Annotated in this window: 107 protein-coding genes and 1 pseudogene (1 of these 108 cut by a window edge); 90 read left to right on the forward strand and 18 right to left on the reverse strand. The window is 72.6% G+C overall.

What is annotated here, in order from left to right; genetic code table 11:
- Positions 1-339 precede the first annotated feature (339 nt).
- The 7 genes from rpsL to IF01_RS0111700 all read left to right on the forward strand — a co-directional run bounded on the left by rpsL (position 340) and on the right by IF01_RS0111700 (position 8527).
- Positions 340-711 carry a 30S ribosomal protein S12 gene (gene rpsL / locus IF01_RS0111670; RefSeq protein ID WP_014144289.1) on the forward strand — a complete coding sequence of 124 codons (372 nt, stop codon included), beginning with the start codon at positions 340-342 and terminating at the stop codon, positions 709-711.
- Between the two features lie 2 nt (positions 712-713).
- Complete coding sequence (rpsG, locus tag IF01_RS0111675) at positions 714-1184, forward strand: 30S ribosomal protein S7 (RefSeq protein WP_030393278.1); 471 nt, start codon at positions 714-716, stop codon at positions 1182-1184.
- 39 nt (positions 1185-1223) lie between these two features.
- A complete protein-coding gene (gene fusA, locus IF01_RS0111680) occupies positions 1224-3329 on the forward strand; it encodes an elongation factor G (protein ID WP_030393279.1) in 2106 nt (701 codons plus the stop codon).
- A gap of 195 nt (positions 3330-3524) precedes the next feature.
- Positions 3525-4718, forward strand: coding sequence for an elongation factor Tu (tuf, locus tag IF01_RS0111685; RefSeq protein WP_030393280.1), 1194 nt, complete (start codon positions 3525-3527; stop codon positions 4716-4718).
- A 192-nt stretch (positions 4719-4910) separates the two neighbouring features.
- Positions 4911-6968 carry a DUF2339 domain-containing protein gene (locus IF01_RS0111690; RefSeq protein ID WP_030393281.1) on the forward strand — a complete coding sequence of 686 codons (2058 nt, stop codon included), beginning with the start codon at positions 4911-4913 and terminating at the stop codon, positions 6966-6968.
- Positions 6969-7112: 144 nt separating this feature from the next.
- Positions 7113-8072: a glycosyltransferase family 2 protein gene (locus IF01_RS0111695; protein ID WP_037779660.1), complete on the forward strand. Its 960-nt coding sequence runs from the start codon at positions 7113-7115 to the stop codon at positions 8070-8072.
- Entirely contained in the window at positions 8069-8527 is a 459-nt protein-coding gene (locus IF01_RS0111700; RefSeq protein WP_030393283.1) for a GtrA family protein, read from the forward strand. Before IF01_RS0111695 ends, IF01_RS0111700 begins: the two co-directional genes overlap by 4 nt.
- A gap of 82 nt (positions 8528-8609) precedes the next feature.
- On the opposite strand, the gene rfbC is transcribed toward IF01_RS0111700, so the two are convergent.
- Together rfbC and rfbA are read right to left on the reverse strand one after the other, a co-directional pair.
- Positions 8610-9218 (reverse strand): dTDP-4-dehydrorhamnose 3,5-epimerase, encoded by a 609-nt coding sequence (rfbC, locus tag IF01_RS0111705; RefSeq protein WP_030393284.1) that lies wholly within the window; start codon positions 9216-9218, stop codon positions 8610-8612.
- Positions 9215-10090, reverse strand: coding sequence for a glucose-1-phosphate thymidylyltransferase RfbA (gene rfbA, locus IF01_RS0111710; RefSeq protein WP_030393285.1), 876 nt, complete (start codon positions 10088-10090; stop codon positions 9215-9217). Before rfbA ends, rfbC begins: the two co-directional genes overlap by 4 nt.
- A gap of 81 nt (positions 10091-10171) precedes the next feature.
- On the opposite strand from rfbA, the gene rfbB reads away from it, so the two are divergent.
- From rfbB to IF01_RS0111740, 6 genes are all read left to right on the forward strand, one after another.
- Positions 10172-11149 (forward strand): dTDP-glucose 4,6-dehydratase, encoded by a 978-nt coding sequence (rfbB, locus tag IF01_RS0111715; RefSeq protein WP_030393286.1) that lies wholly within the window; start codon positions 10172-10174, stop codon positions 11147-11149.
- On the forward strand, positions 11146-12081 hold the full coding sequence (rfbD, locus tag IF01_RS0111720) for a dTDP-4-dehydrorhamnose reductase (RefSeq protein WP_030393287.1): 936 nt from the start codon (positions 11146-11148) through the stop codon (positions 12079-12081). The genes rfbB and rfbD overlap by 4 nt, the downstream gene beginning before the upstream one ends.
- On the forward strand, positions 12078-13415 hold the full coding sequence (locus tag IF01_RS0111725; protein ID WP_208624308.1) for a lipopolysaccharide biosynthesis protein: 1338 nt from the start codon (positions 12078-12080) through the stop codon (positions 13413-13415). The genes rfbD and IF01_RS0111725 overlap by 4 nt, the downstream gene beginning before the upstream one ends.
- A gap of 71 nt (positions 13416-13486) precedes the next feature.
- Positions 13487-14176 carry a glycosyltransferase family 2 protein gene (locus IF01_RS0111730; RefSeq protein WP_030393289.1) on the forward strand — a complete coding sequence of 230 codons (690 nt, stop codon included), beginning with the start codon at positions 13487-13489 and terminating at the stop codon, positions 14174-14176.
- Positions 14173-14571, forward strand: coding sequence for a DUF2304 domain-containing protein (locus IF01_RS0111735; RefSeq protein WP_030393290.1), 399 nt, complete (start codon positions 14173-14175; stop codon positions 14569-14571). The genes IF01_RS0111730 and IF01_RS0111735 overlap by 4 nt, the downstream gene beginning before the upstream one ends.
- A gap of 5 nt (positions 14572-14576) precedes the next feature.
- A complete protein-coding gene (locus tag IF01_RS0111740; RefSeq protein ID WP_030393291.1) occupies positions 14577-15485 on the forward strand; it encodes a glycosyltransferase family 2 protein in 909 nt (302 codons plus the stop codon).
- A 125-nt stretch (positions 15486-15610) separates the two neighbouring features.
- Here the strand turns inward: IF01_RS0111740 and IF01_RS0111745 are convergent, their stop codons facing one another.
- Positions 15611-17323 carry a hypothetical protein gene (locus IF01_RS0111745; protein WP_030393292.1) on the reverse strand — a complete coding sequence of 571 codons (1713 nt, stop codon included), beginning with the start codon at positions 17321-17323 and terminating at the stop codon, positions 15611-15613.
- Positions 17324-17863: 540 nt separating this feature from the next.
- Between IF01_RS0111745 and IF01_RS0111750 the strand changes: the two genes are divergently transcribed.
- The 37 genes from IF01_RS0111750 to glmM all read left to right on the forward strand — a co-directional run bounded on the left by IF01_RS0111750 (position 17864) and on the right by glmM (position 42533).
- Positions 17864-19678 (forward strand): hypothetical protein, encoded by a 1815-nt coding sequence (locus IF01_RS0111750; RefSeq protein WP_030393293.1) that lies wholly within the window; start codon positions 17864-17866, stop codon positions 19676-19678.
- A gap of 401 nt (positions 19679-20079) precedes the next feature.
- Positions 20080-20388, forward strand: coding sequence for a 30S ribosomal protein S10 (gene rpsJ / locus IF01_RS0111755; RefSeq protein ID WP_012785157.1), 309 nt, complete (start codon positions 20080-20082; stop codon positions 20386-20388).
- A gap of 14 nt (positions 20389-20402) precedes the next feature.
- Positions 20403-21050, forward strand: a complete 648-nt coding sequence (gene rplC, locus IF01_RS0111760; RefSeq protein ID WP_030393294.1) for a 50S ribosomal protein L3 — start codon at positions 20403-20405, stop codon at positions 21048-21050.
- A gap of 5 nt (positions 21051-21055) precedes the next feature.
- Entirely contained in the window at positions 21056-21733 is a 678-nt protein-coding gene (rplD, locus tag IF01_RS0111765; protein ID WP_030393295.1) for a 50S ribosomal protein L4, read from the forward strand.
- Positions 21733-22053 carry a 50S ribosomal protein L23 gene (gene rplW / locus IF01_RS0111770; protein ID WP_030393296.1) on the forward strand — a complete coding sequence of 107 codons (321 nt, stop codon included), beginning with the start codon at positions 21733-21735 and terminating at the stop codon, positions 22051-22053. Before rplD ends, rplW begins: the two co-directional genes overlap by 1 nt.
- Before the next feature lie 36 nt (positions 22054-22089).
- Positions 22090-22926, forward strand: coding sequence for a 50S ribosomal protein L2 (rplB, locus tag IF01_RS0111775; RefSeq protein WP_030393297.1), 837 nt, complete (start codon positions 22090-22092; stop codon positions 22924-22926).
- 11 nt (positions 22927-22937) lie between these two features.
- The gene (rpsS, locus tag IF01_RS0111780; protein WP_030055821.1) at positions 22938-23219 is read left to right on the forward strand and encodes a 30S ribosomal protein S19; all 282 of its coding nucleotides are present in this window, start codon (positions 22938-22940) and stop codon (positions 23217-23219) included.
- Between the two features lie 57 nt (positions 23220-23276).
- A complete protein-coding gene (gene rplV, locus IF01_RS0111785; protein WP_030055822.1) occupies positions 23277-23624 on the forward strand; it encodes a 50S ribosomal protein L22 in 348 nt (115 codons plus the stop codon).
- Complete coding sequence (gene rpsC, locus IF01_RS0111790; protein WP_030393298.1) at positions 23624-24448, forward strand: 30S ribosomal protein S3; 825 nt, start codon at positions 23624-23626, stop codon at positions 24446-24448. Before rplV ends, rpsC begins: the two co-directional genes overlap by 1 nt.
- A gap of 5 nt (positions 24449-24453) precedes the next feature.
- Positions 24454-24873: a 50S ribosomal protein L16 gene (gene rplP / locus IF01_RS0111795; RefSeq protein ID WP_030393299.1), complete on the forward strand. Its 420-nt coding sequence runs from the start codon at positions 24454-24456 to the stop codon at positions 24871-24873.
- The gene (gene rpmC / locus IF01_RS0111800) at positions 24873-25097 is read left to right on the forward strand and encodes a 50S ribosomal protein L29 (protein ID WP_030393300.1); all 225 of its coding nucleotides are present in this window, start codon (positions 24873-24875) and stop codon (positions 25095-25097) included. Before rplP ends, rpmC begins: the two co-directional genes overlap by 1 nt.
- The gene (gene rpsQ, locus IF01_RS0111805) at positions 25097-25369 is read left to right on the forward strand and encodes a 30S ribosomal protein S17 (protein WP_030055826.1); all 273 of its coding nucleotides are present in this window, start codon (positions 25097-25099) and stop codon (positions 25367-25369) included. The genes rpmC and rpsQ overlap by 1 nt, the downstream gene beginning before the upstream one ends.
- A gap of 102 nt (positions 25370-25471) precedes the next feature.
- Complete coding sequence (gene rplN, locus IF01_RS0111810) at positions 25472-25843, forward strand: 50S ribosomal protein L14 (protein WP_030393301.1); 372 nt, start codon at positions 25472-25474, stop codon at positions 25841-25843.
- 15 nt (positions 25844-25858) lie between these two features.
- The gene (rplX, locus tag IF01_RS0111815; RefSeq protein ID WP_030055828.1) at positions 25859-26170 is read left to right on the forward strand and encodes a 50S ribosomal protein L24; all 312 of its coding nucleotides are present in this window, start codon (positions 25859-25861) and stop codon (positions 26168-26170) included.
- Positions 26170-26739: a 50S ribosomal protein L5 gene (gene rplE / locus IF01_RS0111820; RefSeq protein WP_030393302.1), complete on the forward strand. Its 570-nt coding sequence runs from the start codon at positions 26170-26172 to the stop codon at positions 26737-26739. Before rplX ends, rplE begins: the two co-directional genes overlap by 1 nt.
- A 4-nt stretch (positions 26740-26743) precedes the next feature.
- Complete coding sequence (locus IF01_RS0111825; RefSeq protein WP_030393303.1) at positions 26744-26929, forward strand: type Z 30S ribosomal protein S14; 186 nt, start codon at positions 26744-26746, stop codon at positions 26927-26929.
- Between the two features lie 287 nt (positions 26930-27216).
- Entirely contained in the window at positions 27217-27624 is a 408-nt protein-coding gene (rpsH, locus tag IF01_RS0111830) for a 30S ribosomal protein S8 (protein ID WP_030055831.1), read from the forward strand.
- 22 nt (positions 27625-27646) lie between these two features.
- A complete protein-coding gene (rplF, locus tag IF01_RS0111835; protein ID WP_030393304.1) occupies positions 27647-28186 on the forward strand; it encodes a 50S ribosomal protein L6 in 540 nt (179 codons plus the stop codon).
- Positions 28187-28189: 3 nt separating this feature from the next.
- Positions 28190-28573, forward strand: coding sequence for a 50S ribosomal protein L18 (rplR, locus tag IF01_RS0111840; protein WP_030393305.1), 384 nt, complete (start codon positions 28190-28192; stop codon positions 28571-28573).
- Between the two features lie 48 nt (positions 28574-28621).
- Complete coding sequence (gene rpsE / locus IF01_RS0111845; protein WP_030393306.1) at positions 28622-29242, forward strand: 30S ribosomal protein S5; 621 nt, start codon at positions 28622-28624, stop codon at positions 29240-29242.
- Entirely contained in the window at positions 29242-29424 is a 183-nt protein-coding gene (rpmD, locus tag IF01_RS0111850; protein ID WP_030251557.1) for a 50S ribosomal protein L30, read from the forward strand. The genes rpsE and rpmD overlap by 1 nt, the downstream gene beginning before the upstream one ends.
- A 2-nt stretch (positions 29425-29426) precedes the next feature.
- Positions 29427-29879 (forward strand): 50S ribosomal protein L15, encoded by a 453-nt coding sequence (gene rplO, locus IF01_RS0111855; protein WP_030393307.1) that lies wholly within the window; start codon positions 29427-29429, stop codon positions 29877-29879.
- Positions 29880-30208: 329 nt separating this feature from the next.
- A complete protein-coding gene (gene secY / locus IF01_RS0111860; RefSeq protein ID WP_030393308.1) occupies positions 30209-31519 on the forward strand; it encodes a preprotein translocase subunit SecY in 1311 nt (436 codons plus the stop codon).
- Entirely contained in the window at positions 31519-32172 is a 654-nt protein-coding gene (locus IF01_RS0111865) for an adenylate kinase (protein ID WP_030393309.1), read from the forward strand. The genes secY and IF01_RS0111865 overlap by 1 nt, the downstream gene beginning before the upstream one ends.
- Positions 32173-32302: 130 nt before the next feature.
- The gene (map, locus tag IF01_RS0111870; protein WP_030393310.1) at positions 32303-33145 is read left to right on the forward strand and encodes a type I methionyl aminopeptidase; all 843 of its coding nucleotides are present in this window, start codon (positions 32303-32305) and stop codon (positions 33143-33145) included.
- 115 nt (positions 33146-33260) lie between these two features.
- Positions 33261-33704, forward strand: a complete 444-nt coding sequence (gene mscL / locus IF01_RS0111875; protein WP_078879889.1) for a large conductance mechanosensitive channel protein MscL — start codon at positions 33261-33263, stop codon at positions 33702-33704.
- Positions 33705-33874: 170 nt separating this feature from the next.
- The gene (infA, locus tag IF01_RS0111880; protein ID WP_003956442.1) at positions 33875-34096 is read left to right on the forward strand and encodes a translation initiation factor IF-1; all 222 of its coding nucleotides are present in this window, start codon (positions 33875-33877) and stop codon (positions 34094-34096) included.
- 33 nt (positions 34097-34129) lie between these two features.
- Positions 34130-34243, forward strand: a complete 114-nt coding sequence (gene rpmJ, locus IF01_RS0111885; RefSeq protein WP_003956441.1) for a 50S ribosomal protein L36 — start codon at positions 34130-34132, stop codon at positions 34241-34243.
- Positions 34244-34415: 172 nt separating this feature from the next.
- A complete protein-coding gene (gene rpsM / locus IF01_RS0111890) occupies positions 34416-34796 on the forward strand; it encodes a 30S ribosomal protein S13 (protein WP_030393312.1) in 381 nt (126 codons plus the stop codon).
- Positions 34797-34868: 72 nt separating this feature from the next.
- Entirely contained in the window at positions 34869-35276 is a 408-nt protein-coding gene (gene rpsK / locus IF01_RS0111895) for a 30S ribosomal protein S11 (protein WP_014136257.1), read from the forward strand.
- A 132-nt stretch (positions 35277-35408) separates the two neighbouring features.
- Complete coding sequence (locus IF01_RS0111900; protein WP_030393313.1) at positions 35409-36431, forward strand: DNA-directed RNA polymerase subunit alpha; 1023 nt, start codon at positions 35409-35411, stop codon at positions 36429-36431.
- A 127-nt stretch (positions 36432-36558) separates the two neighbouring features.
- Entirely contained in the window at positions 36559-37038 is a 480-nt protein-coding gene (gene rplQ, locus IF01_RS0111905) for a 50S ribosomal protein L17 (RefSeq protein ID WP_030393314.1), read from the forward strand.
- Between the two features lie 82 nt (positions 37039-37120).
- Positions 37121-38050 carry a tRNA pseudouridine(38-40) synthase TruA gene (gene truA, locus IF01_RS0111910; protein WP_208624309.1) on the forward strand — a complete coding sequence of 310 codons (930 nt, stop codon included), beginning with the start codon at positions 37121-37123 and terminating at the stop codon, positions 38048-38050.
- 41 nt (positions 38051-38091) lie between these two features.
- On the forward strand, positions 38092-39768 hold the full coding sequence (locus tag IF01_RS0111915) for an ABC-F family ATP-binding cassette domain-containing protein (protein ID WP_030393316.1): 1677 nt from the start codon (positions 38092-38094) through the stop codon (positions 39766-39768).
- 239 nt (positions 39769-40007) lie between these two features.
- Positions 40008-40451: a 50S ribosomal protein L13 gene (gene rplM / locus IF01_RS0111920; protein ID WP_030393317.1), complete on the forward strand. Its 444-nt coding sequence runs from the start codon at positions 40008-40010 to the stop codon at positions 40449-40451.
- Between the two features lie 46 nt (positions 40452-40497).
- On the forward strand, positions 40498-40998 hold the full coding sequence (gene rpsI / locus IF01_RS0111925; protein ID WP_030393318.1) for a 30S ribosomal protein S9: 501 nt from the start codon (positions 40498-40500) through the stop codon (positions 40996-40998).
- Between the two features lie 170 nt (positions 40999-41168).
- Positions 41169-42533, forward strand: coding sequence for a phosphoglucosamine mutase (gene glmM / locus IF01_RS0111930; RefSeq protein WP_030393319.1), 1365 nt, complete (start codon positions 41169-41171; stop codon positions 42531-42533).
- A 66-nt stretch (positions 42534-42599) separates the two neighbouring features.
- Here the strand turns inward: glmM and coaA are convergent, their stop codons facing one another.
- On the reverse strand, positions 42600-43595 hold the full coding sequence (gene coaA, locus IF01_RS0111935) for a type I pantothenate kinase (protein WP_045937803.1): 996 nt from the start codon (positions 43593-43595) through the stop codon (positions 42600-42602).
- Positions 43596-43694: 99 nt separating this feature from the next.
- Between coaA and glmS the strand changes: the two genes are divergently transcribed.
- Entirely contained in the window at positions 43695-45551 is a 1857-nt protein-coding gene (gene glmS, locus IF01_RS0111940; protein ID WP_078879904.1) for a glutamine--fructose-6-phosphate transaminase (isomerizing), read from the forward strand.
- A 42-nt stretch (positions 45552-45593) separates the two neighbouring features.
- On the opposite strand, the gene IF01_RS0111945 is transcribed toward glmS, so the two are convergent.
- The gene (locus IF01_RS0111945) at positions 45594-46142 is read right to left on the reverse strand and encodes a Uma2 family endonuclease (protein ID WP_030393322.1); all 549 of its coding nucleotides are present in this window, start codon (positions 46140-46142) and stop codon (positions 45594-45596) included.
- A gap of 187 nt (positions 46143-46329) precedes the next feature.
- Here IF01_RS0111945 and IF01_RS0111950 point away from each other — a divergent pair, with 187 nt between their 5' ends.
- From IF01_RS0111950 to IF01_RS0111970, 5 genes are all read left to right on the forward strand, one after another.
- On the forward strand, positions 46330-47886 hold the full coding sequence (locus IF01_RS0111950; protein ID WP_051755222.1) for an NAD(P)H-hydrate dehydratase: 1557 nt from the start codon (positions 46330-46332) through the stop codon (positions 47884-47886).
- 119 nt (positions 47887-48005) lie between these two features.
- Positions 48006-49202, forward strand: coding sequence for an alanine racemase (gene alr, locus IF01_RS0111955; protein ID WP_051741570.1), 1197 nt, complete (start codon positions 48006-48008; stop codon positions 49200-49202).
- A complete protein-coding gene (locus IF01_RS0111960) occupies positions 49199-50410 on the forward strand; it encodes an alpha/beta fold hydrolase (RefSeq protein WP_078879890.1) in 1212 nt (403 codons plus the stop codon). The genes alr and IF01_RS0111960 overlap by 4 nt, the downstream gene beginning before the upstream one ends.
- A 127-nt stretch (positions 50411-50537) precedes the next feature.
- Positions 50538-51035 (forward strand): tRNA (adenosine(37)-N6)-threonylcarbamoyltransferase complex ATPase subunit type 1 TsaE, encoded by a 498-nt coding sequence (gene tsaE, locus IF01_RS0111965; protein ID WP_030393326.1) that lies wholly within the window; start codon positions 50538-50540, stop codon positions 51033-51035.
- A 169-nt stretch (positions 51036-51204) separates the two neighbouring features.
- Entirely contained in the window at positions 51205-51441 is a 237-nt protein-coding gene (locus IF01_RS0111970; protein WP_030393327.1) for a hypothetical protein, read from the forward strand.
- Positions 51442-51472: 31 nt separating this feature from the next.
- Here IF01_RS0111970 and IF01_RS0111975 read toward each other — a convergent pair whose 3' ends face one another.
- Positions 51473-52093, reverse strand: coding sequence for a hypothetical protein (locus IF01_RS0111975; RefSeq protein ID WP_030393328.1), 621 nt, complete (start codon positions 52091-52093; stop codon positions 51473-51475).
- Positions 52094-52291: 198 nt separating this feature from the next.
- Between IF01_RS0111975 and tsaB the strand changes: the two genes are divergently transcribed.
- The 5 genes from tsaB to IF01_RS0112000 all read left to right on the forward strand — a co-directional run bounded on the left by tsaB (position 52292) and on the right by IF01_RS0112000 (position 56016).
- Positions 52292-52948, forward strand: coding sequence for a tRNA (adenosine(37)-N6)-threonylcarbamoyltransferase complex dimerization subunit type 1 TsaB (tsaB, locus tag IF01_RS0111980; protein ID WP_030393329.1), 657 nt, complete (start codon positions 52292-52294; stop codon positions 52946-52948).
- Between the two features lie 107 nt (positions 52949-53055).
- On the forward strand, positions 53056-53634 hold the full coding sequence (rimI, locus tag IF01_RS0111985) for a ribosomal protein S18-alanine N-acetyltransferase (protein ID WP_078879905.1): 579 nt from the start codon (positions 53056-53058) through the stop codon (positions 53632-53634).
- Positions 53627-54718 carry a tRNA (adenosine(37)-N6)-threonylcarbamoyltransferase complex transferase subunit TsaD gene (gene tsaD / locus IF01_RS0111990; protein WP_030393331.1) on the forward strand — a complete coding sequence of 364 codons (1092 nt, stop codon included), beginning with the start codon at positions 53627-53629 and terminating at the stop codon, positions 54716-54718. The genes rimI and tsaD overlap by 8 nt, the downstream gene beginning before the upstream one ends.
- Entirely contained in the window at positions 54715-54981 is a 267-nt protein-coding gene (locus tag IF01_RS0111995) for a hypothetical protein (protein ID WP_369826167.1), read from the forward strand. The genes tsaD and IF01_RS0111995 overlap by 4 nt, the downstream gene beginning before the upstream one ends.
- Before the next feature lie 99 nt (positions 54982-55080).
- Positions 55081-56016, forward strand: coding sequence for a polysaccharide deacetylase family protein (locus IF01_RS0112000; RefSeq protein WP_051755223.1), 936 nt, complete (start codon positions 55081-55083; stop codon positions 56014-56016).
- Here the strand turns inward: IF01_RS0112000 and IF01_RS0112005 are convergent.
- Positions 55992-57200 (reverse strand): class I SAM-dependent methyltransferase, encoded by a 1209-nt coding sequence (locus IF01_RS0112005; RefSeq protein WP_030393334.1) that lies wholly within the window; start codon positions 57198-57200, stop codon positions 55992-55994. The two genes, IF01_RS0112000 and IF01_RS0112005, sit on opposite strands and share 25 nt — an antisense overlap.
- Before the next feature lie 267 nt (positions 57201-57467).
- On the opposite strand from IF01_RS0112005, the gene groES reads away from it, so the two are divergent.
- From groES to IF01_RS0112020, 3 genes are all read left to right on the forward strand, one after another.
- The gene (gene groES / locus IF01_RS0112010) at positions 57468-57773 is read left to right on the forward strand and encodes a co-chaperone GroES (RefSeq protein ID WP_014136232.1); all 306 of its coding nucleotides are present in this window, start codon (positions 57468-57470) and stop codon (positions 57771-57773) included.
- Between the two features lie 113 nt (positions 57774-57886).
- Positions 57887-59515 (forward strand): chaperonin GroEL, encoded by a 1629-nt coding sequence (gene groL / locus IF01_RS0112015; protein ID WP_030393335.1) that lies wholly within the window; start codon positions 57887-57889, stop codon positions 59513-59515.
- Between the two features lie 170 nt (positions 59516-59685).
- A complete protein-coding gene (locus IF01_RS0112020) occupies positions 59686-60684 on the forward strand; it encodes a LysR family transcriptional regulator (protein ID WP_030393336.1) in 999 nt (332 codons plus the stop codon).
- Positions 60685-60879: 195 nt separating this feature from the next.
- Here IF01_RS0112020 and IF01_RS0112025 read toward each other — a convergent pair whose 3' ends face one another.
- Positions 60880-61206, reverse strand: coding sequence for a WhiB family transcriptional regulator (locus IF01_RS0112025; protein WP_030393337.1), 327 nt, complete (start codon positions 61204-61206; stop codon positions 60880-60882).
- A 570-nt stretch (positions 61207-61776) separates the two neighbouring features.
- Here IF01_RS0112025 and IF01_RS0112030 point away from each other — a divergent pair.
- The 4 genes from IF01_RS0112030 (at position 61777) to IF01_RS0112045 (ending at position 66593) form a co-directional block, all read left to right on the forward strand.
- On the forward strand, positions 61777-62388 hold the full coding sequence (locus IF01_RS0112030) for a response regulator transcription factor (RefSeq protein WP_014136228.1): 612 nt from the start codon (positions 61777-61779) through the stop codon (positions 62386-62388).
- A 317-nt stretch (positions 62389-62705) separates the two neighbouring features.
- Positions 62706-63374 (forward strand): RNA polymerase sigma factor ShbA, encoded by a 669-nt coding sequence (gene shbA, locus IF01_RS0112035; RefSeq protein ID WP_279617258.1) that lies wholly within the window; start codon positions 62706-62708, stop codon positions 63372-63374.
- Positions 63375-63758: 384 nt separating this feature from the next.
- The gene (gene guaB / locus IF01_RS0112040; RefSeq protein WP_030393339.1) at positions 63759-65264 is read left to right on the forward strand and encodes an IMP dehydrogenase; all 1506 of its coding nucleotides are present in this window, start codon (positions 63759-63761) and stop codon (positions 65262-65264) included.
- 201 nt (positions 65265-65465) lie between these two features.
- Positions 65466-66593, forward strand: coding sequence for a GuaB3 family IMP dehydrogenase-related protein (locus tag IF01_RS0112045; RefSeq protein ID WP_030393340.1), 1128 nt, complete (start codon positions 65466-65468; stop codon positions 66591-66593).
- A gap of 108 nt (positions 66594-66701) precedes the next feature.
- Here the strand turns inward: IF01_RS0112045 and IF01_RS0112050 are convergent, their stop codons facing one another.
- Complete coding sequence (locus tag IF01_RS0112050; RefSeq protein ID WP_030393341.1) at positions 66702-67319, reverse strand: hypothetical protein; 618 nt, start codon at positions 67317-67319, stop codon at positions 66702-66704.
- A 254-nt stretch (positions 67320-67573) separates the two neighbouring features.
- Between IF01_RS0112050 and IF01_RS0112055 the strand changes: the two genes are divergently transcribed.
- Complete coding sequence (locus IF01_RS0112055) at positions 67574-69517, forward strand: serine/threonine-protein kinase (RefSeq protein WP_030393342.1); 1944 nt, start codon at positions 67574-67576, stop codon at positions 69515-69517.
- Between the two features lie 318 nt (positions 69518-69835).
- Here the strand turns inward: IF01_RS0112055 and IF01_RS0112060 are convergent, their stop codons facing one another.
- Positions 69836-70375 carry an SHOCT domain-containing protein gene (locus tag IF01_RS0112060; RefSeq protein ID WP_030393343.1) on the reverse strand — a complete coding sequence of 180 codons (540 nt, stop codon included), beginning with the start codon at positions 70373-70375 and terminating at the stop codon, positions 69836-69838.
- A 79-nt stretch (positions 70376-70454) separates the two neighbouring features.
- Between IF01_RS0112060 and IF01_RS48185 the strand changes: the two genes are divergently transcribed.
- The 8 genes and pseudogenes from IF01_RS48185 to IF01_RS49860 all read left to right on the forward strand — a co-directional run bounded on the left by IF01_RS48185 (position 70455) and on the right by IF01_RS49860 (position 82916).
- Positions 70455-71576 (forward strand): protein kinase family protein, encoded by a 1122-nt coding sequence (locus IF01_RS48185; RefSeq protein WP_051755225.1) that lies wholly within the window; start codon positions 70455-70457, stop codon positions 71574-71576.
- A gap of 172 nt (positions 71577-71748) precedes the next feature.
- On the forward strand, positions 71749-73572 hold the full coding sequence (locus tag IF01_RS49850) for a serine/threonine-protein kinase (protein WP_037779662.1): 1824 nt from the start codon (positions 71749-71751) through the stop codon (positions 73570-73572).
- Between the two features lie 91 nt (positions 73573-73663).
- Complete coding sequence (locus tag IF01_RS0112075; protein WP_030393346.1) at positions 73664-75307, forward strand: succinic semialdehyde dehydrogenase; 1644 nt, start codon at positions 73664-73666, stop codon at positions 75305-75307.
- A gap of 56 nt (positions 75308-75363) precedes the next feature.
- On the forward strand, positions 75364-77154 hold the full coding sequence (locus tag IF01_RS0112080) for a GMC oxidoreductase (protein ID WP_030393347.1): 1791 nt from the start codon (positions 75364-75366) through the stop codon (positions 77152-77154).
- 160 nt (positions 77155-77314) lie between these two features.
- The gene (locus IF01_RS43820; protein ID WP_157855203.1) at positions 77315-79000 is read left to right on the forward strand and encodes a hypothetical protein; all 1686 of its coding nucleotides are present in this window, start codon (positions 77315-77317) and stop codon (positions 78998-79000) included.
- Positions 79001-80047: 1047 nt separating this feature from the next.
- Positions 80048-81643, forward strand: a complete 1596-nt coding sequence (guaA, locus tag IF01_RS0112090; protein ID WP_030393349.1) for a glutamine-hydrolyzing GMP synthase — start codon at positions 80048-80050, stop codon at positions 81641-81643.
- A gap of 196 nt (positions 81644-81839) precedes the next feature.
- Positions 81840-82433 (forward strand): annotated as a pseudogene (locus IF01_RS49855) (DoxX family membrane protein); the annotation flags it as partial.
- Positions 82434-82502: 69 nt separating this feature from the next.
- Positions 82503-82916 carry a QcrA and Rieske domain-containing protein gene (locus IF01_RS49860; protein WP_233290269.1) on the forward strand — a complete coding sequence of 138 codons (414 nt, stop codon included), beginning with the start codon at positions 82503-82505 and terminating at the stop codon, positions 82914-82916.
- Positions 82917-82961: 45 nt separating this feature from the next.
- On the opposite strand, the gene IF01_RS0112100 is transcribed toward IF01_RS49860, so the two are convergent.
- Positions 82962-83177 carry a hypothetical protein gene (locus tag IF01_RS0112100; RefSeq protein ID WP_030393351.1) on the reverse strand — a complete coding sequence of 72 codons (216 nt, stop codon included), beginning with the start codon at positions 83175-83177 and terminating at the stop codon, positions 82962-82964.
- A complete protein-coding gene (locus IF01_RS41635) occupies positions 83174-84733 on the reverse strand; it encodes a PspC domain-containing protein (protein ID WP_037779664.1) in 1560 nt (519 codons plus the stop codon). The genes IF01_RS0112100 and IF01_RS41635 overlap by 4 nt, the downstream gene beginning before the upstream one ends.
- A 132-nt stretch (positions 84734-84865) precedes the next feature.
- Between IF01_RS41635 and IF01_RS0112110 the strand changes: the two genes are divergently transcribed.
- The 3 genes from IF01_RS0112110 to pcrA all read left to right on the forward strand — a co-directional run bounded on the left by IF01_RS0112110 (position 84866) and on the right by pcrA (position 89802).
- Complete coding sequence (locus IF01_RS0112110; protein ID WP_078879892.1) at positions 84866-86407, forward strand: PspC domain-containing protein; 1542 nt, start codon at positions 84866-84868, stop codon at positions 86405-86407.
- Positions 86400-87077, forward strand: a complete 678-nt coding sequence (locus IF01_RS0112115; protein WP_030300497.1) for a LuxR C-terminal-related transcriptional regulator — start codon at positions 86400-86402, stop codon at positions 87075-87077. Before IF01_RS0112110 ends, IF01_RS0112115 begins: the two co-directional genes overlap by 8 nt.
- Positions 87078-87162: 85 nt before the next feature.
- Entirely contained in the window at positions 87163-89802 is a 2640-nt protein-coding gene (pcrA, locus tag IF01_RS0112120) for a DNA helicase PcrA (RefSeq protein ID WP_030393354.1), read from the forward strand.
- 109 nt (positions 89803-89911) lie between these two features.
- Here the strand turns inward: pcrA and IF01_RS0112125 are convergent, their stop codons facing one another.
- On the reverse strand, positions 89912-90742 hold the full coding sequence (locus tag IF01_RS0112125; RefSeq protein WP_051755230.1) for a M23 family metallopeptidase: 831 nt from the start codon (positions 90740-90742) through the stop codon (positions 89912-89914).
- Between the two features lie 296 nt (positions 90743-91038).
- On the opposite strand from IF01_RS0112125, the gene icmB reads away from it, so the two are divergent.
- A complete protein-coding gene (gene icmB / locus IF01_RS0112130) occupies positions 91039-91446 on the forward strand; it encodes a coenzyme B12-dependent isobutyryl CoA mutase small subunit (protein WP_030393356.1) in 408 nt (135 codons plus the stop codon).
- A 124-nt stretch (positions 91447-91570) separates the two neighbouring features.
- Here the strand turns inward: icmB and IF01_RS0112135 are convergent, their stop codons facing one another.
- Both IF01_RS0112135 and IF01_RS0112140 read right to left on the reverse strand, forming a co-directional pair.
- Complete coding sequence (locus IF01_RS0112135) at positions 91571-93145, reverse strand: DUF5691 domain-containing protein (RefSeq protein ID WP_030393357.1); 1575 nt, start codon at positions 93143-93145, stop codon at positions 91571-91573.
- A gap of 91 nt (positions 93146-93236) precedes the next feature.
- Complete coding sequence (locus IF01_RS0112140; protein WP_030393358.1) at positions 93237-94574, reverse strand: SWIM zinc finger family protein; 1338 nt, start codon at positions 94572-94574, stop codon at positions 93237-93239.
- Positions 94575-94765: 191 nt separating this feature from the next.
- Between IF01_RS0112140 and IF01_RS0112145 the strand changes: the two genes are divergently transcribed.
- From IF01_RS0112145 to sucD, 5 genes are all read left to right on the forward strand, one after another.
- Complete coding sequence (locus IF01_RS0112145) at positions 94766-95860, forward strand: ATP-binding protein (RefSeq protein WP_037779665.1); 1095 nt, start codon at positions 94766-94768, stop codon at positions 95858-95860.
- 68 nt (positions 95861-95928) lie between these two features.
- A complete protein-coding gene (locus tag IF01_RS0112150) occupies positions 95929-98262 on the forward strand; it encodes a DUF5682 family protein (RefSeq protein WP_063764195.1) in 2334 nt (777 codons plus the stop codon).
- Positions 98263-98327: 65 nt separating this feature from the next.
- Positions 98328-99518 (forward strand): VWA domain-containing protein, encoded by a 1191-nt coding sequence (locus IF01_RS0112155; RefSeq protein WP_030393361.1) that lies wholly within the window; start codon positions 98328-98330, stop codon positions 99516-99518.
- Between the two features lie 383 nt (positions 99519-99901).
- Positions 99902-101074: an ADP-forming succinate--CoA ligase subunit beta gene (gene sucC / locus IF01_RS0112160; RefSeq protein ID WP_030393362.1), complete on the forward strand. Its 1173-nt coding sequence runs from the start codon at positions 99902-99904 to the stop codon at positions 101072-101074.
- Positions 101075-101093: 19 nt separating this feature from the next.
- Positions 101094-101978 (forward strand): succinate--CoA ligase subunit alpha, encoded by an 885-nt coding sequence (gene sucD / locus IF01_RS0112165; RefSeq protein WP_030393363.1) that lies wholly within the window; start codon positions 101094-101096, stop codon positions 101976-101978.
- 117 nt (positions 101979-102095) lie between these two features.
- On the opposite strand, the gene IF01_RS43825 is transcribed toward sucD, so the two are convergent.
- Positions 102096-104207: a LuxR C-terminal-related transcriptional regulator gene (locus tag IF01_RS43825; RefSeq protein ID WP_030393364.1), complete on the reverse strand. Its 2112-nt coding sequence runs from the start codon at positions 104205-104207 to the stop codon at positions 102096-102098.
- A 135-nt stretch (positions 104208-104342) separates the two neighbouring features.
- Here IF01_RS43825 and IF01_RS0112175 point away from each other — a divergent pair, with 135 nt between their 5' ends.
- Positions 104343-105821 carry a cell division protein PerM gene (locus IF01_RS0112175; RefSeq protein WP_051755233.1) on the forward strand — a complete coding sequence of 493 codons (1479 nt, stop codon included), beginning with the start codon at positions 104343-104345 and terminating at the stop codon, positions 105819-105821.
- A gap of 6 nt (positions 105822-105827) precedes the next feature.
- Here IF01_RS0112175 and IF01_RS0112180 read toward each other — a convergent pair whose 3' ends face one another.
- A complete protein-coding gene (locus IF01_RS0112180) occupies positions 105828-106499 on the reverse strand; it encodes a DUF308 domain-containing protein (protein ID WP_051755236.1) in 672 nt (223 codons plus the stop codon).
- 365 nt (positions 106500-106864) lie between these two features.
- Here IF01_RS0112180 and purN point away from each other — a divergent pair, with 365 nt between their 5' ends.
- Both purN and purH read left to right on the forward strand, forming a co-directional pair.
- Positions 106865-107524, forward strand: coding sequence for a phosphoribosylglycinamide formyltransferase (gene purN / locus IF01_RS0112185; protein WP_030393367.1), 660 nt, complete (start codon positions 106865-106867; stop codon positions 107522-107524).
- On the forward strand, positions 107521-109101 hold the full coding sequence (gene purH, locus IF01_RS0112190) for a bifunctional phosphoribosylaminoimidazolecarboxamide formyltransferase/IMP cyclohydrolase (RefSeq protein WP_030393368.1): 1581 nt from the start codon (positions 107521-107523) through the stop codon (positions 109099-109101). Before purN ends, purH begins: the two co-directional genes overlap by 4 nt.
- 116 nt (positions 109102-109217) lie before the next feature.
- On the opposite strand, the gene IF01_RS0112195 is transcribed toward purH, so the two are convergent.
- Positions 109218-109961, reverse strand: coding sequence for an RDD family protein (locus IF01_RS0112195; protein WP_030393369.1), 744 nt, complete (start codon positions 109959-109961; stop codon positions 109218-109220).
- 628 nt (positions 109962-110589) lie between these two features.
- Here IF01_RS0112195 and IF01_RS0112200 point away from each other — a divergent pair.
- Positions 110590-111435 carry the 5' portion of a bifunctional methylenetetrahydrofolate dehydrogenase/methenyltetrahydrofolate cyclohydrolase gene (locus tag IF01_RS0112200; RefSeq protein WP_030393370.1) on the forward strand. It continues 9 nt past the right edge of the window, so only the first 846 of its 855 coding nucleotides appear in the window; the start codon lies at positions 110590-110592; the stop codon falls past the right edge of the window.

Below are 111435 nucleotides of genomic sequence, written 5' to 3' on the forward strand. Positions count from 1 at the left end.
TAAGCAGCGGTCGTGGTGCCGGGGACCCCGGCACCACGGCCACGACCTGCGATGTTCCATTTGTTTTGACCGAGCCCGATGCGCTAGGTACGCTCTGACCTTGTGCCTGGGGTGTCCCCGGGTCCTTGTGCGTGCATGCACACCGGTCGCCGCGCCGAGCCGGAGCGCCTTTTACGGCGCGCCGCGCGTAGAGCGCCGTCGCTGTACATCAGCCCACGGGATTCCGTGCCGGAAAAAACCCAACACACCCGACCGCGTGGGTCGAACCACGGGGTCGTGTGCGAGGGAACACCGCAGGTTAGTTCCACCAAGCCTTGGCACACAGAAAACGGAGAAACGGTGCCTACGATCCAGCAGCTGGTCCGAAAGGGCCGGCAGGACAAGGTCGAGAAGAACAAGACTCCCGCGCTGAAGGGTTCCCCGCAGCGCCGTGGGGTCTGCACGCGTGTGTACACGACCACCCCGAAGAAGCCGAACTCGGCCCTTCGCAAGGTCGCCCGTGTGCGCCTCACCAGCGGGATCGAGGTCACCGCTTACATCCCGGGCGAGGGCCACAACCTGCAGGAGCACTCCATCGTGCTGGTTCGCGGTGGTCGTGTGAAGGACCTTCCTGGTGTCCGCTACAAGATCATCCGCGGTTCGCTCGACACCCAGGGTGTCAAGAACCGCAAGCAGGCTCGCAGCCGCTACGGCGCCAAGAAGGAGAAGTAAGAATGCCTCGTAAGGGCCCCGCCCCGAAGCGCCCGGTCATCATCGACCCGGTCTACGGCTCCCCTGTCGTCACCCAGCTGGTCAACAAGATCCTGCTGCACGGCAAGCGCTCCACCGCCGAGCGGATCGTCTACGGCGCCCTCGAGGGCGTCCGCGAGAAGAGCGGCGCCGACCCGGTCGTCACGCTGAAGCGTGCGCTGGAGAACGTCAAGCCCGCCCTCGAGGTCAAGTCCCGCCGTGTCGGTGGCGCGACCTACCAGGTTCCGGTCGAGGTCCGCCCGGGCCGCGCCAGCACCCTGGCGCTGCGCTGGATGGTCGGCTACTCGCGCGCCCGTCGTGAGAAGACCATGACCGAGCGCCTGATGAACGAGATCCTCGACGCCAGCAACGGCCTGGGCGCTTCCGTGAAGCGTCGCGAGGACACCCACAAGATGGCCGAGTCCAACAAGGCGTTCGCGCACTACCGCTGGTAGTCCGTACCCCGTCACTAGACAGAGAGAGAACGAGCCACCATGGCTGCAACCTCCCTTGACCTCGCCAAGGTCCGCAACATCGGGATCATGGCGCACATCGACGCGGGCAAGACCACCACCACCGAGCGGATCCTGTTCTACACCGGTGTGTCGTACAAGATCGGTGAGGTCCACGATGGCGCTGCCACCATGGACTGGATGGAGCAGGAGCAGGAGCGCGGCATCACGATCACGTCGGCCGCGACGACCTGTCACTGGACCGTCGACGACGCCGACCACACCATCAACATCATCGACACCCCGGGCCACGTCGACTTCACCGTCGAGGTGGAGCGTTCGCTGCGCGTCCTCGACGGTGCCGTGACGGTGTTCGACGGTGTCGCCGGTGTCGAGCCCCAGTCCGAGACCGTGTGGCGGCAGGCTGACCGCTACGGCGTCCCGCGCATCTGCTTCATCAACAAGCTGGACCGCACGGGCGCCAACTTCTTCTTCTGCGTCAAGACCATCGTGGACCGCCTCGGCGCGACCCCGCTGGTCATGCAGCTGCCGATCGGTGCCGAGTCGGACTTCCAGGGCGTTGTCGACCTGGTCCGCATGAAGGCGCTGGTCTGGTCCGCCGAGGCGGCCAAGGGCGAGATGTACGACATCGTCGACATCCCGGCCGAGCTGCAGGAGCAGGCGGACGAGTACCGCGAGCAGCTCATCGACACCGTGTCGAACGTCAGCGACGAGATCATGGAGCTCGCCCTCGAGGGCGAGGACATCCCGGTCGAGCTGCTGCAGGACGCGATCCGCAAGGGCACCCTGAACTCGGACTTCACCCCGATCTTCTGTGGTACCGCGTTCAAGAACAAGGGCGTTCAGCCCCTGCTCGACGCCGTCGTCAAGTACCTGCCGTCCCCGCTGGACATCGAGTCCATCGAGGGCACCAAGCCGGGCGACGACACCGTCAAGATCTCCCGCAAGGCCTCGGACGACGAGCCGCTCGCCGCGCTCGCGTTCAAGATCATGTCGGACCCGCACCTCGGCAAGCTCACCTTCGTCCGGGTCTACTCGGGCCGCCTGGAGTCCGGCACCTCGGTGCTGAACGCCGTCAAGGGCAAGAAGGAGCGCATCGGCAAGATCTACCGCATGCACGCGAACAAGCGTGAGGAGATCGACTCGGTGGGCGCCGGCGACATCATCGCCGTCATGGGCCTGAAGCAGACCACCACCGGTGAGACGCTGTCCGACGAGAAGCACCCGGTCATCCTGGAGTCCATGGACTTCCCGGCCCCGGTCATCCGCGTCGCGATCGAGCCCAAGTCCAAGGGTGACCAGGAGAAGCTGGGTGTTGCCATCCAGCGTCTCGCCGAGGAGGACCCGTCCTTCCAGGTCAACACGGACGAGGAGACCGGCCAGACCATCATCGCGGGTATGGGCGAGCTGCACCTCGAGGTGCTCGTCGACCGTATGCGCCGTGAGTTCAAGGTCGAGGCCAACGTCGGCAAGCCGCAGGTCGCGTACCGCGAGACGATCCGTCAGGCCGTCGAGCGCATCGACTACACCCACAAGAAGCAGACCGGTGGCTCCGGTCAGTTCGCCAAGGTGCAGATCGCGATCGAGCCGCTCGAGCAGGCCGAGGGCTACGAGTTCGTCAACCTGGTCACCGGTGGCCGCGTGCCGCGGGAGTACATCCCGTCGGTCGACGCCGGCTGCCAGGAGGCCATGGAGTTCGGTATCCTCGCCGGCTACCCGCTCCAGGGCGTTCGCGTGAAGCTCCTCGACGGTGCGGCGCACGACGTCGACTCGTCCGAGCTCGCGTTCAAGATCGCCGGCTCGATGGCCTTCAAGGAAGGCGCCCGGAAGGCCAAGCCGGTCCTCCTGGAGCCGATGATGGCCGTCGAGGTCACCACGCCCGAGGACTACATGGGCGACGTGATCGGCGACATCAACTCTCGCCGTGGCCAGATCCGGTCCATGGATGAGCGTCACGGTGCCCGCGTCGTCACGGCGCTGGTGCCCCTCTCCGAGATGTTCGGCTACGTCGGTGACCTGCGCAGCAAGACCTCTGGTCGCGCGAGCTACTCGATGCAGTTCGACTCGTACGCCGAGGTTCCGAGGAACGTCGCGGACGACATCATCGCGAAGGCCAAGGGCGAGTAACGTCCCGACTTTCGGGACGACAGCCACCCCTTAGGCTATTGGGAGGCAACTCGGGAGGATCCGGTCGGATCCTCCCGGGGCCTCCGGCCCCCCACCCAGTGGGACGGCACGGGGTGTCCTCCGGACAGCCCACACAAAACATCAAAGACCAACTGACGTCACCACGGCGTACAGAACTGTCCTCAGGAGGACTCAGTGGCGAAGGCGAAGTTCGAGCGGACGAAGCCCCACGTCAACATCGGCACCATCGGTCACATCGACCACGGTAAGACCACGCTGACCGCGGCCATTACCAAGGTGCTGCACGACGCGTACCCGGAGATCAACCCCTTCACGCCGTTCGACCAGATCGACAAGGCGCCGGAGGAGCGGCAGCGCGGTATCACCATCTCCATCGCGCACGTCGAGTACCAGACCGAGGCGCGTCACTACGCCCACGTCGACTGCCCGGGTCACGCGGACTACATCAAGAACATGATCACCGGTGCCGCGCAGATGGACGGCGCCATCCTGGTGGTCGCCGCCACCGACGGCCCGATGCCGCAGACCAAGGAGCACGTCCTCCTGGCCCGCCAGGTCGGCGTCCCCTACATCGTCGTCGCCCTGAACAAGGCCGACATGGTGGACGACGAGGAGATCCTGGAGCTCGTCGAGCTCGAGGTCCGCGAGCTGCTCTCCGAGTACGAGTTCCCGGGCGACGACCTGCCGGTCGTCCGCGTCTCCGCGCTGAAGGCCCTCGAGGGCGACGCCGAGTGGGGCCAGAAGCTCCTCGGCCTGATGCACGCCGTCGACGAGAACATCCCCACCCCGGCCCGCGCCGTGGACCAGCCGTTCCTGATGCCGATCGAGGACGTCTTCACGATCACCGGTCGTGGCACCGTCGTCACCGGTCGTATCGAGCGCGGCATCCTCAAGGTCAACGAGACCGTCGACATCATCGGCATCAAGACCGAGAAGACCACCACCACGGTCACCGGCATCGAGATGTTCCGCAAGCTGCTCGACGAGGGCCAGGCCGGTGAGAACGTCGGTCTGCTGCTCCGCGGCATCAAGCGCGAGGACGTCGAGCGCGGCCAGGTCATCATCAAGCCGGGTTCGGTCACGCCGCACACCGACTTCGAGGCCCAGTCCTACATCCTGTCGAAGGACGAGGGTGGCCGTCACACCCCGTTCTTCAACAACTACCGCCCGCAGTTCTACTTCCGTACCACGGACGTGACCGGCGTCGTGACCCTCCCCGAGGGCACCGAGATGGTCATGCCGGGCGACAACACCGGCATGACGGTCGCGCTGATCCAGCCGATCGCCATGGAGGAGGGCCTGAAGTTCGCCATCCGTGAGGGTGGCCGGACCGTCGGCGCCGGCCAGGTCACCAAGATCATCAAGTAGTTCGATGCTCTGACCTGTCGACCCCGGTCGAGGAGGGCTTGACGAGGATCCCCAGGGGTCCTCGTCAAGCCCTCTGTCATTGGCAAAACATTTGGTCAACTAGGATCGCTCCGTAACGGCGGGTCAACGGCCGTACGGACTTGTCCGACGCAGGGGATGGGATTCAGGGTCTCGATGGAAAGACTCCGCACCATGATGGCCGCGCGTTCCTCGGTCGAGGAGGACACTCCCGAGGACCCGGCGGCCGGCTCCCGTCCCCCGGCCCGCAGGCCGGCCCGCAGTCTTCCGGTCCTGGCCGGCGCGCTGGTCGCCGGCTGGCTGCTGCCCGCCGCGCTGATCTCGCTCGGCGTCGGGATCCTGGTCCTGCCGCTGCTGGTCCTGGCGGTCGCCTCGCTGCTCCGGACCGGCGGCGTGCTGCTCGACCGGCTGGTGGCCGCGACCCTGGTCGTGGCCGGCGGCGTGCTCGTGCTCGGGCTGCTGTTCTCGCTCTGGCCCTGGGGCATCGACCCCGTTCCGACCTCGGGCGGACTCTTCACCGTCGTGGTCCTCACCGGCTGGCTCGGCCGCCGGGCCCCGCGGCTGCCGCTGCGGTTCCGGCCCTCCGACCTCATGGTGGTCGGCACCACGTACGTGATGTGGCACTACCTGTACAAGCCGCTGATCGGCAAGGGACCGGGCTGGCGCCTGGAGTTCCTGACCACCGCCGAGGACCGGCTCAACCACTTCTCGTACTTCGTGGGCATCCAGCACGTCGGCGGCTACAACTTCCTGCACCAGGAGGCCGCCAAGGCGTACATGATGTCGCCGTCCGAGGCGGTCTACCCGCAGGGCACCCACTTCCTGCTCGCCTGGGTCGACTCGCTGGTGCGGTCCGCCGCCGACCTCGGCGCTCCGCTCGACACCATGAACCGCTACCTGCTCTACGTCCTGGCCGCCTACGCGCTGCTGGGCACGGCCCTGGTCTGGGCGGCCCGCTGGATCGGCGGCCCGCGACTGCGGGGCTGGCGCACGGCGGCGGTGTGCGGCACGGTCGCCGCGCTGGTGTTCTCCAGCAACTACACCCATCTGGTCATCCACGGCTTCGACTCCACCGTCGTCGGCCTGCTGATGGTGGCCCTGCTCGCGGCCTTCATGGTGCGGCCCGCGATGGGGACGGTCGAGTTCCTGCTCGTCGCGGCGCTCGGCCTGATCACCGTCACCTACGTCTACAACCTCTTCGGCGCCGTGGCCGGCCTCGCCGTGGTCGGGGCCCTGGTGGTCCACCGCCGCCGGTTCCGGCGCGCGCACTGGCTGCGCTACGCGCTGGCCGCCGCGGTCGCACTCGGCATCGCGGGCCTGCCCAGCCTGGTGTCCGTGCTCTCCCAGCTCGACGTCGCCAGCACCTCCAACCTCGGCGGCCCCAGCGTCGGCGCGGACCGGGCCATCATGATCGGCGGTCTGCTGCTGGGCGCGCTGGCCGCCCTGTCGCCGAGCCTGCGGCGGACCGCGACCGGGCAGGCCCTGTTCGTGGTGGTGCTCGCCACCGGGGCCGCGGTCGGCGGCTTCGCCTGGTGGCAGATCCGCACCATCGGGCAGGTCTCCTACTACTTCGAGAAGCTGGCCGGCACCGGGATCGTGATCGCGCTGATCTCGATCGGCGCGGTCGGCCCGCTGCTGCGCACCGTCTCGCCCGCCCGGGTCCCGGTGCTGCGGCGCCGGATCAGCGACGCCGTGCTCTCGGTGCTCGCGGTGGCGACGGCGCTCAGCCTGTTCGCCGGCGTCCAGTGGGGCATGGACTCGTTCAAGGGCATGCCCTCGGCCTGGCGCAACAACCCGCTGATGGCCTGGAGCCGCGGCGACGCCTGGAGCGACATCGGCCCCAGGGAAGGCGCCACCGTGATGGGCGACCTGGACGGCATCCAGGGCCCGATGATGGTGCTCTACTCGAACGACGACTACAAGAACCTCAAGTCCACCTGGCTCGCCGCCCTGCTCCGCTCGCGCGGCGGCGACATGCTGCCGCTCTACGAGACGCACTGGGTGAACATCGGCGCCGCCGAGCGCGCCGAGCCGGAGCACAAGGCGGCGATGGAGCACGTCAGGAAGGCCGCCGAGAGGCTGGGCGAGCCGATGACCGTGGTGGTGGCCGACCAGGCGACCGGCGACCGGATGCGTCGCGAGCTCGTGGGCTTCCAGCCGCAGATCACGATCGTGGTCAAGCCGGGCAACAACTGGGTCCAGCCGTGGGAGCGGAGCTTCCCCGGGGTCTGACCCCGCCCGGTACCAGGAGCCGTCCCCGCCCCGACCGGCGGGGACGGCTCTCATGCACTGCTCATCCGGTCTCATTCCGGGCTCAGCACCGGCTGCTAGTGTCGGCCACGATCCAGCAGCCCCGGCCGAAAGCGGGACCAACTCATGTCGACAGCGCCGCAGTTGTCGGTCGTCATGCCGATCTACAACGAGCAGGAGGCGCTGCCGAGGACCGTCGAACGGCTACGGCCGATCCTCGACGCGCTCGGGGTGGGCTACGAGGTGGTCGGCATCGACGACGGCAGTACCGACGCGACCCCCGTGCTGATGCAGAAGATCCGCCAGGACTGGCCGGAGTTCCGGATCATCAGGCTGGCCCGCAACTCCGGCCACCAGGCCGCGCTGAAGGCCGGCCTCGACCGCGCCCTCGGCGACTACGTGGTGAGCCTCGACGCCGACCTGCAGGACCCGCCGGAGAAGATCCCGGAGATGTTCGCGCTGGCCCGCGAGCAGGACCTCGACATCGTCTACGGCGTGCGCGGCGACCGCACCACGGACAGCTCGTTCAAGCGGCGCTCGGCCGGTGCCTACTACTGGCTGATGCGCAAGCTCGTCGGGAAGCGGATGCCCAACCAGGCCGGCGACTACCGGCTGCTCAGCCGGGCCGCGGTGGACGCGCTCAAGGCCCTGCCCGAGCACCAGCCGGTCTACCGGCTGCTGGTGCCGTGGCTGGGCTTCCCCAGCGGGGAGGTCGTCTACGTCCGCGAGGAGCGGGTGGCCGGCACCACGCACTACCCGCTCGGGAAGATGGTCCGGCTCGCGCTGGACAGCATCGTCAACTTCTCGGCCGCCCCGCTGCGGCTGGCCACCTGGCTCGGCCTGCTGAGCTTCGCGGTGTGCCTGGTCATGAGCGTCTACACCGCCGTCGCGTTCGCCATCGGGGTCACCGTCCCCGGCTGGTCCTCGCTCTTCATGGGGATGCTGTTCCTCGGCGCGGTGCAGCTGATCTGCGTCGGCCTGCTGGGGGAGTACACCGCGCGGATCTACTCGGCGGTGCAGGCCAGACCGGCCTACTTCGTCGGCTACGACTCGGTCGACGATGAACGCCGGGACAATTCTCGATGACGTTCACCGGCGATCCGGCGCCGTCGACGCCGCCACCCGCACCGCCCCCGGCACCGCCCGGCCGGGGCCCCCGGCGGCAGCTGCCGTCCTTCCTGGTGATCGGCGCGCTGAGCACCCTCTTCTACCTGGCGCTGTTCGTCGGGCTGCGCCAGGTCGCCTCGGCCCAGGTGGCCAACCTGGTCGCGCTGGCCGTGAGCGCGGTCGCCAACACGGCCGCCAACCGGCGCTTCACCTTCGGGGTGACCGGCAGCGAGGGCGCGTTGCGCCACCAGGCCCAGGGGGCGGTGGCCTTCCTGATCGCGCTGGGCCTGAGCACGGGTGTGCTGGAGCTGCTCGACCGGCTGGCGCCGGAGGCCTCCCGCCCGGTCGAGGTGGCCGGGCTGGTGCTGGCGAACGGGCTCGCCACGGTGGTCCGCTTCCTGCTGCTGAAGGTCTGGGTGTTCCGGGGCCGCTGAGGCCGCTCGGTGCCGCGCGACGACGAGGAGGGCCCGGCCGCGTTCGACGCGGCCGGGCCCTCCTCGTTCTGAGCGTTCCGGATCAGGCCCGGTGGGCCTCGCCCAGCCCGTCGGTGAACGCCTTGACCGCCTTGTAGTCGGGCAGCAGGCCGCTCGCCAGCGCCTCGGCCAGCGAGGGGGCCTCGGTGTCCTTGGCGGACAGCTGCGGCACGTCGGCCGGCCACTCGATGCCCAGGTCCGGGTCCAGCGGGTGCACACCGTGCTCGCCGGTCGGGTTGTAGGTCTCCGAGCAGAGGTAGGTCAGCGTCGCGTCGTCGCTCAGCGCGCAGAACCCGTGGCCGAGGCCCTCGGAGATGTACACCGCCTTGCGCTCGGTCTCGTCGAGCCGCACACCCTCCCACTTGCCGAAGGTCGGCGAGCCGACCCGCAGGTCGACGATGACGTCCAGGACGGCGCCGCGCACGCAGGTGACGTACTTGGCCTGGCCGGGCGGGACGTCGGCGAAGTGGATGCCGCGGACGACGCCCTTGCTGGACAGCGACAGGTTGGCCTGCGCCAGCCGCAGCGGGTGGCCGACCACCTCGGCGAGCCGGTCGAAGCGGTACCACTCGGTGAAGTGGCCACGCGCGTCACCGTGCACCTGGGGAGTGAGCTCCCAGGCGCCCTCGATCGACAGCTCGCGGATCTTCATCGGGTGCCCTCCTCGTCCAGCAGCGCCACCAGGTACTGGCCGTAGCCGCTCTTCAGCAGCGGCTCGGCCAGCTCGCGCAGTCGGGCGTCGTCGATCAGGCCGGCCCGCCAGGCCGCCTCCTCGATGCAGCCGATCTTGAAGCCCTGGCGCTCCTCGATGACCCGGACGAACTCCGAGGCCTGCACCATCGAGACGAACGTGCCGGTGTCCAGCCAGGCGGTGCCCCGGTCGAGGATCGTCACGTGCAGGTCGCCGGCCTGGAGGTAGGCCTCGTTGACCGCGGTGATCTCCAGCTCGCCGCGGGCACTCGGCTTCAGGCCGCGGGCGATCTCGACCACGCGGTTGTCGTAGAAGTACAGGCCGGGGACGGCGTACCGGGACTTGGGCTCGGTCGGCTTCTCCTCGATGGAGATGGCCTGGCCGTCCTCGTCGAACTCGACCACGCCGTAGGCGGTCGGGTCGGCCACCGGGTAGGCGAAGACCCGGCCGCCCTTGGCACCGGTGTGCTCGGAGAGCCGGGTGCCGAGGCCGCTGCCGTGGAAGATGTTGTCGCCGAGGATCAGCGCGACGGACTCGTCGCCGATGAAGTCGGCGCCCAGGACGAAGGCCTGGGCGATGCCCTCGGGCTTCTCCTGGACGGCGTACTCCAGGCGGAGGCCGAACTGGGAGCCGTCGCCGAGCAGGCGCTCGAACTGGTCGCGGTCGTTCGGGGTCGTGATGATCAGGATCTCGCTGATCCCGGCCATCACGAGGGTCGAGAGGGGGTAGTAGATCATCGGCTTGTCGAAGACCGGGAGGAGCTGCTTCGACACCGCTCGAGTCAGCGGCCACAGCCGGGAGCCGGTGCCGCCGGCCAGAAGGATTCCACGCATGCGTGCACCTTATGCGAGAACGGGCAGGGGGTACGGCCGGGGTCCTTGGCGGGTGCGGGACGACGATAGACTGCGCGCATTATGCGCATCCTTGTGACCGGCGGCGCCGGGTTCATCGGGTCGGAGTTCGTCCGTCAGCTCCTCGGAGCCGACGCCGAGGCTCGGATCACCGTCTTCGACAAGCTCACCTACTCCGGCGTCGAGGCCAACCTGGCTTCCGTCGCGGGGCACAGTGGCTACACCTTCGTCCGGGGCGACATCTGCGACGCCGCGGCCGTCGACGACGTCATGCCCGGGCATGACGTGGTCGTCCACTTCGCGGCCGAGTCGCACGTGGACCGCTCCATCGCGGGCGCGGGCCCGTTCGTGCTGACCAACGTCGTCGGCACCCAGGTCCTGCTGGACGCCGCCCGCAAGCACGGCGTCGGCCGCTTCGTGCACATCTCCACCGACGAGGTGTACGGCTCGATCAGCGAGGGCTCCTGGACGGAGGAGTGGCCGCTGGTGCCGAACTCCCCGTACTCGGCCTCCAAGGCCTCCTCGGACCTGCTGGCGCTGGCCTACCACCGCACGCACGGCATGGACGTCGTGGTGACCCGCTGCTCCAACAACTACGGGCACTACCAGTTCCCGGAGAAGGTCATCCCGCTGTTCACCACCAACCTGATCGACGGCAAGAAGGTGCCGCTGTACGGCGACGGCGGCAACGTCCGCGACTGGCTGCACGTCTCCGACCACTGCCGCGGCATCGAGCTGGCCATGCGCAAGGGCCGCGCCGGCGAGGTCTACAACATCGGCGGCGGCACCGAGGCCACCAACAAGGAGCTCACCGGGCTCCTGCTGGAGGCCGCCGGGGCGGGCTGGGACATGGTCGAGCACGTCGCCGACCGCAAGGGCCACGACCTGCGCTACTCGATCGACATCAGCAAGATCCGCGAGGAGCTCGGCTACGAGCCGCAGGTCCGCTTCGAGGACGGCCTCGCCGAGACCATCACCTGGTACCGCGAGAACCGCGCCTGGTGGGAGCCGCTGAAGACGAAGGCGGCTCTGGAGAAGTGACCGGGACCTCCTCGGGTCCGGTCCGCTGGCTGGTCACCGGCGCGGCCGGGATGCTCGGTCAGGACCTGCTCACGGTCCTGGCCGGCGACCCGGCGGCCGAGGTGACCGCCCTCGGGCGGGCCGACCTCGACATCACCGACGCGGCGGCCGTGCTGGCCGCCGTCGAGGGCCACCACGTCGTCGTCAACTGCGCGGCCTGGACGAACGTCGACGGCGCCGAGACGGCCGAGGAGGCCGCCACCGCCGTCAACGGCACCGGTGTCCGCCACCTGGCCGCCGCCTGCGCCAAGACCGGCGCCCGGCTGATCCAGGTGTCGACCGACTACGTGCTGCCCGGAGACGCCACCGAGCCGTACGCCGAGACCGCGCCGACCGGCCCGGTCAACGCCTACGGCCGGGGCAAGCTGGTGGGGGAGCAGGCCGTGGCCGAGCTCCTCCCCGAGCACGGCTACGTGGTCCGCACCGCGTGGCTGTACGGCGAGCACGGCAAGAACTTCGTGGCCACCATGCTCCGGCTCGCCGCCCAGCGCGACAGCCTCGACGTGGTGGACGACCAGCAGGGCCAGCCGACCTGGTCGCTGGCCCTGGCCCGGCAGCTCGTCGCGCTCGGCCTGGCCGCGCTCGCCGGGCAGGCGCCGGCCGGCGTCTACCACGGCACCGGCGGCGGCCGGACCACCTGGTACGGCCTGGCCCGGGAGGCGTACCGGCTGAGCGGGCTGGACCCGGAGCGGATCCGCCCGACCACCTCCGCCGCGTACGTCACGCCGGCCGTCCGGCCCGCGTTCAGCGTGCTCGGCCACGACCGCTGGGCCGACGCCGGGCTGAGCCCGCTGCCGGACTGGCGGGAGCAACTGGCCGAGGCGCTCGGCACGCCGGTCTTCGCCGAGCTGGGCTCGGTGGCCCGGTCGACCGAGAGTGACAGGTCTCAGTGAAGAATCCGCTGACCAAGGTCGCCGCCGCGCTGCCGCCGGGAACCCTGGCGGTGGCCGGCGGCACCGTGGTGCTCGGGGCCGCCTCGTACATCCACCTCGGGGTGGCCGGGCACAGCCTGTCCGTCGACGACATGGCCAACGTCTCCCTGCTGTGGACGATCGTGATGTCCGTCGGGATCGGTGTTTTCTTCCCGATCGAGCAGGAACTCACCCGGATCGTCGCGGCCCGCGCCGCGCTCGGCCACGGCGCGGCACCGGTGCTGCGCCGCGCCACGCTGCTGACCGGCGGGATCCTCGCCGCCGTCCTGCTGGCGCTCGGCATCGGCTCGCGGAAGATCGCCGATGTGATGTTCCACGGCGACCGCTCGCTGGTGCTGGCCCTCGGCGGCGCGTTCGCCGGCATGGCCGTCTGCTACCTCACCCGCGGTGTACTGGCCGGCCTCGGCCGGTTCGGCGCCTACGGCACCCAGCTCGGCATCGACGGCGGTCTGCGGATCGGCCTGGCCTTCGGTGCCGGCCTGGCCGGGGTGCACTCCGCGCTGGCGTTCAGCCTGATCCTCGCCCTGGCGCCGGTCGCGGCCACTCTGCTGACGTTGCCGCCGCTGTTCAAGGCGGTCCGGCCCGGCCCGCGGATCCCCTGGTCCGAGCTCTGCTCCGGCCTCGGCCTGCTGATCTGCTCGACCCTGCTGTCGCAGGTGGTGGTGAACGCCGCGGTGGTGAGCACCAAGCTGCTCGCCCCGGAGGAGTCGGCGCTGATCGCGGCGCTGCTCAACGCGCTGGTGCTGGCCCGGGTCCCGCTCTTCGTCTTCGGCTCGCTCCAGGCCTCGCTGCTCAGCGGCCTCTCCGCGGCGATCGCGGTGGGCGACCGCGCGGCCTTCACCGGTATGCTTCGCCGGATCGGCGTCGTGGTCGGCGGTCTCGGTCTGCTCGGCGGAATCCCGGCGGTGCTCCTCGGACCCCGGCTGATCCAGGTGCTGTTCGGGGCCGAGCCGGTGCTCGGCCACCTCGACTTCTTCTGGATGTCCGCCGGTACCGTGGCGTACATGTTCGCGATGGTGCTGGGTCAGGCGCTGATGGTATTCAAGCGGCACAACCTGCAGCTGCTCTGCTGGGCGATCGGCACCGGCGTGCTCGCCGGCATCACCTTCATGCCCGGCGAGGTCGCCACCCGGGTGGTGGTGGCGTACACCGCCGGATCGGTGGCGACCGTGCTCGGTATGCTTGCCGCTCTCAGGCGCAGCTTCCCCGGTTCGACGGCGAACCAGGCCGGTCCCGCGCCGAGTACGTCGGAGCAGGCTGTGCCCACCATGAGTGCCCGGGTGAGCGGCGAATGACCGCCTCGCCCCCCGACATACGGATTTTTGCCGCGCACGAGCGCGGGAGACACCACGAACATGGAGCCCCCATGTCCCAGTACGACGATGTCTGGCTGGTGATCCCGGCCTACAACGAAGGCCAGGTGATCGCTGACGTTGTGGAGGGAGCGCGCAAGACGTTCCCGAACATCGTTGTGGTCGACGACGGCAGCGCCGACGACTCCGCCAAGCACATTATGAGCACCGGCGCGCACCTGGTGCGGCACCCGGTCAACCTCGGCCAGGGCGCCGCGCTGCAGACCGGCCTGGCCTACGCCCTGGCCCAGCAGGGCGCCAAGTACTTCGCCACCTTCGACGCGGACGGCCAGCACCAGACGGCCGACGTCGAGAAGATGGTCGCGCTGCTGCGCACCGGTGAGGCCGACGTGGTCCTCGGTTCGCGCTTCATCGAGCAGAACGGCCAGGTGCCGTGGATCAAGCGCGTGGTCCTGCGGACCGCCGCGACGGTCAGCCCCACCGCCCGCAAGCTCAAGCTGACCGACTCGCACAACGGCCTGCGAGTGCTCAACCGTGAGGCGGCCGGCCGGCTGCGGATCACCATGAACGGCATGGCCCACGCCTCGGAGATCGTCAGCTTCCTGGCAGGCGCGGACCTGCGGGTCGCCGAGCTCCCGGTCGACATCCTCTACACCGACTACTCACGCGCCAAGGGTCAGTCCCTGATCAACGGCGTCAACATCATCTTCGACATCTCGCTTCGGGAGCGTGGCCGCCGATGAACTACTTCTGGATCCAGTTGGTCCTGATCGCTGGCGCGGTCATCCTCGCGTTCATGTTCATCCGGCGCTGGGACGCCGCGAACACCCGCGCCTGGAAGCGCATCGCGTTCTCGGTCTTCGTGGTCGCGAACATCTACGCGATCCTGCGCCCCAGCGACGTCACCTGGTTCGCCCACAAGATGGGCGTCGGCCGCGGCACCGACCTGGTGCTGTACGTGATGGTCCTGGCCATGGGCTTCCTGACCCTGAACACCTTCCTGCGCTTCCGCTCGCTGGAGAAGAAGCTCACCGACCTCGCCCGGACCGTGGCCATCAACGAGGGTGCCCGGCTGAACGAGGAGCGCTTCGACCTGGACCTCCCGGTCTCCGCCCCGGTGAACAGCAGCGGAGCCTGACCTCCATGGCCACCTTCGAGTTCATGCTGCCGTACTACGGCGACGTGGCCCTCATGCAGGCCGCCGTGCGCAGCATCCTCACCCAGAGCGACCCGGACTTCCGGCTGACCGTCGTCGACGACGGCAAGGAGCCCGAGGTCCCGGGCTGGTTCGCCGGGCTCGGCGACGACCGGGTCCGGTACCTGCGCAACGAGCAGAACCTCGGCATCACCAAGAACTTCCAGAAGTGCGTGGAGCTCTCCACGGCGGACCACGTGGTCATCATGGGCTGCGACGACCTGCTGCACCCGCACTACCTGGAGACGGTCCGGGCTGTCCTCAAGGACAACCCCGACCTGGGCATGGTGCAGCCGGGCGTCGAGGTGATCGACGGCGCCGGCGTGGTCACCAGCGGCCTGGCCGACAACGTCAAGGACAAGCTCTACTCGCCGAGCGTCAAGGGCCGACGGCTGATGGGCGGCGAGGAGCTGGCGGCCAGCGTGCTGCGCGGCAACTGGCTGTACTTCCCGTCGATCTGCTGGCGCGGCGAGGTGCTGCGGCAGGTCAACTTCCGCGACGAGTACTCGGTCATCCAGGACCTGGCACTGGTCGTGGACCTGCTGGAGCGCGGCGAGACGATGATGGTGGACAACACCACCGTCGTCTTCCAGTACCGCCGGCACGCGGTGAGCGAGTCCTCCGTGCAGGCGTTCTCCGGCACCCGCTTCGCGGAGGCGGAGAAGTACTTCAACGCGGTGGCGGAGCGGATGGACGCCCGCGGCTGGCCGAAGGCCGCCCGGGCGGCCCGGTTCCGCAGCGCCTCGCGCCTGCACGCGCTGACGATGCTGCCGGGCGCGCTGCGCCGCGGCAAGAGCGGCGGGGCCAAGGTGCTCGTGCGCCACGCCCTGACCTCGGGGCAGCGGCACGAGGCCTGAGGCCTCCCGCGCCGGCGACGGCGAACAGAACGGCCGTGGGGCCGGTGGACCTTCCGGTCCACCGGCCCCACGGCCGTTCTGTTCGGGGTTTCCCGGTCGGAGGGCGCCGGGGCGGGCCCTGCAGGTCAGGGCTTCCGGGCGTTCGGGAAGGGGCCGAGGTGCGAGCAGGTCAGGACCCCCAGGTCCGGCTCGGGCACCCCGACCGTGGCCGGGTCGCCGGGCTGCTTGCAGGTGCCGCCCGGCGCGTAGGCGGAGCAGTGGCCGTTGTAGTCGGCGGTGACCTGGGCGGTCCAGGCGAGGGCGCCGGTGCCGCCGTCCGGCTTCGGCATGAACTTGTCGGCGGTGGCCGAGCCGGCCATCCCGAACAGCAGGCCCAGCGCGCAGAGCGAGCCGACGGCCACCGCACGCGGGCCGGGGCGCCGGGAGAGCCGCACCACACCGAGGGCGGCGCCGGCGTCGGCGTTGCGACGGGCCACCAGGAAGCAGGCGAGGCCGGTGAGCAGCAGCAGGCAGTGGAGCAGTTGGGCGCTGGTCCGCGGGTAGAGCATGACCGCCTGGTCGCTCTCCATGTGGGAGGCGTACCAGTAGCGCATCAGCAGGGCGCTCGCCGCGCAGGCGGCGGGCACGAGCACCGAGGCCCGGTCGATGCCGAGGGTCAGGGCGACCCCGAGCCCCACCAGCAGGAGGATTGTGAACACGCCCACGCCGCCGAGCTCGCCGGGCAGCGGCCAGGTGCTCAGCGCGTCCGTCCCGGGCAGGTCGTCGCGCCACATCGCGAAGTAGGTGGGCTCGGTGTAGGTGTCGAAGTAGCAGTAGCGGTCGACCGTCGCACCGGCGGAGGAGAGCAGCCGGTACAGGCTGAGCCCGGCCACGGCGAGGAAGCCGACGGTGGCGGCGCCGAGGGTGTACCCGGCGGCGACCAGGCCGCCGGTGCCGGCGGTCCGCCGGAGCCGGACCAGCACCACGGCGGTGAGGACCACGGCCCCGGCGGCGGACCAGACGAACCAGCCCGAGTAGACGATGAACATCAGGCCGAGCAGCAGGCCGAGGACGCCGCCGGTGACGGCGGCCTTCCGGCGCGGCAGCCGGGGCGAGCGCTGGACGGTCTGGATCAGCTTGGCCAGCACCGGCACGAACGCCACCAGCACGATGTTGGTGTAGGGCTTGTACGGCTGCATCATCGGCAGCGCCGCGGTGACGCCGATGCCCAGTGCCCAGAGCGGGGGCAGCAGCAGCCGCCAGGCCAGGTAGGCGGCGGGCCCGAGCAGGGCGACGAACAGCAGGCCGACCAGCTTGAGGGCGTGCGCGGTCTGGCCGTCGGTGAGGTACTCGGCGGTCCAGGCGATCAGGTGCGGGTAGACCGGGGGGTAGCCGCCGTCGAGCGACTTGCCCTCCATCAGCGCGTTGGCCCAGGCCTGGAGGTTCCCGGCGTCGCCGTTCTGGCCGCCCAGCGGCCAGGTGGTGTCGCGCAGCGCGAGCGACACCCCGGCGGCCGTGACGCCGGAGGCGAGGCCGGAGATCGCGGCGGCGGCGTAGCGGACCGGGGCGAGCGGCCGGCGGCGCATCAGCCAGGCGCAGGCCACCAGCACGACGCCGAGCAGCAGCAGCAGCCGGAGCTGGAGCGCGGCCAGCCCGCTGACCTGGCCTATTCGCATCATCGGGTTCAGTTCGACGGTCGACGCGGCCGCGGTCATCAGCAGCGCCGCAGCGACGGCCGTCAGGCCTTCCGCGATCAGGGAGAAGGCCGGCCGGCCCCGGAGGGCCGAGGAGCCGCGGTGGCCCCGGGGCGCCGGGGGCTGTCTGGTCAGGTCGGGGGCGGCTGTCGGTGCGCTCGTCACTGTCCGAGAGTCCTTCAGGGGTAGTGATCAGGGTGCGGGGCCGACGTCGGACGACCGCGTGGGCCGGCCGGAGGGGTGCCGGGGCCGTGGGGCCGTGGGGCCGTGGGGCCGTGGGGCCGTGGGGCCGAGCCTCGATTCTGCCAGGCGCGCGGGAGTCGTTCGAACGCCACCTGTACAGACCACCGCCGCGGGGAAAGGGTTGCGCCCGGCAGATGAACACTGGGGCCGCGCCGGACGTTCGACTGCCCGAAGGGGTCGACCCGGCGGCGGGGCGCAACGCGGCCGAGCGGCGAGGGCGTCACCCCGTTGGACACATTGGCCTGGCCCAGGGCCGCGTGGCAGACTTCCCGGTGCGATCCGGAGGGTCCCGGGTGGACCCGACGCCCCACCCGCCCCGGTCGGATCGGACGCCCCGGGAGCGGCGCGCCGGCGGGGAGCCGCACGGATCCGTGGTCGACGGCCCGTCCACCGCACGGGAGCCACGAGGTGCTCCTCCGAGTTCCGGCGGCCCCGCGCGGCCGCCCGACGGAATGGACTGAGATGACGAACCTGGCCCCCGAAGCGGTCGACAGCGCCGCGAGCACGGATCGCGACGGCGCACCGCCGCCGGAGACGGGCGCGAGAGCGGGCCGTGCCGCCCTGCTGGAGCGGCGCTCGGTCCAGATCGCCGCCGAGGCCGTCGTCAGCGTCGCCGCCGCGCTCCTCCTCACCCTGCTCTGCACGCACATCTCCGTGAACCCGCTGAACCGGATCGGCCAGGTCAGCGGACTGGCGAAGATCCAGCTGTTCGCGGCGCTCCTGGGCCTGCCCGTGCTCGCGGTACTGGTCTATACCGCCTACCGGGGCGCGGCCCTCCGGCACCGGCTGGTCCAGCGGCTGGTCTGCGGGGCGATCGCGGGCCTGGCCACCGGTGTGGTCGCCGGGGGAGTGGTGGTCGCGCTGCGCGGCACCCCGTGGCCGCTCGGCGGCCAGGAGGGCGACCCCAGCCAGCTGATCCACATGGCCACGTCGATCCTCGACGACAAGGGGCTGCCCGGCGTCTACCCGCCGCTGTTCCCCGGGCTGATCGCGCTCTGGGCGAAGCTCAACTACGGCGGGATCGGCGGCGAGGGCTACGCCCTGCACGACCTGCAGATCTTCTTCACCGCGCTGGCCGGGCCGATGAGCTACCTGGCCTGGCGGCTCATGCTGCGGCCGTTCTGGGCGCTGGCCGTCGCGGTGCCCTCGGTGCTGGTCTTCCTGGACCCGATCCGGCCCTACAGCCACGTCACGATGATCATCCTGGTGCCGCTGCTGGCGGCCTGCCTGCGCGAGCTGCGCCGGGCCCGTGAGCTGTCCACCCGCTCGGTGCTGCTGCGCGGCGCGGGCTTCGGCGTGGTCTTCGGCGTGCTCTTCCTCTACTACTCGGGCTGGTACCTCTGGTCGGCGCCGGGCATCTTCGTGCTGACCCTGTTCCTGTTCCCCTGGCGCGGCGGCGGCCGCGCCGTGCGCCGGACCCTGCTGTTCGTGGGCACCACGGTGGGCCTCGCGGGCGCCATCGGCTCGCCGCTGCTGTACCAGATCGCCAAGGAAGGGGCGACGACCCCGGACCGGTACGCCTACATCGTCAACTACGTCGACCCGGCCTACGTGCTCGGCTGGCTCTCGGACCGCTCCGGCCAGGAGACGTACCACACCTGGCCGCAGGCGGGCGAGATGGCCGGCCAGACCGGCTTCGCGCTGCTGCTGCTCGCCGCGGTCGGCATCGGCATCGGCGTCGGGCTGCGCAGCCTGGTGGTCCGGGTGGCGGCGGCGGTGCTCGTCGGCGCCTGGCTGATGCGCTTCTACTACGCCTCGCACATGGCCCACGACCAGATGGTCCAGCTCTACCCGCGGACGACCTGGATCATCATGTACTGCCTGATCATCCTGGCGGTGACCGGTCTGATGGCCGCCACCGACCGGGGCCGGGGCTGGGTCGAGCGCTCGTTCCGCTCGGTCGGCCGCACCGAGGCGTCGGGACCGGTCGTCCCGCTCCGCGGCACCAGGCAGCTCGCCGCCGGACTGGTCTGCGCCCTGGCGCTGTTCGCCACCATGGGCGCGTCCTGGTCGGTCGACCGGTACATGCCGCAGAACGAGAAGACCAACACGATGGGCATCGACGCCTGGCGGGCGCACAACATCAAGAAGCAGGACGGCAGCTGCCCGAAGTTCGCCCCGGTCAAGTCGGAGACGCCGCAGCGGCCCTGCGCCGACCCGATCGTCAAGGACTGGGAGGCGGAGCCGGACAAGAAGACGCTCCACTGCGCCGGGGTGTCGACCGAGGACTGGCCCGTGGTGTGCGGCAGGATCGCTCCCTGGGTGACCCAGAAGTAGTCCGCCCCCGCGGTGCGCCCCCGACCGGGGCCGGTGAGGCCTGCCTCACCGGCCCCGATTGGCTTTCCGGCTCCCACCTGTGGCAGTATGTCCAAGTTGCTCGGTTGAGTGCCGATGCTGCGCGCCTCCCGCCGGGAGGACCGGAAGCGAGTCCCATGTACTCGTCGTTCCCGTGATGGCCGTCAAGCGTGTGTGTTACGCCACGGCAGCTGCGGGGCGAAAGTACGGGAATCTTCCGGGAAGCGTGTGCGGGGTCTCAGCCCGGCTTTTCCCCGTTTCCCGAAAGTTTGAAACCGACGAGTCAATCGCCGGTTTTTTGCAAGCGCGAGAGCGACACGCCCGAGCGCGGGGGTCGGAGGAGAAGTCGTGCAGCGACTGGACAGAAGGACTACAAGGTAGCCATGGCGGGACAGAAGATCCGCATCCGGCTCAAGGCCTACGACCACGAGGTCATCGACTCTTCGGCGAAGAAGATCGTCGAGACGGTGATCCGTACTGGTGCGCAGGTCGCGGGCCCGGTGCCGCTGCCCACTGAGAAGAACGTGTACTGCGTCATCCGCTCGCCGCACAAGTACAAGGACTCGCGCGAGCACTTCGAGATGCGCACTCACAAGCGTCTGATCGACATCCTCGACCCCACGCCGAAGACGGTTGACTCGCTGATGCGTCTCGACCTGCCGGCCGGCGTCGACATCGAGATCAAGCTCTGAGAGGCGCACCGAAGATGGCTAAGCAGATTAAGGGCATCCTGGGCGAGAAGCTCGGCATGACCCAGGTCTGGGACGAGAACAACCGGGTCGTTCCGGTGACCGTCGTCAAGGCTGGGCCCAATGTCGTGACCCAGGTCCACACCGCCGACAGCCCGGCCGGCTACGACGCCGTCCAGATCGGCTTCGGCGAGATCGACCCCCGCAAGGTGAACAAGCCCCTCGCGGGCCACTTCGCCAAGGCCGGTGTCACCCCGCGCCGCCACCTGGTCGAGCTCCGTACCGCGGACGCGTCCGAGTACACCCTGGGCCAGGAGATCACCGCCGAGCTGTTCGAGGCGGGTGTCAAGGTCGACGTGACCGGCACCTCCAAGGGCAAGGGCTTCGCCGGTGTCATGAAGCGTCACAACTTCCGTGGCCTCGGCGCCGGACACGGCGTGCAGCGCAAGCACCGTTCGCCCGGTTCCATCGGTGGCTGCGCCACCCCGGGCCGCGTGTTCAAGGGCCTGAAGATGGCCGGCCGGATGGGTCACGAGCGTGTGACCACCCAGAACCTGACCGTGCACGCGGTTGACGCGGAGAAGGGTCTGCTCCTCATCAAGGGTGCGATCCCGGGCCCGAACGGCGGCCTCGTCCTCGTCCGCACCGCGGCGAAGGGGCTGTGAAGGATATGAGCACCATTGACATCCTGTCGCCCTCGGGCGACAAGACCGGCAGCCTCGAGCTGCCGGCCGAGATCTTCGACGCGAAGGTCAGCGTTCCGCTGATGCACCAGGTCGTCGTGGCGCAGCTCGCTGCGGCCCGTCAGGGCACCCACAAGACCAAGACTCGTGGCGAGGTCCGCGGTGGCGGCAAGAAGCCGTACCGCCAGAAGGGCACCGGCCGCGCCCGTCAGGGCTCGACCCGTGCGCCGCAGTTCGCCGGCGGTGGCGTCGTGCACGGTCCCGTGCCGCGTGACTACTCGCAGCGGACCCCGAAGAAGATGATCGCCGCCGCTCTGCGCGGTGCGCTCACCGACCGGGCCCGCCACAACCGCATCCACGTCGTCACCGACGTGATCGCGGCCGAGGCGCCGTCGACCAAGGCCGCCAAGGGTCTGTTCGGCAAGATCACCGAGCGCAAGAACATCCTCCTCGTCGTCGAGCGTGCCGACGAGCTGGGTCTGAAGAGCGCCCGCAACCTGCCGAACGTGCACATCCTGGACGCCGGTCAGCTGAACACCTACGACGTGCTCGTCTCCGACGATGTGGTCTTCACCCAGGCCGCCTTCGAGCGTTTCGTGGCGGGTCCCGCCGCGTCCGCCAAGGCCGTTGCTGCTGAGGGCGAGCTCGAAGGGAGCGCCGCCTGATGGCTGCAGAGATCACGAGCAAGACGTTCACGGACCCCCGTGATGTCCTGGTGAAGCCGGTTATCTCCGAGAAGAGCTACTCGCTCCTCGACGAGAACAAGTACACGTTCGTCGTGTCGCCCGGTGCCAACAAGACCCAGATCAAGCAGGCCGTCGAGGCGGTCTTCTCGGTCAAGGTCGAGTCCGTCAACACGCTCAACCGTCAGGGCAAGCGCAAGCGCTCCAAGACGGGTTTTGGCAAGCGCAAGGACACCAAGCGCGCCATCGTGACGCTGGCTGAGGGCAACCGCATCGACATCTTCGGTGGTCCGACCTCCTGACGGAGGCCGTGATCGTCGATCAAGACGAGGACGAAAATGGGTATCCGCAAGTACAAGCCGACTACGCCGGGCCGCCGTGGCTCCAGCGTGGCCGACTTCGTCGAAATCACGCGGTCCACGCCGGAGAAGTCGCTGGTTCGCCCCCTGCACAGCAAGGGCGGCCGTAACAACGCCGGTCGGATCACCGTTCGCCACCAGGGTGGCGGGCACAAGCGCGCCTACCGCGTGATCGACTTCCGTCGTCACGACAAGGACGGCGTGCCGGCCAAGGTCGCGCACATCGAGTACGACCCGAACCGCACCGCGCGCATCGCGCTCCTGCACTACGCGGACGGCGAGAAGCGCTACATCATCGCGCCGCGCGGCATCACGCAGGGCGACCGGATCGAGAACGGCGCTGGCGCCGACATCAAGCCGGGCAACAACCTGCCGCTGCGCAACATCCCGGTCGGTACCACCATCCACGCGGTGGAGCTGCGTCCCGGTGGCGGTGCCAAGCTGGCCCGCTCCGCCGGCTCCGGCATCCAGCTGCTGGCGCGTGAGGGCAAGATGGCGCACCTGCGCATGCCCTCCGGTGAGATCCGCCTGGTGGACGCGCGCTGCCGCGCGACCGTCGGCGAGGTCGGCAACGCCGAGCAGTCGAACATCAACTGGGGCAAGGCCGGCCGTATGCGCTGGAAGGGCGTCCGCCCGACCGTGCGTGGTGTGGCCATGAACCCGATCGACCACCCGCACGGTGGTGGTGAGGGTAAGACCTCCGGTGGTCGCCACCCGGTCTCGCCGTGGGGCCAGAAGGAGGGTCGTACCCGTCGCCCGAAGAAGGCGTCGGACGCTCTCATCGTGCGCCGCCGCAAGACCAACAAGAAGCGCTAGGAGCAGGTCAGATGCCGCGCAGTCTCAAGAAGGGCCCCTTCATCGACGGCCACCTTCTCAAGAAGGTGGACGCGCAGAACGAGGCGGGTACCCAGAACGTCATCAAGACCTGGTCCCGTCGCTCCGTGATCTTCCCGGCCATGCTCGGCCACACGATCGCGGTTCACGATGGTCGCAAGCACGTCCCGGTGTTCGTCACCGAGTCGATGGTCGGCCACAAGCTGGGCGAGTTCGCTCCGACCCGCACCTTCCGCGGCCACGTCAAGGACGACCGCAAGTCGAAGCGTCGCTAGTCGCCTGAGCTTCACCGCCAGACCGACTCAATGACTTACTCCATTAAGGGGACAACCATGGAAGCCAGGGCCCAGGCGCGGTACATCCGCGTCACGCCCATGAAGGCCCGCCGCGTGGTGGACCTCATCCGTGGCCTGCCGGCCACGGAGGCCCAGGCCGTCCTGCGTTTCGCTCCGCAGGCCGCCACCGTGCCGGTGGGCAAGGTGCTCGACAGCGCCATTGCCAACGCCGCGCACAACTACAACCACTCCAACGTGGACGACCTCGTCATCAGCGAGGCGTACGTTGACGAGGGTCCGACCCTGAAGCGGTTCCGTCCGCGTGCCCAGGGCCGCGCCTACCGGATCCGCAAGCGGACCAGCCACATCACCGTGGTCGTCAGCAGCAAGGAAGGGACCCGGTAATGGGCCAGAAGGTTAACCCGCACGGGTTCCGCCTCGGCATCAGCACGGACTTCAAGTCCCGCTGGTACGCCGACAAGCTGTACAAGGACTACGTCAAGGAAGACGTTGCCATTCGTCGCATGATGACGAAGGGCATGGAGCGCGCCGGCATCTCCAAGGTCGAGATCGAGCGCACCCGCGACCGCGTCCGCGTCGACATCCACACCGCCCGTCCCGGCATCGTCATCGGTCGCCGTGGCACCGAGGCCGACCGCATCCGCGGCGACCTCGAGAAGCTGACCGGCAAGCAGGTCCAGCTGAACATCCTCGAGGTCAAGAACCCCGAGCTGGACGCCCAGCTCGTGGCTCAGGGCGTCGCGGAGCAGCTGTCCTCCCGCGTCTCCTTCCGTCGTGCCATGCGCAAGTCGATGCAGGGCACCATGAAGTCCGGCGCCAAGGGCATCAAGGTCCAGTGCTCCGGTCGTCTCGGCGGCGCCGAGATGAGCCGTTCGGAGTTCTACCGCGAGGGTCGTGTGCCGCTGCACACCCTTCGTGCGAACGTCGACTACGGCTTCTTCGAGGCCAAGACCACCTTCGGCCGCATCGGCGTGAAGGTCTGGATCTACAAGGGCGACGTCAAGAACATCGCCGAGGTCCGCGCTGAGAACGCCGCTGCCCGCTCGGGCAACCGCCCGGCCCGTCCCGAGGGTGGTCGTCCCGCCCGCGGTGGCGAGCGCCGTGGTGGCGAGCGTGGTGGCCGCGGCCGTCGCCCCGCCGCTTCCGAGGCCCCCGCGGCCCCGGTCGCCGAGGCTCCGGCTGCCGAGAACACCGGAACGGAGGCCTGACCGTCATGCTGATCCCCCGTCGGGTCAAGCACCGTAAGCAGCACCACCCGAAGCGCCGCGGCGCTTCCAAGGGTGGCACCGAGCTCGCGTTCGGCGAGTACGGCATCCAGGCCGTCACCCCGGCCTACGTGACGAACCGGCAGATCGAGTCCGCTCGTATCGCCGTCACCCGTCACATCAAGCGTGGCGGCAAGGTCTGGATCAACATCTACCCGGACCGTCCGCTCACCAAGAAGCCGGCCGAGACCCGCATGGGTTCCGGTAAGGGTTCGCCCGAGTGGTGGATCGCGAACGTGCACCCGGGTCGGGTCATGTTCGAGCTGTCGTACCCCAACGAGAAGGTGGCTCGTGAGGCGCTGACCCGCGCAGCTCACAAGCTCCCGATGAAGTGCCGGATCATCCGGCGCGAGGCAGGTGAGAGCTGATGTCGGCCGGCACCAAGGCTGCTGAGCTTCGCGAGCTGGACAACGAGGGTCTCGTTGCCAAGCTCCGTGAGGCCAAGGAGGAGCTGTTCAACCTCCGCTTCCAGGCGGCGACCGGGCAGCTCGACAACCACGGACGGCTCAAGCTCGTCCGTAAGGACATCGCGCGGATCTACACCCTGATGCGCGAGCGCGAGCTGGGCATCGAGACGGTGGAGAGCGCCTGATGACTGAGAACACCAACGAGACGCGCGGTTTCCGCAAGACCCGTGAGGGTCTCGTCGTCAGCGACAAGATGGACAAGACCGTCGTCGTCGCCGTCGAGGACCGCGTCAAGCACGCTCTGTACGGCAAGGTCATCCGCCGTACGAACAAGCTGAAGGCGCACGACGAGGCGAACGCCTGCGGCATCGGCGACCGGGTCCTCCTCGCGGAGACCCGCCCGCTGTCCGCGACGAAGCGCTGGCGCGTCGTCGAGATCCTCGAGAAGGCCAAGTAACGAAGTTGATGCGGTACGGCCGTATGTGCACCAGGTCCCTCGCGGGCGCTGGTGTGAGCAGCGGCCGGCCCGTCAGCTCTCGTTGACGATCAGGAGAAAGCTGTGATCCAGCAGGAGTCGCGACTGCGAGTCGCCGACAACACGGGCGCGAAGGAAATCCTTTGCATCCGCGTTCTCGGTGGTTCCGGTCGCCGCTACGCCGGCATCGGGGACGTCATCGTCGCGACCGTCAAGGACGCGATCCCCGGCGGTTCGGTCAAGAAGGGTGACGTCGTCAAGTGCGTCGTCGTCCGCACCGTGAAGTCGCGCCGTCGTCCCGACGGTTCGTACATCCGGTTCGACGAGAACGCCGCTGTCGTCCTCAAGAACACCGATGGCGACCCCCGCGGTACCCGCATCTTCGGCCCGGTGGGCCGCGAGCTGCGCGACAAGAAGTTCATGAAGATCATCTCGCTTGCGCCGGAGGTGCTCTAACTCATGGCGAACAGCATGAAGATCAAGAAGGGTGACCTGGTCCAGGTCATCACCGGCAAGGACCGCGGCAAGCAGGGCAAGGTCATCCAGGCCATGCCCGCCGAGAACAAGGTCCTGGTCGAGGGTGTCAACCGGGTCAAGAAGCACACCAAGCCGGGCCCGGGCACTCAGGGTGGCATCGTCACCGTCGAGGCCCCGGTGCACGTCTCCAACGTCCAGCTGGTCGTGGAGAAGGACGGCAAGAAGGTCGTCACCCGCGTTGGCTACCGCTTCGACGACGAGGGCAACAAGATCCGCGTTGCCAAGCGAACCGGTGAGGACATCTGATGTCTGAGACGACTGTTGAGAAGGTGACCCCCCGTCTCAAGGAGCGTTACAACTCCGAGATCAAGGGTCAGCTGCAGGAGCAGTTCTCGTACGAGAACGTCATGCTGACGCCCGGCCTGGTCAAGGTCGTCGTCAACATGGGTGTCGGCGAGGCCGCCCGTGACAGCAAGCTGATCGAGGGCGCGATCCGCGACCTCACCGCGATCACCGGCCAGAAGCCGGCCGTGACCAAGGCTCGCAAGTCCATCGCGCAGTTCAAGCTGCGTGAGGGCCAGCCGATCGGCACCCACGTCACCCTCCGCGGTGACCGCATGTGGGAGTTCCTGGACCGTCTGGTTTCGCTGGCCCTGCCGCGAATCCGTGACTTCCGCGGCCTCTCGCCGAAGCAGTTCGACGGCCGTGGCAACTACACCTTCGGTCTGACCGAGCAGGTTATGTTCCACGAGATCGACCAGGACAAGGTCGACCGTCAGCGCGGTATGGACATCACCGTCGTGACCACCGCTCAGACCGACGACGAGGGCCGGGCGCTCCTGCGTGCTCTGGGCTTCCCGTTCAAGGAGGCGTGAGCCAATGGCGAAGAAGTCCCTCATCGCGAAGGCCGAGCGGAAGCCGAAGTTCGGCGTCCGGGCCTACACCCGGTGCCAGCGCTGCGGTCGTCCGCACTCGGTGTACCGCAAGTTCGGCCTCTGCCGTGTCTGCCTCCGTGAGATGGCGCACCGCGGCGAGCTGCCGGGCGTGACCAAGAGCTCCTGGTAGTCCTCCGAGAAGAGGCTCGACCAGGTGCCCTGGGCACCCAGCGAAGCAGAGGTGCCCGATCCCACACCGGCCCGTTTTGGGCCTGCCGTACGGAGTCCCGTAAGGTAGTGGGGTCGGGCCCCCTGCCACGGCTTCCCCATGGATGTCCGTGGCCCTCTTGCGAGAGGGCTCGCACCCAGTCTTACGACGTCGCAGGTCCCCTGCGCTTGTGCCCCTGACGAACTCGGAAGAGTCCGGCAGGGGGACCTGGCGCGGAGAAACCGCGGCGAGAGAGGCCTGAGGCCATCATGACCATGACCGACCCCATCGCAGACATGCTCACGCGTCTGCGTAACGCGAACTCGGCGTACCACGACTCCGTGGCGATGCCGGCCAGCAAGATCAAGGCGCACGTCGCCGAGATCCTGCAGCAGGAGGGGTACATCTCCTCCTACAAGGTTGAGGAGCCGGTTGAGGGCGAGGTCGGCAAGAAGCTGACCATCGAGCTCAAGTTCGGCCCCAACCGTGAGCGCTCCATTGCCGGCATCAAGCGCATCAGCAAGCCGGGTCTGCGCGTTTACGCAAAGTCCACCAACCTGCCGAAGGTTCTCGGCGGCCTGGGCGTGGCGATCATCTCCACGTCCTCCGGCCTCCTGACCGACAAGCAGGCCGCCAAGAAGGGCGTAGGCGGAGAAGTTCTCGCCTACGTCTGGTAATTCGGGAAACGGAGGTACAGCAATGTCGCGCATTGGACGGCTGCCCATCCAGGTCCCCGCTGGCGTGGACGTCACCATCGATGGCCAGACGGTCTCGGTGAAGGGTCCGAAGGGCTCCCTCACCCACGTCGTCGCCGCGCCGATCGAGATCGGCAAGGGCGAGGACGGCATTCTGGCTGTCACCCGCCCCAACGACGAGCGTCAGTCGAAGGCCCTGCACGGCCTGACCCGCACGCTGGTGGCGAACATGATCACCGGTGTGACCGCGGGCTACCGCAAGTCGCTGGAGATCAGCGGTGTCGGCTACCGAGTTCTGGCGAAGGGCTCCGACATGGAGTTCCAGCTGGGCTACAGCCACCCGATCCTCGTTGAGGCCCCCGAGGGCATCTCCTTCGTCGTCGAGTCCGCCACCAAGTTCCACGTGGACGGCATCGACAAGCAGAAGGTCGGCGAGGTCGCCGCGAAGATCCGCAAGCTGCGCAAGCCCGACCCGTACAAGGCCAAGGGTGTCAAGTACGCGGGCGAGGTTATCCGCCGCAAGGTCGGAAAGAGTGGTAAGTAAGCGATGAGTGTCTCTGTCAAGATCGGCAAGGGCAACGCCTACAAGAGCGCCGCTCGCAAGCGCCGCGCGATCCGCGTTCGCAAGCGCGTCGTCGGCAACGAGGTGCGTCCGCGCCTCGTCGTGACGCGCTCGAACCGTCACATGGTCGCCCAGGTCATCGACGACGCCAAGGGTCACACCCTGGCGTCGGCGTCCACCCTCGACGTGTCCATCAAGGGCGCCGAGGGCGACAAGACCGAGCTGGCCAAGAAGGTCGGGAGCCTGGTCGCCGAGCGCGCCAAGGCTGCCGGCATCGAGTCGGTCGTCTTCGACCGCGCGGGCAACCGGTACGCCGGCCGCATCGCCGCCCTGGCGGACGCGGCTCGCGAGGCCGGGCTCGACTTCTAAGCCGCTCGTCGACTCTGTCGGCGGACGTAATCGAGAGAGGTAATTCCAATGGCTGGACCCCAGCGCCGCGGTAGCGGCGCCGGCGGCGGCACCGGTGGCGAGCGGCGCGACCGTAAGCGTGACGACCGGGGCAACGCCCCCGCCGTCGAGAAGACCGCTTACGTCGAGCGCGTCGTCGCGATCAACCGTGTCGCCAAGGTTGTCAAGGGTGGTCGTCGTTTCTCCTTCACCGCGCTGGTCGTGGTGGGCGATGGCGATGGCACCGTGGGTGTCGGTTACGGGAAGGCGAAGGAGGTTCCGGCCGCCATCGCCAAGGGTGTTGAGGAGGCCAAGAAGAACTTCTTCAAGGTCCCCCGTATCCAGGGCACCATCCCCCACCCGATCCAGGGTGAGAAGGCCGCCGGCGTCGTGCTCCTGAAGCCCGCCGCCCCCGGTACCGGTGTTATCGCCGGTGGTCCGGTGCGCGCCGTCCTGGAGTGCGCCGGCATCCACGACATCCTGTCGAAGTCGCTCGGCTCGGACAACGCGATCAACATCGTGCACGCCACCGTGGCCGCTCTGAAGGGCCTCGTGCGCCCCGAGGAGATCGCCGCCCGTCGTGGTCTGCCGCTGGAGGACGTGGCCCCCGCCGCTCTGCTGCGGGCGCGTGCTGCTGGGGTGAGCGCCTGATGGCTCGCCTCAAGATCACGCAGACCAAGTCGTACATCGGCAGCAAGCAGAATCACCGTGACACCCTGCGTTCGCTCGGTCTCAAGCGCATGCACGACGTCGTGGTGAAGGAGGACCGTCCCGAGATCCGTGGGATGGCCCAGACCGTTCGTCACCTCGTGACGGTTGAGGAGGTGGACTGATCATGGGCGAGAACCCGATCAAGATCCACAACCTGCGTCCCGCCCCGGGTGCCAAGACCGACAAGATCCGTGTGGGTCGTGGCGAGGCGTCCAAGGGTAAGACCGCTGGTCGTGGTACCAAGGGCACCAAGGCCCGCTACCAGGTTCCGCAGCGCTTCGAGGGTGGCCAGATGCCGCTCCACATGCGCCTGCCGAAGCTGAAGGGCTTCAAGAACCCGTTCAAGATCACGTTCCAGGTCGTCAACCTCGACAAGCTGGCCGAGCTCTACCCGCAGGGTGGTTCGGTCACGGTCGAGGACCTGGTCGCCAAGGGCGCGGTTCGCAAGAACTCCCTCGTCAAGGTGCTCGGCACCGGCGAGATCTCGGTTGCCCTGCAGGTGACGGTCGACGCCGTCTCCGGCTCCGCCACCGAGAAGATCGTCGCCGCCGGCGGCACCGTCACCGAGCTCGTCTGAGCCCGCTGACTTCGTGAGCCCCGCGTTTCCCGTTCAGGGAAGCGCGGGGCTCACGCCTTTTCCGGACTTTCCCCGGCCCGGGCGGTCCGGATTGCGGTGAACGGGCCCTCGTTCTTTTGTGTGGCAAAACCGGGCATCCCGTACCCCATGAGTGGGGGAGAGGCCGTACGCGCTTCTTTCGAGTGGCCGTGCACTGTTAGAGTCCGTGGAGTTCCCTTGTAGGCTGCGCGCAGGCTCGCCTGTGCCGTCTGTACGGGGCCCGAACCGCAAACTCCCCATTCCAGGACCGACCCTCCCGCCGACGACGTGCGGGAGGCGCAGGAGGCACCGTGCTCAGTGCGTTCGCGCGGGCGTTCCAGACGCCCGACCTGCGCAAGAAGCTGCTGTTCACGCTGGGCATCATGGTGCTGTTCCGGCTGGGCTCGCACGTTCCCGTACCCGGGGTCGACTTCGAGGCGGTTCACGCCTGCATCAAGGAGACCAAGAACAACGGGCTCTTCGGCCTGGTGAACCTGTTCTCCGGCGGCGCTCTGCTCCAGTTGACGATCTTCGCCCTCGGCATCATGCCGTACATCACGGCGAGCATCATCCTCCAGCTCCTCACGGTCGTGATCCCACGACTCGAGGCGCTGAAGAAGGAGGGGCAGGCCGGCCAGGCGAAGATCACCCAGTACACCCGTTACCTCACCATCGCGCTGGCGGTGCTCCAGGGCACCGGGATCGTGGCGACCGCGTCCAGCGGCGCCCTCTTCTCCGGGTGCGTCTACGCCAACCAGATCGTCCCGGACACCGGGGTCTTCCGGATCGCCGTGATGGTCCTGACCATGACCGCCGGCACCACGGTGATCATGTGGCTGGGTGAGCTCATCACCGACCGGGGCATCGGCAACGGCATGTCGCTGCTGATCTTCACCTCGATCGCCGCGCAGTTCCCCACCTCGATGTGGGCGATCAAGCAGTCCGGCACCATCGGCGGCGGCTGGGTCGAGTTCCTCTCGGTCATCGCGATCGGCGTCATCGTTGTGATGCTCGTCATCTTCGTCGAGCAGGCCCAGCGCCGGATCCCGGTCCAGTACGCGAAGCGGATGATCGGCCGTCGGGCCTTCGGCGGGACGTCGACCTACATCCCGCTCAAGGTGAACCAGGCCGGTGTCATCCCGGTCATCTTCGCCTCGTCGCTGCTGTACATCCCCGCCCTGGTGGTCCAGCTGACCAACAGTCAGTCGACCTGGGCGGTCTGGATCACCAAGCACTTCGTCCGCGGCGACCACCCGGTCTACATGGCCACGTACTTCCTGCTGATCGTCTTCTTCGCCTTCTTCTACGTCGCGATCTCCTTCAACCCCGAAGAAGTTGCCGACAACATGAAGAAGTATGGTGGGTTCATCCCGGGTATCCGGGCCGGCCGCCCGACGGCCGAGTACCTGAACTACGTGCTCACCCGCATCACGTGGCCGGGTTCGCTCTACCTGGGCCTGATCGCGTTGATCCCGATGATCGCCCTGGTCGCCTTCGGACAGCAGACCAACTTCCCGTTCGGCGGCACCAGCGTGCTCATCGTCGTCGGCGTCGGACTCGAAACTGTGAAGCAGATCGAGAGCCAGCTCCAGCAGCGCAATTACGAAGGGTTCCTCCGCTGATGCGTATCGTCCTCGTCGGACCCCCCGGGGCCGGGAAGGGTACTCAGGCGCACCTGCTCGCCAAGACCCTGTCCATTCCCCACATCTCGACCGGCGACCTGTTCCGCGCCAACATCGGCCAGGGCACCCCGCTGGGTGTCGAGGCCAAGAGCTACATGGACGCGGGCCGCCTGGTGCCCGACGAGGTCACCATCGGGATGGCCAAGGACCGCATGCTCCAGGAGGACGCCGCCAACGGCTTCCTGCTGGACGGCTTCCCGCGCAACCTGGGCCAGGCGAAGGCGCTGGACGAGTTCCTCGCCGAGCAGGGCATCGCGCTGGACGGCGTGCTGGACCTGGAGGTCCCCGAGGACGAGGTCGTCCGTCGGATCGCCGGCCGCCGGCTGTGCCGCAACGACGGCGGCCACGTGTTCCACGCGGTCTACAACCCGCCGAAGACCGAGGGCGTCTGCGACGAGTGCGGCGGCGAGCTGTACCAGCGTTCGGACGACACCGAGGAAGCGGTGCGGACCCGGCTCGAGGTCTACCACACGGAGACCGAGCCGATCATCGACTACTACCGCCAGCAGGGTCTGATCGCCACGATCCCCGCGCTCGGCAAGGTGGACGAGGTCACCGCCCGCGCGATCGAGGCGCTGAAGCAGGACAGCTGAGTTTTTCAGCGACGTACGTACGGCCGCGCTGCCCGCCCGTGGGCAGCGCGGCCGTACGGCGTCGTACGGTGGAACGAGTGCACGGCCGCCGGCAAGGACCGCGCGGGAACCCAAGGAAGGCGTGACCCAGATGGTGGAGATCAAGACCCCCGAGCAGATCGCGAAGATGCGAGCGGCCGGGCTGGTCGTCGCCGAGGCGCTCAAGGCGTGCCGCGAGGCGGTCGCCCCGGGAATCACCACCCAGGAGCTCAACGACATCGCGGACAAGGTCATCACCGACCACGGTGCGACCTCGAACTTCCGGGCGGACCACGGCGGCCTGTGGTTCCCGGGCGTCATCTGCGCCTCGGTGAACAACGAGGTCGTGCACGGCATCCCCGGCGGCCGGGTGCTCGAGGAGGGCGACCTCATCTCGATCGACTGCGGCGCGATCCTGGACGGCTGGCACGGCGACGCGGCGATCTCGGTCGCGGTCGGCGAGGTCGCTCCCGAGGTGGAGATGCTGAGCCGGGTCACCGAGGGCTCGATGTGGGCCGGCATCGCCCAGATGAAGAAGGGCAACCGCCTGGTCGACGTCTCCAAGGCGATCGAGGGCTTCATCCGCCGCCAGCCGCTGCCGCCCAAGGGCAAGTGGGGCATCACCGAGGGCTACGGCGGCCACGGCATCGGCACCGCGATGCACATGGAGCCGCACGTGCTGAACTACGTCGAGCGCGGCCGGGGCAAGGGGATGAAGCTGGTCCCCGGCACCGTGCTGGCGATCGAGCCGATGGTCTCGCTGGGCACCCCGCACACCAAGGTGCTGGAGGACGACTGGACCGTGGTCACCAACGACGGCACCTGGGCCTCGCACTGGGAGCACTCGGTGGCGGTCACCGAGGAGGGCCCGCTGGTGCTCACCGCCTTCGACGGCGGCAAGGAGATGCTGGCCAGGCTGGGTGTCACGGCCGCGCCGGACCCGCTCGGCGCGTAGTCGGCGGGGTCGGAGCGCCGGCCCCGGCGAAGGAGCGAAGCCCTGGAGGTTTGGACCTCCAGGGCTTTTGTCCTATTTTTATGCGCTGGCAGTGGCTTCGAGCGAGGAGAGTGCAGTGTTCAAGGGATTCCGCGACTTCATGATGCGCGGCAACGTGGTCGACATGGCGGTCGGTGTCGTCATCGGTGCCGCGTTCACCGGTGTGGTGACCGGCTTCGTGTCCGCCTTCCTCACCCCGCTGGTGGGTGTGGTGGTCGGCGCCGCCGGCGACTTCGGCTCGTACAAGGCCACCATCGCCGGGGTGACCTTCCCGTACGGCCAGTTCCTCAACGTGCTGATCGCGTTCTTCATGACCGCCGCGGTGCTCTACTTCTGCGTGGTCCTGCCGGTGACCAAGGCCACCGCCCGGTACATGCCGAAGAAGCCGAAGACCCCGAAGCGTCCCTGCCCGGAGTGCCTGACCGAGATCCCCGAGGCCGCCCGCCGCTGCGCCGCCTGCACCGCCCACGTCGACCCGCTGGCCGTCCCGGTCGTTCCCGCCGCCACGACCGGCCGCTGACCGGAGCCCCGTTTTGGTGCATCCCTCGCGCTGGCGTAGGATGGACCGTCGGCTCACTCGTAGCGTGCTCCAGCACGCCCTCTTCCCCCTCGTCGGGGTCGGGGTGGACCCAGGTTCGCACGAGCGTGCCGCATACGGTAGCCGGTCCCGGAAGGTGGATCTCGCAGTTCATGGCTAAGAAGCAAGGCGCCATTGAGATCGAGGGCACCGTGATCGAGTCTCTTCCGAACGCGATGTTCAAGGTCGAGCTGCAGAACGGTCACAAGGTCCTCGCGCACATCAGTGGCAAGATGCGCATGCACTACATCCGCATCCTGCCGGACGACCGGGTCGTGGTGGAGCTCAGCCCCTACGACCTGACGCGTGGCCGGATCGTCTACCGCTACAAGTAAGAACGCCAGATCTAGACCCGGAGAACCTGAAGCATGAAGGTCAAGCCGAGCGTCAAGAAGATCTGCGACAAGTGCAAGGTGATCCGCCGTCACGGCCGGGTCATGGTGATCTGCGACAACCTGCGCCACAAGCAGCGCCAGGGCTGATCTCTTTCCCGCATTTCTCGTAGTACTTCGCGCGACGCGAAAAACGTCATAAGCGGGCCACCCGATCCGTCCAGGACGGACTGCCGCCCCCGGTCAGAGGCCGGGGCTCCCTCACCGTGAGGTGTCGGAGTAGGTGGCTCGCCAGACCTCTGAAGAAACACAGGAGCCTTGAATGGCACGCCTCGCCGGCGTTGATCTCCCCCGTGAGAAGCGGATCGAGATCGCCCTTACGTACGTGTACGGCATCGGCCGTACCCGCGCCCAGCAGACCCTCGCCGAGACCGGTGTCAGCCCCGATGTCCGCGTTCGCGACATCGCCGAGGACGACCTGGTCAAGCTGAGCCAGTACATCGACGCCAACTTCACGGTCGAGGGTGACCTCCGCCGCGAGGTGGCCGCCGACATCCGCCGCAAGGTCGAGATCGGCTGCTACGAGGGTCTGCGTCACCGCCGCGGCCTGCCGGTCCGCGGTCAGCGCACCCACACCAACGCGCGTACCCGCAAGGGCCCGCGTCGCGCGATCGCCGGTAAGAAGAAGCCGGGCAAGAAGTAGTCCGTCCCGTAACCGGACATCCCTCCGGCCCGCGGGTCAGCGGACCGACCACCTCAGTAGGAGAACAGACTTATGCCCCCCAAGGGTCGTCAGGCTGCCGGCGCGAAGAAGATCCGCCGCAAGGAAAAGAAGAACGTCGCTCACGGCCACGCGCACATCAAGAGCACGTTCAACAACACCATCGTTTCGATCACCGACCCCTCGGGCAACGTGATCTCCTGGGCCTCCGCCGGCCACGTCGGCTTCAAGGGCTCGCGCAAGTCGACCCCGTTCGCCGCGCAGATGGCCGCCGAGGCCGCTGCCCGTCGCGCGCAGGAGCACGGCATGCGCAAGGTTGACGTCTTCGTGAAGGGTCCGGGCTCCGGCCGCGAGACCGCGATCCGTTCGCTCCAGGCCACCGGCCTGGAGGTCGGCTCGATCCAGGACGTCACCCCCACCCCGCACAACGGCTGCCGTCCGCCGAAGCGCCGCCGCGTCTGACGCGGGGCCCTTCCGGGCTCGCAGTACCTGCTTCAAACCTCGTACGGGGTCCCGTTTCCGACGGGACCCCGTACGCTGGTTCTGTTCGGCATCAAATAGTGGGTGCCGAAGATCAATGGAGGATCTGACACCATGCTGATCGCTCAGCGCCCCTCGCTGACCGAAGAGGTCGTCGACGAGTTCCGCTCGCGGTTCGTGATCGAGCCGCTCGAGCCGGGCTTCGGCTACACCCTCGGCAACTCCCTGCGCCGCACGCTCCTCTCCTCGATCCCGGGTGCCGCTGTCACCAGCATCCGCGTCGACGGTGTCCTGCACGAGTTCACCACCGTGCCGGGCGTCAAGGAGGACGTCACCGACCTCATCCTCAACATCAAGCAGCTGGTCGTCTCCTCGGAGCACGACGAGCCGGTCGTGATGTACCTGCGCAAGCAGGGCCCGGGTGTCGTCACCGCCGCCGACATCGCGCCGCCGGCCGGTGTCGAGGTGCACAACCCCGAGCTGATCCTCGCCACGCTGAACGGCAAGGGCAAGCTGGAGATGGAGCTGACCGTCGAGCGCGGTCGCGGCTACGTCTCCGCCGTCCAGAACAAGGCCTCCGGCCAGGAGATCGGCCGCATCCCGGTCGACTCGATCTACAGCCCCGTGCTGAAGGTCACCTACAAGGTCGAGGCGACCCGTGTCGAGCAGCGGACCGACTTCGACAAGCTGATCGTCGACGTCGAGACCAAGCCCGCCATGCGTCCGCGCGACGCGATGGCCTCGGCCGGCAAGACCCTGGTGGAGCTGTTCGGTCTCGCCCGCGAGCTGAACATCGACGCCGAGGGCATCGACATGGGCCCGTCCCCGACGGACGCCGCCCTGGCCGCCGACCTGGCGCTGCCGATCGAGGAGCTCGAGCTCACCGTTCGGTCGTACAACTGCCTCAAGCGCGAGGGCATCCACACCGTGGGTGAGCTCGTCGCCCGCTCCGAGGCCGACCTGCTCGACATCCGCAACTTCGGTGCGAAGTCGATCGACGAGGTCAAGGCGAAGCTGGCCGGCATGGGCCTGGCCCTCAAGGACAGCCCGCCCGGGTTCGACCCGACCGCCGCCGCCGACGCCTTCGGCGCCGACGACCTGGACGACGCGGGTTACGCGGAGACCGAGCAGTACTGAGAGACTTGACCGCGGGGGCGGTTCCCAGGAACCGCCTCCGTTGTCGTGAAAGTCGTGCGGGCACAGTGCCCGTACGCCCGCTGCGGTACCTGGTACGGCCGCAGTCGGAGATTCGAGGAGTAATTCCATGCCGCGTCCCACCAAGGGTGCCCGCCTCGGCGGCGGCCCGCACCACGAGCCGCTGCTGCTCGCCGGTCTGTGCCGGGAGCTGTTCCAGTACGGCCGCATCACCACGACCGAGGCCAAGGCCCGTCGGATGCGCCCGCTGGCGGAGAAGCTGATCACCAAGGCGAAGAAGGGCGACATCCACAACCGTCGCCTGGTGCGCAAGACCATCACCGACATCTCGGTGCTGCACACCCTCTTCACCGAGATCGCGCCGCGCTACGAGAACCGCCCGGGTGGTTACACCCGTATCACCAAGATCGGTCCCCGTCGTGGCGACAACGCCCCGATGGCCGTGATCGAGCTGGTCGAGGCGCTGACCGTCGCGCAGACCGCCGTCGGTGAGGCCGAGGCCGCCACCAAGCGCGCCGTCAAGGAGGCCGACGAGGCCAAGGTCGAGGCCCCCAAGGCCGACGAGGCCGAGGCCGCCGAGCAGGCCTGACACCCACCAGGTGTGTTGCGGGCCCGCTTCCCCATCCGTGGGGGAGCGGGCCCGTTCCTCTTTGTCCAGGGAGTGGAGAGCAGTGGTGAACGATTGCGCCGAGCGGCCGCCGGTGAAGGACGGCCCGGCCGACGGGTACGTCCGGGTCCGGCTGGACCTCGCCTACCACGGCGCCGAGTTCTCCGGCTGGGCCCGGCAGAAGGGCGGCCGGCGGACGGTCCAGGAGGAGATCGAGACCGCGCTGCAGATCGTCACCCGCAGCCAGGAGCTCCACCCGCTCACCGTGGCCGGCCGCACCGACGCCGGTGTGCACGCCCGGGGCCAGGTCGCCCACGTCGACCTGCCGGCCGAGCTGTGGGAGGCGCACCGGGAGAAGCTGATGCGCCGGCTGGCCGGGCGGCTGCCCGGTGACGTCCGGATCTACCGGGTGGGCGAGGCCCCGGCGGGCTTCGACGCCCGCTTCTCGGCGATCTGGCGCCGCTACGCCTACCGGGTCGCCGACCACCCCGGCGGGGTCGACCCGCTGCTGCGCGGCCATGTGCTCTGGCACGACCGGCCGCTCGACCTGGACCGGATGAACGCCGCCGCCCGGCTGCTGATCGGCGAGCACGACTTCGCGGCGTACTGCAAGAAGCGCGAGGGCGCGACCACCATCCGCACCCTGCTGGAGCTGCGCTGGGACCGGGTCCCGGTGGACGGCTACGCGTCCCAGGAGGGCTCGCTCGCCGTCGCCACCGTGCGGGCCGACGCCTTCTGCCACAACATGGTGCGCGCCCTGGTCGGCGCGATGCTGCTGGTCGGCGACGGCCACCGGCCGGTGGAGTTCCCCGGCGAGGTGCTGGCCGGCGGGGTGCGCAACTCCGCCGTCAACGTGATCCGGCCGTACGGGCTGACCCTGGAGGAGGTCGGCTACCCGGCCGACGACCAGCTCGCGGAGCGCAACCGCGCCGCCCGCCGGATGCGCACCCTCCCCGGCGCCCCCACCGTCCCGTCAGGCCCCGACGCCACCTAATCCATTTGGGTCCGGGGCGGCGGCTTGGGACAATCTCCCCCATGGGACACGTCGAGATTTCGCACCTGGAGTACTACCTGCCGGACGGGCGGGTGCTGTTCGACGACGCGTCCTTCCGGGTGGGGGAGGGCGCGGCCGTCGCGCTGGTCGGCGCCAACGGCGCGGGCAAGACCACACTGCTGCGCATGATCGCGGGCGACCTCCAGCCGCACGGCGGCTCGGTGACGATCAGCGGCGGGCTCGGCGTGATGCGCCAGTTCGTCGGCACCACCGGCCGCGAGGAGCAGAAGAAGGCCGGCGACGAGCAGGAGGGCCCGGGCGCGCTGCCCGCCGACGCCTCCGTCCGCGACCTGCTGGTCTCCGTCGCCCCCGCGCGGATCGCCGAGGCCGCCCGCGCGGTCGACGCGGCCGAGCTGGCGATGATCGCCCAGGACGACGAGAAGACGCAGATGGCCTACGCCCAGGCGCTCTCCGACTGGGCCGACGTCGGCGGCTACGACTACGAGACCGACTGGGACGTCTGCACCACGGCGGCCCTCGGGATGCCCTTCGACAAGGCCCAGTGGCGCGGTCTGAACACGCTCTCCGGCGGCGAGCAGAAGCGGCTCGTCCTGGAGGCGCTGCTGCGCGGCCCCGAGGAGGTCCTGCTGCTCGACGAGCCGGACAACTACCTGGACGTCCCGGGCAAGCGCTGGCTGGAGGAGGCCATCCGGGCCACCCCGAAGACCGTGCTGTTCATCTCCCACGACCGCGAACTGCTGTCCCGCACCGCCGAGAAGATCATCAGCGTCGAGTCCGGCGCGGCCGGCTCCAGCGTCTGGGTGCACGGCGGCGGGTTCGACTCCTTCCACGAGGCCCGCAAGGCCCGCTTCGAGCGCTTCGAGGAGCTGCGCCGGCGCTGGGACGAGGAGCACGCCAAGCTCAAGAAGCTCGTCGTCAACCTGCGCCAGGCCGCCTCGATCAGCCACGACATGGCCTCCCGCTACTCGGCCGCGCAGACCAGGCTCAAGAAGTTCGAGGACGCCGGCCCGCCCGAGGCCCCGCCGCGCGAGCAGAGCATCACCATGCGGCTCAAGGGCGGGCGCACCGGGGTGCGCGCCTTCACCATGGAGCAGCTGGAGCTCACCGGCCTGATGAAGCCCTTCGACCTGGAGGTCTTCTACGGCGAGCGGGTCGGGGTGCTGGGGTCCAACGGCTCCGGCAAGTCGCACTTCCTGCGGCTGCTGGCGGGCGACGACACGGTGGCCCACACCGGGTCCTGGAAGCTCGGCGCCCGGGTGGTGCCCGGCCACTTCCGGCAGACCCACGCGCACCCCGAGCTGCTCGGCCGCACCGTCCGCTCGATCGTCGAGGAGGAGCACGCGCTCGGCCGCGGCGCCGCGATGGGCGTGCTGCGCCGGTACGAGCTGGACCGGCAGGAGGAGCAGAAGTTCGAGTCGCTCTCCGGCGGGCAGCAGGCCCGGCTGATGATCCTCAAGCTGGAGCTGTCCGGCGTCACCGCGCTGCTGCTCGACGAGCCGACCGACAACCTGGACCTGGAGAGCGCCGAGGCGCTGCAGGCCGGGCTGGAGGCCTTCGACGGCACTGTGCTGTGCGTCACCCACGACCGGTGGTTCGCCCGGACCTTCGACCGTTTCCTGGTCTTCGGCGCCGACGGCCGGGTCTACGAGTCCCCGGACCCGGTCTGGGACGTCAGCCGGGTCGAGCGGGACCGCTGATCAGGGGCCCGGGGACCGTTCCGGCGGGGAGGATTTTGACCGTCCCCGTCCGGCCCGGTAGCCTGGGCGCTTGATGTGCGTATTGGCTCGCTCTATCTCACGTGAGAGGTCGGTACGCCGGAGACACCAGGTCGACGACCAGCGGCTCCCCCTTGAATTGCGTCCAAGGCGGCCAGGCTGATCCCTCCTCCGGGTACTCCTGTCAGGACTCACTCACTGAAAAGCGAAGGCATACGACCGTGCGTACGTACAGCCCCAAGCCCGGCGACGTCCAGCGTCAGTGGCACGTCATCGACGCGACCGACGTCGTGCTCGGCCGTCTGGCCTCCCAGGCCGCCAACCTCCTCCGGGGTAAGCACAAGGCGATCTACGCGCCGCACGTTGACACTGGTGACTTCGTCATCATCATCAACGCCGACAAGGTGCACCTGTCCGGTAACAAGAAGACCCAGAAGCTGGCCTACCGCCACTCGGGCTTCCCGGGCGGTCTGCGTTCGGTGCGCTACGACGACCTGCTGGCGAACAACCCGGAGAAGGCCGTCGAGAAGGCCATCAAGGGCATGATCCCCAAGAACACCCTGGGCCGTCAGATGCTCTCCAAGCTGAAGGTCTACTCGGGCGACCAGCACCCGCACGCTGCGCAGCAGCCGGTGCCGTTCGAGATCACCCAGGTCGCGCAGTAATTCCGGCCACCAAGCCCCCCATCACTGAAAAGAGCTGAGGAACACCGTGGCCGAGACCACCGAAACCCTTGAGGTCGAGTTCGACGAGACTGTCGTCGAGGGCGAGTTCACCTCCGAGGAGTACACCTCCGAGTCCCTGGCCGGCCGCTTCGGCGAGGCCGTCCCCGGCGCCGGCCTGGGCCGTCGCAAGGAGGCGATCGCCCGCGTGCGCATCGTCCCGGGCACCGGGCAGTGGAAGATCAACGGTCGCACCCTGGAGAACTACTTCCCCAACAAGGTGCACCAGCAGACCGTGAACGAGCCCTTCAAGCTCCTCGAGCTTGACGGCCGTTACGACGTTGTCGCCCGCATCTCCGGCGGCGGCGTCTCCGGTCAGGCCTACGCGCTGCGCCTCGGTGTCGCCCGTGCCCTGAACGAGGCCGACGTGGACAACAACCGCGCTGCCCTGAAGAAGGCCGGCTTCCTGATGCGTGACGCGCGTGCCGTCGAGCGCAAGAAGGCCGGTCTCAAGAAGGCCCGCAAGGCGCCGCAGTACAGCAAGCGCTAATTGCGCCCTCCGGGGGTGCACCGCCCTGGTGGTGCACGCCCCCGGATGCGCTCCACACGCCCCGGAGTACCTCGTGTACTCCGGGGTGTCGTGTTCCCCGGCCATTGTGCGGAGGCCGGGGATTCGATCGGATTCACTGCAAGGCATTGCGGCGATGTGAGGACGGGACAATGGGACGACTCTTCGGTACGGACGGCGTGCGCGGTGTGGCCAATCAGGGGCTGACGGCGGAGCTGGCGCTCGGCCTGTCGGTCGCGGCGGCGCACGTGCTCGGCGAGGCGGGGGCCTTCGACGGCCATCGGCCGGTCGCGGTCGTGGGCCGTGACCCGCGCGCCTCGGGCGAGTTCCTGGAGGCCGCGGTCATCGCGGGCCTGGCGAGCGCCGGCGTCGACGTACTGCGGGTCGGAGTGCTCCCCACCCCGGCGGTGGCCTACCTCACCGGCGCGCTCGGCGCCGACTTCGGCGTGATGCTGTCCGCCAGCCACAACGCCATGCCGGACAACGGCATCAAGTTCCTCGCCCGCGGCGGCCACAAGCTGGACGACCGCATCGAGGACGCCATCGAGGCCCACTACCACAAGCACGCGGCGGGCGGTGAGGACTGGAACCGTCCGACCGGCGCCGCCGTCGGCCGGGTCCGCGAGTACACCGAGGGCTTCGACAAGTACGTCGCCCACCTCATCGGCGTGCTGCCCAACCGCCTGGACGGCATCCGGGTCGTCATCGACGGCGCGCACGGCGCGGCCGCCTACGTCGCCCCCGAGGCCTTCGCCCGGGCCGGCGCCGAGGTCGTGCACACCCTGGGTGCCGAGCCCACCGGCCTCAACATCAACGACGGTGTCGGCTCCACCCACCTGGACCGGCTGCGCACCGTCATGCGCGAGCACTCGGCGGACCTCGGGATCGCCCTGGACGGCGACGCCGACCGCTGCCTGGCCGCCGACGCGGCCGGCGACGAGGTCGACGGCGACCAGATCATCGCGATCCTGGCCGTCGCCATGAAGGAGGCCGGCACGCTGCGCCGCAACACCGCCGTCGCCACCGTGATGTCCAACCTGGGCTTCAAGCTGGCGATGGAGCGCGAGGGCATCGACCTGGTCGAGACCTCGGTCGGCGACCGGTACGTGCTGGAGGCGATGAAGGAGCACGGCTTCGCGCTGGGCGGCGAGCAGTCCGGCCACGTCATCCTGCTGGACCACGCGACCACCGGCGACGGGACCCTGACCGGCCTGATGCTGGGCGCCCGGCTGGCCGCCACCAAGCAGCCGCTGGCGGACCTGGCCGCCGTGATGACCCGCCTGCCGCAGGTGCTGATCAACGTCAAGGGCGTCGACAAGAGCCGGGTCGGGACCAGCGAGGAGCTGGCCACCGCGGTGGCCGCGGCCGAGGCCGAGCTGGGTGCCACCGGCCGGGTGCTGCTGCGTCCGTCGGGCACCGAGCCGCTCGTCCGGGTGATGGTCGAGGCCGCCGACGAGGCGCAGGCGCAGTCCGTCGCCGAGAAGCTCGCCGAGGCCGTGCGCAGCTCGCTGGGCTGACGGCCCCGGAACACGCCGAGAGGCCCCCGCCGCGGACGATCGCGGCGGGGGCCTCTCGGCGTTCCCTCAGAGCTTGCGCAGCAGCGCCCGGCGGACCTTGTGGTCCGAGCCCTTCTGCAGGACCAGGGTGGCCCGGCCGCGGGTGGGCCGCACGTTCTCCAGCAGGTTCGGACGGTTGATGGTGCGCCAGACCTGGCGGCCGTACTCCATCGCCTCCTCCTCCGGCACCTCGGTGAAGCGGCGGAAGTAGGAGCTCGGGTCCTGGAAGGCGGTCTGCCGCAGCTTGCGGAACCGGTCCAGGTACCAGCTCTCGATGTCGTCGGTGCGGGCGTCGACGTAGATCGAGAAGTCGAAGTAGTCGGCCACCGCGAGGCGGGTGCGCCCGTCGCTGCCGGGCAGGGCCGGCTGGAGCACGTTCAGGCCCTCGACGATGAGGATGTCCGGGCGCTCCACGGTGAGCCGCTCGTCCGGCACGATGTCGTACACGAGGTGCGAGTAGACCGGCGCGGTGACCCGCTCCTTGCCGGCCTTCACATCCGCGACGAAGCGGGTCAGCGCCCGGCGGTCGTACGACTCGGGGAAGCCCTTGCGGGCCATCAGGCCGCGCCGCCGCAGCTCGGCGTTGGGCAGCAGGAACCCGTCGGTGGTGACCAGCTCGACCCGGGGGTGCTCGGGCCAGCGGGCCAGCAGCGCCTGGAGCAGCCGGGCGGTGGTCGACTTGCCGACCGCGACCGAGCCGGCCACCCCGATGATGAACGGGGTGCGGGTGCGCTCGGTGTCCGGGGTGTCCAGGAAGGTGCCCAGGGCGCCGCGCAGGTCGTGCGTGGCGTGGATGTAGAGGTTCAGCAGCCGGGACAGCGGCAGATAGACGTCCCGGACCTCGTCGAGGTCGAGTGCGGTGCCGAGACCCCGCAGCCGTTCCACCTCCTCCGCGGTCAGTGGCAGCGGCGTACGCTCGCGCAGCGCGCTCCACTCGGCCCGGCTGAGGTCCACGTAGGGGGACGGCGAGGGGCCGGGCGTGATGTCGCCCCGCGTACAGAGTTCGGTCAGCACATGCTCCATTGTGGGCCGTAGCGCCGTTCGCGGTGGCTGTGGTGTCGGTCACGGCCTGTGGGCGAACCGTGCGAATGGGGCGTCCGGAGCGCCCTTATGCTGGCACGCATGTGCGGAATTGTTGGATACGTGGGCTCCCAGCCCGCCCTTGACGTTGTAATCGCAGGCCTGCAGCGACTGGAGTACCGGGGTTACGACTCCGCCGGTGTCGCGGTGCAGGTGCAGGGCTCCGACGGGCAGTGGAGCCTCGCCACCGACAAGCGGGCCGGCAAGCTCGCGAACCTGGAGAAGTCGCTCGCCGAGACCCCTCTTCCCGGCGGTACCACCGGCATCGGCCACACCCGTTGGGCCACCCACGGCGGGCCGACGGACGCCAATGCCCACCCCCACCTGGACGACGCGGCCAAGGTCGCCGTGGTCCACAACGGCATCATCGAGAACTTCGCCCTGCTCCGGGGCGAGCTGGCCGAGCGCGGCCACACGCTGCGCTCGGAGACGGACACCGAGGTCGTCGCGCACCTGCTCGGCGAGCTGTACGAGGGCGACCTCGCGGAGGCCATGCGCGCCGTCTGCCGCCGGCTGGAGGGCGCCTTCACCCTCGTCGCCGTGCACGCCGACGCCCCGGACGTCGTGGTCGGCGCCCGTCGCAACTCGCCGCTGGTGGTCGGGCGCGGCGAGGGCGAGAACTTCCTCGCCTCCGACGTGTCCGCGTTCATCGCGCACACCCGCGAGGCGATCGAGCTGGGCCAGGACCAGGTCGTCGAGCTGCGCCGCGAGGGCGTCACGGTGACCAACTTCGACGGCACCCCGGCCGACGTGACCGAGTACCACGTCGACTGGGACGCCTCGGCCGCCGAGAAGGGCGGCTACGACTACTTCATGCTCAAGGAGATCGCCGAGCAGCCGAAGGCCGTCGCCGACACCCTCCTCGGCCGGATCGGCACCGACGGCCGGCTCACCCTCGACGAGCTGCGGATGTCGGACGCCGACCTGCGCGCGGTCGACAAGGTCGTCATCGTGGCCTGCGGCACCGCCTTCCACGCGGGCATGATCGCCAAGTACGCGATCGAGCACTGGACCCGGATCCCGTGCGAGGTCGAGGTCGCCTCGGAGTTCCGCTACCGCGACCCGATCATGGGCCCGGGCACGCTGGTCATCGCCATCTCGCAGTCCGGCGAGACCATGGACACCCTGATGGCGCTGCGCCACGCGCGCGAGCAGGGCGCGAAGGTGCTGGCGATCTGCAACACCAACGGCTCGACCATCCCGCGCGAGTCGGACGCGGTGCTGTACACCCACGCCGGCCCAGAGGTGGCGGTCGCCTCGACCAAGGCGTTCCTGACCCAGCTGGTCGCCTGCTACCTGGTCGCGCTGTACCTGGGCCAGGTGCGCGGCACCAAGTGGGGCGACGAGATCCTCGCCGTCATCAAGGAGCTCGGCGACGCGCCGAAGCAGGTCGAGCAGGTCCTGGAGACCATGGAGCCGGTGCGCGAGCTGGCCCGCTCCCTCGCCGACGCCAAGTCGGTGCTGTTCCTCGGTCGGCACGTGGGCTTCCCGGTCGCCCTGGAGGGCGCGCTCAAGCTCAAGGAGCTCGCCTACATGCACGCCGAGGGCTTCGCCGCCGGTGAGCTGAAGCACGGCCCGATCGCGCTGATCGAGGAGGGTCTGCCGGTGGTGGTCGTCGTGCCGTCGCCGCGCGGCCGGTCGATCCTGCACGACAAGATCGTCTCCAACATCCAGGAGATCCGGGCCCGCGGTGCGCGGACCATCGTGATCGCCGAGGAGGGCGACGAGGCGGTCGTCCCGTACGCGGACCACCTGATCCGCATCCCGGTCACGCCGGTGCTCCTCCAGCCGCTGGTCGCCACCGTGCCGCTGCAGGTCTTCGCCTGCGAGCTGGCCACGGCCAAGGGCCACGAGGTCGACCAGCCCCGCAACCTGGCGAAGTCGGTCACCGTCGAGTAGTCCGACCCCGCTCCGTCCCGGGGCCCCTGCGGTGGCTGCGTCCTACCGCAGGGGCCCCGTGTCGAGCGTGAAGGAGAACGGGGCGGGCAGGTCCAGGGGTTTGCCGAACTCGACCTTGGTCGTGGTGATGTAGTCGCCGTCCTCGGGGTTGGTGAACAGGGTGACGGTGCCGGCGTCGCGGTCGACCAGCAGGTAGCAGGGGATTTCTGCGGCGGCATAGCCCAGGCGCTTGGGCTCGCGGTCCTTGTGCGGGTTGAGCGAGGTGACCTCGAAGACGAGCAGAACACCCTCCGGCAGGGCCCAGGAATCCAGATGGTCGAACTGGTCGGCCGGGACGATCGTGCCGTCGGGGATGAACCGGCCACCGGGAGTGATCAGGCCCTTGACGCCTGCGACGTCCAGATCGACTGCGGCCTTCCGAAAGAACTGCTTCGAAACCTTCGAGATCGTGCCCTCGTGATGTCCGTCGGGTGGCGGCGTCACGACGATCTCCCCTTCGATGAATTCGGCCTTGCTGCCCAGCGGGGTGTCCAGCTCCAGAAACGCCTGGAGAAGGCTCTCCTCGCTCAGCGGGTGCTCGACTGCCGGCATGGCGACCATGGCCCTTCTCCCTCCTGTGGGTCCGTGCCGAGCCACACCGTAGGCACCCGGACCGACACCGGTGGGGAATCGAAGTTGGTGTCACTCGAAAGTGTGCCGCACGGCCGGGGGCGCCGTCGGGAGCTCCTTCGCGTAGCGTCGGCGGGAGTTGCCGCCGAGTTCCGGGGGAGAGCCCGTCATGCGCAGTGCCCACAGCGTCGACCAGGTCCGCGCCGCCGAGGCGGAGCTGATGGCCCGGCTCCCGGAGGGCACGCTGATGCAGCGGGCCGCCGCCGGGCTCGCCGTGACCTGTGCCCGGCTGCTGACCCGCCGGCGCGGCCGGGTGTACGGCAGTCGGGTGGTGGTGCTGGCCGGTAGTGGCGACAACGGGGGTGACGCCCTGTACGCCGGTGCGGAGCTGGCCCGGCGCGGGGCGCGGGTGACGGCGGTGCTGCTCGCTCCCGGGCGGGCGCACGGCGGCGGGCTGGCGGCGCTGCGGGCGGCGTACGGGCGGGTGGTGGTGGAGCAGGAGGTCGGCCTGGCCGACTTCTCGTGCGCGGACCTGGTGCTGGACGGCATCGTCGGCATCGGCGGCCGGGGCGGACTGCGGCCGGAGGCCGAGCCGTACGCGCGGGCCGCGCGGACCGGGGTGGTGGTCGCCGTCGACGTGCCCAGCGGGGTGGACGCCGACACCGGGGAGGTCGCGGGGGCGGCGCTGCGGGCGGACGTCACGGTCTGCTTCGGCACCTACAAGCCCGGGCTGCTGATCGACCCGGGCGCCTCGTACGCCGGAGCGGTGCAACTGGTGGGGATCGGGCTCGAACTGCCGCCGGCCGGGGTGGTGGCCCTCCAGCACGCCGACGTGGCCGCCCTGCTGCCGGTGCCGGGCGCGGAGAGCGACAAGTACCGGCGCGGTGTGGTCGGGGTCGCCGCCGGTTCCGCGCGGTACCCGGGGGCGGCGCTGCTCGCGGTCGCCGGCGCGCTGCGCGGCGGCGCGGGCGCGGTGCGGTACGTGGGGACGGCGGCCGAGGAGGTGGTGCGGCGCTTCCCGGAGACGCTGGTCACCGAGGGCGGTCCGGCCGGGGCCGGCCGGGTGCAGGCCTGGGTGGTCGGACCGGGCGGCGGCGAGGGCGCCGGACAGGCGCTCGCCGAGGCGCTGGCGGCCGACGTGCCGGTCCTGGTCGACGCGGACGGGCTGACCGAGCTGGCCCGGCTCGGCCCCGGCGCGCTCGCCGGGCGGACGGCGCCGACGCTGCTCACCCCGCACACGGGGGAGGCCGCCCGGCTGCTCGCCGGAGCCGGAGCCGGGTCCGGGGGCGACGGCGGCACCCGTTCGGAGCAGACCCGCCCGCCCGCCGCCGAGGAGCTGGCGGCCGCCCGGCTGGCCACCGCGCGCCGGCTCGCGGCGGCGTACCGGGCGACGGTGCTGCTGAAGGGCTCGACCACCGTGGTCGCCGACCCCTCCGGTTCGGTGCGGGTGAACCCGACCGGGACGGCATGGCTGGCCACCGCCGGCAGCGGGGACGTCCTGGCCGGGCTGGCCGGCTCACTGCTCGCCGCAGGCCTGTCCGCGCCGGACGCCGCCGCGGTGGCGGCCTGTCTGCACGGGCTCGCCGCCCGGCACACCGCCGGCGTCCCCGGCGCCCCCGTCATCGCCTCGGAGGTGGCGGCCGCGCTCCCGGCGGTCTGGAACGACGTCCGTGCCGCGGCGGCCCCGGAACCGCGTTCCGGGAGGCCGGGTGGAACCGGCGCCTGATTCGTGGGCGTCCGGAAGGGGGTGGCGGGTCGCGGGGGGTCCCGGGCGCGGGCGGCCCGGGGCGGCGAGCCGAAGGGCCGTTCGGCAAGGACCCCGGGACGTCTGGGAGACTGACCCTGATGACAACTGCGAAGACGCCCGTGATGGCCGGCCTCACCGAAGGCGTACGGGCCGAGGCGACCATCGATCTCGCCGCCCTGCGCGGCAACCTCGACGCGCTGCGCGAGCGCATCGGCGGGGCCACGGTGATGGCCGCGGTCAAGGCGGACGCCTACGGCCACGGCGCGCTGCGCTGTGCCCGGGAGGCGGTCGCCGCGGGAGTCGGCTGGTTGGGCACCGCGACGCCGGAGGAGGCGCTCGCCCTGCGCGCCGGCGGTGTGGGCCCCGAGCAGGCGCGCATCCTCTGCTGGCTGTGGACCCCCGGCGGGCCCTGGCGGGAGGCGCTCTTCGCGGACCTCGACATCTCGATCAGCGGCGACTGGGCGCTCACCGAGCTGCTCGCCGCCGTCCGCGCCACCGGCATCCCGGCCCGGGTCCACCTCAAGGCCGACACCGGCCTCGGCCGCAACGGCTGCCAGCCGCACGACTGGCCCGAGCTGGTCGCCGCCGCGCGCCGCGCCGAGCTGGACGGCCTGCTGACCGTGGTCGGCGTCTGGTCGCACTTCGCCGCCGCCGACGAGCCCGGCCACCCCTCGATCCAGCTGCAGCTGGACGCCTTCCGGCTGGCCCTGGCCACCGCCGAGGCGGCCGGGCTGCGCCCCGAGGTGCGCCACCTGGCCAACTCGCCGGCCACCCTGCTGCTGCCGCAGTCGCACTTCGACATGGTCCGCACCGGCCTCGCCATGTACGGGCTGTCGCCGGTCCCCGACGTCGGCTCGCCGTCCGACTTCGGCCTGCGCCCGGTGATGGCGCTGACCGCCCGGCTGGCCCTGGTCAAGCACGTTCCCGGCGGCCACGGGGTCAGCTACGGCCACCACTACACCACCCCGGGACCGACCACGCTGGGCCTGGTCCCGGTCGGCTACGGCGACGGCATCCCGCGGCACGCCAGCGGCATCGGCCCGGTGCAGGTCGACGGCAAGTGGCGCACGGTGGCCGGCCGGGTGGCGATGGACCAGTTCGTGGTGGACCTCGGCGGCGACACCCCGCCGATCGGCGACGAGGTGCTGGTCTTCGGCAGCGGGGACCGGGGCGAGCCGACCGCCGAGGACTGGGGCCGCGCCTGCGGCACCATCTCCTACGAGATCGTGACCCGGATCGGCTCCCGGGTGCCGCGCCGCTACGTCGGCGGCCTGGACGAGGGCCTGCTCGGATGAGCGGGCCGAGCGACACCGACCCGGTCGCGGCCCTCGGCCGGGCGGCCCGGGCCGTCAAGGCGGCCGAGGCGGCCACCGGGGTGAGCCGGGCCGGCCTGATCGGCATCTCGGTCGGCGTGCTCGCGGCCGGTGCCGCCGCCGGCGTGGCGATCGACCGGCTGACGGTCGGCCGGAGCACCCGCCGCCGGGCCCGCGCCGAGCTGGACGCCAACGCCCCGTACGGCTCGCTGCGCGGCCGCCCCCGCACGGTGGCCGCCGCCGACGGCACCGAGCTGTACGTCGAGCTGGACGGCCTCGACCTCCCGGAGGAGCGGCGGGACGGCACGGCCGAGCCGCTGACCGTGGTCTTCTGCCACGGCTACTGCCTCAACCAGGACAGCTGGCACTTCCAGCGCGCCGCCTTCCGGTCCGGCGCCCGGCTGGTCCTGTGGGACCAGCGCAGCCACGGCCGCTCCGAGCGCTCCCGCTCCTTCCTGGCCGGCGAACCCGCCGGCATCGACCAGCTGGGCGGCGACCTCAAGGCCGTGATCGACGCCGTCGCGCCGACCGGCCCGCTGGTCCTGGTCGGCCACTCGATGGGCGGCATGACGATGATGGCGCTGGCCGACCAGCACCCGGAGCTGTTCCGGGAGCGGGTCGCCGGGGTCGCGCTGATCGGCACCCTGGCCGGGAACTGGGACGCCGTCACCTTCGGCCTGCCCGTCGCCGGCGCCAAGCTGTTCCGCAGGGTCGCGCCGGGCATGATGAAGCTGCTCGGCCGCCAGGTGGACCTGGTGGAGGCGACCCGCCGGCTCGGCGCGGACGTCAGCGCCGTCTTCTACCGGCGGTACTCCTTCGGGGCGAAGGACGTCGACCCGGGCGTGGTCCGGTTCGCCGAGCAGATGCTGGACGCCACCCCGATCGACGTGGTGGCCGAGTTCTACCCGGTGTTCTCGGCGCACGAGAAGACCGAGGCGCTGGCCGCCCTGCGCGGCATCCCCACCCTGGTGCTGACCGGCACCAAGGACCTGCTCACCCCGCCCGGCCACGGCGAGGTGATGGCCGAGCAGTTGCCGGGGGCCGAGCTGGTCCTGGTCCAGGACGCCGGGCACCTGGTGATGCTGGAGCGCCCCGACCTGGTCGACCACCACCTGGCGGACCTGTTCGACCGGGCCGCCCGCTTCCGCGGCGCGGCCCCGCTGCCGCCCCAGGTCGGCGAACCGGCGTAGAGCGGCGCGGCGCCGCCGCCCCGTCCCGGGGCGGGCCCGGCGCGGGCGGTGCCGGGGATGTGGCACGGTAGCGGGGGCGCCCGAGGACCGGTGCGCCGCCGTACGGACCGAAGGGCTTGATTCGCGCATGGGCTCCCACGCCTCTCTCACCGTCGCCACCCCCGACCGGATGGGCCGGCTCGGCCGGGAGCTGGCCGCGCTCCTGCGGCCGGGGGACCTCGTGCTGCTCTCCGGCGAGCTGGGAGCGGGCAAGACCACGCTGACCCGGGGCCTCGGCGAGGGGCTCCAGGTGCGCGGGGCGGTCACCTCCCCGACCTTCGTGATCGCCCGGGTGCACCCCTCGCTGGTGGGCGGCCCGGCGCTGGTGCACGTCGACGCGTACCGGCTGGGCGGCGACCTCGACGAGATGGAGGACCTCGACCTCGATGTCTCGCTGCCCGAGTCGGTGGTGGTGGTCGAGTGGGGCGAGGGCAAGGTCGAGCGGCTCTCGGAGAACCGTCTGGAGGTCCGGATCGGACGCGCGATCGGCGCCGAGGCGGCCGGGGACGACCTGGACCCGCGCCAGGTCGAGCTGACCGGCATCGGCACCCGCTGGGACGGCACGGACCTGACCGTGCTGGCCTGACGGCGCCGCCCGCACCGCCCCGGCCGCGTCGGAGCGCCCCGGACGGCCTTGCCGGGGCGGCCCCGTCGTGTCACGGTTTGCCGACAGGGTGTCGGGAAGATGTTGCGATCGAGGTCCCGGGCGTGGTGGGATGGTTCTTGAGGTTAGGTCTGCCTAACTAGGAGGCGCCATGCCGAGCACCACGCCCGCCCCGGAGCGCGCACCGCGCGGGACCGGGGCCGAGGAGCCCGCCCGCCGTGCCGCGGGGGAGCCGATGCGGGCCCTGCTGGCCGCCTGTGCGGCGGCGGAGGCGGTCTCCACCCCGCCCGAACGCCGTCCGGCCGCCCCCTCGCTGGGCGAGGGCCCCGGGACGTCCGGACCGGCGCCGTCGAGCGGCGGCGCGCACGAGACCCGCCGCGCCGCCTGAGACCTGTCCGCCCCGGTCAGGGGATCACGGGTCAGGGGATCACGACGACCTTGGTGTCCTTCGGTGCGAAGTCCCAGAGCAGCTGGCCGTCCGCGCGGCTGCTCCGGATTCCGCCGGTCTTGCCCGCCGAGGCGGCCGGGGAGGACGCGGCCGCGGTGGGCGCCGGAGCGGCGGGCGGAGCGCCGGTGCCGCCGTCGACGGCCGCGCCGAAGCCGAACACCACGCCGTTCTGCTGCGCGAAGCGCACCACGTGCTCGATCTGCTTGCCGTCGGTGCCCGTCCCGGACTGGGTCCGGCTGTACACCGGGTAGCTGCCGGGGGCCGGCTCGACCGTGCCCGGTGTCACCGGGAAGGTGGCCACCACCTGCGGGGTCTTCTTCGGGTCGATCAGCCAGACGTAGTGGGTGCTGACCGAGTAGACGACCCGCAGCCCGGTGCCGGTGCCCGCGGTGGGCAGGGTCGGGGCGGTCGGCGTGGGCGCGGCGGTCGGGGTGGCCGAGGCCGCCGGTCCGCCGGAGGTGGTGGCGGCCGTGCTCGTGGTGGGGTTCGCGGCGACCGCGCGGTCCTGGGCGCCGTTGGCCTGGAAGGCCAGCAGGCTCACCACCGCCAGGGCCCCCAGCGTCAGCCCGGTGACCACCACTCCAGGACCCATCTTCGCCACGTGCCGCTCCCACCGCCGTCCCAAAACCGTCGGCCCCATCGTGCCAGGTTCGCCCGTCCGGTCCGCATCGTGTCGGACGTGTGTTCCGTGACCGGTCCGGTTTTCGATCGGGCGGAGCACGCGCCCCGACGGGACCGCCCGGGGACCGGCGCCGGACCGGGCACCGGCGGACCGGTCTAACCTTGACCCGTGCTGCTGCTCGCGTTCGACACCGCTACCCCCGCCGTCACCGCCGCCGTCCACGACGGCACGGCCGTCCTCGCCGAGACCGACCAGGTCGATGCCAGGCGCCACGGCGAACTCCTGATCCCCGCGATCGACCGGGTGCTCCGGGAGGCCGGTGTCGACCGGCACCGGCTGACCGACATCGCGGTGGGCGTGGGCCCGGGCCCGTACACCGGCCTGCGGGTCGGCCTGGTCACCGCCGCCGCGCTGGGCCACGCGCTCGGCCTGCCGGTGCACGGCGTCTGCACCCTGGACGCGATCGCCCACGCGGCCCGCGCCGAGGGGCTGGCCGGCGAGGCGTTCACCGTGGCCACCGACGCCCGCCGCAAGGAGGTCTACTGGGCCGCCTACGACGCCGAGGGCCGGCGGACCGAAGGTCCCTCGGTGGACCGTCCGGGCGAGCTGACCCCGCCGGCGCGGTCGGTCGGCGCCGGCGCGCTGCTCTACCCGGACGCCTTCCCGGGCGCCCACGGCCCCGAGCACGTCTCGGCCGGCGCGCTCGCCGCGTTCGCCGCCGCCGAACTGGCCGCCGGCCGGGCCCTGCTGCCCAACGCCCCGCTCTACCTGCGCCGCCCGGACGCCCAGGTGCCGGCCGGCTACAAGGCGGTGCTCCCGGCGTGACCGGCCCGAGCACCACCGGTCCGAGCACCACCGGCCCGGACACCACGGCCCCCGGTGCCGCCGGTCCGGCCCCGGCCGACCGGGCGCCCGCCGCCCGGCTGCGCCCGATGCGCTGGTGGCACATAGCCCCGGTGCTGGCGCTGGAGCTGGAGCTGTTCCCGGAGGACGCCTGGTCCGCCGGCATGTTCTGGTCCGAGCTGGCCGAGGCCCACCCCGGCGGCACCCGGCACTACACCGTCGCCGTCACCCCGGACGGCGCGGTCGTCGGCTACGCCGGGCTGATGGCGGTGGGCGGTGACGGCGATGTGCAGACCATCGCCGTCGACGGACGCCACCAGGGCACCGGGCTCGGCGCGGCGCTGCTCACCGATCTGGTGCGGGAGGCCGCCCGGCGCGGCTGCGCGGACCTGCTGCTGGAGGTTCGGGTGGACAACACCCGCGCGCAGCGGCTCTACGAGCGCTTCGGCTTCGAGCCGGTCGGCATCCGGCGCGGCTACTACCAGCCGGCCGGGATCGACGCGCTGGTGATGCGGCTCGACCTCGCGGCCGCCTCCGCCGCTCCCACCGAGCACGCCGCTCCCGCCGACCACGCCGCCCCGGCCGCCCCCGCCGCGGCCCCCGAAGACCTCGACGAACCCGCGGGCCACCCGCGACCGGATGTGAAGAAGGACACCCCCCATGGCTGACGAACCGCTCGTCCTCGGCATCGAGACCTCCTGCGACGAGACCGGCGTCGGCATCGTGCGCGGCACCACCCTGCTGGCCGACGCGGTGGCCTCCAGCGTCAACGACCACGCCCGCTTCGGCGGCGTCGTCCCCGAGATCGCCAGTCGCGCGCACCTGGAGGCGATGGTCCCGACCATCCAGCGCGCCCTGGACACCGCGGGCGTCAAGGCGAGCGACCTGGACGGCATCGCGGTCACCGCCGGACCGGGCCTGGCCGGCGCGCTGCTGGTCGGCGTGAGCGCCGCCAAGGCCTACGCGTGGGCCCTCGACAAGCCGCTGTACGGGGTCAACCACCTCGCCTCGCACATCTGCGTGGACCAGCTGGAGCACGGCCGGCTGCCCTCGCCGACGATGGCCCTGCTGGTCTCCGGCGGGCACTCCTCGCTGCTGCTGAGCGAGGACATCACCACCGACGTCCGCCCGCTCGGCGCGACCATCGACGACGCGGCCGGCGAGGCCTTCGACAAGGTGGCCCGGGTGCTCGGCCTGGGCTTCCCCGGCGGCCCGGTGGTGGACCGCCGCGCCCGTGAGGGCGACCCGAAGGCGATCGCCTTCCCGCGCGGCCTGACCGGCCCCAAGGACCCGGAGTACGACTTCTCCTTCTCCGGTCTGAAGACCGCCGTCGCCCGCTGGGTGGAGGCGAAGCGCCGGGCCGGCGAGGAGGTGCCGATCGCGGACGTCGCGGCGTCCTTCCAGGAGGCGGTCACCGATGTGCTCACCCGCAAGGCCGTCAAGGCCTGCAAGGACAACGGCGTCGACCACCTGATGATCGGCGGCGGTGTCGCGGCCAACTCCCGGCTCCGCGAGATGGCCCAGCAGCGCTGCGACCGGGCCGGCATCCGGCTGCGGGTGCCGCGTCCGGGCCTGTGCACCGACAACGGCGCGATGGTCGCCGCGCTCGGCAGCGAGATGGTCTGGCGGGACCGCGCGCCGTCCTCGCTCGACCTGTCGGCCGACTCCTCGCTGCCGGTCACCGAGGTCCATGTGCCGCACACCGACTTCCACGGGCAGGCCTACCAGGCCCTGACCGGGCAGCAGCAGTGAGCGTCACCACCGCCGCGATGTGGGAGGCCAGGGCGGCCGACGGCCGGGGCGCCGAGCTCTCCGGCTGGGTCCGGGGGACGGCGCTGCCCGCGCTGCGCGGTTCGGCCGGACTGCTCCGGACCGAGCTGCTCGGGGCCGCCGGGGACCGGGTGCTGCTGATCACCTGGTGGTCCGGCGAGCCGGTCCCGGTCCCGGAGCCGCCCGCCGCCCTGCTGGGCCGTCCGGTGCACCGCTGGTCCTTCACCAGCGAGCATGTGGAGTAGCCGCCGGTAGCCGTTCGCACGCCCGACCGGGAACCGAACGGCCGACCGTTACCGTGCTAGCGATCGAGGTCGCTGAACGGGAGCGGGGAGCACGGCGCGGTGAACAGGCACGCACGGAGCAGGACGACGGTGTACGCGGCGGGGGCGCTGGCCCTGCTGGCCGCCGCCACCGGATGCACGAGCGGCGGTGACAGCGGCGCGGCCTCGGCCGCGCTGGTCCCGGCGAGCGGCTCCCCGGCGAGCGGTTCCCCGGCGACGGCCGCCCCGTGGCCGTCGCGGCCCGGGAGCCCGTCGCCGACCGCGTCCCCGACCGGCGCCCCGGCCGCGGGGGACGCCGCCGCGTGGGCGAAGTGGCACCTGACGCCGCTGCCGCCGGCGCCGCCGGCACCCGCCGACAAGCCGGTGAAGCTCGCGCGGACCGGGCCGGTCCCGGTGTTCAGCGAGGTGAAGACCTCCGACAAGGTCGTCTTCGTCACCATCGACGACGGTGCCGAGAAGGACCCGAAGTTCGTCGAGATGCTGACCGACCTCAAGGTGCCGGTGTCGATGTTCCTGACCCGCGACATCGTCAAGGACGACTACGGCTACTTCAAGCGCCTCCAGGCGCTCGGCAACCACATCCACAACCACACCGTGGACCACGCCCAGATGAGCAAGGTGCCGCCGGAGAAGCAGAAGTCCGAGATCTGCGACGCCCAGGCCGCGCTCACCCAGCAGTACGGCACCCCGCCGCTGCTGTTCCGCCCGCCGTACGGCGACGGCGCCAACACGCCGGCGCTCAACACCGCGGTGCAGCAGTGCGGGCCGAGGGCGGTCGTGCTGTGGCGCGAGTCGATGCAGATCCACGACATGCAGTACCAGGCCGCGGACAAGAAGCTGCGGGCCGGCGACATCGTGCTCGCCCACTTCCGGGGCCCGAAGGACCTCAAGGGCGAGACGATGACGCAGATGTTCGGCGAGCTGCTGGCCCGGATCCAGGAGCAGGGCTTCGCGGTGGCCCGGCTGGAGGACTACATCGAGGCGCCGGCCGCCTGAACGGCCGCGGCCGGTCCGGTGACGGGCCGGCCGAGCATCATCAGCGGGCCGTTGTCGGTGCGGCTGAGGACCACCGTGACGGAGTTCGGACCGGTGGGCCGCAGCTGCCGGCGCAGCTCCTCCGGGGTGATCGCCATCCCGCGCTTCTTGATCACCACCGTGCCGACCCCGCGCTCGCGCAGCAGCGCCTTGAGCTTCTTGATGTGGAACGGCAGCACGTCGGTCAGCTCGAAGGCGTGCGCGTACGGGGTGTCCACCAGCTCGTCGGAGGTCAGGTACGCGATCTTCGGATCGATCAGCCGCCCGTTCACCAGCCCGGCCACCTCGGCGACCAGGTGGGCGCGGATCACGGCGCCGTCCGGCTCGTACAGGTAGCGGCCGACCGGTCCGGCCGGGGGGTCGGGCAGGTCGCCGCCGGTGAGGCCGGCCCGCTGGGGCAGCAGGGTGGCGCGGTGCGGGTGCCCGGCGCGGGTGCCGAACCAGAGCACCGCCTCCTTGACGTCGCCGTGGTCCGACACCCACTCGGCCTCGGCGTCGGCCGGCACGGCCTCGTGCGGGATGCCGGGCGCCACCTTGAGCGCGCCGATCGGGGCCCGCCGGCCGGCCTCGATCGCCCAGGACAGCGGCGGGGCGTACGCCTCGGGGTCGAAGACCCGGCCGCGCGCGGTGCGCCGGGCGGGGTCGGTGAAGACCGCGTCGTAGCCGGTGACGTCGACCTCGGCGACGTCCGCGCAGCGCACCTCGACCAGTTCGGCCAGGCCCAGCGCGGCCGCGTTGGCGGCGAGCGCGGCGCAGGCCGCCGGGTCCCGGTCGACCGCGAGCACCTCGATCCCGGCCCGGGCCAGTGCCAGGACGTCGCCGCCGATGCCGCAGCAGAGGTCGGCCAGCCGCTTCACCCCGAGTCCGGCGAACCGTTCGGCCCGCCACTCGGCGACCTCGCGCCGGGTGGACTGCTCGACGCCGTTGGGCGTGAAGTACATGAGATCGGCGTCGGCGCCGAACTTGGCCCGGGCCCGCTGCCGCAGCCGGGCCTGCCCGAAGGCGGCCGAGACCAGCTCGGCGGGGTGCTCCTTGCGCAGCCGGGTGGCGAGTGCCAGCTCCTCCTCGGGCGCGAATTCGCGCAGTTCGGCGAGCAGGGACTGGCCCCGCTCGGTCAGCAGGGCCCGCAGGTCGTCGTTCTCCACCCGCTCATTCTCGCCGGTCACGGGCGGGCCGGGGGCGCCGGCCCCGCGGACGGGGGCGCGCCGCCACGGGTGCGTCCGGTGGGACCGGCCCGCGTGGCGTTGGCACTCTGGTTGACTGAGTGCTAACGGCGGCCTATGGTCGTCACTAGCACTCACCACCGGGGGAGTGCTAACGCGACAATGCGTGTCTGACCCCCGCGACGGCAGATCCGTGAGTTCGCCCCTACCCGTTAGAAAACCCCGTAATCTCCGAAGGGGAGCTCGGACGTGACCACCAGCAGCAAGGTTGCCATCAAGCCGCTCGAGGACCGCATTGTGGTCCAGCCGCTCGACGCCGAGACCACCACGGCCTCCGGCCTGGTTATCCCGGACACCGCCAAGGAGAAGCCCCAGGAGGGCGTCGTCCTGGCTGTCGGCCCGGGCCGCTTCGAGGACGGCCAGCGTCTGCCGCTCGACGTCGCCGTGGGTGACATCGTCCTGTACTCGAAGTACGGCGGCACCGAGGTGAAGTACCAGGGCGAGGAGTACCTGGTGCTCTCCGCGCGCGACGTTCTCGCGATCATCGAGAAGTAAAAGCGTTCAGCCACGCCCCGGATCCGTGTCCCTAGTGACAGGGGCCGGGGCGTGGCTGTTGGTTCACGTAGTCGAGCGGCCGGCGACGGCCGCACCCCGAAGGAATAGGGAACATGCCGAAGATCCTGCAGTTCGACGAGGACGCCCGCCGCTCGCTCGAGCGCGGTGTCAACAAGCTGGCCGACACCGTCAAGGTGACCATCGGCCCCAAGGGCCGCAACGTCGTCATCGACAAGAAGTTCGGCGCCCCGACCATCACCAACGACGGTGTCACCATCGCCCGTGAGGTCGAGCTCGACGACCCGTACGAGAACCTTGGCGCGCAGCTCGTCAAGGAGGTCGCCACCAAGACCAACGACGTCGCGGGCGACGGCACCACCACCGCCACCGTGCTGGCCCAGGCCCTGGTCAACGAGGGTCTGCGCAACGTCGCCGCGGGCGCCGGCCCGGCCGCCCTGAAGAAGGGCATCGACAAGGCCGTCGCCGCCGTCTCCGAGCACCTGCTGTCGGTCGCCCGCGAGATCGAGGGCAAGGATGACGTCGCCGCCGTCGCGTCCCTCTCCGCGCAGGACACCCAGGTCGGCGAGCTGATCGCCGAGGCGATCGACAAGGTCGGCAAGGACGGTGTCATCACCGTCGAGGAGTCGAACACCTTCGGCGTGGAGCTGGACTTCACCGAGGGCATGCAGTTCGACAAGGGCTACCTGTCGCCGTACTTCGTCACCGACGCGGAGCGTCAGGAAGCGGTCCTCGAGGACCCGTACATCCTGATCAACCAGGGCAAGATCTCCTCCATCCAGGAGCTGCTCCCGCTGCTGGAGAAGATCCTGCAGGGCGGCACCTCCCGCCCGCTGCTGATCATCGCCGAGGACGTCGACGGCGAGGCGCTGTCCACCCTCGTGGTGAACAAGATCCGCGGCACCTTCAACGCGGTGGCCGTCAAGGCCCCGGGCTTCGGCGACCGCCGCAAGGCGATCCTCGGCGACCTGGCCGTCCTCACCGGCGGCACCGTGATCTCCGAGGAGGTCGGCCTCAAGCTCGACCAGGCCGGTCTGGACGTGCTGGGCTCCGCCCGCCGCGTGACCGTCACCAAGGACGAGACGATCGTCGTCGACGGTGCCGGTGACTCCGAGGCCGTGACCGGCCGCGTCGCCCAGATCAAGGGCGAGATCGCCAACACCGACTCGGACTGGGACCGCGAGAAGCTGCAGGAGCGCCTGGCCAAGCTGGCCGGCGGCGTCTGCGTCATCCGCGTCGGTGCCGCCACCGAGGTGGAGCTCAAGGAGCGCAAGCACCGCCTCGAGGACGCCATCTCGGCGACCCGTGCCGCGGTCGAGGAGGGCATCGTCGCCGGTGGTGGCGCCTCCCTGGTCCACGCCGCCAAGGTGCTGGACGGCGGCCTGGGCCTGTCGGGCGACGAGGCCACCGGTGTCGCGGTCGTCCGCAAGGCGCTGCACGAGCCGCTGCGCTGGATCGCCCAGAACGCCGGCCTGGAGGGCTACGTCATCACCTCCAAGGTCGCCGAGCTGGAGCTGGGCCAGGGCTACAACGCCGCCACCGGCGAGTACGGCGACCTGGTGAAGGCCGGCGTCATCGACCCGGTCAAGGTCACCCGCTCCGCCCTGGAGAACGCCGCCTCGATCGCCTCCCTGCTTCTCACCACCGAGACCCTCGTGGTGGAGAAGAAGGAGGAGGAGGCCGACGCCGGTCACAGCCACGGCGGTCACGGCCACTCGCACTGAGGCCCGACGCACTGACCGGAGGCCCGGTCCGCGCCCCGCTGGGGGTGGCGGGCCGGGCCTCCGGCGTTGCGGCGCGGAGCGGGCCCGAGCCCGGCCGCGCCGGTGTGTTCCAGCCTTCAACTATCAGTTGAATTTTGCTTGTTGCAAAGAATGCCTTATATCTTGGAGGCATGATCGAGGCCCGCCATCTGCGCGTCCTGCGTGCCGTCGCCCGCACCGGCTCCTTCTCCGCCGCCGCTCGTGAGCTGGGTTGCACCCAGCCCGCGATCAGCCAGCAGATGAAGGCCCTGGAGAAGTCCGTGGACACCCCGCTGGTGGTCCGTTCGGGCCGCGGGATGCAGCTCAGCGAGGCCGGTCGGGTGCTGCTCAAGCATGCCACCGGAATCCTCGCCGGACTCTCCGCCGCCGAGGAGGAGGTCGCCGCGATCGCCGGGCTGCGGGCCGGACGGGTCCGGCTGGTGTCCTTCCCGACCGCCAGTTCCACCCTGGTGCCGCCGGCCGTCGCCCGGCTGCGGGGCACCCATCCGGGGGTCCGCGTGTCGCTGGTCGAGGCGGAGCCGCCGGAGTCGCTGGCGATGCTGCGCGGCGGCGAGTGCGAGGTCGCGCTCGCCTTCCGCTACCCGCAGACCCCCGGTGCCGCCGCCGTGCCCGCGCCCGCGCACGGTACGCCGCGGGAGGCGCGCGCCGAGGCCAATCTGGAGGCCCAGCAGCTGAGCGCCGGCGCCGACTGGTCCGATCTGGTGGCCACCCCGCTGCTGGACGACCCGCTGGTCGGCCTGCTGCCCGCCGGGCACCGGCTGGCCGGGCGCGGCGGGCCGGTGGAGCTGGCCGAGCTGGCGGAGGAGCAGTGGATCGCCGGCTGCCCGCAGTGCCGGGGCCACCTGGTGGAGCTGTGCGCGGGGGCCGGCTTCGAGCCGCGGATCGACTTCGCCACCGACGACTACCCGGCGGTGGTCGGACTGGTGGCGGCCGGGCTCGGGGTGGCGGTGCTGCCCGGACTGGCGCTGGAGTCGGTGCGCCCGGACGGGGTGGCGACGGTGGCGGTGCACGCCGCGTCGGGGGCCCCGGCGGTACGGCAGGTGGTCGCGCTGACCCTGCCGGACCTCGCCGAGGTGCCGGCGGTGGCGCTGATGCTGGAGCGGCTGTCCGGGGCGGCCGCCGGCCGCTGACGACGCCGCCCCGCCCGGCCGCCGCGGGAGCGGGCCGCCGGGCGGGACCCGGCCGGCGGGGCCGGGCTCCGGACGGTGGTCACCCGGAGGGGGTCGGTGGGGTCGCACGGGGGCGGGGCAGGCCCGGACGGGCCGGGCTGGGCCGGTGGAGGCCGGTGAAGAAACGTTTCTTCGCGCCGGCGCGGAACCGGCCGCCTACTGCTGGGACACGCCCGGAGCGACCAGCGGTACTTCCACCAGACGGTGGCGCGAGCGGCCCATCAGCTCCTCGCGTTCGTCCTCGGTGAGGCCTCCCCACACGCCGTACGGCTCGCGGACCGCCAGCGCGTGCGCGGCGCACTCGGTGCGGACCGGGCAGCGGGTGCAGACCTCCTTGGCGCTGGCTTCGCGTGAACTGCGGGCGGCGCCGCGCTCTCCCTCGGGGTGGAAGAAGAGGGAGCTGTCCACGCCGCGGCAGGCTGCGGAGAGCTGCCAGTCCCAGAGATCCGCGTTGGGGCCGGGGAGGCGGGAGAAATCTGCCATGGCTCATTCCCTTCAGAGGTCGTCGACCGCGGGCCGGTCACCAGCGGGTCGCGCTGGAGTCGGCTCGGCGGGGCGTCCGGCGCGGTGTGGACACCTGGAAATATGACTTACGGCAACTCCATGGACAAGTCACCCACAGAGTGGCACAACAGTCAATGACCATACAAAAGCTCTAAAAACGGGCAAAGTGGGCATGACTGTCGAGCCGACAGTCGCCCGGCGCAAGCGTGGCAATCGGGTGGTGGACCGGCGCGCGAAGCGCCGCGCGGGTGTGCGGGTCGTACGCCCACCGCGCCCGAGCTGCGCAAAAGAGCGGCGTGTGCACCGCGATGCGGCTGATCGGTAACGGGTCGGCCACGTACAGTGGTGGAGATGGCCCTGAAGGCCGTAACTCATTCGAGTGACGGTCGTTGGAAGTGCGGAGGCGGTTAGCGGACGCCGGACGTCGGGAACGATCGCGGGGAACCTGGGCGATCGGCACGGAGTCTGACGCCGGTGGGCCGTGTCGGAGAGGTTCGTACCAGCCAGGAGGCTCAACGTGACGCGGATCAGCTGCGGAGGACGACAGTCATGACTTCCGTTCTCGTTTGCGACGATTCCCCGCTCGCCCGCGAGGCGCTTCGCCGCGCGGTCGCGACCGTACCCGGTGTCGATCGGGTCACCACCGCGACGAACGGGGAGGAGGTCCTCCGCCGCTGGGTGGCCGACCGCTCCGATCTCGTCCTGATGGACGTCCGGATGCCCGGCCTCGGCGGGGTGGAGACGGTCCGGCGGCTGCTGTCCGCCGACCCCGGTGCCCGGATCATCATGCTCACCGTCGCCGAGGACCTCGACGGTGTCGCGCTCGCGGTCGCCGCGGGTGCGCGCGGTTACCTGCACAAGGACGCCTCGCGCGCCGAACTGCGGGCCACCGTCACCCAGGCCCTCGCCGACCCGACCTGGCGGCTCGCCCCCCGCCGCCTGCGCAGTCCCGACATGGGGGCCGCGCCGACCCTGACGGCACGTGAGATCCAGGTGCTGGAGGGCATGAGCCACGGCCGCAGCAACGCCGAGATCGGCCGCGAGCTGTTCCTCTCCGAGGACACCGTCAAGACCCACGCCCGGCGGCTGTTCAAGAAGCTCGGCGCCTCGGACCGCGCGCACGCGGTGGCCCTGGGCTTCCGGTGGGGCCTGGTCCGCTGACCGCCGGCGCCGCCGCCGGTTCCGGCCCGCTGCTCGCGATTTCCCGTGCGGAGGCGTGTGACGTTACGGCCCCGAGGTTGCACCATGGAGGAGTGGAGCACCTCGGGGACCAGCGGACAGGAACTGCGGCGAACCACGCAGCCGCAGGAGACTCGGCGGACGGCGCCGCGGACGGTACCGTCCGCGGCGGTGGGGCGGGAGGCGGTGCGGTGCAGGAGGGGCCGGTGGTGCGTACCGGAGCGGCACCGCATAACGTTCCGGTGCACAACTCCGGACGCGGTGCCGCGTTTTCCCGCGCGACCAGGCACCATGGACCGATGCGTGACGACGTGACCGGGTCTCCCGGTGAGGCGGACCCGGTGGAGGCCGAGCCCTCCGCGCCCGGGCCCGGCCCGGCGTACGCGGATCCGGCCGACGGGCCGGTCGCGCTCGCCGCGCTGGTCGCGGCCGCCGTCCGCGGCGAGGGGCCCGCGATCGACGCCCTGCTCGCCCACGTCCACCCGCTGGCGCTGCGCTACTGCCGCGGCCGGCTGGTCCGGCTGCCCGGCGGTGCCCGGCACCACGTCGACGACATCGCCCAGGAGGTCTGCGTCGCGGTGCTCTGCGCACTGCCGCGCTACCGGGACCTGGGCCGCCCGTTCGAGGCCTTCGTCTACGGGATCGCCGCGCACAAGATCGCCGACCTGCAGCGGGCCGCGATGCGCGGGCCCGGCTCGACCGTGGTCCCGCAGGACGACCTGCCGGAGGTGCCGGACGACGCGCTCGGCCCGGAGGAGCGGGCGCTGCTCAGCAGCGACGCCGCGTGGGCCAAGGAACTGCTCTCCAATCTGCCGGCCCGGCAGCGCGAGCTGGTGCTGCTGCGGGTGGCCGCCGGACTCTCGGCGGAGGAGACCGGCGAGGTGCTCGGCATGTCGCCGGGGGCCGTCCGGGTCGCCCAGCACCGCGCCCTGAGCCGCCTCCGCGCCCTGGCGGAGGAGTCCTCCTAACAGCCGAACCCTTTCCCGCCCCGAGCCGAAGGGGCGCGCCGGTGCCGAAAGGGTGGGGGCACCTCCCGGCCGGAGGCTGGGGGAGCGAGGGAGCGACGACCGTCGGCGCCGGACGGGAGCGCCCCGGAGGCGAGCGGGCGAGAACATGGAATGGCTCACGGTGGGCGGGTGTTGTCAAGGGCAGCACGAGGACCCATTCGCGGTGCCAGTACCATGGGGTATCGGCGTCTGGGCGGGTCGCCAAAGTTCCGACGGTGCGCTTGGGGTTCCCCTGGAGGATCCTCCAATGGACACCGGGCTTTCGGCGGTCCGAGTGAGCTGATGACTGCGCCCCCACCCTCAGGGCGTGAGCGGATTAGGCCGGCCACGGAAGGTACCCCCGAAATGTCTTACAACGCCGCAGGCGTACCCGAGAAGTTCGCGATGCTCGGGCTCACGTACGACGACGTCCTGCTGCTGCCGGGGGCGTCCGAGGTGCTGCCGAACCAGGTCGACACCTCCTCGCGGGTCTCCCGCAACGTGCGGGTGAACATCCCGCTGCTCTCGGCCGCGATGGACAAGGTCACCGAGTCGCGGATGGCGATCGCGATGGCCCGTCAGGGCGGCGTCGGCGTTCTGCACCGCAACCTGTCGATCGAGGACCAGGCCAACCAGGTCGACCTGGTGAAGCGCTCCGAGTCCGGCATGGTCACCGACCCGATCACGGTCGGCCCGGACACCACGCTGGCCGAGGCCGACGCGCTGTGCGCGAAGTTCCGCATCTCCGGTGTGCCGATCGCCGACGAGGGCGGCAAGCTGCTCGGCATCGTCACCAACCGCGACATGGCCTTCGAGTCGGACCGCAGCCGCCGCGTCCGCGAGATCATGACCCCGATGCCGCTGATCACCGGCAAGGTCGGGATCTCCGGCGTCGACGCGATCGCGCTGCTCCGCCGGCACAAGATCGAGAAGCTGCCGCTGGTCGACGACGAGGGCCGGATCAAGGGCCTCATCACCGTCAAGGACTTCGTCAAGGCCGAGCAGTACCCGAACGCCGCCAAGGACGCCGAGGGCCGGCTGCTGGTCGGCGCCGCCGTCGGCGCCAGCGCCGAGGCCTTCGACCGCGCCCAGGCGCTGGTCCAGGCGGGCGTGGACTTCCTGGTCGTCGACACCTCGCACGGCCACAGCCACAACGCGCTGTCCTGGATCGCGAAGATCAAGTCGGCCGTCGGGATCGACGTGGTCGGCGGCAACGTCGCCACCCGTGACGGCGCCCAGGCGCTGATCGACGCCGGCGTGGACGGCGTCAAGGTCGGCGTCGGCCCGGGCTCCATCTGCACCACCCGCGTGGTCGCCGGCATCGGCGTCCCGCAGGTCACCGCGATCTACGAGGCGGCGCTGGCCTGCCAGGCGGCCGGCGTGCCGGTCATCGGCGACGGCGGCCTGCAGTACTCCGGCGACATCGGCAAGGCGCTCGCCGCCGGTGCCGACACCGTGATGCTCGGCTCGCTGCTGGCCGGCTGCGAGGAGTCCCCGGGCGAGCTGCTGTTCATCAACGGCAAGCAGTTCAAGTCCTACCGCGGCATGGGCTCGCTGGGCGCCATGCAGACCCGCGGCCAGGCGCGCTCCTTCTCCAAGGACCGCTACTTCCAGGGCGAGGTCACCAGCGACGAGAAGCTGATCGCCGAGGGCATCGAGGGCCAGGTCCCCTACCGCGGCCCGCTGTCCGCCGTGCTCTACCAGCTGGTCGGCGGCCTGCGCCAGACCATGGGCTACGTGGGCGCCGCCACCGTCGCCGAGATGGAGAGCAAGGGCCGGTTCGTCCGGATCACCTCGGCGGGCCTCAAGGAGAGCCACCCGCACGACATCCAGATGACCGTCGAGGCGCCGAACTACACCAGCCGCGGCTGATCGAACGCTCGGACGCGACTTTCGGAGGGCCCGTCACCGACCGGTGGCGGGCCCTCCGGGCCGTCCGGGCGCCGGCGCGTGGCCGGTCCGCGGCCGGTCCGGGGGGCGGGGCGGCGCCGTGCGGCCGCCGGAGGGTACGGGATACTGGGGGCGGCCGGGGTGACCCGGCCGGCATGAGCAATACCAGCAGAAGGGCTCGAAGTGACTGAGATCGAGATCGGGCGTGGCAAGCGCGGCCGCCGGGCGTACGCCTTCGACGACATCGCCGTCGTCCCCAGTCGCCGTACGCGCGACCCGAAGGAGGTCTCGATCGCCTGGCAGATCGACGCCTACCGTTTCGAGCTGCCGTTCCTGGCCGCGCCCATGGACAGCGTGGTCTCCCCGCAGCAGGCCATCAACATCGGCCGCCTCGGCGGCCTGGGCGTGCTGAACCTCGAGGGCCTGTGGACCCGCTACGAGGACCCGCAGCCGCTGCTCGACGAGATCGCCGCGATCACCGACGAGGCCGCCGCCACCCGCCGTCTGCAGGAGATCTACTCCGAGCCGATCAAGGCCGAGCTGATCAAGCACCGGATCCAGGAGGTCCGCGACTCGGGTGTGGTCACCGCCGCCGCGCTCTCGCCGCAGCGCACCGCCGAGTTCTCCAAGGCCGTCGTGGACGCCGGGGTCGATGTCTTCGTCATCCGCGGCACCACCGTCTCGGCCGAGCACGTCTCCGGTGCCGCCGAGCCGCTCAACCTGAAGCAGTTCATCTACGAGCTGGACGTCCCGGTCATCGTCGGCGGCTGCGCCACCTACACCGCCGCCCTGCACCTGATGCGCACCGGCGCGGCCGGCGTGCTGGTGGGCTTCGGCGGCGGCGCCGCGCACACCACCCGCAACGTGCTGGGCATCCAGGTCCCGATGGCCACCGCCGTCGCCGACGTGGCCGCGGCCCGCCGCGACTACATGGACGAGTCCGGCGGCCGCTACGTGCACGTCATCGCGGACGGCGGCGTCGGCTACAGCGGCGACATCCCGAAGGCGGTCGCCTGCGGCGCCGACGCGGTGATGATCGGTGCCGCGCTGGCCCGTGCCACCGACGCGCCCGGCAAGGGCTACCACTGGGGCATGGAGGCCGTGCACGAGGAGCTGCCGCGCGGCAAGCGGGTCGACCTCGGCACCGTCGGCAACACCGAGGAGATCCTCACCGGTCCGTCGCACACCCCGGACGGCACCATGAACCTGTTCGGCGCCCTGCGCCGGGCGATGGCGACCACCGGGTACACCGAGCTCAAGGAGTTCCAGCGGGTCGAGGTGACCGTCAACCCGGCGCTGCACCACCGCTGAGCCGACCGCTCCCGTCCGAGGCCCCGTCGCAGCGCGCGACCGGGGCCTCGCGCCGTTCCCGGGCCGTTCGGTGGCTCCTCGGTGGCCGTTCGGTGCCGGGCGGACCCGCTACTGGCGGGTGGCGGCCCGGCGGGTCAGCAGGAAGCCGCCGATCACGGCGATGCCGTAGAAGACCAGGTCCAGGGTGCGGCGGTCGGCACGCCAGAGCGGGAGGGCGTCGCGGAGCAGCTCGCCGTACCCGGTGCCGGCCAGGTGGTGCAGCCGCCGGGTCTGCCCGAGCAACTGGCCGAGGAACAGCGCGCCGGACGCCAGCACGGCGCCCAGCGGCGGCAGCAGCCGGCCGGTGCCGCCGAGCCGGCCGAGCGGCCAGGCCACCGCGGCCGCCGGGGCGATGGCCAGCCAGCCGACGGTGGTGTGCGCGCGGATCGGCGCGCAGCCGAGGGCCGCCGCGCCGGCCAGCATCGCCAGGACGGCGATCGCCACCGCCGGGCCGGTCCGCCCGCGCCCGCGCCGGCGACGGCGGCCGGGGGCGTCCGGGGCGGGTGCCGCGTCGGCCGCCGGGGCGGGGTCGGCCGGGTCGACGGGGTGGTAACCGGCCACCGGGGTACCGGGCATACCGGGGGCGACGTACCCCTCCGGGGTCTCCGGTTCCGGTGCGACCGAGAAATGCCGGGCGGTCGGCGGCCGGGTCGACTGGCCGTCAGCGCCCGGTGCGGATGCGGTCATGGACGTCCTTTTCCCCCCGGAAAGACGGTGAGCTGCCGAACGTTAGCAGTGGCCGGAGCCGGTCGGACAGAGTTTTCGATCACAGATCGGGCACGGAGCGCCGCCCCGGTCCGGGGGCTGACCAGGGTGGCCGGGGGCCGGGTGGCCGGGCGCGCGCGGGACAGGGGATGATGGAGGCTTGGGCGTTCGGGCCCGACGCCGGTCCGACGTGCCGTCATCACGACCGCCAGCAGCACAGTGGGGGAACGTTCCGAATGACCCAGGCGCAGGGTTCCACCGGCCGCCTCCTGGCCGGACGCTACCGGCTGGACGCGGTGCTCGGTCGTGGTGGCATGGGCACAGTGTGGCGCGCCGAGGACGAGATGCTGGGCCGGACGGTCGCGGTCAAGGAACTGCGGATGAACGCCAGCGTGGACGAGGACGAGAAGCACCGGCTGATCGTCCGGACCCTGCGCGAGGCCAAGGCGACGGCGCGGATCCGGCACTCCTCGGCGGTCACCGTCTTCGACGTGGTCGAGGAGGACGACCGGCCGTGGATCGTCATGGAGCTGGTCGAGTCCCGCTCGCTCGCGGACGTCATCCGGGAGGACGGCCCGCTGGCGCCGGCCCGGGCGGCGGAGATCGCGCTGGACGTGCTCGGCGTGCTGAGCGCCGCGCACGCGCACGGCATCCTGCACCGGGACGTCAAGCCGTCCAATGTGCTGATCGGCGAGGACGGCCGGGTCGTGCTCACGGACTTCGGCATCGCCAGCGTGGAGGGGGACTCCTCGGTCACCTCGACCGGGATGCTGGTCGGCGCGCCCTCGTACATATCCCCGGAGCGGGCCCAGGGACAGAAGCCCGGACCGCCGGCCGACCTGTGGTCGCTGGGCGGCACGCTGTACGCGATGGTCGAGGGCCGGCCGCCGTACGACCGGGGCTCGGCGCTGGCCACCCTGACGGCGGTCATGACGGAGGAGCTCACCGCGCCGGTGAACGCCGGGCCGCTGCGGCCGGTGGTCGAGGGGCTGCTGGCGAAGGACCCGGCGGAGCGGCTGACCGCCCCGCAGACCCGGTCGATGCTCAAGCGGGTGGTCGCGGAGGCGACCGCGCGGGCCGAGTCGACCACCGAGCACGCGGTGCCGGTGGCGGGCGCGGGCAGCGACACGGGCAGTGGCATGGGCAGTGGCACGGGCGGTGACACCGGCGCGGGCGGCGGCAAGGCCGCGGGCAAGGGCGGCAAGCCGCTGGTCGGCGGACTGCTCGGGACGGTCCGGGTGGGCAGCCGGGCCGGGGACGCCGGGAGCGGGGAGACGCCGGTGGCACCGGCCACCCCGGAGGCACCGGAGGACGGGGCGGTACCGGTGGGGTCCGGGGAGACCTCGGCCGAGGCGGCCAGGCCGGTCACCAGTGAGTGGACGCTGGGCGCGACCCAGGCCGCCGGGGCCGACCCGCGCACCGGCCGGCGGCGGCTGGCCGTCGCGACGGCGGTGGTGGTGCTGCTGCTGATCGCGGGCCTGATCGTGCTGCTGCAGGCGTTCGGCGGCTCCGAGGACGGTTCGGCCGAGGGCGCGCGCGGCACCGCGCCGGTGGCGGCGGTCACGGACGGCAGTACGGACGGCGCCGCGCCGGCGACGGCGTCGGAGAGCACCGGCCCGGGGGAGGCCCCGGCACCCGCGCCGACCGCCGCCCCGGCGGCCCCGGTCGCCACGCCGACGCCGACGCCCACGCCGACTCCCAGTGCCACCCCGACGCCGACGCCGACCGGGGCCGTGGTGCCGGCCGGGTACCACGAGTACAAGGACCCGTCCGGCTTCTCGATCGTGCTGCCCGACTGGCTGCAGCCGACCGGCTCCGACGCGAACCGCCGTACCTTCAAGGGCAACGGCAGCACCCTGCGGGTCGAGTGGACGACCACGCCGGGGGCCAGCGCGCTCGCCGACTGGCAGGCCTCCGAGCCGGGACTGCGCGGGCAGGTGAGCAACTACCAGCGGGTGCAGCTGCAGTCCGTCGCCTACCGGGAGTGGACCAACGCGGCCGACTGGGAGTGGACCAACGGCACCCCCAGGACGCACTCGCTGAACCGGGGCTTCGTCACCGGCTCCCCGGCCAAGTACGGCTACGCGATCTACTGGACCACGCCGGACGCGGACTGGTCGGCGGCGCCGAACGCGCAGGCACGGCAGACGGCGTTCGACACCTTCCAGCCGGCGCCGTAACTCGCCCGCTCGCCTCCGGGGCGCTTCTGTCCGGTGCCGACGGTCGGCGCTCCCTCGCTCCTCCGTCGCTCCCTCGCGCTCTCCCTTTCGGCACCGGCGCGCCCCTTCGGCTCGGGGCGGGGGTCGCCCGCTCGCCTCCGGGGCGCTTCTGTCCGGTGCCGACGGTCGGCGCTCCCTCGCTCCTCCGTCGCTCCCTCGCTCCCCCAGCCTTCGGCCGGGAGGCGCCCCCACCCTTTCGGCACCGGCGCGCCCCTTCGGCTCGGGGCGGGGGTCGCCCGCTCGTCTCAGCGGGGTCTCGGGGCGGGGGTGCCCGTTCGGTCAGCCGATGAGGCGCTGTTTGGCGCGGGTGAACTCCTCGGCGGTGAGGGCGCCGGCGGTGTGCAGGGCGGCCAGCCGCTCCAACTGGTCGAGCAGGTCGGCGCCGGTGGAGGCGGGGGCCGCGGGGGCGGCGGCGACCGGCTCCTTCCGGGAGCCCTCGCGGGCCAGCCGGGCGGCGGCCCGGATCTGCTCGGCGAACACCTCGGCCTTGACCACGTCCTCGAAGCGGTGCGAGCCGGTCAGCGCGACCACGAGCAGCACCTCGCCGTTGATCCGGGTCCTGGTGACGGTCGCGTCGGTGACCGCCGGGAGCGGAACCGGGACCGGGGGCTTGCCGTCCTTGAGGAAGAGCAGCCGGTGGGTGGTCAGGACCAGGACGCCCTTGCGGAAGTGGTCGGGGTGGCGTCCCGCCGTGGAGGCGATCGGCTTCTCGTCGGGGGCGACGTTCGCCTCGACCGTCCGCAGGGTCGCGGCCCGCTGGTCACTGCTGCTGTTGCCGGCCACGTCGAAGGCCGTGTCGATGAGATCGCTCCAGTCCATGGACCGAGGGTAATCCGGGGGACCCGGGCGGTGCCTTCCGCGGGCAACTAGGCTTGGCGGCGAGCGGAGAGGAACACGCATGCGAGCGGGCCCGGGGCAGGTGCTGGCGGGGCGTTATCGGCTGACGGACCACCTGGAGGCGCTGGGCGCGTTCGCCGCGGACGAGCGGACCGGTGACGTCGTGCGGATGCGCGCGCTGGAGCTGCCGGCGGTGCTGATCGGGGATCAGGAGCCGGAAGGCCCGGTCGCGGAGCCGGGGGAGCGGCTGGTGCGGCGGGTGGCGGCGGTCGGCGCCGCGGCGCCCCGGCACGCCCGACTGCTGCAGGGCGCCGGGGCGTTCGTCGAGGGCGACCTGCTGTGGACGGTCGAGGAACGGCCCGCCGGACTGCCGTTGGACGCGCTGCTCGGGGCCGGCCCGCTGCCGCCGTACCGGGCGGCGGAGGTGGCGGCGGACCTCGCCGGGGCGCTGCGGGCGCTGCACGGGGCGGGCCTGGTGCACGGCAACGTGACGGCCGCCTCGGTGCTGGTCGGCGAGGACGGTGCGGCCCTGCTGGGCGGGCTGCTCCCCGGGGTGGCCGAGGAGGCGCTGGCCGAGGAGCTGGGCGGTCCGGGCGGGCGGCGGCGGTACGAGGTGCGGGCCGCGCTGGTCGGGCCGGTGGCCGAGCGGTGGCCGCTGGACGGCGGCCCGGCCGGCGACTGCTGGGCGCTCGGGGTGCTGCTGCACCGGATGGCGACCGGGCGGGCGCCGTACCCGGAGAGCGGGGTGCCGGAGCTGGTGACGGCGGTGCGGGAGGGCCGGCGGGTCCCCGCCGAGGCGTGCGGGCCGCTGGGGCCGCTGGTGGAGCGGCTGGTGCAGTCCGATCCGGCGCTGCGGCCGACGGCGGCGGAGATCGCGCTGGAGCTGGCGGAGCTGCTGGCGCGCGCGCCGGAGCCGGTGGACGGTCCGGCGGTGGCCGGTGCGCCGGGACTTCCGGGGCCCCGGTCGGCGGGACCGGCCCGGCGGCGCCGGGCGAAGGGTGCCGCGGCCGCGGGCAGGTCCCGGGACGGGCGCGGGGGGAAGGCGGAAGCGGTGCGGGCGGAGGAGCCCGGAGCGGCCCGGCCGCCGCGGATCCCGCCGGCGCTGCTGGGGCCGCTCCTGGTCGGTGGAGTGTTCCTGCTGCTGGTCCTCGGCGTGGCGGCCGTGGTGCTGTTCGCAGGCTGACGGGGCCGGTGGGAACATGGTCGCCGGAACGGCGGGCGGGGGAGATTCCCGGGGGGCACCCGGGACGCCTAGGGTGTCCGTGGAATCTGTTCGATTCAGTGGTCTGCACCGAGTGGTCTGCACCGGGCCCTCCGTCGCGTGACGGCAGGTGAATGAGGGGGAGCGGTCGCGGATGGGCGCGCAGGACCGGCCGGAGTCGGCCGAGGGGGAGCGGCTGCTGGTCGGTCGCTACGAGCTGGGCGAGCGGCTCGGCCGCGGCGGGATGGGCACGGTCTGGCGGGCCCGGGACCGGATGCTGGACCGTGAGGTCGCGGTCAAGGAGCTGACCGTCAGCCACCTCCCCGAGGAGGAGGTGGAGATCCTGCACGCCCGGATGAAGCGGGAGGCCGCCGCGGCCGCCCGGATCAAGCACCCCGGCGTGATCACCGTGCACGACGTGCTGGAGCAGGACGGCCGGCCGTGGATCGTCATGGAGCTGGTCGACGGCCGTTCGCTGGCCGATGTGATCAGCCAGGACGGCACCCTGCCGCCGCGCGCCGCCGCCGAGGTGGGCGGCCAGGTGCTGGCCGCGCTGCACCGGGGCCACCAGCTGGGGGTGCTGCACCGGGACGTGAAGCCGGCCAATGTGCTGCTGGAGCACGGGACGGGACGGGCGGTGCTGCTGGACTTCGGCATCGCGACGTACGAGGGCTCGGCCGAGCTGACCCGGCCGGGCGACCTGGTCGGGTCGCCGGACTACCTGGCGCCGGAGCGCGCCCAGGGCGAGCGGCCGGGTCCGGCCTCCGACCTGTGGGGGCTGGGGGCGACGCTGTACGCGGCGGTGGAGGGCGACTCGCCGTTCCGCCGCACCTCGCCGCTGACCACGCTGGCCGCGGTGGTCGGCGACCCCCTGCCGGAGCCGCGCCGGGCCGGGCCGCTGGGGCCGGTCCTGGCCGCGCTGATGGCGAAGGACCCGGACGAGCGGCCGAGCGCGGACGAGGCGGCCCGGATGCTGGCCGAGGTGCAGGCCGGGCACACCGTCGGGCTCAAGCCGGTCGCGCCGGTGCGGACGCCGACCCAGTCGGTGCCGGTGGTGGACCGGGCCGGCCAGCCGGAGGAGCGCGCGGAGGACCGCTCGGAGGAGCGGTCGGAGGACGAGAACGAGAACGGGGACGGAGCGGCGTCGGCTTCGGCGCAGGGCGCGGAGGCCCTCACGGTGCCGCAGGCCCGGCCGGCGGCCGAGCGCACGGTCCCGGAGCGGGCGGAGGAGCTCTCGGCGGAGCCTTCCCCCGGGACCGACCCGGCGCGGGAGAGCGACGAGGGGGCGCCCACCGGACCGGTCACGCCGGTGCCGTACACCGATGCGCCCGCGCGCGGGCCGGCCCGGCGCCGGACGGTGCTGCGGATGCTCGCGCTCGTGGTGGGCCTGGCGGTGCTGGCCGCCGGCGCGTTCTACCTGGTCCAGCACCGGAGCGCGAAGGACCCCGACCGGTCCGCCCCGACCCTGACCCAGGGCCCGGTCGGGCCGCAGCCGACCGCCCCGGTCGACGGCACCCCCGCGCCCAGCGGCTACCAGTGGGTGGACGACCCGGCGGGCTTCCGCTTCCCGCTGCCGGTGGCCGTCCCGGCCTGGCAGCGCTCCAGCACGCCGGACAACCAGATCTACTACAGCCCCGACAACAAGGGGCACTACCTGCAGTTCGCCGTCACCGTGGGCCAGTCGGTCCGGCCGCTGGAGCACATGCGGCAGATGGAGAGCACCGTCTCCAAGTCGCTGAAGGAGTACAAGCAGCACCGGCTGACCGGCGTCGCCGTGAACGGCCACGAGGCCGCGGTCTGGGAGTTCAGCTACCTGGCCAAGGAGGGCGGCCGCCGCCGGGCGATCGAGGCCGAGTTCATCGACGAGGACGGCACCAGCTACGCGATCTACTCCTCCAGCTTCGACCGGGGCAGCGAGTGGAACGAGGCCGAGCAGCGGTTCAACGCGGTGCTCCACTACTTCACCCCGACCCGCTGAGCGGCGCCGGCGGGTAGGGGCCGCACCCGCACGGGGGTTTCTTGTTACCGACGGGTACCGCACCGGCCGCCGAGCGCCTAGGCTGCGCCCTATGTCGGACCTCACAGCAGCTGCCACGGCCACCGATCCCGCCGGCCCGGGCGCGCCGGGCCGCAATCCCGCCGCCCCGGGCGGTGGGCGTACCGTCGCCTCGGCCGTGCCCCCGTCACTGGTCGACCGCCTCGCCGCCGGGGTCACCGCCACCGGCGAGCCCAGCGTGGTGGAGACCGTCGCCCCGCTGACCGGCGAACGGCTGGCCGGCCTGCCGCGGTCCACCCCCGCGGACGTCGAGGTCGCCTTCGAGCTCGCCCGCCGCGCCCAGCCGTCCTGGGCCGCGCTGCCGGTCCGCCGGCGCGCCGCCGTCCTGCTGCGCTTCCACGATCTGCTGATCAAGCGGCAGGACGAGGTGCTCGACCTGATCCAGGCGGAGACCGGCAAGGCCAGGCTGCACGCCTTCGAGGAGGTGCTCGCGGTCGCGATCGCGGCCCGCCACTACGGCCGGGCCGCGCACGGCTACCTGCGCGACAAGCGGCACCTCGGCGCGGTGCCGCTGTTCACCCAGGCGGTCGAGGCCCGCCGCCCCAAGGGCGTGGTCGGCCACATCTCGCCGTGGAACTACCCGTTCGAGCTGTCGGTCGGGGACGCGCTGCCGGCCTTCGTCGCGGGCAACGCGGTGGTCAACAAGCCGGACACCCAGACCGCGCTGACCGCGCTCTGGGCCCGCGAGCTGCTGATCGAGGCCGGACTGCCGGCCGACCTGTGGCAGATCGTGATCGGCGACGGCCCGGTGATCGGCCCGGCCGTGGTCGAGCACGCCGACTACGTCTCGTTCACCGGCTCCACCCGCACCGGCCGCGAGGTCGCCCGGCGGGCCGCCGAGCGGCTGGTCGGCGCCTCGCTCGAACTCGGCGGCAAGAACGCCCTGCTGGTGCTGGCCGACGCGGACCTCGACAAGGCCGCCGAGGGCGCCGTCCGGGCCTGCTTCTCCTCGGCCGGCCAGCTGTGCATCTCGATCGAGCGGCTGCTGGTCCACCGCTCGGTGGCCGACGAGTTCCTGGCGAAGTTCGCCGCCCGCACCCGCGCGCTGCGGCTCGGCGGCGGCCTCGCCTACGGGGCGGACATGGGCTCGCTGGTCTCGGGACGCCAGCTGGAGGCCACCACCCGGCACGTCGAGGAGGCGGTCAAGGCCGGCGCCACCGTGCTGGCCGGCGGGAAGGCCCGGCCGGACCTCGGCCCGTTCTTCCACGAGCCGACCATCCTGGAGGGCGTCACCCCGGACATGGCGGTCTGCGGCGAGGAGACCTTCGGCCCGGTGGTCTCCGTCTACCGCTTCGACACCGAGGAGGAGGCGGTGGCCGCCGCCAACTCCACCCCGTACGGCCTCAACTCCAGCGTCTGGACCACCGACGTGCGGCGCGGGCGGGCGATCGCGGCCCGGCTGCGCACCGGCACCGTGAACGTCAACGAGGCGTACGGCGCGGCCTACGGCTCGGCCGCCTCGCCGATGGGCGGCATGGGCGACTCCGGGCTCGGCCGGCGGCACGGCGCCGACGGCATCCTGCGGTTCACCGAGGCGCAGACGATCGCGAGCCAGCGGCTGCTGCCGCTCGCCCCGGCGTTCGGCCAGGACGACAAGCAGTACGCGGCGATGATGACCGCCGGGCTGCGGATCCTGAAGGCGCTGCGCGTCAAGTAGCCGGGCCCCCGGGCCGGCCCCCGTTTCGTGAACGACTTCCGAAGGAGCAGAGGCAGATGGTGGGTTCGGCTGACGGCCGGGAGTTCGACTACGACGTGGTCGTGGTCGGCTCCGGCTTCGGCGGTTCGGTCTCGGCGCTGCGGCTGACCGAGAAGGGGTACCGGGTCGCCGTCCTGGAGGCCGGGCGGCGCTTCGACCGCGACGAACTGCCCAGGAACTCCTGGGACGTCGCCAACTACCTGTGGGCGCCGAAGCTCGGCCTGTACGGCATCCAGCGCATCCACCTGCTGGCCAATGTGCTGATCCTCGCCGGCGCCGGGGTCGGCGGCGGCTCGCTGAACTACGCCAACACCCTGTACGTGCCGCCGAAGGCGTTCTTCGAGGACCGCCAGTGGCAGCACATCACGGACTGGCAGGAGGAGCTGGCGCCGTTCTACGACCAGGCGCGGCGGATGCTCGGGGTGCGGCTCAACCCGACCGTCACCCCCTCCGACGTCCACCTCCGGGCGGCCGCCGAGCGGATGGGCGTCGGCGACACCTTCCACATGGCGCCGGTCGGGGTGTTCTTCGGCGACGGCAAGGACGCCGACGGCACGGCGAAGGCGGCGCCCGGCGAGGAGGTGCCGGACCCGTACTTCGGCGGCGCCGGCCCGGCCCGGCGGTCCTGCGTCGAGTGCGGCGAGTGCATGACCGGCTGCCGCCACGGCGCCAAGAACATGCTCACCGAGAACTACCTGCACCTGGCCGAGCGGGGCGGCGCCGAGATCCACCCGCTCACCACGGTGGCCCGGATCCGGGAGTGGGGCGAGGGCTTCGCGGTGGACGTCCGGCGCACCGACGCCCGCTCCACCACCGACCGGGTCAAGGCCGGGGCGCGGACGATCACGGCCGCCCGGGTGGTGGTCGCGGCCGGCACCTACGGCACCCAGAACCTGCTGCACCGGATGCGGGCGGGCGGCCACCTGCCCCGGATCTCCGCCCGGCTCGGCGAGCTGACCCGGACCAACTCCGAGGCGCTGGTGGGCGCGCAGACCACCGACCGGCGGTACGGCGCCCGCGCGGACTTCACCAAGGGCGTGGCGATCACCTCCTCGATCCACCCCGACGAGAACACCCACATCGAGCCGGTCCGCTACGGCAAGGGCTCCAACGCGATGGGCGCGCTCTCGATCGCCCAGGTGCGGGGCGGCGGGCGGCTCCCGCGCTGGCTGCGCTACCTCGGCAACTCGGTCAAGCACCCGGTGACCTTCGGCCGCTCGATGAACCAGCACCGGTGGTCGGAGAAGACGATCATCGGCCTGGTGATGCAGTCGCTGGACAACTCGATCACCGTCTCGCTGAAGGAGAAGGGCCTCGGCAAGGGCACGCTGACCTCCCGCCAGGGCCACGGCGCGCCCAACCCCACCTGGATTCCGGCCGCCGAGCAGGGCGCGCAGGCGCTCGCCGCCGAGATCAACGGCTTCGCCGGCAGCAGCGTCGGCGAGATCTTCGACATCCCGCTGACCGCGCACTTCCTCGGCGGCTGTGCGATCGGCGACTCCCCGGAGACCGGTGTGGTCGACCCCTACCACCGGCTCTACGGCCACCCCGGGATCAGCGTGGTGGACGGCGCGGCGGTCTCCGCCAACCTCGGCGTCAACCCGTCGCTGACCATCACGGCGCAGGCCGAGCGGGCGATGTCGATGTGGCCCAACAAGGGCGAGGAGGACACCCGGCCGGCCGCCGGCGAGGCCTACCGCCGGGTCGCCGCGGTCGCGCCCGTCGCACCGGCGGTGCCCGAGGACGCGTTCGGTGCCCTGCGGCTGCCGTTGCTGGCGGTGCCGGAGGTGCCGAAGAAGCGGGACTGAGCACCGCCGGGGGCCGCGCCGCCGGAGCGCGGCGCGACCCCGGGCGGTCCCGGTCCGGTCCGTGGACGGTGACCGGTTGACAGCAGTCCGTGCCCGATGAAAGAAAGGGGCGCCCTGGGGGGACCAGGCGATCGTTCGTTCGGACGGGGGGACGCGGCCCATGGCCATCTGCGCATCCTGCGGCGCGGCTTCGACGGAAGGGGCGCCGGTCTGCGCGTCCTGCGGGCGGCCGGTGGTGCCGCCCCCGCTGCTGCCGCCCGCTCCGCTGCCGCCGCCGCTCCTGCCGCCGCCGGTCTCACCGCCCCCGGTCCTGCCGCCCCCGCCGTCCGCCGCGCCGTCGGCCCCGGCCGAGCCGCCCCTGCCGCCGCCGGTGCTGCCGCCGGTTCCGCCGCCCCCGTTGCCGTCCGCCGGGGGGAGCTGGGGCGCCGGGAAGCCGTACGACCCGGCCGGAGCCCGGCCCGCCGCCCTCGGGTGGCTCACCGGCGCCGACTGGCGCCCGGCCCTGCGAGCGGTCGTCGCGCCGACCGTCGTCCTGCTGCTGGCCGCGCTGATCACCGCCGTCCCGGAGGCCGCCTACTTCTCGGGGACCTACGACGCGCCGTCCTTCGGCAAGCGCTTCGGCAGTGCGCTGGCCATGGCGCTGGGCGCGCTCGGCGCGCCGTACCGGCTGGGCTTCGAAACCACCGGGGGCGGCAACTCCTCGGTGATCCGCGCCCTGCCGATGACCGTCACCGCGCTCTGGCTGTTCGCACTCTGGCTCGGCCTGCGGGTCGGCGCGCGCCGCCGGCAGCAGCGCACCGGCGAGCAGCAGACGCGCCGGCAGGCGGCCGCGGAGGCCGTGCGCACCGCGGTGGCCGCGGCCGCCGTGACCCTGCTGATCGGTCTGGTCGGAGGTGCGGACTGGCACCCCGGCGGTGCCGACTTCGACCTCGACGGCGCGACGGCGACCAGGCTGCTCGGCCGGACCACCTACAGTTCCTCGGCCGGCTGGTGGGAGGCGGTCGGGTGGACGGCCCTGCTCGCCGGTCTGCTCGCCTTCGCGGTGCACGGGACGGACGCGCTGCGCTGGGCGGCCTGGCGCAACCGGGCGGTGCGCGGCTGGGCGGTCGCGGGCCTGGCGGCCGGGCGCGCGCTGACGGTCTCGGTGGCGCTGTCGGCGGCGGCCGGCTTCGTGGTGGTCGCCGTCCGGGCCGACGGCGATCTGACCGGTGCCGCGGTGGCCTTCCTGCCCAACCTCGGCCTGCTGCTGCTCGGAGTGGGCTCCGGGGCGACCTTCCGGGCCGGCAGCTCCTTCGTGATCGACGGGGTGCCGGACTGGGAGTCGGACCCGCGCGACGTGACCGAGTACTCCTTCTTCGACCCGCACGCGGCGGGGACGGACTGGCGCTGGTCCGCCCTGCTCGCGCTGGTCTCCGCCGCGGTGCTGGGCTGGACGGCGTACCGGCGGCGGCTGGACCCGGCGGACCGGCTCCGGCTGGCGGCCGTGTACGCGGTCGGGCTGAGTCTGCTGATGCTGGTCTCGGGGACGCTGGCGTCCGTCGAGTCGGCGTTCGGGATGTTCGGCGGCCCCCGGGAGCCCGGTTTCGAGTACTCGTTGGCCCTGGTGCCGTGGACGCTGCTGGTGGCCAACGCGGTCTGGGCGGTCGTCGGGGCGCTGGTGGTGCCCCCGCTGCTGGCGGCCCGCGACCGGCAGCCGGCGCCGCCGGCGGACCGGGACCCGGGGGAGCCCGGGGCGACGCCGGTGGTGCTGGAGGTGGTCGGCTCGGAGGACGTTCGGCGCCCGGCCGCACCGGCTCCGGAGGACGACGGCCCGGTGGACCCGAGCGTGTGGAGCCGGCGGCCGTAGCGCCCGGCGTCCGGACGGAAGCAGGAACTCGACCGGAAACGGACCCCGGACAGGGCAAAGGGCCCCGCGGGGGAACGGGGCCCTTTGTCGCTCAGCACCCGGCGTCAGGGCCGCGCCGGTGCTGGGGTGACGGCGCCGGGGGAGGAGCGCCGTCCGGTCGGTCGGTCGATGGGTCGCGCGTCGCCGCGGCTCCGGCGGGGTGGGCCGGCGCGCGCGGGCGCACTGGGCGTGGCGGTGGTCCCGGGCGCATGCCTGCGTCGAGCCTTCGCTCACGGAGCGTGAGGTGATAATCGTTGCCACCGCGGGTCTCGGCGGCAACGACCGGCACTCCGCAGATGGCGCTCGGCCATCGGGAGAACCTCTTCCAAGCAGCATCGTGCTGGACGAAGGGCTTGCTCTGCAACCGATTCGGCATGATTCGGTACAGGCCGTTTCCGGCCGGGCCGGCCGTCGGGCCCGGGTCGGGGCGGTCCCGCCGGGTGCCGGACGGGGTGACGGCGGGATGGCATCGATGATCACGGTGTGTAGTTGCACCGGTCGGAGCGCACAGAGACGCGCGTAGCGGCGCGCGGACGGGGACCGGGGTGCGCCGGGATCGCAACGGGTGCGGCGGCCGGCACCGGGCGTCCCCGGCGGCCGACCGCCCCACCTCCTTGGTCCAGTCGCGGCCGGGGTCGCTGTCCCCTGCTGGCCGGCCGCAGCACCCGCGCACGGTCCCACGGCGCGCCGCTCCCCGGTCTGACCGGTTCCGCGACGGCGCCACGCGCGCCGGTGGACTGGGTTGAGCTCCACGCGTGGTCCTGCACTGCCGTACGGGGCGCCCTGGCCGGGGCGGGGTGACGCGTCTGGCGGACGCGGCGCGGTCGTACGGTCCGCCCGGAGCAACGAACCGGCCGCCGCAGCGGTCACGGCCGCGGGGGCGGGCAGACGAGTGAAACCGGCCAGCCCGGTAGACTCGACGGCAGACCCCCGCCCGTCGCCCGGCGCACACCCTCCGAGGGCCGCGCCGCGTGCGACACCTTTCGTACCGCTGCCGGAAGGCCGTCTGTGTCCTCTGCTACTCCCGTCCAGTCCGTACCTGAGACCGACACCGTCCTGGTCGTCGACTTCGGTGCCCAGTACGCCCAGCTCATCGCCCGACGGGTGCGTGAGGCCAGGGTCTACAGCGAGATCGTGCCGAGCAGCATGCCGGTCGCCGAGATGCTCGCCAAGAACCCGAAGGCGATCATCCTCTCCGGCGGCCCCTCGTCGGTCTACGAGGACGGCGCCCCGCAGCTGGACCGCGCGATCTTCGAGGCCGGCGTGCCGGTCTTCGGCATGTGCTACGGCTTCCAGCTGATGGCCAAGACGCTCGGCGGCACCGTCGACAACTCCGGCGCCCGGGAGTACGGCCGCACCCCGCTGGTCGTCTCGCGCCCCGGCTCGACCCTGTTCGAGGGCGTCCCGGCCCAGCACTCGGTGTGGATGTCGCACGGCGACGCCTGCTCGGCGGCCCCGGAGGGCTTCACCGTCACCGCCTCCACCGACGTGGTCCCGGTCGCGGCCTTCGAGAACGACGAGGCCCGGCTCTACGGCGTCCAGTACCACCCCGAGGTGCTGCACTCGGACCACGGCCAGCAGGTCCTGGAGCACTTCCTGTACCGCGGCGCGGGCCTCGCCCCCACCTGGACCACCGGCAACGTGGTCGAGGAGCAGGTCGCGCTGATCCGCGCCCAGGTCGGCGACAAGCGCGCCATCTGCGGCCTGTCCGGCGGCGTCGACTCGGCGGTCGCGGCCGCCCTGGTCAACAAGGCCATCGGCTCCAAGCTCACCTGCGTCTACGTCGACCACGGCCTGATGCGCAAGGGCGAGACCGAGCAGGTCGAGAAGGACTTCGTCGCCGCCACCGGCGTGCAGCTGAAGGTCGTCGACGCCAAGGAGCGCTTCCTCACCGCGCTGAAGGGCGTCAGCGACCCGGAGGAGAAGCGCAAGATCATCGGCCGGGAGTTCATTCGGGTCTTCGAGCAGGCGCAGGCCGAGATCGTCGCCGAGGCCGGCGAGCACGGCGAGTCGGTCGACTTCCTGGTCCAGGGCACCCTGTACCCGGACGTGGTGGAGTCCGGCGGCGGCACCGGCACCGCCAACATCAAGTCCCACCACAACGTCGGCGGCCTGCCCGAGGACCTGCAGTTCTCGCTGGTCGAGCCGCTGCGCAAGCTGTTCAAGGACGAGGTCCGGATGGTCGGCCAGGAGCTGGGCCTGCCGGACGAGATCGTCCAGCGCCAGCCGTTCCCGGGCCCGGGCCTGGGCATCCGGATCGTCGGCGAGGTCACCGAGGAGCGGCTGGACCTGCTCCGCGAGGCCGACGCGATCGCCCGCGAGGAGCTGACCGCGGCCGGCCTGGACCGCGAGATCTGGCAGTGCCCGGTGGTCCTGCTCGCGGACGTCCGCAGCGTCGGCGTCCAGGGTGACGGCCGCACCTACGGTCACCCGATCGTGCTGCGTCCGGTGTCCTCCGAGGACGCCATGACCGCCGACTGGTCGCGCCTGCCGTACGACGTGCTGGCCCGCATCTCCACCCGGATCACCAACGAGGTCCGCGACGTCAACCGCGTCGTGCTGGACTGCACCAGCAAGCCGCCGGGCACCATCGAGTGGGAGTGAGCACTCCCCGACCCGGCCGGTCCTGAACCGGTTCTGAACGACCGTGCCGCCGCTCCCGTACCGGGGAGCGGCGGCACGGTCGTTCCGTGTCCACGGGCACCCGGCGGGTGGGCCCTCCCACCGAAAGCGTTCACGACCGGGCAGAATGCGTCCGGACCTGTCAGGCGGTGACGGGCCGGCGAGGAAGGTGTGGGGAATGTCGGAGGCCAGCAGCTCCGTGGCGGCCGGGCCGGGCCCGGCCGCCAGCATCGGCGACGGTACGCCCGGACCGGCCCCGGGCGCCGGCGAGGGTTCGGGACCGGCGGGCAGAACCGGGCGGGTCGCCGCCTGGAAGGCGGCCGGCTCGCGGCTCGCGCTGCTGCCGCTGCGGCTCTTCCTCGGCGTCACCTTCGTCTACGCGGCGCTCGACAAGCTCTCCGACAGCCACTACCTGGCCGGCGCCGGCGACCCGGCCTCCTTCGTCTCGCAGACCCGCGCCGCCAAGGGCTCCAGCCCGATCTCCTTCCTGCTCGGCCCGGCCCTCGACCACCCCACGCCGTTCGCCCTGCTGGTCGCCTTCGGCGAGCTGGCGGTGGGCCTGGGCACCCTGCTCGGGCTCTGGGGCCGGCTCGCCGCCGCCGGCGGGGCCGTGATCGGCCTCAGCCTCTGGCTCACCGTCAGCTGGAACGTCTCGCCCTACTACCTCGGCAACGACCTCGTCTACCTGATGGCCTGGACGCCGCTGCTGCTGGCCGGCACCCCCTACCTGTCGGTGGACGGCTACCTCGCCCGGCGGTCCCACCGGGACCGGCTCCGCGGCCTGCACGAGGACCACGTCCGGCGGCGGGCCCTGATGGACGGCGGCATCGCGGCCGTCGCGATGGGCGGGGCCGGACTGCTCGCCGGCTCGCTGACCGCCACCTTCGGGCGGGACGAGCCCGCCGCGAAGGCGAAGCAGCCCGCCGCCCCGGCGCCGGCCGGCCCGCCCGTCACGGTGGACGCCGCGAGCGTCCCGGTCGGCGGTTCGGCCCAGGTCAAGGACCCGGCCAGCGGCGACGCGGTCTACGTGGTGCAGCCCAAGGCGGGCCAGTACTGCGCGTTCTCCTCGGTCTGTACCCACTCCGGCTGCGCCGTCGACGCGCCGAAGAACGGTCAGCTGTACTGCCCGTGCCACGGCTCCCGGTTCGACGCGGCGACCGGGGCGGTGCTGAACGGGCCGGCCACCAAGCCGCTGCCGAAGTACCGGGTCACCAAGGAGGGCGACAAGCTGCGGCTGGGGCCGCCGGAGAGCTGACGGCCCGCCGGGGGCCGGTCCGGCGGGCGCCCGTCGGGCAGGGGGTCAGTCCTGCGGGGTCTCCTCCGGCCGGGATCGGCGGACCGCCGCCGCCACCGCCCCGGCCAGGCCGCCCAGGCCCAGCACGATGAAGGTCACCGGGATGACGATCCGGCCGTTCACCGAGACGTCGTTCACCGCCGCCACCAGGTAGAGCACCGCGATCACGGTGAACAGGCCCCCCGCGATCAGCGAGAAGAGATCGAGCTGGTGCTTCCTCACTTCTGGACCACCTTGATGTTGCCGAGCCCGATCCGCAGCGCGAGGTCGAGCGTTCCCTTGGATGTCTGTCCGTTCGCCGGCAGCACCTGGTAGCTGCGCTTGCCCGGGCCGTCGTCGGGGCCGTCCAGGCCCGGCACCCGGACCTGGCCCAGGCCGACCTCGGCCCGTACGTTCACCGTCACGTCCGGGGGCACCGTCACGGTCAGGTCCCCGGCACCGAGCTCCACCTCGGTGGCCAGGGTCGCGCCGGCCGGGTCGAGCCCGCCGAGGTCCAGCCGTGCCGAGCCGATCCCCAGCGTGTACTTCGCCTCCAGCCGGCCCGCCGTGACGGCCGTCCAGGTGCGCTCGCCCAGCAGGTTCTGCGCCGAGACCGAGGACTGGCCGATCGCGGTCAGCGCGACCGTCAGCAGCACACCCGGGACCACCAGCCGGCGGGCCCGGCCGAACTTGGCGCCGAGCAGCAGGGTCAGACCGATCACCAGCAGCGCCGTCGCCAGCACCGTGTCGGCGGCCACGGCCGCCCCGCCGTCGGCCGAGGCGGACCAGACCGCGCTGGCCGCGCCCACCGCCAGCAGCAGGCCGATCAGGCCGAGCGGGGAGCGCTCGCGCCGGTGCACCACCACGGCCGGGCGCGGCGCGGGCGGCGGGGTCGGGCCGGTCCCCTTGCGCAGCGGGTCGCCCTGCGGCAGGTCCGTCCGCTGCCACCAGGGCCGGGCCGGGGTGCCGTACGGCGGGGTCGGGGTGCCGTACGGCGGCGCCGGCGGTGCGGGGGGTGCGGGCGGGGCCGGCGGCTCCCCGCCGTACGGGTTGCGCTCGGGGTGGCGCGGGTCCCACAGGTAGCCGGTCGGACCGGCGTGCGGGGTGTCGGCGGGGACGGTGCCGGCGGCCCGCTCCCGGGCGTGCCGGGCCCGGGCGTCCGCGTCCTCCTCCTCCGGCGGCCAGCGGTAGCCGCTCGCTGCGGCCCGGGCGTCCGGTCCGGCGTCCGGGAACCAGCGGTCGTACGGGCCGCCGGTCCGGTCGCCCGGGCCGAGGCCGTGCGGGTGCCCGAAGTCGTGGCCGCGGCGGCGGTTGCGCCGGCCCCGGATCCGGCCGCGCCGGCGCTCGGGGTCGTAGCGGACGGCGAGGAACACCATCCCGGCGAGCAGCAGCAGCGGGAACAGCTGGTCGCCGTCGCCCATCGAGGAGAAGAAGACACCGGTGCCGATCACGGTCAGCAGCACCGCGCCGACCGACTGGCCGTCCACCCGCCCGGTGAGCACCCGCTGGAGCTCGGTGCGGCCCGAGCGCCCGCCGCCCTTGCCGTCCGCGCCGGGCTCGGTCGGCACGATCAGCCAGGCGAGCCCGTACAGGAACAGGCCGAGGCCGCCGGAGAGGCAGAGCACGACCGTGACGACGCGGAACACCACCGGGTCGATGTCCAGGTGCCGGCCGAGACCGCCGCAGACGCCGGCGACCACGCGGTGGCGCTCGGCCCGGGTCAGTGGCGGCCGGTCGGGTGCGGTCCGGGCGCCCGGCCCGGCCTCGTGGAGCTCCTCGGTACGGTGGTCTTCGGTCATGCCACCATCCTGGTGGGTGCCGGAGCCGGGCCCAACCGGTCCCGCCCCTGCTCGGACCCTGACTTGTCCCTGAGAAGGGTCAGGGCTTCACCCTGATGCGTGCGGGTCGGCCCGCGTGGAACGATCGGTGCCGTGGCAGCACCCGGTTCCGATCCCCGTTCCCTCGCCCCCGAGCCCGCGCCGGCCGGGGGTGCCGACCCGTCCGTGCCCGGTGACGGGAAGCCGCCGTACCGCCGGCTGTACCGCAGCCCGCAGGGGCGGATGCTCGGCGGCGTCGCGCACGGACTGGCCGTGCACCTCGGACTGCCCGTCAGCTGGGTGCGGATCGCCTTCGTGGTGCTGTTCTTCGCCCAGGGGCTCGGCGGACTGCTGTACGCGGCGTTCTGGTTCGTGGTGCCGATCGGTATCGGCGAGCCGGCCCCGCGCGGCGGCGGCCCGCACTGGCTGTACGTCAACGGCACCTTCGTCCCGGTGGCCGCCGGGACGGCGGGCGGCGGGGACCTGAGCAAGGGCGGCGGCCGGCGCGGCGGCGAGCTCAACAAGGACGGCGGGCGCCGCGGCGGGTGGATCGGCCGGATGCGCGAGGTGCTGCAGCACACGCTCCGCGGCGAGCCCGTCGAGCTGGGCGAGGCGCCGGCCGGCACCCCGGCCGCAGGTACCGCCGGGACGGGCACGGCCGGCGGGACCGGCACGGGCCAGCGGCAGGGCGGCCTCGGCCAGCTGGCCGCCCTGGTGATGCTGGTGATCGGCGTGATCGCGCTGCTCAACGCGCTCAATGTGCAGACCGCCAAGCCGTACACCTGGCCGCTGCTGGCGATCGGCGTCGGCGTGGCGCTGGTCTGGCGGCAGGCCGACGACTCGCGCTGGCAGCGCTGGTTCGGCCTGGAGGAGGGCGAGAAGCGGCGCGGCGCCTACACCCGGGTCGGCGCGGGCGTGCTGCTGGTGGTGGCCGGCATCATCGCCTTCCTCGCCACCCAGGGCAGCGGCTCGACCATCGGCTCGGTGGTCGAGGCCTCGCTGGCGGTGCTCGCGGGTGTGCTGGTGTTGGTGGGCCCGTACGCGCTGCGGATGTGGCAGGACCTCGGCGCCGAGCGCACCGCCCGCATCCGGGCCCAGGAGCGCGCCGAGATCGCCGCCCATGTGCACGACTCGGTGCTGCACACGCTGACCCTGATCCAGCGCCGGGCCGAGGACCCCAAGGAGGTGCTGCGGCTCGCCCGCGCCCAGGAGCGCGAACTGCGGTTGTGGCTCTACCGCCCGGAGGCGGTCGCCGAGGCGGCGCCGGACACCATGGCGGAGAGCCTGCGGGCGGTGGTCGCCGAGGTCGAGGACCGGCACGGCGTCCCGGTCGAGGTGGTGGTCGTCGGCGACTGCCCGATGGACGACCGGATCGCGGCCCAGATGCAGGCCGCGAGGGAGGCGACCGTCAACGCGGCCAAGTACGGTGGCGGGGGACCGGTCCAGGTCTACGCCGAGGTCGAGGGGAGGACCGTGATGGTGTTCGTCCGCGACCACGGACCCGGTTTCGACCCGGACACGGTGCCGGAGGACCGGATGGGCGTACGCGAGTCGATCCTCGGCCGGATGAAGCGCAACGGCGGCACCGCACGGGTGCGGCCCGCGCCGGACGGCGGGACCGAGGTCGAGCTGGAGATGGAGAGGGCCAATGACTGAGGCAGCGCCGGAGCGCCGAGCGAGGGTCGTCCTGGTGGACGACCACCGGATGTTCCGGACGGGGGTGAGGGCCGAGATCGGGCGCACCGAGACGACCGGCATCGATGTGGTGGGCGAGGCCGACGACGTGGAGTCCGCGGTCCGGGTGGTGGCCGAGACGCGGCCCGACGTGGTGCTGCTGGACGTCCACCTGCCCGGCGGCGGCGGGGTCGAGGTGCTGCGGCGCTCGGCCGGGCTGATGGGCGACCCGGGCGGGGTGCGCTTCCTGGCGCTGTCCGTCTCGGACGCGGCGGAGGACGTGATCGGCGTGATCCGCGGCGGTGCCCGCGGCTACGTCACCAAGACCATCACCGGGACCGACCTGGTCGACGCGATCTTCCGGATCTCCGACGGGGACGCGGTGTTCTCGCCCCGGCTGGCGGGCTTCGTGCTGGACGCCTTCGCGGCGACCGACACCCCGCCGGTGGACGAGGACCTGGACCGGCTCACCCAGCGCGAGCGCGAGGTGCTGCGGCTGATCGCCCGGGGGTACGCGTACAAGGAGATCGCCAAGCAGCTGTTCATCTCGGTGAAGACGGTGGAGAGCCACGTCTCGGCGGTGCTGCGCAAGCTCCAGCTGAGCAACCGGCACGAGCTGACCCGCTGGGCCACCGCCCGCCGGCTGGTCTGACCGACGGCCGTCCCGCCCTGCCCCGTCCGGTCCGGTCGAGGGCCGGGCGGGGTTGTCGGTGGGTGGCCATAGACTCGTCATTGCCATGAATAGCCTCTTTGACGACCTCCCGCTCCCCGGTTTCGAGGCCCCTGCCGCCGGGTCGAAGCAGCCCGCGCCGCCGATCGACGAGGAGCCGCCGCCGTACGAGGACGACGTCCCGTACGACGCCTTCGAGGAGGCGATCCCCGAGGGGCTGTTCCACACCGACCACGCCGCGCAGGCCGAGCGGGACGCCTTCTACCGCAACGGCGCCGCCCGCCCGGTGATCGACCCGGCGGCACTGCTGGAGGGCATGAACGACCCGCAGCGCGAGGCCGTGCTGCACGCCGGCTCGCCGCTGCTGATCGTGGCCGGCGCCGGCTCCGGCAAGACCAGGGTGCTCACCCACCGGATCGCCCACCTGCTCGGCGCCCGCGGCGTGCAGCCCGGCGAGGTCCTGGCGATCACCTTCACCAACAAGGCGGCCGGCGAGATGCGCGAGCGCGTCGAGCAGCTGGTCGGCCCGCGCGCCCGGGCGATGTGGGTGTCCACCTTCCACAGCGCCTGCGTGCGGATCCTGCGCCGCGAGTCCAAGCTGCTCGGCTTCACCTCGTCGTTCTCGATCTACGACTCGGCCGACTCGCAGCGGCTGATGGCCCTGGTCTGCCGCGACCTCGACCTGGACCCGAAGCAGTACCCGCCGAAGTCCTTCACCTCGAAGGTCAGCAACCTCAAGAACGAGCTGATCGACGAGGAGACCTACGCCGACCAGGCCGCCAACCCGATGGAGAAGAAGCTCGCCGAGGCGTACTTCCTCTACCAGCGGCGGCTGCGCGAGGCCAACGCGCTCGACTTCGACGACATCATCATGACGACGGTGAACCTGCTCCAGGCCTTCCCCGACGTCGCGGAGCACTACCGGCGGCGGTTCCGGCACATCCTGGTCGACGAGTACCAGGACACCAACCACGCCCAGTACATGCTGGTCCGGGAGCTGAGCGGCGGCGCGGTCGCCGCCGCGCCGAAGCGCACCGTCGACGGCGACCTGGTCGACCCGGCGGCCGGCCGGCTCGCCGAGGTGCCGCCCGCCGAGCTGTGCGTGGTCGGTGACGCGGACCAGTCGATCTACGCCTTCCGCGGCGCGACGATCCGCAACATCCTCCAGTTCGAGGAGGACTACCCGAACGCCACCACGATCCTGCTGGAGCAGAACTACCGCTCCACCCAGACCATCCTGAGCGCGGCCAACGCCGTCATCGAGCGCAACGCCAACCGGCGCGCGAAGAAGCTCTGGACGGCCGGCGACGACGGCGAGAAGGTCGTCGGCTACGTCGCGGACGACGAGCACGGCGAGGCCCAGTTCATCGCCGACGAGATCGACCGGCTCACCGACGCGGACGCGGCCAGGCCCGGGGACGTCGCGATCTTCTACCGGACCAACGCGCAGTCCCGCGTCTTCGAAGAGGTGTTCATCCGGGTCGGCCTGCCGTACAAGGTCGTCGGCGGGGTGCGCTTCTACGAGCGCAAGGAGGTCAAGGACGTCCTCGCCTACCTGCGGGTGCTGTCCAACCCCGAGGACACCGTGCCGCTGCGCCGGATCCTCAACGTGCCCAAGCGCGGCATCGGCGAGCGTGCCGAGGCGATGATCGACGCGCTGGCCGCGCGCGAGCGGATCTCCTTCGCGCAGGCGCTGCGGCGGGTGGACGAGGCGTACGGCATGGCCGCGCGCTCGGCCAACGCGGTGAAGAAGTTCAACGAGCTGATGGCCGGGCTGCGCCAGGTCGTCGAGTCCGGGGCGGGTCCGGCCGCGGTGCTGGAGGCGGTGCTGGAGGAGACCGGCTACCTGGCCGAGCTCCAGGCCTCCACCGACCCGCAGGACGAGACCAGGGTGGAGAACCTCCAGGAGCTGGCCTCGGTCGCCCTGGAGTACGAGCAGGACCCGGGCGAGCGCCCGGACGCGGGGGAGGACGGCGCGCCGCCGGTCGGCTCGCTGCCCGACTTCCTGGAGCGGGTCGCGCTGGTCGCCGACTCGGACCAGATCCCCGACGGGGACGACGAGGGCCGGGGCGTCATCACGATGATGACCCTGCACACCGCCAAGGGCCTGGAGTTCCCGGTGGTCTTCCTCACCGGCATGGAGGACGGCATCTTCCCGCACATGCGGGCGCTCAACCAGGTCAAGGAACTGGAGGAGGAGCGGCGGCTCGCCTACGTCGGGCTCACCCGGGCGCGGCAGCGGCTCTACCTGACCAGGTCGGTGCTGCGCAGCGCCTGGGGGCAGCCGGCGTACAACCCGGCCTCGCGGTTCCTGGAGGAGATCCCGGAGACGCTGGTGGAGTGGAAGCGCACGGGGGGCGCCCCGGCGCCGGCCGCGCGCGGCTTCTCCTCGGGGTCGTCCTGGGGCGGGAGGTCCTCGGGCGGCTCGGGCGGGTCGGGCGGGTCGTCGCGCGGGGGCTCTTCGCGCGGTACGGCGGCGGCCTCGCCGAAGGCGGGCTGGGGGCAGTCGGCGCGGCGTGCGGGTGCGGCGGTGGAGCGCGAGGTGGTCGCGCTGGCGGTCGGCGACCGGGTCACCCACGACACCTTCGGTCTGGGCACGGTGGTGGCCACCGCCGGTGTCGGCGACAAGGCGCAGGCCACCGTGGACTTCGGCACGGAGGGCCGCAAGCAGCTGCTGCTGCGCTACGCGCCGGTGGAGAAGCTCTGAGCCGACCGGCGCGTCCGGTGGTCTGGTCGGCGGCCCGTTCGGTGACCTGGTCGGCGGCCCGATCGGCGGCCTGACCGGGGTTGCCCGGGGGCGCTCGGCCCGCGCTGTCTCAGCGCGGGTCGAGGCCCTGGGCGAGGAACCAGGGCAGCGGGTCGACGGGCGCGCCGCCGTCGGCCGGGCGGATCTCGAAGTGCAGGTGGGGGCCGGTGCTGTTGCCGCTGCTGCCGACGAAGGCGATGACGTCGCCCGCCTTCACCGTGCCCTTGCGGATCTTGTACGACCGCAGGTGGCAGTACCAGGCCTCGGTGCCGTCGGCCATCTTGAGTATCGTCATGTAGCCGTACGAAGGGTTCCACTGGGTCCGGATCGTGCCGTCCGTGACGGCCATGACGGCGGAGCCGCCGTCCACCGGGAAGTCGATGCCGGTGTGCCGCTTCGACCAGTGGGTGCCGGCCGCGCCGAAGACCTCGCCCAGGCCGTGCTGGGCCACCGGCATCGCGATCCTGGGGCGCTCCGGCGGGGCCTGGTCGGTCGTGGTGACCTGGGCGGCCGGCTGCCCGGCGGGGTCGGTCCCGCCCTGGGTGCCGGTGAGCGGCTGCCGGGCGTCGCCCCGGGAGGCCTGGGCGCCGCCGCCGGAGGCGAGCGCCTGCTGGGCGGCCTGGGCCGCCTGGGCTGCCTGGGCGTTGTCCGCGGCGCCGGCGGTGGCGGTCTGCTCGGGGATCCGGCCGGCCGCCTGGGCCCGCTGCTGGTCGGCCTCGCCCTGGACGGTGACGGCGGCCGCGGCCGCGACACCGAGCGCGGCCACCGAGGGCAGCGCGACGCGCAGCAGCGCCGTCCGGGTGGCGGCCTTGGCGGCGTCGCGGCGCTGGGCCCGGGACTGCTCGCGGGCGGCGACGCGCAGTTCCGCACGGGTCGGGCGAGGTGCGGCTTCGGGAGCCATCGCGGCTGCCTCCTCGGGCGCGTCGTCGGACGAGGGGGTAAACGACCGAGACTGTAGCCGCAAGCCCGACATCCGGACAAAAGTCCGGTTGTCAAGGGGCTGTGGGCGTGCGGTTGCGGGGTAGAAGCAGGGGAGGGACGGCGGGCGCCTGTGATTTTCCCCTCCTCTTGAGGGGCGGCGGGCCCAACCGGGGCGGGTGGCGCTAACCTCCCCTCAGATTGGTTATTGCTCGTTAACTCCGGCCCATGCCCACAAGGCCCGGCGGGGTGTTGGACGACGAGGTCCAGGAGGCAGTGATGGGTGTGTCAGGACCGATCCGCGTGGTGGTCGCCAAGCCGGGGCTCGACGGGCACGACCGAGGCGCCAAGGTCATCGCGCGCGCCCTGCGCGACGCCGGCATGGAGGTCATCTACACCGGCCTGCACCAGACGCCGGAGCAGGTGGTCGACACCGCGATCCAGGAGGACGCGGACGGCATCGGCCTGTCGATCCTGTCCGGCGCGCACATGAGCCTGTGCACGCGGGTGCTGGAGCTGCTGAAGGAGCGGGACGCCGCGGACATCAAGGTGTTCTGCGGCGGGATCATCCCGCCCGAGGACATCGTCGAGCTGAAGGCGATGGGTGTCGCCGACATCTTCACCCCGGGCACGCCGACCACCGAGGTGGTCGCCTGGGTCACGGCCAACCTGCGCGCCGCCGGCTGACAGCCGGGCCGGAGTCGGAGCCGCAGTCGGGGCCGGGCGCGTCGTCCGGCCCCGATCCGTGCCGCCGGGTCCGGGACCGCCACGTCCCGTTCGCCCGGGACGCTGCGCGTCGGCCGGGCCCGGCTCAGGCCGCCAGCTCGGCGAGCATCGCCTCGCGGAACCGCAGCGTCCCGGCCAGCCGGGCGAAGGTCTCGCCCCAGGCGGTCGCGGGCGCGGCGCCGGCGGCCAGTTCCTCGACCGCCCCGGCGGCCGTCGGCGAGAGCGCCCGCTCGGTCATGCCGAGCACCCCGCTGTGGCTCCACGGGTAGGCCCCGGAGGCGGCCGCCCGGGCCAGCGCCCCGACCACGGCGGTGGACAGCGGCGGCGTCCACGGGGTGGCGCAGGCCCCGAGCAGTTGGAAGGCGTCCCCCAGGCCGTGCGCCTCGACGAAGGAGGCCGTCCAGACGGCCCGTTCGGCGGGCGGGAGCACCGCGAGCAGCTTGGCCGGGGCACCGGTGGTGCGGGCCGTCCGCCCGGGACCGGCGACGGGCGGGGGGCCGAGCAGGGCGCGCGCCCAGTCGGGGTCCTGCTGGCGGACGGCGGCCCGGGCCCAGGCCTCGCGCAGGTCGTCGGCCCAGGTGCTGCTGGTCTCGTCGATGGCGTCGCCGACCCGCAGGCCGAGCAGCCGCTCGGGCGTCAGACCGGTGTGCGCGGACCACAGGGCCAGCGGCGCGGCGGCGATCACCTCGCCGAACCACCAGGCCCGTTCGCCGCGCCCGGTGGGCGACTTGGGCGGTATGCCGTCGCGCTGCATGGCCGCGTCGCAGGCGGCGGGCGGGGTGACCAGCAGATGGGTGCCGTGCTCGGAGAGCCGGACGGCGGCGCGGGCGCGCTCGCCCATCCGGGCGGCCAGGGCGGAGCCGGGCAGGGTGGAGAGCAGCTCGGCGGCGGTGGCCCGGACGTTCTTGCTGCGGTCGCCGAGCGCGGCCTCCAGGAACGGTTCGTCGGCGGGGGAGAGGCCCTCCTGGAGGGCGTCCAGGAACAGCAGCCGGTCCTCGGCCCGCTCGGTGGACCAGGTGCCGCGCAGCAGCGCGAGGCCGGCCGCCGGCTCGCGGCGGCGGAGCAGGGTGAGGTGGGTGACCCGCTCGGCGAACAGACCCTCGTGCCAGAGCCGGTCGCCCTCGGCGGGGGCGGTGTCCGCCGCCGGAGTCCGGGTGGCGCGCTGCACGAACCGCCAGTCCGGGTTGCGCTCGGCGAGCCAGCGGCCGAGCGGGCCGGCCAGCGCGACCGCGTCCGGGCGCAGTTCGCTGCGGGCGCGGGCGGCGTCCAGCAGGGCGGGGACGCTCGCGGCGGGCGCGCGGTAGCCGCGGTCGCGGGCGGTGGCGAGCCACTGCGGGAGCAGCTCGCCGAGGTTGGCGAGGACGCCGCCGCCGGTGCCGCGGGTGGAGAGCAGCAGCGAGAGCCGGCGGGCGGCCGCGGCGGGCAGTTCGGTCCGGCGGTCCTCGGCGGCCGGGGCGGCGGGCGGGCCGTCCGCCGGGGCGGGCAGCGCGCCGGCCCGGCGGCGGACCGTCTCCAGGGCGGCGAGTTCGAGCAGGGCGGTGGCCGGGTCGGCGCGGTCGACGGCGCCGTCGTACGGGGCGGCCGGGCCGGGCGCGGGGAGCGGCCGGCGGTCGGTGCCCAGCAGGGCGGCGGTCTGCAGGGACTCCCAGGGGTCGGGCACGGGGCCTCCTCCTCCGGTGGAAGGGGTCGGGTCGGACAGCTCGGGTCGGGTCGGGCAGCTCGGGTCGGGAAGAGCGGGTGGGCCGGCCGGCTCAGGGTGCGGTGAGGCCGATCGGGCGGCCGTCCGCGCCCCAGGCGGTGACCGGGGCGAAGCCCTGGTGGCCGTACTCGCCGAAGACGGTGAGCGGCCGGCCGGTGGAGACGGCGGCGAGCCGCCAGAGGGCGGCCTCGGTGACGGCCGCGCGGTGCACCGGGGCGGTGTGCCGGCCGTCGGTGAGCTGCCAGCCCTCGGGCGAGAGCACCGGCACCACCCCGGTGAGCACGGTCGGCCAGGCGTCCAGCCACGGGTCGTCGGCCACCGCGGTGCCGTAGCCGGCCACCGCCTCGGCGATGTCCAGGCCGGGCGGCGGGCCGTCGGGCGCGGCCCCGGGGGCGCCGTAGCGGGTGCCGAGGACGGCCCGCAGCGGGCGGGCGCCGGGGTGGAAGGCCAGCTCGGCCTCGACCACCTGGCCGGTCGGCAGGGCGAGTTCGGGCGCCTGCCCGGGGCGGCCGAAGGCGATCAGCAGGGCCTGGCGGCCGGTCTTGGCGCCGCGCAGCCAGAGCCGACGGGTGGTCAGCCGCTCGTCGGCGCCGCCCTCCATCGGCGAGGTGCGGCTGCCGAGCACCTGCCAGCGGTCCCGGACCGTCGGGCCGGCCAGCAGTTCGGCGGTCTCGGTGGTGTAGCCGACCCGGGCGCGCACGGTCGCGGCGAGCGGCACGGGCAGCTCGTCGAGGCGGGTCGCGGCGGTGGCGAGCAGGTGCAGCATCGCGTACTCCTCCAGCAGCCGGTGCTGCGGCAGTGCGTCCAGTTCGCGGACCCTGGTGGCCAGGCCGGGCGCCTGGGCGTCGACCATGCGGGCCGCGACCTCCTCCCAGGGGCCGGCGGTGGAGCGGTCGGCGAGGCCGTGCCGGACCCGGTCGGCGAGTCGCAGCCGCAGCTCGGCGGCGCCGGCCGCGACCCGGGCGGAGCGCTTGCCGGCGCGGCGGAGGGCGGCGGCCGGGTCGGCCGGGGCCGCCGCCCGCCCGGCCCGCTGCTCGGAACTCTGCTCGGAGCGCTCCTGGCGCTCCTTCAGCCAGTCGGCGGCCCAGTCGGCGGGCTCGGCGCCGTCCGGCACGGCGTCGGGGGAGCCGCTCCAGAGCAGCAGCAGTCCGAGCGCGTGCTTGCACGGGAACTTCCGGCTCGGGCAGCTGCACCGGTAGGCGGGCGTGGCGAGTTCGACGACCGTGCGGTACGGCGTGCTGCCGCTGCCCCGGCACTCGCCCCAGACCGCGTCGCCGTCGGTGCCCGCGGCGGACCAGGGCGCGGACGTGGAGAGCTTGCCCGCGGCCTTCCGCGAGGCGGCGTCGGGCGCCAGGGACAGGACGTGTTCGGTGCTCCAGCGTTCCTCCATGCCGACGACGTTAGGTGCCGGGACTGACAGTCGACCCGGCCCCCGGGCGGCCCGAACTGAGGTCCGGTCAGGATTTGTCAGTGGTCCGGTGCAGGCTGGTTGTCGCAGGCCGGGACGCCGATCCGGCTCCCCCCGACCATCCCGCCGCCCGGGCATCCGTGTGCCCGGAGGGCCGACCCGAAGGGGCCCCGATGACCGACCTCGTGACCGATGTCCTGCGGCAGCACGCGGAGGACGCGTTCGCCGCCGAGCTGGCCGCGCTCGCGGCCCGGGACGACCGTCCGCGCCCGGAGCGCTGGCGGCTCTCCCCGTGGGCCGTCGCCACCTACCTGCTGGGCGGCGAGCTGGACGACGGCACCGTGATCACGCCCAAGTACATCGGCCCGCGCCGGGTGGTGGAGGTCGCCGTCACCACGCTCGCCACCGACCGGGCGCTGCTGCTGCTGGGGGTGCCGGGCACCGCCAAGACCTGGGTCTCCGAGCACCTGGCGGCGGCGATCAGCGGCGACTCCACGCTGCTGGTGCAGGGCACCGCGGGCACCCCGGAGGAGGCGGTCCGCTACGGCTGGAACTACGCCCGGCTGCTCACCGACGGGCCCAGCCGGGAGGCGCTCGTGCCCTCGCCGCTGATGCGGGCGATGGCGGACGGCCGGATCGCCCGGGTCGAGGAGCTCACCCGCATCCCGGCGGACGTCCAGGACAGTCTGATCACCATCCTGTCCGAGAAGACCCTGCCGATCCCGGAGCTGGGCACCGAGACCCAGGCCGTGCGCGGCTTCAACGTCATCGCCACCGCCAACGACCGCGACCGCGGGGTCAACGAGCTGTCCAGCGCGCTGCGCCGCCGCTTCAACACCGTGGTGCTGCCGCTGCCCGGCTCGCTGGAGGAGGAGGTCGACATCGTCACCCGCCGGGTCGAGCAGCTCGGCCGCTCGCTCCAGCTGCCCGAACTGCCCGGTGGCGCCCAGGAGATCAGGCGGGTGGTGACCGTCTTCCGGGAGCTGCGGGCCGGCCTCACCGCCGACGGCCGGACGAAGGTGAAGACCCCGAGCGGCACCCTGTCCACCGCCGAGGCCATCTCGGTGGTCACCAACGGCATGGCGCTCGCCGCGCACTTCGGCGACGGGGTGCTGCGGGCCGGCGACGTCGCGGCCGGGGTGATCGGCGCCGTGGTCCGCGACCCGGCCGCCGACCAGCAGGTCTGGCGCGAGTACGTCGAGGGCGTGGTCCGCGAGCGGGACGGCTGGCAGGACTTCTACCGCGCCGCCCGTGAGAACGCCCGCTGAGCCGCACGACCGCGGCAACGTGCGAACGCACGACCGCAGGACTCGCCGACGACGGGAGGGAGGGCGCGATGAGCGCAGAGGTGACACTGCTGGGCGTACGGCACCACGGGCCGGGCTCGGCCCGCGCGGTGGCGGCCGCGCTGGAGCGGCTGCGGCCGGACGCGGTGCTGGTGGAGGGGCCGCCGGAGGCCGAGCCGATCCTCGGGCTGGCCGCCGCGAAGGACATGGTGCCGCCGGTCGCCCTGCTGGCCCACGCGGCCGACGACCCGGCCCGGGCCGCGTTCTGGCCCTACGCCGAGTTCTCGCCGGAGTGGGTGGCGATCCGTCACGCCGTCGACCGCGGGGTGCCGCTCCGGTTCATCGACCTGCCGGCCGGGCACTCCTTCGCGGAGGGCGGGGACGGCGGCGCCGAGGAGGAGGACGCCGCCCTGCCGCGCGACCCGATCGCCCGGCTCGCCGAGGCGGCCGGCCACGACGACCCCGAGCGCTGGTGGGAGGACGTCGTCGAGCACCGCCGCCCCGCCGACGGCGAGGACGCGCTCGCGCCGTTCGCGGCCGTCGCCGAGGCGATGGCGGTGCTGCGCGAGGACGGCGGGGCGAGCCTGCGCGACCGGCAGCGCGAGGCGTACATGCGCGGCCGGATCCGCGCCGCCCGCCGGGCCGGCCACCACCGGATCGCGGTGGTCTGCGGGGCCTTCCACGTGCCCGCACTGGAGCGGACGCCGACCGTCGCCGAGGACCGGGCGCTGCTCGCCGGGCTGCCGAAGAAGGTGCGGACCGAGATCACCTGGGTGCCCTGGACGCACCGCAGGCTCTCCCAACTGTCCGGCTACGGCGCCGGGATCGTCTCCCCGGGCTGGTACCACCACCTGCACCGGACGGACGGCGACCCGCTGCCCGGCTGGCTCACCCGGGCCGCCGGCCTGCTCCGTGCCGAGGACCACCCGGTCTCCTCCGCGCACGTCATCGAGGCGGTCCGGCTGGCCCGCGCCCTCGCCGGGCTGCGCGGCCGCCCGCTGGCCGGGCTCACCGAGACGCTGGACGCCGTGCGCGCGGTGATGTGCGAGGGCTCGGACGTCGCCCTCGCGCTGGTCCGGGACCGGCTGGTGATCGGCGACGCGCTCGGCTCGGTGCCCGAGGACGCGCCCGCCGTCCCGCTCCAGCGCGACCTGGCCCGGCTCCAGCGCACCCTGCGGCTCAAGCCCGCGCCCGAGCCGCGCGAGCTCGACCTCGACCTGCGCAAGGAGACCGACGCGGCCCGCTCCCGGCTGCTGCACCGGCTGCGGCTGCTGGGCGTCGACTGGGGTGTGCCGGTCCGCTCCCAGGTCGCCTCCACCGGCACCTTCCGGGAGAGCTGGCGGCTGTGCTGGCAGCAGGAGTTCGCGGTCCGGATCGCCGAGGCCGCCCAGTGGGGCACCACGGTCGAGCGGGCCGCCGTCGGCAAGGCCGTCGGCACCGCCCGGGCGGCGGCCGAACTCGCCGAGCTCACCGGGCTGGTGGAGACCTGCCTGGTGGCCGACCTGGCCGAGGCGCTGCCCGCCGTGATGCGGGTGCTCGCCGACCTCGCCGCACTGGACACCGATGTCGCCCACCTGGCCCGCGCCCTGCCCGCCCTGGTCCGCGCGCTGCGCTACGGCGACGTCCGGGGCACCGACCACACCGCCCTGGGCGAGGTGGCCGGCGGGCTCGCCGACCGGATCCGGGTCGGCCTGCCGCCCGCCTGCACCGGCCTGGACGCGGCCGGCGCCGCCGCGATGCGCGTCCACCTCGACGAGGTGCACGGCGCGATCGGCCTGCTGGGCGGCGACGACGGCCTCGCCGACCGCTGGGCCGGCACGCTGCGCTCGCTCGCCCGGCGCGAGCCCACCGGCGGACCGGCCACCGGCGTGCCCGGGCTGCTGCGCGGGCGGGCCGTCCGGCTGCTGCTGGACGACGGCCGGCTGGACCCGGCGGAGGCCGGGCGGCGGCTCGGCCTGGTGCTCTCCACCGCCGGCAGCCCGGCGGACGCGGCCGGGTGGATCGAGGGCTTCCTGTCCGGCGGCGGCACGCTGCTGCTGCACGACCCCCGGCTGCTGGGCCTGCTCGACGCCTGGCTGACCGGCGTCCCGGCGGCGGTCTTCACCGATCTGCTGCCGCTGCTGCGCCGTACCTTCGCCACCCTGGAGGCCGGGGTCAGACACACCGTCGGCAGCCGGGTGGCGGCCGGCCCGCTCGACTCCGGCGACGCCGGACCGGCCGCGGAGGCCGCCGAGGTGGACCTCGCCCGGGCCGGCGCCGCGCTGCCGGTGGTCGCCCTGCTGCTCGGCCTGCCGGCCGGCGCCGCGGCCGGGTCCGGTGCCGAGGCCCCGCCCGGGGCCGGCCGCCCGAGGATCCCCCGGCAGGCCGGGGGCCGCGACACCTGAAAGCCACCGGCCACCGGCCGCCCCCTCCCGTCCCGTCCCGCAGACCGCACCCAGAGGAGTCCCCGATGGCCGCCGGCACCCCCCTGCCTCCCACCACCCCCGCCGACGAGCGGCTGCGCCGCTGGCGACTGGTCCTCGGCGGCGAGGCCGACGGGACCGGCCGCGCCCTGCACGGCCGGGACGCCGCGATGGACGGCGCGCTCGCCGCGCTCTACCGGGGCGCCCCCGAGGAGGGCCGGGCCGGGCAGCCGCGCTCCGGGCGCCGCTCCGCGGGCCTGGGCGGCTCGGCCCCGCAGGTGGCCCGCTGGCTGGGCGACATCCGCGAGTACTTCCCGGCCACCGTCGTCCAGTTGATGCAGCAGGACGCGATCACCCGGCTCGGGCTGGAGCAGCTGCTGCTGGAACGGGAGATGCTGGAGGCCGTCGAGCCGGACGTCCACCTGGTCGCCACCCTGCTCTCGCTCAAGCACGCGCTGCCCGAGACCACCCGGGAGACCGCCCGCGCGGTCGTCGGCACGGTGGTCGCCGAGCTGGAGCGCCGACTGGCCGACCGGACCAGGGCCACCGTCGGCGGCGCGCTGGACCGCAGCGCCCGGGTCGGCCGCCCGCGCCACCGCGACATCGACTGGGACCGCACCGTCCGGGCCAATCTGCGGAACTACCTGCCGGAGCACGGGACCGTCGTGCCCGAGCGGCTGGTCGGCTTCGCCCGGGCCCGGCACGCGGTGAAGAAGGACGTCGTCCTCTGCATCGACCAGTCCGGGTCGATGGCCGCGTCCGTGGTGCACGCGGCGGTGTTCGGCGCGGTGCTCGCCTCGATGAAGAGCCTGGACACCCGGCTGGTGGTCTTCGACACCTCGGTGGTCGACCTCACCGAGCAGCTCGCCGACCCGGTCGACGTGCTCTTCGCGACCCAGCTCGGCGGCGGCACCGACATCAACCGGGCGCTGGCCTACTGCCAGTCCCGGATCACCCGGCCGGCCGAGACGGTCGTCGTCCTGATCAGCGACCTCTACGAGGGCGGCATCCGGGACGGGATGCTCAAGCGGGTGGCCGCGATGAAGGCGGCGGGCGTCCAGTTCATCGCCCTGCTGGCGCTCTCCGACGAGGGCGCGCCGGCCTACGACCACGCGCACGCCGCCGCGCTGGCCGCCCTCGGTGCCCCGGCCTTCGCCTGCACCCCCGACGCCTTCCCGGAGATCATGGCGGCGGCGATCGGGAAGCGCCCGATCCCGGTTCCGGACCAGGGGGTGTGACCCGACCGGGGGCGTGACAGGCCGTCCGCCCGGCGGCCGCGGCCGGAGTTGTCGGCCCGGCGCGCGCCCGTCTCACTCGTACGGGGGAACATGGGGCGTGGACGAGCAAACCCGCCGGTCCGAGCGCCGGGCGCACGCCCTTCGGGCTTTCTGTGACGGTTCTCACCAAAGACTGGCAGGCCCCGGGCGAAACACGCCCGTCCGGCGGGGATAACCTGCCAGACGGACGTGACGCGCGTGTGAATTGACGTGTGCGCCCGTGGCTGTGTGGGCCGCAAGGCCGTACCTCTGCGTACCCGCACCGCCCCGACGACCCGCAGCGAAGATCCTGCCGTGGCACGCTCGTAGAGACACAATCCGCGACCACGAACAAGGACAAACACGTGGACCTGTTCGAGTACCAGGCGAGGGACCTCTTCGCCAAGCACGGTGTTCCCGTGCTTGACGGCGATGTCATCGAGACCCCCGAAGCGGCTCGCGCCATCGCCGAGCGCTTCGGCGGCCGCGCCGTCGTCAAGGCTCAGGTGAAGGTGGGAGGCCGAGGCAAGGCCGGCGGCGTGAAGCTGGCCGCCGACCCGGCGGACGCCGTCGCCAAGGCCGAGCAGATCCTCGGCATGGACATCAAGGGCCACACCGTGCACAAGGTGATGCTGGCCCAGACCGCGGACATCAAGGACGAGTACTACGTCTCGTTCCTGCTGGACCGCACCAACCGCACCTTCCTGGCCATGGCCAGCGTCGAGGGCGGCGTGGAGATCGAGGTCGTCGCCGAGGAGAACCCCGACGCGCTCGCCAAGATCCCGGTCGACGCCAACGAGGGCTGCACCCCGGAGAAGGCCGCCGAGATCGTCGCCGCGGCGAAGTTCCCGGCCGAGGTCGCCGACCAGGTCGCCGACGTCCTGCAGAAGCTGTGGACCGTCTTCATCAAGGAGGACGCCCTCCTCGTCGAGGTCAACCCGCTGATCAAGTCCGGTGAGGGCAAGATCATCGCGCTCGACGGCAAGGTCTCCCTGGACGAGAACGCCGAGTTCCGCCAGCCCGAGCACGAGGCGCTCGAGGACAAGGCCGCGGCCAACCCGCTGGAGGCCGCCGCCAAGGCCAAGGGCCTCAACTACGTCAAGCTCGACGGTTCCGTCGGCATCATCGGCAACGGCGCGGGTCTCGTCATGAGCACCCTCGACGTGGTCGCGTACGCCGGCGAGAAGCACGGCAACGTCAAGCCCGCCAACTTCCTCGACATCGGTGGCGGCGCCTCCGCCGAGGTCATGGCGAACGGCCTGGAGATCATCCTGGGCGACGCCGACGTCAAGTCGGTCTTCGTCAACGTCTTCGGCGGCATCACCGCCTGTGACGCGGTCGCCAACGGCATCGTGCAGGCCCTCGCGCTGCTCGAGGAGAAGGGCGAGGCGGTCACCAAGCCGCTGGTCGTCCGTCTCGACGGCAACAACGCCGAGCTGGGCCGTCAGATCCTGACCGACGCCAACCACCCGCTCGTCGAGCAGGTGGACACCATGGACGGTGCGGCCGACCGCGCCGCCGAGCTGGCCAACAAGTAAGGAAGGGGACTTTCACACCATGGCTATCTTCCTTACCAAGGACAGCAAGGTCATCGTCCAGGGCATGACCGGCTCCGAGGGCATGAAGCACACGCGCCGCATGCTCGCCTCCGGCACCCAGATCGTCGGCGGTGTCAACCCGCGCAAGGCCGGCACCACCGTTGACGTCGACGGCACCGAGGTGCCCGTCTTCGGCACCGTCGCCGAGGCCATCGAGAAGACCGGTGCCGATGTCACCGTCATCTTCGTGCCGCCGAAGTTCACCAAGGACGCCGTCGTCGAGGCCATCGACGCCGAGATCGGCCTGGCCGTCGTCATCACCGAGGGCGTCCCGGTGCACGACACCGCCGCGTTCTGGGCCTACGCCGGTTCCAAGGGCAACAAGACCCGGATCATCGGCCCGAACTGCCCGGGCCTGATCAGCCCCGGACAGTCGAACGCCGGCATCATCCCGGCCGACATCACCAAGGCCGGCAAGATCGGCCTGGTCTCGAAGTCCGGCACCCTGACCTACCAGCTCATGTACGAGCTGCGGGACATCGGCTTCTCCTCGGCCGTGGGCATCGGCGGTGACCCGGTCATCGGCACCACCCACATCGACGCCCTCAAGGCGTTCCAGGAGGACCCGGAGACCGAGCTCATCGTCATGATCGGTGAGATCGGCGGCGACGCCGAGGAGCGTGCCGCGGCCTACATCGCCGAGCACGTCACCAAGCCGGTCGTCGGCTACGTCGCGGGCTTCACCGCCCCGGAGGGCAAGACCATGGGCCACGCCGGCGCCATCGTCTCCGGCTCCTCGGGCACCGCCCAGGCGAAGAAGGAGGCCCTCGAGGCCGCCGGTGTCAAGGTCGGCAAGACGCCGTCCGAGACCGCCCGCCTGGCCCGTGAGCTGTTCAAGGGCTGACGCCCCCCGCTCGCGCACAGCGCCCCCGCACCGGCCTCGCCGGTGCGGGGGCGCTGTCGTTCCGGAGCGGCTCCGGTGCTGGTCCGGCGCTGGTCCGGGGCTGACCCGGCGCCGGGATCAGCGCGGTGCCCGGTGCTCCGCCGGGCAGGGGCGCAGCACCCAGGACGCGCAGCCCGGGGACTCCGGGACCACCGCGGCCGGCGGCGGCAGCGCCACCCCGGCCCGCCCGGCCGCAGGCGGCCGGTACGGGCCGTCCTCGCGGGGCGGCGGCGGATCCACCACGACCGGCTCCAGCCCCGGCGTCGGCGAGCACCAGAGGCTGTGGATCCCGGACGGCGCGCCCTCCGCGAGCAGGGGCAGCAGGGCCTCCGGCTCGGTCGCCAGCGTCGGCACCGGCGCGCAGAGCACCGGCGGCGGCGGATCCGACGGCCGGAACAGCTCGCCCGGTCCGCCGCCCGCCAGCGTCGCCGCCACCGCGCCGCCGACGGCCACCGTCAGCAGCGCCGCAGCCCCAGTCCGGCCCGCGTGCACCAGCCCCTGCCGGGCCCGCAGCAGCGGCACCGGCGGCCGGTGCGGCTCCGGCACCCCGCGCACCGCGGCCCGGTGCAGCAGCCCGCACAGCCGGTCCGCGAACCCGTCCGCCGCCGGGTCCGGCCCCACCAGGTCGGGGACCCACTGCGCCAGCGCCGTCCGCGCCGCCCACACCCGCCCCTCGGCGGCCGCGACCGTGGACTCCACCTCCACCGCCACCGCGGCGGCGGGCAGTCCCAGGCCGTCGTGCAGCACCAGCGCCCGGCGCTGCGGCCGGGAGAGCCGGCGCAGCGCCTTGAGCAGGGCCCGGTCCCGGTCGGTCAGGCGGTCGTGGTCCGGCAGTACCGCCTGGGCCTCGTCCGCCGGGCGCACCTTGATCCGCCGGTGCGGCAACCGCCACGCGTGCGCCCGCCGGGGCCCGCCCCGGTGCCAGGGGGACAGCGCCAGTTCGAACGCCCGGATCCGCACCCACTGCTCGGGCTCGGCCCCGGCGGCCACCTCCGGCCAGTGCCGCCGCGCCTCGCCGAACGCCCGCCCGACGCAGTGCACCGCCCGGTGCTTGCAGGCGGTGAGGAGGAAGACCTGCTGCACCAGCCGGGTGTGCCCCGCCTCGTACACCTCCTCGAACCCCGCCGGCGGGCTCCCGTCGGCGGCGGGGGCCGGTGTCGGTCCGGACCGGGGTCGGGGCTCGGTCGTCGCGTCCGTCGCGTCCGTCGGGCGGGCTTCGGTGCCCCGCCGGTCCGTGGGGCCGGGGCGTCCGGCGGCGACGGTGGTCGGGCCGGTCCTGGCCCTGTCGGCGTCCGGTGCGGGCGCGGACCGGGCTCCGGGTTCGGCCGTCGCACCCGTCGGGCGGGGCTCGGGGCCCTTGCCCGTGCGCGTCGGCCGCGCGGACGCAGGCGCGGTGCCGGACGGCTGTGCGGCGGTAGCCTCGGCCGCGGCGACCACGCCCGGCCGGGTCCGGGTGGGCTTCGGATCCGGGCCGGGCGTCACGGGTGTGTCGGGCGTGGTGTCCTGGGCCGCCGTCGGCGGTCGGCCGGTGCGCGCGGGTCCTGCCGTCGGCGCGGCGGGTGCCGGCCGGGACCGGACGGCCTTCCGGGCCGGGGCGTCCCCGGGCGCGGCCGGTCGGTGGCCGTCGCCACCCGCACCGGCCTTCGCTGCAGCCGGAGCCGGAGCCGGAGCCGGAGCCGGAGCCGGAGCCGCAGCCGCACCCGGAGCCGAAGCTGACGCCGGATCCGCAGCCCCGGCCCCAGCCGCAGCCGCAGCCTTCGCCGGAGCTGAGGAGCCCCCCGCCCCCGGCGGCGTCGGCAGCAGCGCGGCGAGAGCGGCGAGCTCGGCCTGCGTGCGGGTGCCCAGCTTGCGCAGGGCGCGGTGCTGGTAGCTGCGGGCGGTGGTGGGGGTGACGCCCAGTGCGGTGGCGGTCTCGGCGAGGTCCCGGCCGGCCGCGAGGTGGGCGAAGGCCTCGGCCTCACGGGCCGTCAGGCGGCGCAGCAGTGCCGCCGCCTCCGCGTCCGGCCTCCCCCCGCCGTTCTGCGCGGCCCCGTCCGCTCCGTCGGTGGTGGTGCCGCCCCGGCCCCGGCCGCCCTTGCGCTTTCCGGGGCGGCCCTTCCCGCCGCGGTTCGGCGAGGCGGACGCGGCGGCGGGTGCGGCGGGAGGTGCGGGCTGGGTGCCGGTGCGGGAGGCGGTCGGGGGCTTGGTCATCAGACGCTCCGGGCCGGATCGGTCGCGGCGGTGAGAGGGCATGGTCTGAAAATGCGCATAAGCCAATAATCTGGGACACCCCGGCGGTTTGCCTCTTCACGGAGCATGGCGAGTCGCCTTGGCACGATGAGGCCCATGACGCAGCTGACGGGTCGTCCGATTCTGGAAGCGCCGGGCGAACTGGGGGCCAGGCCCGTCCTCTCCGCCCTGCTCACCGGGATCCGGACGGCCCTGCTCGGGCTGTCGGTGGTCACCGTTCCGGTGCTCGGGCTCTGGGTGGTGACCCCGTTCGCGGACGACGGCGCGGCCGGGGCGCTGCGGCTGGCGTCCGCGTTGTGGCTGCTGGGGCACGGTGCGCCGGTGCTGCGCGGGCCGGTCGGGGTGCCGCTCTCGGTCGCACCGCTGGGGCTGGGGCTGCTGGCAGTGGGCCAGTTGTACCGGGCGGGCGGCCGGGTGGCGGCGCGCGGCGCCGGGCGGCCGGGGGGCCGCGGCGGGGTCCGGGCGCTCTGGGCGGGCTATGTCGCGGTCGCGTGCGCGGTGGTGGCGCAGTGCGCCGGGGCGGGGGAGTTCAGGGCCCGGGTGGCGGCCGACCTCGCCGTGGTCGCGCTGGTGGCCGGGGCGGCGGTGGCGGCCGGTGCGCGGCGGCCGGGGGCGGCCCCGGCCGGGGTGGAGGCCCTGGAACGCGCTCTGGCCGGGTTGCCGGAGCGGGTTCGGCCGACCGGCGGCGCGCCGGTGGTCCGGGTGGCCGCGCTGGCGGCCGGGGCGGGGCTGCTGGCTGCCGGCGGGCTGGTGGTCGCGGTGGCGGCGGTGCTCGCCGCGGTGGGCGGGGGCGCCGGGTCGGCGGTGTTCGCGGGCGGACCGGCGGCGGTGGCGGGAGTGCTGCTGCTGACCCTGGTACTGCTGCCGAACACGGTGCTGTGGGGTGCGGCGTACGCGCTCGGGCCGGGGTTCGCGGTCGGCGCGGGGACTGTGGTGTCGCCGGTGCGGACGACGCTGGGCCCGGTGCCGGAGTTCCCGCTGTTCGCGCTGCTCCCGGAGCCGGGGGCGGGCGGCTGGCGGCTGGCGGTGTGCGTGCTGCCCGCGCTGGCGGGCCTGGTGCCGGGGCTGCTGCTGGGCCGGGCGGCCGCGGCGGACGGAGGGCTGCCGGACGGCGGGCCGGCGGCCGGGCCGGTGCGGGCGGGTGCCCCGTGGCCGGTGGCGGCGACGGTGGTGGCGGCGCTGGCGTCCGGGCTGCTGGTCGGCGGCGCGGCGGCGGGACTGGGGTGGCTCGCCGGCGGGGCGCTGGGGGCGGGCCGGATGGCGTGGCTGGGTCCGGTGCCGTGGTGGACGGCGGTCGCGGCGGCGGGCTGGGTCGCGGTGGTGTCCGCCCCGGTCGCGGTGCTGGCGCGGTCCCGGGCGCTGCGGACGGCGGCGGGCGGCCCGGGCAGGTCCTGGCGGTCCGGGGTCCCCCTCGTCCCGGGGGCGCTCGCCGTGACCGCCCGCCGGGGCGCACTCCTGCTGCGCGCTCGCGCGTACGGCGCGGTCACCCGCCTGGCGGGAGCCCCCGGTGTCCCGACGGCTCCCGGAGCCGCCGCCGCCACGGCTCCCGGTGCTCCCGGCGGCCCCGCGCGGTGATCCGGCTCAGTCGCTCTTCTTGGTGATGTCCACGTACCACTGCGGGGCGAGCCGGTCGCAGCCGTCGGCGCCGCTGGAGGTCAGCGAGTCCTGCACGCAGGTCACGTAGTCGTTGTAGTACAGCGCGAGACCGAGGACGGAGGAGACGAAGACCACCGTCATCGCGCCGGTGAGGACGCCCGCCAGCGCGGCCGGGGTGAGCGGGTTCTGCGTGCCGGCGCCAGTGCCGGTTCCGGTTCCGGTGCCGGTGCCGACGGTCGCCGGGGTGCCGCCCTCGGTGGCGGCGGGCCGGGGGGAGCGCATCGCGGAGACGCCCCAGACGATGGCGAGCGCGCCGACGAACAGGGCCACGTAGTGCAGCGCGGCGAACGCGCAGACCAGCGCGGCCATGCCGGCCAGCGCGGCGTTGCGGGCCTTGCGCTGGGCGGGGTCGTTCGGGTCGAGCCGGGGCGGCTGCGGCGCGGGCGGGCGGGGGTTCCAGCCGCCGCCCTGGTAGCCGGGGCTCCACGGGTGGGGCGGCGGGACGAGCGGACGGTCGTCCGGGTCGCCCTCCTGGCCCTCGGGCCGCTCGGGGTCGCCGGTGGGCTGGGGAGCGCGCGGGCGCCACGGCTGCTCGGGGGCATCCGCCGGCGGCGGCGCGAAGGGGTTGCGCTCGCCGGTGTCGTCACCGCTGCTCATGGTTCGGCCATTCCTTCTCGGTCGGTGGGGCGGGTGCCCGCGCCACCCTATGTTCCCGCAGGCCCCTGTGGGGGGTCCGGGCACGTCCTGCGGCCCGGGAGTCGGCGGTCGGCCGCGGCCCGGGCCCGGCTCCGGACGGCCGGCGAGATCCCGGTCTCAGCTACGCGCGTAGCCCCGGACGGTGTTTCGGAGGCCGTCCGACCAGCCGTTATGGTGGTGACGGTCAGCAGCTCCCACGGGTTCCCCGGGGCCCGCGTCGCGGCGGGTTCTCCTGGAGTTCCTCCCCGCTCGACCTGCCGTTCGTAGTGGCCCCACCGCCGGTGGATGTACCAGCGGGCGGCGCCCGACCTACGGAGAATCGCGCAGTGGCCGCCGCCCCCGCTCAGCTCTTCCCGCCCCGCACTCCCGGACCGGCCCGTCTGGTGGTGCTGGTCTCCGGCTCCGGCACCAACCTCCAGGCGCTGATCGACGCCGTCGCCGACCCCGCGTACGGGGCGGAGATCCTCGCCGTGGGCGCGGACCGGGACGGCATCGCCGGGCTGGAGCGCGCCGAGCGGGCCGGCCTGCCGGTCTTCGTGCACCGGGTGAAGGACCACGGGGACCGGGCGGACTGGGACCGCGCGCTGACCGCCTCCGTCGCCGGGTACGAGCCGGACCTGGTCGTCACGGCCGGGTTCATGAAGATCCTCGGCCCCCGGTTCGTCGAGGCCTTCGCCGGACGGATCGTCAACACCCACCCCGCCCTGCTGCCCTCCTTCCCCGGCGCCCACGGCGTCACCGACGCGCTGGCGTACGGGGTGAGGGTCACCGGTTGCACCGTCCACCTGGTCGACACCGGCGTCGACACCGGGCCGATCATCGCGCAGGGCGTCGTGGAGGTCCACGACGCCGACCACGCCGATGGCGGCGAGGCGCTGCACGAACGCATCAAGACTGTCGAGCGCAAGCTGCTCGTCGACGTCGTGGGCCGGCTGGCCCGCGAGGGTCACCGCATCGAGGACCGAAAGGTATGGATTCCGGCATGAGCGCCGCTCCCACCACGCCCCCTGTCTCCGAGAACGTCCGGCCGATCCGCCGCGCGCTGATCAGCGTGTACGACAAGACCGGTCTGGAGGAGCTGGCCCAGGGCCTGCACGCCGCCGGGGTCGCCATCGTCTCCACCGGCTCGACCGCCGGCCGGATCGCCGCCGCGGGCGTCCCGGTGACCGAGGTCTCCGAGCTGACCGGCTTCCCGGAGTGCCTGGACGGGCGCGTGAAGACCCTGCACCCCCGCGTGCACGCCGGCGTCCTCGCCGACCTGCGGCTGGAGTCGCACCGCGCGCAGCTGGCCGAGCTGGGCGTCGAGCCCTTCGACCTGGTCGTGGTGAACCTCTACCCGTTCAAGGCGACCGTCGCCTCCGGCGCCACCCCGGACGAGTGCGTCGAGCAGATCGACATCGGCGGCCCGAGCATGGTCCGCGCCGCCGCCAAGAACCACCCCTCGGTGGCCGTCGTGGTCGACCCGGCCCGCTACGAGGACGTGCTGACGGCCGTCCGGGGCGGCGGCTTCGACCTGCTGACCCGCAAGCGGCTGGCCGCCCAGGCCTTCGCCCACACCGCCGCCTACGACGTCGCGGTGGCCAACTGGTTCGAGGAGTCCGGCTACACGGAGACCGAGGACGCCTTCCCGGCCTTCCTGGGCTCGGCCTACGAGCGCCAGAACGTGCTGCGCTACGGCGAGAACCCGCACCAGGGCGCCGCGCTGTACACCGACGGCAGCGGCGGCCTGGCCGGCGCGCGGCAGCTGCACGGCAAGGAGATGTCGTACAACAACTACGTCGACACCGACGCCGCCCGCCGCGCCGCCTACGACCACGCCGAGCCGGCCGTCGCGATCATCAAGCACGCCAACCCGTGCGGCATCGGGACCGGCGCGGACGTCGCCGAGGCGCACCGCAAGGCGCACGAGTGCGACCCGGTCTCCGCGTACGGCGGTGTGATCGCGGTCAACCGCCCGGTCACGGTGGCGCTGGCCGAGCAGATCGCCCCGATCTTCACCGAGGTCGTGGTGGCCCCCGGTTACGAGGACGGCGCCGTCGAGGTGCTGGCCCGCAAGAAGAACCTGCGGGTGCTGCTGGCCCCCGAGGCCCCGGCCAACCGCCAGGAGGTGCGCCCGGTCTCCGGCGGCGTGCTGCTCCAGGACGCCGACCGGGTGCACGCCGAGGGCGACGACCCGGCGACCTGGACCCTGGCCTCCGGCGAGGCGCTGTCCCCGGCCGAGCTGGCCGAGCTGGCGTTCGCGTGGCGGGCCTGCCGGGCCGTCAAGTCCAACGCGATCCTGCTGGCCAAGGACGGTGCCTCGGTGGGCGTCGGCATGGGCCAGGTCAACCGCGTCGACTCCTGCAAGCTCGCGGTGGAGCGGGCCGGCGAGCGGGCCAAGGGCTCGTACGCGGCCTCCGACGCCTTCTTCCCGTTCGCGGACGGCGCGGCGATCCTGATCGCGGCCGGCGTGCGGGCGATCGTCCAGCCCGGTGGCTCGATCCGGGACGAAGAGGTGGTCGCGGCCGCCGCCGAGGCCGGGGTGACCATGTACTTCACCGGCACCCGCCACTTCTTCCACTGACGCGTCGGCCGGCGGCACGGCGCCGCACGGCACGTCGCTGAACGGCACGGAACGACGGAACGGCCCGGCTCCCTCCACCGAGGGGGCCGGGCCGTTCCGCCGTACGGGGTACCGCGTTACTTCTTGATCACCAGGGTGCCGGCGGCACGGTCGTGCCAGCCCTGCAGCTTCCCGGAGTTGTCGAAGAACGGCGACAGGTAGACCAGCAGCGCGCCGATGTAGCAGAGGAACGCGCCGACGATCGGGATGATGAAGCGGATGAAGCCGCCGCCCAGGCCCGGGTTCTGACCGGTGCTCTCCTTGACCACGCGCAGGCCCATGGCCATCTTGCCCAGGGTGGCGCCGGCGAAGGAGACCAGCAGCCACTCGTAGAGCAGGTTGAACACGGCCAGCACGGCGATCATGATCATCATGGTGGCGAAGACGCCGCTCGCGGCGTCGGTCTGGTCCTGGAGGCAGTTGCTGTAGGCCGAGCTCGGGTAGGTGTACTTCGAGCAGTCGTCGGCGTCCTTGACGATGCCGAGCGTGCCGGCCAGGCCGAGGGCCATGACCAGGGCGATGATCGCGCCGACGGCCAGGCCGTCGATCAGCCGGGCCAGGAAGCGCTGGCCCATGGTCGCCAGCTTGACGGTGCCGAGCTGGGCGATGTTGATGTAGCCGTTGTTCGCCTGGAGGGTCCCCGGCGCCGGCGCGTACCCGTAGGCCTGCTGCTGCGGCACGCCGTAGCCCGGCTGCTGCGGGGGCTGCTGCGGGTAGCCGTAGCCTGCGGCCGGCGGCGCCTGCTGCGGGTAGCCGTAGCCGGGCTGCTGGGGCTGCTGGGGCTGGTTGTACGGGTTGTTGGGGTCGGGCGGGTAGCTCATCGATGCCTCCGGGCAGATGGGGACAAGTGGGGACGGGACAGCGGAGGCCCCGGAACGGGCCGGCTGGACGGGTAGCCGGTCGGACGGGACGTTAGCGGAGCACACTGACACCGGGGGCGTGGGCCGACCGGTGCGCGCGCCCGCTCAGGGCCGTGGGAAGCGTGCGAACGGGAGCCGGGACGGCCCGGTGGCGCGCGGCAACCCGCGTCGGCGGTCGGTCGTCGGCGCGGTGCGGTCTGGTCGGCTCACTTCGTTCTTCCCCCGAGTACGCCCCGCCGGGTCTGTCCGTCGGCCCGTCACCGGGCCGGATGCGGCGGGGAATGCCTGCTTATCGTCGACCGGACGGCAGTACCGTGTCCAGCCGCGTTCACGCCTCGGGCCGGACTGTGGCGCAACCGCAATAAGAGCCGAACGTTCCGCATCCGTCCGGCCCCGGCCCGGAACGCCCCCGCGGCCCCCTCCCGGTCCCCTCCCGGTCCCCTCCCGGTCCCCTCCCGGCCCCCGCCCGGACACTGCCCGGCCCCCGCCCGGACACTGCCCGGCCCCCGCCGGGGCCCGCCCCGGGGCATCCGTCCGAGGCCCGGGACCGATGGCACGGACACCGGCGCCGATCCGGGAGAATGGGGTCATGACTGCGCAGATTCTCGATGGCAAGGCGACCGCGGCCGCGATCAAGTCCGAACTCGCCACCCGCGTGGCGGCCCTCAAGGCCAAGGGCATCACTCCCGGCCTCGGCACCGTCCTGGTCGGCGACGACCCGGGCAGCCGCTGGTACGTCAACGGCAAGCACAAGGACTGCGCCGAGATCGGCATCGCCTCGATCCAGCGCGAGCTGCCCGCCACCGCCACCCAGGAGGACGTCGAGAACGTCGTCCGGGAGCTCAACGCCGACCCGACCTGCACCGGCTACATCGTCCAGCTGCCGCTGCCCAAGGGCCTCGACCCGAACCCGGTCCTGGAGCTGATGGACCCGGACAAGGACGCGGACGGCCTGCACCCGACCTCGCTCGGCCGCCTCGCCCTGGGCATCGAGGGCCCGCTGCCCTGCACCCCGCTCGGCATGGTCGAGCTGCTGCGCCGCCACGGCGTGCAGATCGACGGCGCCGAGGTGGTCGTGGTCGGCCGGGGCGTGACCGTCGGCCGCTCGATCGGCCTGCTGCTCACCCGTCGCAGCGAGAACGCCACCGTCACCCTCTGCCACACCGGCACCCGCGACCTCGCCCACCACCTGCGCCAGGCCGACATCATCGTCGCCGCCGCCGGTGTGCCGCACCTGGTCAAGCCGGAGGACGTCAAGCCCGGCGCGGCCGTGCTGGACGTCGGCGTCAGCCGCAGCGAGGGCAAGATCGTCGGCGACGTGCACCCCAACGTGGCCGAGGTGGCCGGCTGGATCTCCCCGAACCCGGGCGGCGTCGGCCCGATGACCCGCGCCATGCTGCTCAACAACATCGTGGTGGCGGCCGAGCGCCGCGCC

It is taken from the genome of Kitasatospora purpeofusca (genome assembly GCF_000718025.1).
In the GTDB taxonomy this organism is placed as follows: Bacteria; Actinomycetota; Actinomycetes; order Streptomycetales; family Streptomycetaceae; genus Kitasatospora; species Kitasatospora purpeofusca.

What these genes read in the sequence shown, in the direction of transcription:
- rpsG (WP_030393278.1), top strand. Translation starts at nt 714, where the DNA reads ATGCCTCGTAAGGGCCCCGCCCCGAAGCGCCCGGTCATCATCGACCCG.
- fusA (WP_030393279.1), top strand. Translation starts at nt 1,224, where the DNA reads ATGGCTGCAACCTCCCTTGACCTCGCCAAGGTCCGCAACATCGGGATC.
- IF01_RS0111690 (WP_030393281.1), top strand. Translation starts at nt 4,911, where the DNA reads ATGATGGCCGCGCGTTCCTCGGTCGAGGAGGACACTCCCGAGGACCCG.
- IF01_RS0111695 (WP_037779660.1), top strand. Translation starts at nt 7,113, where the DNA reads ATGTCGACAGCGCCGCAGTTGTCGGTCGTCATGCCGATCTACAACGAG.
- IF01_RS0111700 (WP_030393283.1), top strand. Translation starts at nt 8,069, where the DNA reads ATGACGTTCACCGGCGATCCGGCGCCGTCGACGCCGCCACCCGCACCG.
- rfbC (WP_030393284.1), bottom strand. Translation starts at nt 9,218, where the DNA reads ATGAAGATCCGCGAGCTGTCGATCGAGGGCGCCTGGGAGCTCACTCCC.
- rfbA (WP_030393285.1), bottom strand. Translation starts at nt 10,090, where the DNA reads ATGCGTGGAATCCTTCTGGCCGGCGGCACCGGCTCCCGGCTGTGGCCG.
- rfbB (WP_030393286.1), top strand. Translation starts at nt 10,172, where the DNA reads ATGCGCATCCTTGTGACCGGCGGCGCCGGGTTCATCGGGTCGGAGTTC.
- IF01_RS0111730 (WP_030393289.1), top strand. Translation starts at nt 13,487, where the DNA reads ATGTCCCAGTACGACGATGTCTGGCTGGTGATCCCGGCCTACAACGAA.
- IF01_RS0111735 (WP_030393290.1), top strand. Translation starts at nt 14,173, where the DNA reads ATGAACTACTTCTGGATCCAGTTGGTCCTGATCGCTGGCGCGGTCATC.
- IF01_RS0111740 (WP_030393291.1), top strand. Translation starts at nt 14,577, where the DNA reads ATGGCCACCTTCGAGTTCATGCTGCCGTACTACGGCGACGTGGCCCTC.
- IF01_RS0111750 (WP_030393293.1), top strand. Translation starts at nt 17,864, where the DNA reads ATGACGAACCTGGCCCCCGAAGCGGTCGACAGCGCCGCGAGCACGGAT.
- rpsJ (WP_012785157.1), top strand. Translation starts at nt 20,080, where the DNA reads ATGGCGGGACAGAAGATCCGCATCCGGCTCAAGGCCTACGACCACGAG.
- rplC (WP_030393294.1), top strand. Translation starts at nt 20,403, where the DNA reads ATGGCTAAGCAGATTAAGGGCATCCTGGGCGAGAAGCTCGGCATGACC.
- rplD (WP_030393295.1), top strand. Translation starts at nt 21,056, where the DNA reads ATGAGCACCATTGACATCCTGTCGCCCTCGGGCGACAAGACCGGCAGC.
- rplW (WP_030393296.1), top strand. Translation starts at nt 21,733, where the DNA reads ATGGCTGCAGAGATCACGAGCAAGACGTTCACGGACCCCCGTGATGTC.
- rplB (WP_030393297.1), top strand. Translation starts at nt 22,090, where the DNA reads ATGGGTATCCGCAAGTACAAGCCGACTACGCCGGGCCGCCGTGGCTCC.
- rpsS (WP_030055821.1), top strand. Translation starts at nt 22,938, where the DNA reads ATGCCGCGCAGTCTCAAGAAGGGCCCCTTCATCGACGGCCACCTTCTC.
- rplV (WP_030055822.1), top strand. Translation starts at nt 23,277, where the DNA reads ATGGAAGCCAGGGCCCAGGCGCGGTACATCCGCGTCACGCCCATGAAG.
- rpsC (WP_030393298.1), top strand. Translation starts at nt 23,624, where the DNA reads ATGGGCCAGAAGGTTAACCCGCACGGGTTCCGCCTCGGCATCAGCACG.
- rplP (WP_030393299.1), top strand. Translation starts at nt 24,454, where the DNA reads ATGCTGATCCCCCGTCGGGTCAAGCACCGTAAGCAGCACCACCCGAAG.
- rpmC (WP_030393300.1), top strand. Translation starts at nt 24,873, where the DNA reads ATGTCGGCCGGCACCAAGGCTGCTGAGCTTCGCGAGCTGGACAACGAG.
- rpsQ (WP_030055826.1), top strand. Translation starts at nt 25,097, where the DNA reads ATGACTGAGAACACCAACGAGACGCGCGGTTTCCGCAAGACCCGTGAG.
- rplX (WP_030055828.1), top strand. Translation starts at nt 25,859, where the DNA reads ATGAAGATCAAGAAGGGTGACCTGGTCCAGGTCATCACCGGCAAGGAC.
- rplE (WP_030393302.1), top strand. Translation starts at nt 26,170, where the DNA reads ATGTCTGAGACGACTGTTGAGAAGGTGACCCCCCGTCTCAAGGAGCGT.
- IF01_RS0111825 (WP_030393303.1), top strand. Translation starts at nt 26,744, where the DNA reads ATGGCGAAGAAGTCCCTCATCGCGAAGGCCGAGCGGAAGCCGAAGTTC.
- rpsH (WP_030055831.1), top strand. Translation starts at nt 27,217, where the DNA reads ATGACCATGACCGACCCCATCGCAGACATGCTCACGCGTCTGCGTAAC.
- rplF (WP_030393304.1), top strand. Translation starts at nt 27,647, where the DNA reads ATGTCGCGCATTGGACGGCTGCCCATCCAGGTCCCCGCTGGCGTGGAC.
- rplR (WP_030393305.1), top strand. Translation starts at nt 28,190, where the DNA reads ATGAGTGTCTCTGTCAAGATCGGCAAGGGCAACGCCTACAAGAGCGCC.
- rpsE (WP_030393306.1), top strand. Translation starts at nt 28,622, where the DNA reads ATGGCTGGACCCCAGCGCCGCGGTAGCGGCGCCGGCGGCGGCACCGGT.
- rpmD (WP_030251557.1), top strand. Translation starts at nt 29,242, where the DNA reads ATGGCTCGCCTCAAGATCACGCAGACCAAGTCGTACATCGGCAGCAAG.
- rplO (WP_030393307.1), top strand. Translation starts at nt 29,427, where the DNA reads ATGGGCGAGAACCCGATCAAGATCCACAACCTGCGTCCCGCCCCGGGT.
- IF01_RS0111865 (WP_030393309.1), top strand. Translation starts at nt 31,519, where the DNA reads ATGCGTATCGTCCTCGTCGGACCCCCCGGGGCCGGGAAGGGTACTCAG.
- map (WP_030393310.1), top strand. Translation starts at nt 32,303, where the DNA reads ATGGTGGAGATCAAGACCCCCGAGCAGATCGCGAAGATGCGAGCGGCC.
- infA (WP_003956442.1), top strand. Translation starts at nt 33,875, where the DNA reads ATGGCTAAGAAGCAAGGCGCCATTGAGATCGAGGGCACCGTGATCGAG.
- rpmJ (WP_003956441.1), top strand. Translation starts at nt 34,130, where the DNA reads ATGAAGGTCAAGCCGAGCGTCAAGAAGATCTGCGACAAGTGCAAGGTG.
- rpsM (WP_030393312.1), top strand. Translation starts at nt 34,416, where the DNA reads ATGGCACGCCTCGCCGGCGTTGATCTCCCCCGTGAGAAGCGGATCGAG.
- rpsK (WP_014136257.1), top strand. Translation starts at nt 34,869, where the DNA reads ATGCCCCCCAAGGGTCGTCAGGCTGCCGGCGCGAAGAAGATCCGCCGC.
- IF01_RS0111900 (WP_030393313.1), top strand. Translation starts at nt 35,409, where the DNA reads ATGCTGATCGCTCAGCGCCCCTCGCTGACCGAAGAGGTCGTCGACGAG.
- rplQ (WP_030393314.1), top strand. Translation starts at nt 36,559, where the DNA reads ATGCCGCGTCCCACCAAGGGTGCCCGCCTCGGCGGCGGCCCGCACCAC.
- IF01_RS0111915 (WP_030393316.1), top strand. Translation starts at nt 38,092, where the DNA reads ATGGGACACGTCGAGATTTCGCACCTGGAGTACTACCTGCCGGACGGG.
- glmM (WP_030393319.1), top strand. Translation starts at nt 41,169, where the DNA reads ATGGGACGACTCTTCGGTACGGACGGCGTGCGCGGTGTGGCCAATCAG.
- coaA (WP_045937803.1), bottom strand. Translation starts at nt 43,595, where the DNA reads ATGGAGCATGTGCTGACCGAACTCTGTACGCGGGGCGACATCACGCCC.
- glmS (WP_078879904.1), top strand. Translation starts at nt 43,695, where the DNA reads ATGTGCGGAATTGTTGGATACGTGGGCTCCCAGCCCGCCCTTGACGTT.
- IF01_RS0111945 (WP_030393322.1), bottom strand. Translation starts at nt 46,142, where the DNA reads ATGCCGGCAGTCGAGCACCCGCTGAGCGAGGAGAGCCTTCTCCAGGCG.
- IF01_RS0111950 (WP_051755222.1), top strand. Translation starts at nt 46,330, where the DNA reads ATGCGCAGTGCCCACAGCGTCGACCAGGTCCGCGCCGCCGAGGCGGAG.
- alr (WP_051741570.1), top strand. Translation starts at nt 48,006, where the DNA reads ATGACAACTGCGAAGACGCCCGTGATGGCCGGCCTCACCGAAGGCGTA.
- IF01_RS0111960 (WP_078879890.1), top strand. Translation starts at nt 49,199, where the DNA reads ATGAGCGGGCCGAGCGACACCGACCCGGTCGCGGCCCTCGGCCGGGCG.
- tsaE (WP_030393326.1), top strand. Translation starts at nt 50,538, where the DNA reads ATGGGCTCCCACGCCTCTCTCACCGTCGCCACCCCCGACCGGATGGGC.
- IF01_RS0111970 (WP_030393327.1), top strand. Translation starts at nt 51,205, where the DNA reads ATGCCGAGCACCACGCCCGCCCCGGAGCGCGCACCGCGCGGGACCGGG.
- IF01_RS0111975 (WP_030393328.1), bottom strand. Translation starts at nt 52,093, where the DNA reads ATGGGTCCTGGAGTGGTGGTCACCGGGCTGACGCTGGGGGCCCTGGCG.
- rimI (WP_078879905.1), top strand. Translation starts at nt 53,056, where the DNA reads ATGCGCTGGTGGCACATAGCCCCGGTGCTGGCGCTGGAGCTGGAGCTG.
- tsaD (WP_030393331.1), top strand. Translation starts at nt 53,627, where the DNA reads ATGGCTGACGAACCGCTCGTCCTCGGCATCGAGACCTCCTGCGACGAG.
- groL (WP_030393335.1), top strand. Translation starts at nt 57,887, where the DNA reads ATGCCGAAGATCCTGCAGTTCGACGAGGACGCCCGCCGCTCGCTCGAG.
- IF01_RS0112020 (WP_030393336.1), top strand. Translation starts at nt 59,686, where the DNA reads ATGATCGAGGCCCGCCATCTGCGCGTCCTGCGTGCCGTCGCCCGCACC.
- IF01_RS0112025 (WP_030393337.1), bottom strand. Translation starts at nt 61,206, where the DNA reads ATGGCAGATTTCTCCCGCCTCCCCGGCCCCAACGCGGATCTCTGGGAC.
- IF01_RS0112030 (WP_014136228.1), top strand. Translation starts at nt 61,777, where the DNA reads ATGACTTCCGTTCTCGTTTGCGACGATTCCCCGCTCGCCCGCGAGGCG.
- shbA (WP_279617258.1), top strand. Translation starts at nt 62,706, where the DNA reads ATGCGTGACGACGTGACCGGGTCTCCCGGTGAGGCGGACCCGGTGGAG.
- guaB (WP_030393339.1), top strand. Translation starts at nt 63,759, where the DNA reads ATGTCTTACAACGCCGCAGGCGTACCCGAGAAGTTCGCGATGCTCGGG.
- IF01_RS0112050 (WP_030393341.1), bottom strand. Translation starts at nt 67,319, where the DNA reads ATGACCGCATCCGCACCGGGCGCTGACGGCCAGTCGACCCGGCCGCCG.
- IF01_RS0112055 (WP_030393342.1), top strand. Translation starts at nt 67,574, where the DNA reads ATGACCCAGGCGCAGGGTTCCACCGGCCGCCTCCTGGCCGGACGCTAC.
- IF01_RS0112060 (WP_030393343.1), bottom strand. Translation starts at nt 70,375, where the DNA reads ATGGACTGGAGCGATCTCATCGACACGGCCTTCGACGTGGCCGGCAAC.
- IF01_RS48185 (WP_051755225.1), top strand. Translation starts at nt 70,455, where the DNA reads ATGCGAGCGGGCCCGGGGCAGGTGCTGGCGGGGCGTTATCGGCTGACG.
- IF01_RS49850 (WP_037779662.1), top strand. Translation starts at nt 71,749, where the DNA reads ATGGGCGCGCAGGACCGGCCGGAGTCGGCCGAGGGGGAGCGGCTGCTG.
- IF01_RS0112075 (WP_030393346.1), top strand. Translation starts at nt 73,664, where the DNA reads ATGTCGGACCTCACAGCAGCTGCCACGGCCACCGATCCCGCCGGCCCG.
- IF01_RS0112080 (WP_030393347.1), top strand. Translation starts at nt 75,364, where the DNA reads ATGGTGGGTTCGGCTGACGGCCGGGAGTTCGACTACGACGTGGTCGTG.
- IF01_RS43820 (WP_157855203.1), top strand. Translation starts at nt 77,315, where the DNA reads ATGGCCATCTGCGCATCCTGCGGCGCGGCTTCGACGGAAGGGGCGCCG.
- IF01_RS49860 (WP_233290269.1), top strand. Translation starts at nt 82,503, where the DNA reads ATGGGCGGGGCCGGACTGCTCGCCGGCTCGCTGACCGCCACCTTCGGG.
- IF01_RS41635 (WP_037779664.1), bottom strand. Translation starts at nt 84,733, where the DNA reads ATGACCGAAGACCACCGTACCGAGGAGCTCCACGAGGCCGGGCCGGGC.
- IF01_RS0112115 (WP_030300497.1), top strand. Translation starts at nt 86,400, where the DNA reads ATGACTGAGGCAGCGCCGGAGCGCCGAGCGAGGGTCGTCCTGGTGGAC.
- pcrA (WP_030393354.1), top strand. Translation starts at nt 87,163, where the DNA reads ATGAATAGCCTCTTTGACGACCTCCCGCTCCCCGGTTTCGAGGCCCCT.
- IF01_RS0112125 (WP_051755230.1), bottom strand. Translation starts at nt 90,742, where the DNA reads ATGGCTCCCGAAGCCGCACCTCGCCCGACCCGTGCGGAACTGCGCGTC.
- icmB (WP_030393356.1), top strand. Translation starts at nt 91,039, where the DNA reads ATGGGTGTGTCAGGACCGATCCGCGTGGTGGTCGCCAAGCCGGGGCTC.
- IF01_RS0112140 (WP_030393358.1), bottom strand. Translation starts at nt 94,574, where the DNA reads ATGGAGGAACGCTGGAGCACCGAACACGTCCTGTCCCTGGCGCCCGAC.
- IF01_RS0112145 (WP_037779665.1), top strand. Translation starts at nt 94,766, where the DNA reads ATGACCGACCTCGTGACCGATGTCCTGCGGCAGCACGCGGAGGACGCG.
- IF01_RS0112150 (WP_063764195.1), top strand. Translation starts at nt 95,929, where the DNA reads ATGAGCGCAGAGGTGACACTGCTGGGCGTACGGCACCACGGGCCGGGC.
- IF01_RS0112155 (WP_030393361.1), top strand. Translation starts at nt 98,328, where the DNA reads ATGGCCGCCGGCACCCCCCTGCCTCCCACCACCCCCGCCGACGAGCGG.
- sucD (WP_030393363.1), top strand. Translation starts at nt 101,094, where the DNA reads ATGGCTATCTTCCTTACCAAGGACAGCAAGGTCATCGTCCAGGGCATG.
- IF01_RS43825 (WP_030393364.1), bottom strand. Translation starts at nt 104,207, where the DNA reads ATGACCAAGCCCCCGACCGCCTCCCGCACCGGCACCCAGCCCGCACCT.
- IF01_RS0112175 (WP_051755233.1), top strand. Translation starts at nt 104,343, where the DNA reads ATGACGCAGCTGACGGGTCGTCCGATTCTGGAAGCGCCGGGCGAACTG.
- IF01_RS0112180 (WP_051755236.1), bottom strand. Translation starts at nt 106,499, where the DNA reads ATGAGCAGCGGTGACGACACCGGCGAGCGCAACCCCTTCGCGCCGCCG.
- purH (WP_030393368.1), top strand. Translation starts at nt 107,521, where the DNA reads ATGAGCGCCGCTCCCACCACGCCCCCTGTCTCCGAGAACGTCCGGCCG.
- IF01_RS0112195 (WP_030393369.1), bottom strand. Translation starts at nt 109,961, where the DNA reads ATGAGCTACCCGCCCGACCCCAACAACCCGTACAACCAGCCCCAGCAG.